At 40.8% G+C, this 115,343-nt stretch carries 106 protein-coding genes, 1 other RNA gene and 2 pseudogenes (1 of these 109 running past the window's edge); 59 read left to right on the forward strand and 50 right to left on the reverse strand.

Features of this window, described 5'->3' with window-relative positions; all coding sequences use genetic code 11:
- Window positions 1-80: 80 nt before the first annotated feature.
- From alr to ppsA, 14 genes are all read right to left on the reverse strand, one after another.
- Window positions 81-1,157 carry an alanine racemase gene (alr, locus tag AXW61_RS05190; RefSeq protein WP_062032986.1) on the reverse strand — a complete coding sequence of 359 codons (1,077 nt, stop codon included), beginning with the start codon at window positions 1,155-1,157 and terminating at the stop codon, window positions 81-83.
- 47 nt (window positions 1,158-1,204) lie between these two features.
- Entirely contained in the window at window positions 1,205-2,650 is a 1,446-nt protein-coding gene (gene dnaB / locus AXW61_RS05195) for a replicative DNA helicase (protein ID WP_004696432.1), read from the reverse strand.
- A 273-nt stretch (window positions 2,651-2,923) separates the two neighbouring features.
- Window positions 2,924-3,370 carry a 50S ribosomal protein L9 gene (gene rplI / locus AXW61_RS05200; RefSeq protein WP_004696433.1) on the reverse strand — a complete coding sequence of 149 codons (447 nt, stop codon included), beginning with the start codon at window positions 3,368-3,370 and terminating at the stop codon, window positions 2,924-2,926.
- 9 nt (window positions 3,371-3,379) lie between these two features.
- Complete coding sequence (gene rpsR / locus AXW61_RS05205; protein WP_004278792.1) at window positions 3,380-3,607, reverse strand: 30S ribosomal protein S18; 228 nt, start codon at window positions 3,605-3,607, stop codon at window positions 3,380-3,382.
- An 11-nt stretch (window positions 3,608-3,618) separates the two neighbouring features.
- Window positions 3,619-4,005: a 30S ribosomal protein S6 gene (gene rpsF / locus AXW61_RS05210; RefSeq protein WP_004696436.1), complete on the reverse strand. Its 387-nt coding sequence runs from the start codon at window positions 4,003-4,005 to the stop codon at window positions 3,619-3,621.
- A gap of 144 nt (window positions 4,006-4,149) precedes the next feature.
- A complete protein-coding gene (locus AXW61_RS05215; protein ID WP_062032989.1) occupies window positions 4,150-4,905 on the reverse strand; it encodes a DUF3142 domain-containing protein in 756 nt (251 codons plus the stop codon).
- Between the two features lie 6 nt (window positions 4,906-4,911).
- On the reverse strand, window positions 4,912-7,020 hold the full coding sequence (locus AXW61_RS05220) for a hypothetical protein (RefSeq protein WP_155858663.1): 2,109 nt from the start codon (window positions 7,018-7,020) through the stop codon (window positions 4,912-4,914).
- Window positions 7,021-7,131: 111 nt separating this feature from the next.
- The gene (cyoE, locus tag AXW61_RS05225; RefSeq protein WP_062032994.1) at window positions 7,132-8,010 is read right to left on the reverse strand and encodes a heme o synthase; all 879 of its coding nucleotides are present in this window, start codon (window positions 8,008-8,010) and stop codon (window positions 7,132-7,134) included.
- A gap of 10 nt (window positions 8,011-8,020) precedes the next feature.
- Window positions 8,021-8,350: a cytochrome o ubiquinol oxidase subunit IV gene (locus AXW61_RS05230; protein WP_026056475.1), complete on the reverse strand. Its 330-nt coding sequence runs from the start codon at window positions 8,348-8,350 to the stop codon at window positions 8,021-8,023.
- Entirely contained in the window at window positions 8,347-8,967 is a 621-nt protein-coding gene (gene cyoC / locus AXW61_RS05235; protein ID WP_004696446.1) for a cytochrome o ubiquinol oxidase subunit III, read from the reverse strand. The genes AXW61_RS05230 and cyoC overlap by 4 nt, the downstream gene beginning before the upstream one ends.
- Before the next feature lie 4 nt (window positions 8,968-8,971).
- A complete protein-coding gene (gene cyoB / locus AXW61_RS05240; protein WP_004982033.1) occupies window positions 8,972-10,960 on the reverse strand; it encodes a cytochrome o ubiquinol oxidase subunit I in 1,989 nt (662 codons plus the stop codon).
- Window positions 10,961-10,963: 3 nt separating this feature from the next.
- Window positions 10,964-12,037 carry a ubiquinol oxidase subunit II gene (cyoA, locus tag AXW61_RS05245; RefSeq protein ID WP_004696450.1) on the reverse strand — a complete coding sequence of 358 codons (1,074 nt, stop codon included), beginning with the start codon at window positions 12,035-12,037 and terminating at the stop codon, window positions 10,964-10,966.
- 301 nt (window positions 12,038-12,338) lie between these two features.
- On the reverse strand, window positions 12,339-13,106 hold the full coding sequence (locus AXW61_RS05250; RefSeq protein WP_062032997.1) for an RDD family protein: 768 nt from the start codon (window positions 13,104-13,106) through the stop codon (window positions 12,339-12,341).
- A gap of 342 nt (window positions 13,107-13,448) precedes the next feature.
- Window positions 13,449-15,827 carry a phosphoenolpyruvate synthase gene (gene ppsA, locus AXW61_RS05255; RefSeq protein WP_062033001.1) on the reverse strand — a complete coding sequence of 793 codons (2,379 nt, stop codon included), beginning with the start codon at window positions 15,825-15,827 and terminating at the stop codon, window positions 13,449-13,451.
- A gap of 156 nt (window positions 15,828-15,983) precedes the next feature.
- Between ppsA and AXW61_RS05260 the strand changes: the two genes are divergently transcribed.
- Both AXW61_RS05260 and AXW61_RS17915 read left to right on the forward strand, forming a co-directional pair.
- Window positions 15,984-16,820 (forward strand): pyruvate, water dikinase regulatory protein, encoded by an 837-nt coding sequence (locus AXW61_RS05260; RefSeq protein ID WP_005400687.1) that lies wholly within the window; start codon window positions 15,984-15,986, stop codon window positions 16,818-16,820.
- Between the two features lie 132 nt (window positions 16,821-16,952).
- A pseudogene (locus AXW61_RS17915) lies at window positions 16,953-17,627 on the forward strand (hypothetical protein).
- 34 nt (window positions 17,628-17,661) lie between these two features.
- On the opposite strand, the gene AXW61_RS05270 reads toward AXW61_RS17915, so the two are convergent.
- The 4 genes from AXW61_RS05270 to AXW61_RS05285 all read right to left on the reverse strand — a co-directional run bounded on the left by AXW61_RS05270 (window position 17,662) and on the right by AXW61_RS05285 (window position 20,936).
- Window positions 17,662-18,225, reverse strand: a complete 564-nt coding sequence (locus AXW61_RS05270; protein ID WP_010327032.1) for a hypothetical protein — start codon at window positions 18,223-18,225, stop codon at window positions 17,662-17,664.
- A gap of 242 nt (window positions 18,226-18,467) precedes the next feature.
- On the reverse strand, window positions 18,468-19,469 hold the full coding sequence (locus AXW61_RS05275) for an LLM class flavin-dependent oxidoreductase (RefSeq protein WP_004696463.1): 1,002 nt from the start codon (window positions 19,467-19,469) through the stop codon (window positions 18,468-18,470).
- 289 nt (window positions 19,470-19,758) lie between these two features.
- A complete protein-coding gene (locus AXW61_RS05280) occupies window positions 19,759-20,286 on the reverse strand; it encodes a hypothetical protein (protein WP_062033004.1) in 528 nt (175 codons plus the stop codon).
- A gap of 224 nt (window positions 20,287-20,510) precedes the next feature.
- Window positions 20,511-20,936 carry a hypothetical protein gene (locus AXW61_RS05285; protein ID WP_062033007.1) on the reverse strand — a complete coding sequence of 142 codons (426 nt, stop codon included), beginning with the start codon at window positions 20,934-20,936 and terminating at the stop codon, window positions 20,511-20,513.
- 461 nt (window positions 20,937-21,397) lie between these two features.
- Here AXW61_RS05285 and prfA point away from each other — a divergent pair, with 461 nt between their 5' ends.
- Both prfA and prmC read left to right on the forward strand, forming a co-directional pair.
- Entirely contained in the window at window positions 21,398-22,486 is a 1,089-nt protein-coding gene (prfA, locus tag AXW61_RS05290) for a peptide chain release factor 1 (RefSeq protein WP_004982013.1), read from the forward strand.
- Window positions 22,486-23,304, forward strand: coding sequence for a peptide chain release factor N(5)-glutamine methyltransferase (gene prmC, locus AXW61_RS05295; RefSeq protein ID WP_062033010.1), 819 nt, complete (start codon window positions 22,486-22,488; stop codon window positions 23,302-23,304). The genes prfA and prmC overlap by 1 nt, the downstream gene beginning before the upstream one ends.
- A gap of 56 nt (window positions 23,305-23,360) precedes the next feature.
- Here prmC and AXW61_RS05300 read toward each other — a convergent pair whose 3' ends face one another.
- The 6 genes from AXW61_RS05300 to AXW61_RS05325 all read right to left on the reverse strand — a co-directional run bounded on the left by AXW61_RS05300 (window position 23,361) and on the right by AXW61_RS05325 (window position 29,919).
- On the reverse strand, window positions 23,361-24,182 hold the full coding sequence (locus AXW61_RS05300; protein ID WP_062033012.1) for an ABC transporter permease: 822 nt from the start codon (window positions 24,180-24,182) through the stop codon (window positions 23,361-23,363).
- Window positions 24,182-25,141, reverse strand: coding sequence for an aliphatic sulfonate ABC transporter substrate-binding protein (locus AXW61_RS05305; RefSeq protein ID WP_062033015.1), 960 nt, complete (start codon window positions 25,139-25,141; stop codon window positions 24,182-24,184). Before AXW61_RS05305 ends, AXW61_RS05300 begins: the two co-directional genes overlap by 1 nt.
- Window positions 25,142-25,429: 288 nt before the next feature.
- On the reverse strand, window positions 25,430-25,783 hold the full coding sequence (locus tag AXW61_RS05310) for a hypothetical protein (RefSeq protein ID WP_029575052.1): 354 nt from the start codon (window positions 25,781-25,783) through the stop codon (window positions 25,430-25,432).
- 491 nt (window positions 25,784-26,274) lie between these two features.
- Complete coding sequence (locus AXW61_RS05315; RefSeq protein WP_062033018.1) at window positions 26,275-27,234, reverse strand: hypothetical protein; 960 nt, start codon at window positions 27,232-27,234, stop codon at window positions 26,275-26,277.
- 9 nt (window positions 27,235-27,243) lie between these two features.
- Window positions 27,244-28,566: a sphingomyelin phosphodiesterase gene (locus tag AXW61_RS05320; RefSeq protein WP_240487439.1), complete on the reverse strand. Its 1,323-nt coding sequence runs from the start codon at window positions 28,564-28,566 to the stop codon at window positions 27,244-27,246.
- Window positions 28,567-28,893: 327 nt separating this feature from the next.
- Window positions 28,894-29,919 carry an AraC family transcriptional regulator gene (locus tag AXW61_RS05325; RefSeq protein WP_062033203.1) on the reverse strand — a complete coding sequence of 342 codons (1,026 nt, stop codon included), beginning with the start codon at window positions 29,917-29,919 and terminating at the stop codon, window positions 28,894-28,896.
- Window positions 29,920-30,062: 143 nt separating this feature from the next.
- Here AXW61_RS05325 and AXW61_RS05330 point away from each other — a divergent pair, with 143 nt between their 5' ends.
- The 8 genes from AXW61_RS05330 (at window position 30,063) to AXW61_RS05365 (ending at window position 38,087) form a co-directional block, all read left to right on the forward strand.
- Entirely contained in the window at window positions 30,063-30,833 is a 771-nt protein-coding gene (locus tag AXW61_RS05330; RefSeq protein ID WP_062033023.1) for a 3-hydroxyacyl-CoA dehydrogenase, read from the forward strand.
- Between the two features lie 262 nt (window positions 30,834-31,095).
- Window positions 31,096-32,232, forward strand: coding sequence for an acyl-CoA dehydrogenase family protein (locus tag AXW61_RS05335; RefSeq protein ID WP_062033025.1), 1,137 nt, complete (start codon window positions 31,096-31,098; stop codon window positions 32,230-32,232).
- Window positions 32,233-32,491: 259 nt separating this feature from the next.
- The gene (locus AXW61_RS05340; RefSeq protein ID WP_062033028.1) at window positions 32,492-34,138 is read left to right on the forward strand and encodes an AMP-binding protein; all 1,647 of its coding nucleotides are present in this window, start codon (window positions 32,492-32,494) and stop codon (window positions 34,136-34,138) included.
- Window positions 34,139-34,435: 297 nt separating this feature from the next.
- A complete protein-coding gene (locus AXW61_RS05345; RefSeq protein ID WP_062033031.1) occupies window positions 34,436-35,206 on the forward strand; it encodes a HesA/MoeB/ThiF family protein in 771 nt (256 codons plus the stop codon).
- Window positions 35,207-35,263: 57 nt separating this feature from the next.
- Window positions 35,264-36,562 carry an AarF/UbiB family protein gene (locus AXW61_RS05350; protein WP_005400705.1) on the forward strand — a complete coding sequence of 433 codons (1,299 nt, stop codon included), beginning with the start codon at window positions 35,264-35,266 and terminating at the stop codon, window positions 36,560-36,562.
- Window positions 36,563-36,705: 143 nt separating this feature from the next.
- A complete protein-coding gene (folB, locus tag AXW61_RS05355; protein WP_005400706.1) occupies window positions 36,706-37,086 on the forward strand; it encodes a dihydroneopterin aldolase in 381 nt (126 codons plus the stop codon).
- Window positions 37,043-37,486: a 2-amino-4-hydroxy-6-hydroxymethyldihydropteridine diphosphokinase gene (locus AXW61_RS05360; RefSeq protein WP_062033036.1), complete on the forward strand. Its 444-nt coding sequence runs from the start codon at window positions 37,043-37,045 to the stop codon at window positions 37,484-37,486. Before folB ends, AXW61_RS05360 begins: the two co-directional genes overlap by 44 nt.
- Window positions 37,487-37,649: 163 nt before the next feature.
- Complete coding sequence (locus tag AXW61_RS05365; RefSeq protein WP_062033206.1) at window positions 37,650-38,087, forward strand: hypothetical protein; 438 nt, start codon at window positions 37,650-37,652, stop codon at window positions 38,085-38,087.
- Between the two features lie 68 nt (window positions 38,088-38,155).
- On the opposite strand, the gene coq7 is transcribed toward AXW61_RS05365, so the two are convergent.
- Both coq7 and AXW61_RS05375 read right to left on the reverse strand, forming a co-directional pair.
- Window positions 38,156-38,791 carry a 2-polyprenyl-3-methyl-6-methoxy-1,4-benzoquinone monooxygenase gene (coq7, locus tag AXW61_RS05370; protein WP_004696505.1) on the reverse strand — a complete coding sequence of 212 codons (636 nt, stop codon included), beginning with the start codon at window positions 38,789-38,791 and terminating at the stop codon, window positions 38,156-38,158.
- A 4-nt stretch (window positions 38,792-38,795) separates the two neighbouring features.
- Entirely contained in the window at window positions 38,796-40,115 is a 1,320-nt protein-coding gene (locus AXW61_RS05375) for an MFS transporter (protein ID WP_062033039.1), read from the reverse strand.
- A gap of 176 nt (window positions 40,116-40,291) precedes the next feature.
- On the opposite strand from AXW61_RS05375, the gene AXW61_RS05380 reads away from it, so the two are divergent.
- The 11 genes from AXW61_RS05380 to gltS all read left to right on the forward strand — a co-directional run bounded on the left by AXW61_RS05380 (window position 40,292) and on the right by gltS (window position 57,593).
- Window positions 40,292-43,045, forward strand: a complete 2,754-nt coding sequence (locus tag AXW61_RS05380) for a BamA/TamA family outer membrane protein (protein ID WP_062033042.1) — start codon at window positions 40,292-40,294, stop codon at window positions 43,043-43,045.
- Window positions 43,046-43,070: 25 nt separating this feature from the next.
- Window positions 43,071-47,588, forward strand: a complete 4,518-nt coding sequence (locus AXW61_RS05385) for a translocation/assembly module TamB domain-containing protein (RefSeq protein ID WP_062033044.1) — start codon at window positions 43,071-43,073, stop codon at window positions 47,586-47,588.
- A gap of 207 nt (window positions 47,589-47,795) precedes the next feature.
- On the forward strand, window positions 47,796-47,999 hold the full coding sequence (locus AXW61_RS05390; RefSeq protein ID WP_010327009.1) for a hypothetical protein: 204 nt from the start codon (window positions 47,796-47,798) through the stop codon (window positions 47,997-47,999).
- A 143-nt stretch (window positions 48,000-48,142) separates the two neighbouring features.
- On the forward strand, window positions 48,143-48,577 hold the full coding sequence (locus tag AXW61_RS05395) for an I78 family peptidase inhibitor (RefSeq protein ID WP_062033056.1): 435 nt from the start codon (window positions 48,143-48,145) through the stop codon (window positions 48,575-48,577).
- A gap of 108 nt (window positions 48,578-48,685) precedes the next feature.
- On the forward strand, window positions 48,686-49,045 hold the full coding sequence (locus AXW61_RS05400; protein WP_058869841.1) for a hypothetical protein: 360 nt from the start codon (window positions 48,686-48,688) through the stop codon (window positions 49,043-49,045).
- A 120-nt stretch (window positions 49,046-49,165) separates the two neighbouring features.
- Complete coding sequence (locus AXW61_RS05405) at window positions 49,166-49,435, forward strand: hypothetical protein (protein ID WP_062033059.1); 270 nt, start codon at window positions 49,166-49,168, stop codon at window positions 49,433-49,435.
- 294 nt (window positions 49,436-49,729) lie between these two features.
- The gene (locus tag AXW61_RS05410; RefSeq protein WP_062033061.1) at window positions 49,730-52,369 is read left to right on the forward strand and encodes a bifunctional aconitate hydratase 2/2-methylisocitrate dehydratase; all 2,640 of its coding nucleotides are present in this window, start codon (window positions 49,730-49,732) and stop codon (window positions 52,367-52,369) included.
- A gap of 97 nt (window positions 52,370-52,466) precedes the next feature.
- Window positions 52,467-53,174 carry a hypothetical protein gene (locus AXW61_RS05415; RefSeq protein WP_062033064.1) on the forward strand — a complete coding sequence of 236 codons (708 nt, stop codon included), beginning with the start codon at window positions 52,467-52,469 and terminating at the stop codon, window positions 53,172-53,174.
- Between the two features lie 128 nt (window positions 53,175-53,302).
- Window positions 53,303-53,518: a hypothetical protein gene (locus AXW61_RS05420; protein ID WP_010327003.1), complete on the forward strand. Its 216-nt coding sequence runs from the start codon at window positions 53,303-53,305 to the stop codon at window positions 53,516-53,518.
- 416 nt (window positions 53,519-53,934) lie between these two features.
- Window positions 53,935-56,166 (forward strand): TonB-dependent siderophore receptor, encoded by a 2,232-nt coding sequence (locus AXW61_RS05425; RefSeq protein ID WP_062033067.1) that lies wholly within the window; start codon window positions 53,935-53,937, stop codon window positions 56,164-56,166.
- Window positions 56,167-56,369: 203 nt separating this feature from the next.
- On the forward strand, window positions 56,370-57,593 hold the full coding sequence (gene gltS, locus AXW61_RS05430) for a sodium/glutamate symporter (protein WP_062033070.1): 1,224 nt from the start codon (window positions 56,370-56,372) through the stop codon (window positions 57,591-57,593).
- A gap of 186 nt (window positions 57,594-57,779) precedes the next feature.
- Here gltS and AXW61_RS05435 read toward each other — a convergent pair whose 3' ends face one another.
- The 3 genes from AXW61_RS05435 to AXW61_RS05445 form a co-directional block, all read right to left on the reverse strand.
- Window positions 57,780-58,265: an Lrp/AsnC family transcriptional regulator gene (locus AXW61_RS05435; protein WP_062033072.1), complete on the reverse strand. Its 486-nt coding sequence runs from the start codon at window positions 58,263-58,265 to the stop codon at window positions 57,780-57,782.
- Window positions 58,266-58,481: 216 nt separating this feature from the next.
- Window positions 58,482-59,846 (reverse strand): amino acid permease, encoded by a 1,365-nt coding sequence (locus AXW61_RS05440; protein WP_062033075.1) that lies wholly within the window; start codon window positions 59,844-59,846, stop codon window positions 58,482-58,484.
- Between the two features lie 216 nt (window positions 59,847-60,062).
- Window positions 60,063-60,920, reverse strand: coding sequence for an alpha/beta fold hydrolase (locus AXW61_RS05445; protein ID WP_062033078.1), 858 nt, complete (start codon window positions 60,918-60,920; stop codon window positions 60,063-60,065).
- Window positions 60,921-61,044: 124 nt separating this feature from the next.
- Here AXW61_RS05445 and AXW61_RS05450 point away from each other — a divergent pair, with 124 nt between their 5' ends.
- Window positions 61,045-61,503, forward strand: a complete 459-nt coding sequence (locus AXW61_RS05450; RefSeq protein ID WP_062033081.1) for a hypothetical protein — start codon at window positions 61,045-61,047, stop codon at window positions 61,501-61,503.
- Between the two features lie 69 nt (window positions 61,504-61,572).
- Here the strand turns inward: AXW61_RS05450 and AXW61_RS05455 are convergent, their stop codons facing one another.
- A complete protein-coding gene (locus AXW61_RS05455) occupies window positions 61,573-61,809 on the reverse strand; it encodes a hypothetical protein (protein ID WP_004696541.1) in 237 nt (78 codons plus the stop codon).
- Window positions 61,810-62,302: 493 nt separating this feature from the next.
- Window positions 62,303-63,589: a branched-chain amino acid transport system II carrier protein gene (gene brnQ / locus AXW61_RS05460; RefSeq protein WP_062033083.1), complete on the reverse strand. Its 1,287-nt coding sequence runs from the start codon at window positions 63,587-63,589 to the stop codon at window positions 62,303-62,305.
- A gap of 349 nt (window positions 63,590-63,938) precedes the next feature.
- Between brnQ and map the strand changes: the two genes are divergently transcribed.
- Window positions 63,939-64,733 carry a type I methionyl aminopeptidase gene (gene map, locus AXW61_RS05465; RefSeq protein ID WP_005400725.1) on the forward strand — a complete coding sequence of 265 codons (795 nt, stop codon included), beginning with the start codon at window positions 63,939-63,941 and terminating at the stop codon, window positions 64,731-64,733.
- A gap of 302 nt (window positions 64,734-65,035) precedes the next feature.
- On the opposite strand, the gene AXW61_RS05470 is transcribed toward map, so the two are convergent.
- Together AXW61_RS05470 and AXW61_RS05475 are read right to left on the reverse strand one after the other, a co-directional pair.
- Window positions 65,036-65,944 carry a LysR family transcriptional regulator gene (locus AXW61_RS05470; protein WP_004981950.1) on the reverse strand — a complete coding sequence of 303 codons (909 nt, stop codon included), beginning with the start codon at window positions 65,942-65,944 and terminating at the stop codon, window positions 65,036-65,038.
- A 102-nt stretch (window positions 65,945-66,046) separates the two neighbouring features.
- Entirely contained in the window at window positions 66,047-66,487 is a 441-nt protein-coding gene (locus AXW61_RS05475) for a phosphohydrolase (RefSeq protein WP_062033086.1), read from the reverse strand.
- A gap of 62 nt (window positions 66,488-66,549) precedes the next feature.
- On the opposite strand from AXW61_RS05475, the gene AXW61_RS05480 reads away from it, so the two are divergent.
- Window positions 66,550-66,876, forward strand: a complete 327-nt coding sequence (locus AXW61_RS05480; RefSeq protein WP_004696551.1) for a hypothetical protein — start codon at window positions 66,550-66,552, stop codon at window positions 66,874-66,876.
- A 60-nt stretch (window positions 66,877-66,936) separates the two neighbouring features.
- On the opposite strand, the gene glnG is transcribed toward AXW61_RS05480, so the two are convergent.
- Both glnG and glnL read right to left on the reverse strand, forming a co-directional pair.
- A complete protein-coding gene (gene glnG / locus AXW61_RS05485; RefSeq protein ID WP_062033089.1) occupies window positions 66,937-68,418 on the reverse strand; it encodes a nitrogen regulation protein NR(I) in 1,482 nt (493 codons plus the stop codon).
- Window positions 68,405-69,514, reverse strand: a complete 1,110-nt coding sequence (glnL, locus tag AXW61_RS05490; protein ID WP_004696555.1) for a nitrogen regulation protein NR(II) — start codon at window positions 69,512-69,514, stop codon at window positions 68,405-68,407. Before glnL ends, glnG begins: the two co-directional genes overlap by 14 nt.
- A 351-nt stretch (window positions 69,515-69,865) precedes the next feature.
- Here glnL and rimO point away from each other — a divergent pair, with 351 nt between their 5' ends.
- From rimO to lpxA, 12 genes are all read left to right on the forward strand, one after another.
- Entirely contained in the window at window positions 69,866-71,209 is a 1,344-nt protein-coding gene (rimO, locus tag AXW61_RS05495) for a 30S ribosomal protein S12 methylthiotransferase RimO (RefSeq protein WP_062033091.1), read from the forward strand.
- Window positions 71,210-71,252: 43 nt separating this feature from the next.
- The gene (pyrH, locus tag AXW61_RS05500; protein WP_004696558.1) at window positions 71,253-71,981 is read left to right on the forward strand and encodes a UMP kinase; all 729 of its coding nucleotides are present in this window, start codon (window positions 71,253-71,255) and stop codon (window positions 71,979-71,981) included.
- 79 nt (window positions 71,982-72,060) lie between these two features.
- Complete coding sequence (frr, locus tag AXW61_RS05505; RefSeq protein ID WP_010326990.1) at window positions 72,061-72,615, forward strand: ribosome recycling factor; 555 nt, start codon at window positions 72,061-72,063, stop codon at window positions 72,613-72,615.
- 8 nt (window positions 72,616-72,623) lie between these two features.
- Window positions 72,624-73,376 (forward strand): polyprenyl diphosphate synthase, encoded by a 753-nt coding sequence (gene uppS / locus AXW61_RS05510; protein WP_062033094.1) that lies wholly within the window; start codon window positions 72,624-72,626, stop codon window positions 73,374-73,376.
- Window positions 73,377-73,379: 3 nt separating this feature from the next.
- Entirely contained in the window at window positions 73,380-74,204 is an 825-nt protein-coding gene (locus tag AXW61_RS05515; RefSeq protein WP_058869826.1) for a CDP-archaeol synthase, read from the forward strand.
- Complete coding sequence (gene ispC / locus AXW61_RS05520; RefSeq protein ID WP_058869825.1) at window positions 74,205-75,401, forward strand: 1-deoxy-D-xylulose-5-phosphate reductoisomerase; 1,197 nt, start codon at window positions 74,205-74,207, stop codon at window positions 75,399-75,401.
- Between the two features lie 2 nt (window positions 75,402-75,403).
- On the forward strand, window positions 75,404-76,759 hold the full coding sequence (gene rseP, locus AXW61_RS05525; protein WP_058869824.1) for an RIP metalloprotease RseP: 1,356 nt from the start codon (window positions 75,404-75,406) through the stop codon (window positions 76,757-76,759).
- 45 nt (window positions 76,760-76,804) lie between these two features.
- Entirely contained in the window at window positions 76,805-79,294 is a 2,490-nt protein-coding gene (bamA, locus tag AXW61_RS05530) for an outer membrane protein assembly factor BamA (protein ID WP_029575049.1), read from the forward strand.
- 33 nt (window positions 79,295-79,327) lie between these two features.
- Window positions 79,328-79,822 carry an OmpH family outer membrane protein gene (locus AXW61_RS05535; RefSeq protein ID WP_062033098.1) on the forward strand — a complete coding sequence of 165 codons (495 nt, stop codon included), beginning with the start codon at window positions 79,328-79,330 and terminating at the stop codon, window positions 79,820-79,822.
- Window positions 79,823-79,825: 3 nt separating this feature from the next.
- Window positions 79,826-80,893, forward strand: coding sequence for a UDP-3-O-(3-hydroxymyristoyl)glucosamine N-acyltransferase (gene lpxD, locus AXW61_RS05540; RefSeq protein ID WP_062033101.1), 1,068 nt, complete (start codon window positions 79,826-79,828; stop codon window positions 80,891-80,893).
- Window positions 80,894-80,900: 7 nt separating this feature from the next.
- Complete coding sequence (gene fabZ / locus AXW61_RS05545; protein ID WP_010326983.1) at window positions 80,901-81,386, forward strand: 3-hydroxyacyl-ACP dehydratase FabZ; 486 nt, start codon at window positions 80,901-80,903, stop codon at window positions 81,384-81,386.
- The gene (gene lpxA / locus AXW61_RS05550) at window positions 81,383-82,171 is read left to right on the forward strand and encodes an acyl-ACP--UDP-N-acetylglucosamine O-acyltransferase (RefSeq protein ID WP_004981924.1); all 789 of its coding nucleotides are present in this window, start codon (window positions 81,383-81,385) and stop codon (window positions 82,169-82,171) included. Before fabZ ends, lpxA begins: the two co-directional genes overlap by 4 nt.
- Before the next feature lie 59 nt (window positions 82,172-82,230).
- Here lpxA and AXW61_RS05555 read toward each other — a convergent pair whose 3' ends face one another.
- Window positions 82,231-83,076: a YbgF trimerization domain-containing protein gene (locus AXW61_RS05555; RefSeq protein WP_062033104.1), complete on the reverse strand. Its 846-nt coding sequence runs from the start codon at window positions 83,074-83,076 to the stop codon at window positions 82,231-82,233.
- Between the two features lie 274 nt (window positions 83,077-83,350).
- Here AXW61_RS05555 and ffs point away from each other — a divergent pair.
- From ffs to AXW61_RS05570, 3 genes are all read left to right on the forward strand, one after another.
- An RNA gene (gene ffs, locus AXW61_RS05560) (signal recognition particle sRNA small type) lies at window positions 83,351-83,447 on the forward strand.
- Window positions 83,448-83,695: 248 nt separating this feature from the next.
- Window positions 83,696-83,980 carry a hypothetical protein gene (locus tag AXW61_RS05565; protein WP_240487437.1) on the forward strand — a complete coding sequence of 95 codons (285 nt, stop codon included), beginning with the start codon at window positions 83,696-83,698 and terminating at the stop codon, window positions 83,978-83,980.
- 327 nt (window positions 83,981-84,307) lie between these two features.
- On the forward strand, window positions 84,308-84,709 hold the full coding sequence (locus AXW61_RS05570) for a hypothetical protein (RefSeq protein WP_240487438.1): 402 nt from the start codon (window positions 84,308-84,310) through the stop codon (window positions 84,707-84,709).
- Between the two features lie 110 nt (window positions 84,710-84,819).
- On the opposite strand, the gene AXW61_RS05575 is transcribed toward AXW61_RS05570, so the two are convergent.
- The 4 genes from AXW61_RS05575 to AXW61_RS05590 all read right to left on the reverse strand — a co-directional run bounded on the left by AXW61_RS05575 (window position 84,820) and on the right by AXW61_RS05590 (window position 87,800).
- Entirely contained in the window at window positions 84,820-85,425 is a 606-nt protein-coding gene (locus AXW61_RS05575) for a regulatory protein RecX (protein ID WP_062033105.1), read from the reverse strand.
- Between the two features lie 106 nt (window positions 85,426-85,531).
- Window positions 85,532-86,575 carry a recombinase RecA gene (recA, locus tag AXW61_RS05580; RefSeq protein ID WP_005401034.1) on the reverse strand — a complete coding sequence of 348 codons (1,044 nt, stop codon included), beginning with the start codon at window positions 86,573-86,575 and terminating at the stop codon, window positions 85,532-85,534.
- A 114-nt stretch (window positions 86,576-86,689) separates the two neighbouring features.
- Window positions 86,690-87,133: a S4 domain-containing protein gene (locus AXW61_RS05585; RefSeq protein WP_004696588.1), complete on the reverse strand. Its 444-nt coding sequence runs from the start codon at window positions 87,131-87,133 to the stop codon at window positions 86,690-86,692.
- Complete coding sequence (locus AXW61_RS05590) at window positions 87,126-87,800, reverse strand: HAD-IA family hydrolase (RefSeq protein ID WP_005401036.1); 675 nt, start codon at window positions 87,798-87,800, stop codon at window positions 87,126-87,128. The genes AXW61_RS05585 and AXW61_RS05590 overlap by 8 nt, the downstream gene beginning before the upstream one ends.
- 660 nt (window positions 87,801-88,460) lie before the next feature.
- Between AXW61_RS05590 and AXW61_RS17920 the strand changes: the two are divergent.
- From AXW61_RS17920 to AXW61_RS05610, 4 genes and pseudogenes are all read left to right on the forward strand, one after another.
- Window positions 88,461-88,705: pseudogene (locus AXW61_RS17920) on the forward strand (hypothetical protein).
- Between the two features lie 321 nt (window positions 88,706-89,026).
- The gene (locus tag AXW61_RS05600) at window positions 89,027-89,272 is read left to right on the forward strand and encodes a hypothetical protein (RefSeq protein WP_058951775.1); all 246 of its coding nucleotides are present in this window, start codon (window positions 89,027-89,029) and stop codon (window positions 89,270-89,272) included.
- A 503-nt stretch (window positions 89,273-89,775) separates the two neighbouring features.
- A complete protein-coding gene (locus AXW61_RS05605; protein WP_062033108.1) occupies window positions 89,776-90,630 on the forward strand; it encodes a 3'(2'),5'-bisphosphate nucleotidase CysQ in 855 nt (284 codons plus the stop codon).
- 54 nt (window positions 90,631-90,684) lie between these two features.
- A complete protein-coding gene (locus AXW61_RS05610; RefSeq protein WP_004696597.1) occupies window positions 90,685-91,416 on the forward strand; it encodes a histidine phosphatase family protein in 732 nt (243 codons plus the stop codon).
- Window positions 91,417-91,552: 136 nt separating this feature from the next.
- Here AXW61_RS05610 and AXW61_RS05615 read toward each other — a convergent pair whose 3' ends face one another.
- Window positions 91,553-91,993 carry a hypothetical protein gene (locus tag AXW61_RS05615; RefSeq protein WP_062033110.1) on the reverse strand — a complete coding sequence of 147 codons (441 nt, stop codon included), beginning with the start codon at window positions 91,991-91,993 and terminating at the stop codon, window positions 91,553-91,555.
- 465 nt (window positions 91,994-92,458) lie between these two features.
- On the opposite strand from AXW61_RS05615, the gene AXW61_RS05620 reads away from it, so the two are divergent.
- A complete protein-coding gene (locus AXW61_RS05620; RefSeq protein ID WP_062033112.1) occupies window positions 92,459-95,041 on the forward strand; it encodes a M66 family metalloprotease in 2,583 nt (860 codons plus the stop codon).
- A 232-nt stretch (window positions 95,042-95,273) separates the two neighbouring features.
- On the opposite strand, the gene rpsT is transcribed toward AXW61_RS05620, so the two are convergent.
- On the reverse strand, window positions 95,274-95,540 hold the full coding sequence (gene rpsT / locus AXW61_RS05625; protein ID WP_004696602.1) for a 30S ribosomal protein S20: 267 nt from the start codon (window positions 95,538-95,540) through the stop codon (window positions 95,274-95,276).
- 213 nt (window positions 95,541-95,753) lie between these two features.
- Between rpsT and AXW61_RS05630 the strand changes: the two genes are divergently transcribed.
- Genes AXW61_RS05630 through AXW61_RS05640 form a run of 3 tightly spaced genes read left to right on the forward strand, consistent with a single transcriptional unit; the run spans window position 95,754 to window position 97,769 of the window.
- The gene (locus AXW61_RS05630; protein ID WP_062033114.1) at window positions 95,754-96,419 is read left to right on the forward strand and encodes a nucleoside-diphosphate sugar epimerase; all 666 of its coding nucleotides are present in this window, start codon (window positions 95,754-95,756) and stop codon (window positions 96,417-96,419) included.
- 8 nt (window positions 96,420-96,427) lie between these two features.
- A complete protein-coding gene (rraA, locus tag AXW61_RS05635; protein WP_062033117.1) occupies window positions 96,428-96,940 on the forward strand; it encodes a ribonuclease E activity regulator RraA in 513 nt (170 codons plus the stop codon).
- 49 nt (window positions 96,941-96,989) lie between these two features.
- A complete protein-coding gene (locus AXW61_RS05640; RefSeq protein WP_062033120.1) occupies window positions 96,990-97,769 on the forward strand; it encodes a glutathione S-transferase N-terminal domain-containing protein in 780 nt (259 codons plus the stop codon).
- Window positions 97,770-97,925: 156 nt separating this feature from the next.
- Here AXW61_RS05640 and AXW61_RS05645 read toward each other — a convergent pair whose 3' ends face one another.
- Window positions 97,926-98,837 (reverse strand): alpha/beta hydrolase, encoded by a 912-nt coding sequence (locus AXW61_RS05645; RefSeq protein WP_062033123.1) that lies wholly within the window; start codon window positions 98,835-98,837, stop codon window positions 97,926-97,928.
- 22 nt (window positions 98,838-98,859) lie between these two features.
- Window positions 98,860-99,399 carry a PadR family transcriptional regulator gene (locus AXW61_RS05650; RefSeq protein ID WP_062033212.1) on the reverse strand — a complete coding sequence of 180 codons (540 nt, stop codon included), beginning with the start codon at window positions 99,397-99,399 and terminating at the stop codon, window positions 98,860-98,862.
- Between the two features lie 170 nt (window positions 99,400-99,569).
- Here AXW61_RS05650 and AXW61_RS05655 point away from each other — a divergent pair, with 170 nt between their 5' ends.
- From AXW61_RS05655 to AXW61_RS05665, 3 genes are all read left to right on the forward strand, one after another.
- Window positions 99,570-101,594, forward strand: a complete 2,025-nt coding sequence (locus AXW61_RS05655) for an NADPH-dependent 2,4-dienoyl-CoA reductase (RefSeq protein WP_062033125.1) — start codon at window positions 99,570-99,572, stop codon at window positions 101,592-101,594.
- A 191-nt stretch (window positions 101,595-101,785) separates the two neighbouring features.
- The gene (locus AXW61_RS05660) at window positions 101,786-102,199 is read left to right on the forward strand and encodes a nuclear transport factor 2 family protein (protein WP_004981883.1); all 414 of its coding nucleotides are present in this window, start codon (window positions 101,786-101,788) and stop codon (window positions 102,197-102,199) included.
- 80 nt (window positions 102,200-102,279) lie between these two features.
- Window positions 102,280-103,377 carry an alpha/beta fold hydrolase gene (locus AXW61_RS05665; RefSeq protein ID WP_058951785.1) on the forward strand — a complete coding sequence of 366 codons (1,098 nt, stop codon included), beginning with the start codon at window positions 102,280-102,282 and terminating at the stop codon, window positions 103,375-103,377.
- Between the two features lie 59 nt (window positions 103,378-103,436).
- Here the strand turns inward: AXW61_RS05665 and AXW61_RS05670 are convergent, their stop codons facing one another.
- Window positions 103,437-104,606, reverse strand: a complete 1,170-nt coding sequence (locus AXW61_RS05670) for an MFS transporter (protein WP_062033128.1) — start codon at window positions 104,604-104,606, stop codon at window positions 103,437-103,439.
- A gap of 8 nt (window positions 104,607-104,614) precedes the next feature.
- Complete coding sequence (dkgB, locus tag AXW61_RS05675; protein WP_062033131.1) at window positions 104,615-105,421, reverse strand: 2,5-didehydrogluconate reductase DkgB; 807 nt, start codon at window positions 105,419-105,421, stop codon at window positions 104,615-104,617.
- 110 nt (window positions 105,422-105,531) lie between these two features.
- On the opposite strand from dkgB, the gene AXW61_RS05680 reads away from it, so the two are divergent.
- Complete coding sequence (locus AXW61_RS05680; RefSeq protein WP_062033133.1) at window positions 105,532-106,413, forward strand: LysR family transcriptional regulator; 882 nt, start codon at window positions 105,532-105,534, stop codon at window positions 106,411-106,413.
- 67 nt (window positions 106,414-106,480) lie between these two features.
- On the opposite strand, the gene AXW61_RS05685 is transcribed toward AXW61_RS05680, so the two are convergent.
- On the reverse strand, window positions 106,481-106,882 hold the full coding sequence (locus AXW61_RS05685) for a hypothetical protein (protein WP_062033136.1): 402 nt from the start codon (window positions 106,880-106,882) through the stop codon (window positions 106,481-106,483).
- Window positions 106,883-107,108: 226 nt separating this feature from the next.
- On the opposite strand from AXW61_RS05685, the gene AXW61_RS05690 reads away from it, so the two are divergent.
- The 6 genes from AXW61_RS05690 (at window position 107,109) to rodA (ending at window position 113,332) form a co-directional block, all read left to right on the forward strand.
- Window positions 107,109-108,749, forward strand: a complete 1,641-nt coding sequence (locus tag AXW61_RS05690) for a CTP synthase (RefSeq protein WP_004696627.1) — start codon at window positions 107,109-107,111, stop codon at window positions 108,747-108,749.
- A 31-nt stretch (window positions 108,750-108,780) separates the two neighbouring features.
- Window positions 108,781-109,638 carry a 3-deoxy-8-phosphooctulonate synthase gene (gene kdsA / locus AXW61_RS05695; protein WP_062033138.1) on the forward strand — a complete coding sequence of 286 codons (858 nt, stop codon included), beginning with the start codon at window positions 108,781-108,783 and terminating at the stop codon, window positions 109,636-109,638.
- A gap of 60 nt (window positions 109,639-109,698) precedes the next feature.
- Window positions 109,699-110,988, forward strand: coding sequence for a phosphopyruvate hydratase (gene eno / locus AXW61_RS05700; protein WP_062033141.1), 1,290 nt, complete (start codon window positions 109,699-109,701; stop codon window positions 110,986-110,988).
- Between the two features lie 13 nt (window positions 110,989-111,001).
- Window positions 111,002-111,397 (forward strand): septum formation initiator family protein, encoded by a 396-nt coding sequence (locus AXW61_RS05705; protein ID WP_062033144.1) that lies wholly within the window; start codon window positions 111,002-111,004, stop codon window positions 111,395-111,397.
- A complete protein-coding gene (gene ispD / locus AXW61_RS05710) occupies window positions 111,357-112,082 on the forward strand; it encodes a 2-C-methyl-D-erythritol 4-phosphate cytidylyltransferase (RefSeq protein WP_062033146.1) in 726 nt (241 codons plus the stop codon). Before AXW61_RS05705 ends, ispD begins: the two co-directional genes overlap by 41 nt.
- Window positions 112,083-112,195: 113 nt before the next feature.
- Window positions 112,196-113,332, forward strand: coding sequence for a rod shape-determining protein RodA (gene rodA, locus AXW61_RS05715; RefSeq protein ID WP_004696637.1), 1,137 nt, complete (start codon window positions 112,196-112,198; stop codon window positions 113,330-113,332).
- Window positions 113,333-113,413: 81 nt separating this feature from the next.
- Here the strand turns inward: rodA and AXW61_RS05720 are convergent, their stop codons facing one another.
- The 3 genes from AXW61_RS05720 to mqo all read right to left on the reverse strand — a co-directional run.
- Window positions 113,414-113,899 (reverse strand): hypothetical protein, encoded by a 486-nt coding sequence (locus AXW61_RS05720; RefSeq protein ID WP_062033149.1) that lies wholly within the window; start codon window positions 113,897-113,899, stop codon window positions 113,414-113,416.
- A gap of 56 nt (window positions 113,900-113,955) precedes the next feature.
- Window positions 113,956-115,230: an MFS transporter gene (locus AXW61_RS05725; protein ID WP_062033151.1), complete on the reverse strand. Its 1,275-nt coding sequence runs from the start codon at window positions 115,228-115,230 to the stop codon at window positions 113,956-113,958.
- 73 nt (window positions 115,231-115,303) lie between these two features.
- Window positions 115,304-115,343: the 3' end of a malate dehydrogenase (quinone) gene (gene mqo / locus AXW61_RS05730; protein WP_062033154.1), read on the reverse strand. 1,595 nt of this gene lie beyond the right edge of the window; only the last 40 of its 1,635 coding nucleotides appear in the window; its start codon lies off the right edge, out of view; its stop codon occupies window positions 115,304-115,306.

Here is a 115,343-nt window from a genome sequence, read left to right on the forward strand (position 1 = left end):
ACCCCGAATCAGATGTATGAGCAAACTAAAACCGAGCTAATTGCTTAACTCGGTTTGAAGTGGAATACTGTCAATCTATTTCAGGACAAGACATGCTTACGTGTAGGGCGATTGCTTAACCGACAAAGTAGCTCATAACCAATAGTTCCATTGGCTTCCGCAACATCGTCAACTAAGCGGTTTTCACCCCAGAGCTCAACCTTTGTACCGAGTTCGGCGTTTAAACCCGTCACATCGATCGCAATCATGTCCATTGCTACTCGGCCCACAACAGCTGCAGCCTGACCATTTATAGCAACATAGTTTTGCTTTGGAAATGCACGTGGGTAGCCATCACCATAACCAATCGAAACAATGGCCAGTTCAGTTTCTTGGTTTGCGACAAAATGCGAACCATAGCCCACACCTTCACCTGCTTGAATGGTATTTAATGCAATAATTTCCGCCGTGAAGGTCATAACGGGCTTTAAGTCTAAGTCGTGTGCATTTTTATCGGCAAAAGGTGATGCACCGTAAAGCATGATGCCAGGGCGAACAAAATCAAAATTAAGTTCAGGCCATTTAAAAATAGCAGCTGAGTTACAACATGAGGCTAGAATTGGTGAGCACGCTTCTTTGATGTGTAGGAATTGCACACGTTGCTGCTCATTGAGTGGGTGATCCGCATCGGCATTGGCAAAGTGCATTGCTAGGACACATGTAAAGCCTTCTGCTTTTAAAGTGTTGATGACATCAATGATTTCGGCAACTTTAAAGCCTAAACGGTTCATACCGCTATTGAGTTTTACCCATACTTTAAGCTTTTGTGCGATATACGCGGTTTTATGTGAGATTAACCAATCGACTTGTTGTTGCTGATGAACCACACACTCGATATTTTGCTCAATGACGGTTTGCATTTCATCTGCTGAGAAAACACCTTCAATCAGTGTAATCGGTTGTGTAAAGCCGAGTTCACGAATCTCTAATGCTTCTCCTAAACAGGCGACGCCAAAGGCATCGGTTTCACTTAAGGCTGCTAAACAGTCTTTGACTCCGTGTCCATAAGCATTGGCTTTGACCATGCTGACGATTTTCGCGTTTGGGGCAAGTTGTTTGACACGGTTTAAATTATATTGCAGCGCTTGGCTATCAATATAAACTGTTGCTTGACGCACCCTAATTACTCCTACAGGGTCATGGAAAGGCGACGATGAGGCTTTAATTATTCCTCATCATCGTACTGAGCATAAAACTCAGGGGATAAGTTACTAAAGCGGGTATATTGGCCTTCGAAAGCAAGTCGAACGGTACCAATAGGGCCGTTACGTTGTTTACCAATAATAATTTCGGCAGTGCCCGCTTCTTTGGACTCTTTGTTATAGACTTCGTCACGGTAAATAAACATGATTAAGTCGGCGTCCTGCTCGATCGCACCGGATTCACGTAAGTCTGACATCACGGGACGTTTGTTTGGGCGGTTCTCGAGGGAACGGTTAAGCTGCGATAGTGCAATCACAGGGCACATCATTTCTTTGGCAAGAGCTTTTAGGCTTCGTGAAATTTCTGAAATCTCACCGACACGGTTATCACCCATACCTGGTACTTTCATCAGCTGTAAGTAATCGACCATGATGCAGCCGAGTTTACCATCGTGCTGTTTGGCAATACGACGTGCGCGAGCACGAACTTCTGTAGGTGGAAGAGCAGAAGAGTCATCGATATAGAGCTTTTTCTCTTGCAGTTGCAAAATGGTGCCGGTCACTTTTGACCATTCATCGCCATCGAGTTTACCTGAACGTAAATGGCCCTGATGGACTTTCCCGTAAGATGAAATCAAACGCATGGCGATGGAGTCGGCTGGCATTTCCATGGAGTAAACCAAGGCAGGTAGGTCATTATTAAACAGCACGCTTTCCACTAAATTCATGGCAAAGGTGGTTTTACCCATCGATGGACGTGCTGCAACAATAATCAAATCACCTGCTTGCATGCCCGAGGTTTTATTGTCGAGTTCAAGAAAGCCTGTGGTTAAGCCTGTAATGCTGCCTTCCATTTGCGACAGCTCATTTAGCTTATCAAAGACATCGGCCACAACTGTATTGATGGCTTTAGGCCCTTGAGCTTTGGCGTTGTTATTGTGTTGTTCTGCCAAAGAGAAAATATTGGTTTCGGCCAAATCTAAAATTTCACTGACGTTACGACCTTTGGTGTCATAGGCATTTTGTAAAATTTCAGAGCTAACCTTGATCATGCTACGCAAAGTCGAAAATTCTTTGATCTTAGTAGCATAAGTTTCCATGTTATAGAAACTAGACGGGGAGTCTGCCATCAATTGCATCAGGTACTCTTCACCACCAACCGCATCGAGTAGGTTTTGTGTAGTGAGCCAGTCATGCACTAAAACCGCATCATAGGGTGAACTGTCTTTGGAGAGTTGCGCAATCGCGCGGAAAATATACTTATGGCGCGTCGCATAAAAGTCATTTTCAGTCAGTACATCGCCAACTTGTTCAAAGGATTCAGCAACCGTCATTAAAGCGGCAAGTACGGCTTGTTCCAATGCTAAGTTATGCGGAGGTGTACGGAATTCTTTCAGTTGCCCTGACTCATTCGGTTTATTGTCTTGTTTCGATGAGCTCTTTTGAGCAGTGGCATTCGCCTGTGACATATAACGCCCTGATTTTTAATACAGTAAGAGGGATAACTTAAGATAAATTTCACTGTAAATTTGGAAAAAATTACAGCCATTTAACTCTATGCACTTTATCAAAAAATGCAACTGCTGTGTGCTGAATTCAAGGCTTATGGATAAAACCCATAATATTCAAATTTGGCATTTTGCGGGGCAGGCTGATGAAGTTTTAAACTGAGCGAAGAAACTACTTTTTCATAGAGATAAAAAAAAGAGCATGCAAAAGCATGCTCTTTTTTTTGCAAGAAATTACTCAGATACGATAGTAACGAGAACTTCAGCAACAACATCATGGTGCAATTGGATTGCGATGTTGAATTCGCCAGTGTGACGAAGTGCACCGTTCGGTAAACGAACTTCTGCACGGTCAACTTCAAGACCAGCATTTGTTAACGCGTCAGCGATATCACGAGTACCGATAGAACCGAATAGTTTACCTTCGTCACCAGCTTTCGCAGTGATTACGATGTTAACTTCGTCTAATTGGCTAGCACGTGCTTGAGCAGCAGCTAAAACATCAGCTTCAGCTTTCTCAAGTTCAGCGCGACGAGCTTCAAAAGCAGCAGTGTTAGCTTCAGTAGCAGCTACTGCTTGACCTTGAGGGATAAGGTAGTTGCGGCCGTAACCAGCTTTAACTGAAACTTTATCGCCTAATTTACCAAGGTTTTTAATGCGTTGTAATAAGATAATATCCACAGCTCAACCTCACTTATGATTGTCAGTGTAAGGGATCAAAGACAAGTAGCGAGCTTGTTTAATAGCAAGCGCTAATTGACGTTGGTAACGAGCTTTAGTACCTGTAATACGGCTAGGAACAATCTTGCCGTTTTCAGTGATGTACTGTTTTAAAGTGTCGATATCTTTGTAGTCGATGTACGTAACGTTCTCAGCTGTAAAGCGGCAGAACTTGCGACGACGGTAAAAACGTGCCATTGATGTTCTCCTTATGCTTCAGCAGAGTCTTGAGCTTGTTGTGCTTCTTCACGTTGAGCTTTACGCGCACGTTTTTCTTCAGCACTCTTAGCCAATAGTGACTCTTCAGTGATAGCGTTCTCACGACGGATGATAAGGCTACGAATAATTGCATCGTTGTAACGGAACAATTCTTCTAACTCATCAAGAGTAGTTTGACCACACTCAACATTCATAAGAATGTAGTGAGCTTTGTGGATCTTGTTGATTGGGTAAGCCAATTGACGACGGCCCCAGTCTTCAAGACGGTGAATTTGACCTTCAGCTTCTTTGATGTGAGTTAGGTAGCGTTCTACCATACCAACGACTTGATCGCTTTGATCAGGGTGTACTAAAAGTACGATTTCGTAATGACGCATTGTCAGCTCCTTACGGTTTAAACAGCCCCTAACAAAAAAGTTGTTAGAAGCAAGGAGTCACAACCAAGGTTGTGTCGCATTAGATGCGAAGGGGGAATTTTAGAGACTTTGCTCGCCAAATTCAAGAACTTCTCTTAAAAAGCCCTAATTATTTTGAGGTTTTGAGCGTAAAAGGAAGACGACATAGCCTTTAAAGTTCGTATCATTTTCAAGCTTGGGCGGTCTATGCCACTCACCGTATTGAACAATGCCAATTTTATAAGGCAGTTTTAGTGCTGAAACTTTTTTTAGATAAGCTGCATAGTTGGGTATGGTGGTTGAACCTTGATAAGTTTGAATGACCAACTCATCGATGGTGTTATTCAGGAGGTTTAAAGTCTCCTGATTTGTCACATTGGTCCAGTCCATTAAACCCGTGGTACTGAGTTGATAGTGTTGCGGCAATTGTTTTCTTAATCGACTTAAAAGTAAGGCATATTGTTGAATATGTTTGGTTTTGGCATCGAAATCAATTTGTATGCCTTGAATATGATTCCCTGCATTTTCCCATTGCTGAACGCGTTTTAAAATTTGTGTAAGTTCTTGGCCCTGCCAGTCTAGATGATAATTACGAAAAACTAGCCACACCTTTTGCTGAGGAATTTTTAAGACGCTTACGCCTTGCGGTATAAGCTTAGAGTGATGTGTTTGGGAGTCTAAACGGATTTCACCTTGTAAAATATAAAGTTCTTTAGCCACTTTTAGGTAAGGGGCAGATGAAATATTGCCCCAAATCCAAAATGCATCATAGTCTTCGGCATTTACCGAACCAAATGTTGAAGCTGGCTGACTCGGCTGACAAGCCATGATGCTCAGCATACAGATCAACGTCATAACAACGGAAAAAATCTGCTTCAACATATAGTCTTACCAGTAATACTTTAAAGATTGTGCCCAAGAAGTACTTGGGTAGTCACGTTTAATGTGGTCGAACCATTGTTTACGGGTGGATTTTTCAACTTCTGCATCCTGACAGTCATTCATCCCGCTTGGTGAATAACACATGATTGAGCGATAAAGCGCATACGCTTTTAAATCAGGTACAGAACTGGATTTGATGATGTCCTTATACACTTGACCACGGGCAAAAATTGCACCTTGGAAGCTGGAAGTTTCTTTTTCTAAAGCGGTGACATAGCTTATGTTGTAGCCTTGAGTCGAGCGTGCATATTCGCCCAAACAAAGTCGGAGCTTTAAATCTTGAGATGAATTTTCAAGTTTTTGAGTCAGGCTGAATAAATCGGGGCATTGAATCTGTGGCGTGATTTTTGTTCCTACCCAAATGAAATCACTGAAAGGCGGTTGGTTTTTATAATTTTTATATGTTTCTGAGTCATATTTATACTTCGCGACATCTTGTGGTAGCAGTACAAAGGCTTGATTAAACAGTTTAAAGTTCTGATGCACCAATGATTTTTGCAAAGTTTTATACAAAGCTAAATTTTTTTGATCTGTACTTGATGCTTTGCTCTGTACAATTTGCATTAAGCTTTTTTCATTGGCTTCATTTTCAATAAAGCTTTTTTGCAATGAAGCTTGTTTGATTTTAGCATTTGAACCGATGAATACGTTTGCACTTTGCTGTTGAGCATAATGTGGATACAACATCAGCTCAAATAAGCCACGCTGTTCAATGGATTTTGATTGACTCAGCCAACCTTCCCAATACTGCTGCGCATTTTGAGTTTGTCCGAGTTTTTCTAAAATACGACCTTTTAACAATATTTGACTGAGTTGAAGGTAACTCTTGATTGCATTAGAGGAATGTTCTGGCAAATATTTTAAAGCTTCGGCTGGTTTGTTCTGCACAAAGAATAAGTGATTGGCTTGTAGGTATTGGAACAGTTCTGGCTGACTCTTAAATAGTGTTTTTTGGTTGTTGAGTTCAGACCAGCTTAAGACTTTATCTTCTGCCGATGTTGCCTGACGCATTTGCATTAAATCTGAAATAGCCAGAAAGAAGGGATCTTTTAGATTTTTTGGATTGAATGAGCGGCTTTGAAATACATGGCGATCCATTTCAAAGGCTAGATTATCGAGCTCTAAATTATAGTATTTGGAATCAGGGTGATTGATTTGCCATGCGAGTTCGTTGGTCAGGAGTTCGGTATTTCCACTCAGCCAATAACAACGACGTAGTAAACCGCGTGCACTTGCTGCATATTTTCCCTCAGGAAAGCGTTTGAAGTAGGTAGTGATATGCTCATACGTGTTTTTGAGTAAAGTCTGATCTACTTTATCGATTTTTAAGTCGCCATATTTACCGACACCCGACTGATAGCTTTCATTGAGGCTGCTACGAATCAACATATATTGCGATGTTTCTTTGATCCAAGGCTGATCAACCGTAGTTAATACTGAGTAAATTTTAGTAGCTGTGGAAAAGTTACTATTATAAAAGGCAATGGTTGCATTTAAATAAGACGCATACTGACGTGCTTGTATAGACCAGTTCGGATTGACTTGGATGAGGGCAAGATCACGGTCACAGGCCGAGATATTTTGTCTTTCTTGAATCAGTAAATCTTTTTCCGCGTTGCTGAGATTTTTGTCTGCTTTCACCTGCTGGGTAAATTGATCCGCACCATTGTCTAGACTACTGCAATGTTCTTGGTAGGGTGTCTTTACATTGCTTGGTTTTAATCGGGCATTCGGTCGTTTATTGGTTACGCTTTCAAACAATGTTTTAGCCGCAAATGGTACGTTGCTATATTCAGTTTCCCAAAGTGGACTATTTGGCTGATTAAAATTCAACTTGGCCAAACCCATGTCGCTTAGAAGTAAGAGCATATTGGTTTGGTTGTCATTGGCGGGCGTGAGCGCAGGCAAATTGTCACAGGCGGTATAGGCATTGGTTTGAATATTGGTCGATGGGTAGCAAGAAACATCAAAACCAGAAAAACTGTGCGTGCTATAAGCAAGAGTGATAGGGAATAGACTAATAAAAATAGATTTTTTAAAAAATTGTGATGGCATTTTCATTGCAGAGCATGAGTTATTGTTGTGTCTGCTATGGTAACAATTTAAAGACTAGACTTAAATATTGAATAAGTTGAAATAAAAAAGATAGAGAGAACTCTATCTTTTTTAAAACAGCGGCAAATGTGGAGCAGGTGAGACGTAGCTAAAACTAAAACTAAAACTTAATGCAGTAATTAAAATCACTGAATATAAGAAATAGAGTTTTGCCCAAACCTGATCATTTTCAGCTTTAAAACCAATGATTGATAAATATACCCAATAAGCACAGAGTGCGTTAAAGGTGATAAGAAAAAACATATTGGTATAGCCAAAACAATACAAACCATTTAACACCGCAGCAAACAGCAAGACATAAATCAAGCTTTCAACTTTCGTACGGAAAATTGAGCGTGCTACAGGTAAAATTGGAATGCCTGCATTTTTATAGTCGTCAAAGCGGTATACCGCAATTCCCCATGAATGAGGCATTTGCCAAAGTGCATATGCTAAAAAAAGCAACAATGCGGCAACATCAAATTCATTGGTCACAGCTGTATAGCCGATCACTGGTGGACTAGCACCAGAAATACTTCCAATCACGGTTTGGTGAATGGATGTGCGTTTGCTCCATAGACTATAAAAAACCACATAAACCACAAAACCAAGTACAGCAAAGCCAAAGGCATAAGCATTAACAAAGAACCAGAGTAGGGCGAAACCTAATATTCCAAGCGCAGCAGAAAATGCCAAAGCTACGGAAGGACTGATGGTTTTTTTAACTAATGCACGGTTCATCGTCCGTTCCATCTTTTGATCAATATCTTGATCAATGACGTTATTGACGACACAGCCAGAAGCAACAACCAGTGTTGTACCGAGTAGAGTGATGAGAAGAAGGAGGAAATCTACAGACCCCTGAGCGGCTAAAAAGAAGCCGCCCAGAGTGGTAACGAAGTTACCAAAGAGAATTCCTGGTTTAGTCAGGAATAAATACTTTTTCAACATGACGATCAGTTTAGATCATCATGTTGTAGTGTAAGTAGTTCATAATCCATACAGAGCCGACTAGAAGTACAGCAATACAAAGTACTGTATAGATAAATGCAATCACGTTCCAACGTTGCTCTGAAGATGAGTTCATGTGCAAGAAGTAAACTAATTGAACTAGAACCTGAGCAACCGCTGTAATTGCGATAACCGCCATAACAATACCGCGACCAAAACCACCAGCCATTACCATACCGAATGGAATTACGGTTAGGATAACTGAAAGGATAAAGCCGATCGTGTATTGCTTGGTGTTACCGTGTGAAGCACCAGCTGAGTTATGATCGTGACTCATTATAGAACTCCCATCAAGTAAACTACGCTGAATACACAGATCCAAACGATGTCAAGGAAGTGCCAGAACAAGCTTAGGCAAGCAAGACGACGTGTGTTTGGAAGAGTCAAACCATTTTTCTTGATCTGAATCATCAAAATGATCATCCATACCAAACCTGAAGTTACGTGAATACCGTGCGTACCTACTAAAGTAAAGAACGACGATAAAAACGCACTTACGCTTGGACCGTGGCCAGCATGAACTAAGTGATTAAACTCATATAGTTCCATGCCGATGAATGAAGCACCGAATAACCAAGTGATCGCTAACCAAGTTAAAACTTGGTTGACGTTCTTTTTGTATGCAGCAAGAACCGCAAAACCAAAAGTTACAGAAGAGATCAAGAGAGCGAAAGTTTCAGTTAAAACGAAACCTAAAGACTCACCGAATAATTCTTTTGCACTTGGTGTGCCCATAGGCACATGGCTACTTAAAACAGCGAATGCAATGAAGAGTGTACCGAATAGAATCAAGTCACTCATCAAATAAGTCCAAAAACCAAAGACGGTGATGTCAGTATCATCGTGGTGATGATGCTCATCGTGTCCGTGGTTTTCGTGATGAAGTACGTCAGCCATTGTCTTAGTCCTTCTTCAAATGTTTTTCAAGAATCGCGTAACGTTCATTTTCAATACGCTCAACTTCAGCAGCAGGAACATAGTAGTCCACTTTCTTCGTAAACGAAGACGCGATGAAGCTGATAATAGCAGCGATGAACATTACAACAACTAACCACCAGATATGCCAGATTAAACCAAAGCCCATAACAGTAATGAACATGGCAATCACAACACCAGCAGCACGATTCGTTGGCATATGAATGTCTTCGTATGAAGTAGGTTTCGCATACGCTACGCCATTCTCTTTGTCATTCCAGAACGTATCAATACCATTGATTGTTGGAAGGTGAGCAAAGTTGTAGAACGGAGCAGGAGACGAAGTCGCCCATTCAAGTGTACGACCATCCCATGGATCGCCTGTAAGGTCGAGGTTGTCGTTGCGTTGTAAGTAACCAACAACAATCTGCATAACGAAACATGCAATACCAATCGCGACTAACACAGAACCGAAGAATGCAATAGCAATGTACGGATCCCATTCAGGGTTGTCATATGTATTCAAACGACGAGTCATACCCATGAAACCAAGGATATAAAGTGGCATGAATGCAAAGTAGAAACCGAAGAACCAGAACCAGAACGCAGCTTTACCCCATGCTTCATTAAGCTTCCAACCAAACATTTTCGGCCAGTAGAAAATGATGCCGGCAAACATACCAAACACCACACCACCGATAATTACGTTATGGAAGTGAGCAATCAAGAACAATGAGTTGTGTACAAGGAAGTCCGCAGGTGGAACAGCCATTAATACACCAGTTAAACCGCCAATACCGAATGTTACAAGGAAGCCAAGCGTCCATAACATAGGAGTAGTGAAGGTAATACGACCCTTATACATCGTGAATAACCAAGAGAAGATTTTCACACCAGTAGGAATCGCAATAACCATGGTCATGATACCGAAGAACGCATTCACGTTCGCACCAGCACCCATGGTGAAGAAGTGGTGAAGCCATACTACGAACGCAAGTACTGTGATCGCAATTGTTGCATACACCATTGATTTGTAACCGAACAACGTTTTACGAGAGAACGTTGAAACAACTTCAGAGTAAATACCAAATGCTGGTAATACTAAGATGTAAACTTCTGGGTGACCCCATGTCCAAATCAAGTTTACATACAACATTGGGCTACCACCCATGTCATTTGTAAAGAAGTGGAAACCGAAGTAACGGTCAAGCGTTAACATCGCAATTGTTGCTGTTAACACTGGGAATGACGCAATGATCAATACAGCTGTACACAAAGATGTCCAAGTAAAGATCGGCATGTCCATAAGTGACATACCAGGCGCGCGCATTTTAATGATGGTAACGAAGAAGTTAACACCCGTTAATAGCGTACCTAAACCTGAAATCTGAAGTGCCCAGATATAGTAGTCCACACCCACGCCTGGAGAGTATTCGATACCTGAAAGAGGAGGATAAGCCATCCAACCTGTTGCAGCGAATTCACCAATTGCAAGAGATGCCATCATTAAGCCTGCAGCACCAGCAAATAGCCAGAAGCTTAGAGAGTTTAATAATGGGAAGGCAACGTCACGTGCACCAATTTGAAGTGGTACAGAGATGTTCATTAAGCCAACAACTAGACCCATTGCTACGAAGAAGATCATGATTACACCGTGTGCGGTGAAGATCTGATCGTAGTGTTCTGGGTGTAAATAACCTTCACCGCCACCTTTTGCAAGGAACAGTTGAAGACGCATCATAATCGCATCGGCGAAACCACGCAAAAGCATGATGATCGATACGAAAAGATACATGATACCAATTTTTTTATGGTCGACTGATGTGAACCATTCGTTCCACAAGTAGCCCCATTTTTTAAAGTAGGTAATACCAGCAACAACTGCGATACCACCTAAGATCATCATTGCAACTGTGACCAGTACAATTGGATCGTGCGGAATAACGTCCGGACCTAACTTACCTAAGAAGCTCATGTCTTATTCCCCTACAACTGATGAAGCAGGTTCAACAGCGGCATGTGCTTCAGATGAAGCAGCCCCGTGAGCACCCGCAGTCGCTGAGTGATCAGCACCGTGATAGTTGCTCATATATTTGCTGATGACTGACTTAAACAAGCCTTCCTCTACAGAAGAGTAGTAAGTCACAGGGTGTGGCTTAGTTGGATAAGGCTTCATTGCCTCAGCAGCAGCCTTCTCTTCAGGAGTTTTTGCTTTTGAAATCAAAACTTCAATTTGGTGTTTACCACGGTTACCGTCACGTAAAGACTCAAATTCAGCTTGATCTAAAATTGTTTTTTGTACAGCTTTAGGATTAATGCTTGTACCGTTACCTGCTTTAACTGCAGCAACCCATTCAGCGAATTGAGCGTCAGTTACAGAGTGAGCACGGAAGCGCATTTGCGAGAAGCCGTAGCCTGAATAGTTCGAAGAGAAACCGCGGTAGCCTTCAGCTGGGCTAGTTCCATCTGCTAACAAATTCAAGTGCGTTTGCATGCCTGCCATTGCATAAATTTGACCACCTAACGCAGGGATGAAGAAAGAGTTCATCGTGAAGTTAGAGGTAATTTTAAGTGCAACTGGAGTTTTTTCAGGGAAACGAATTTCGTTAACCGTCGCAATGTTAAGATCAGGGTAAATGAAGATCCATTTAAACTGTTCTGCAATGACTTGAATATTTACAGGTGCTTTATCAGATTCGAGTGGGCGGTAAGGGTCATACTTGTGTGAACCCCACCAAGTTAACCAAGCCAGAATACCAATAATAATGACAGGAATACCCCAAACTACAATTTCAATTGCAGTAGAGTGTGCCCATGTAGGTTTATAGTCTGCATCTTTATTCGACGCGCGATATTTCCAACCAAACCATAATGCCATTACGACTGATGGAATAACCACCAATAGCATTAAATAGATCGCAGTCATCATTAAGTCAGATTGACCTTGTGCAACTGGACCTTTTGAGTTTAGAAGTACCATATCACCACCACACCCAGTTAAGAGCGCGGCGATCGCAGATAAAGACAATACAGCTAAAATCGTTTGTCTCATTTTACAACCTCGGTGAAGAGTCCCATTCCCTAATAAAATTGGGATAGCGATTAAAGTGTCGCATGATTGAAAAGTTTCTTTTTAAGTCTAAAAACACTTCTCAATCATAAGACACCGCTACGTTGTAGGGCATTATGCCTCATATCGACAAACTAAGCTATACGTAAAGATGCTTTAAATGACTGTTATAAAAACCGATTTTTTCACTCGGAATTTTATAATTTCTTTATGGATTTATTTTGAATATCAATAAACTGCGGAAAACTGAGGTGCGCCAAACCTCAGCTTAAATATGGTCAAATTACTGCTTAATGACCTTGGTTTTTGCCAGCTTATCGTGCAAAGTTTGACGCTTTGCAGTTAAACCAAAGACGTGATCGATGATAGTAATAAACGGCATGAACAGCATATTGAGCACAATAAAGACAACACTGCGTAATGTGAATACACGTAAAAGGCTGACTTTTTCGTTCGTTTCCACGTCTACAATTTTAATTTTGGTGATTTTTTTACCAATGCTTTGGCCACTTTTAGCTAAGAAAAAGGCCTGGATACCCAGCATAATCAGTAGGTAAATTCCCATGGTGGTCCATGCTTCAGTAGGAATCAAACTGAACAGTTGTGCTTGCAGTTCACTGGCCTGAGTTGCTGTAGTAGCCGCTTGCATTTTTTGCTGAATTTCAGTCAGTTCACCAAACTGGTTAGCTTGTAAAAAGAACGAGGGAATCGCAGCGGCAGGGAGCCAAAGAAGTAAATCAATGACTTTGGCTAAAACGCGTGTGCCTATTGATGCTAGTTCAGGTTGAACAACTTTCGCTGCTGTACGGTTTGGCTGTGAAAATTGATTTGGCGTATGCATTGGCTCAGGAATAGGGGGTTGAGGCTGATAACCTACAGGTTCATACGCCAGTTTTCCTTGGGTGAGTTCACCTAAAGCTTTCCATTCAGGCATACCTTGATGCCAAACTAAATCCGTCAATAAAACTTGTTGGCTTGTGAGCATCTGATTCAACTGCTCTAAGGTATATGGACCGGCTTGTTGATTATTTCGTGCCAAGTAAATCTGCATATAAACTTAATCTCAAAATATAAATTGGGATATTTAAATAATAAATGTATTTGTTTCAGATGAAAAACAAATAAAAAATCTATGATAAAACATGCGGATAGTCTAGAGAATTTCAAGCTGAAATTAACCAAAACTACACAAAATGCAGGACAGTGTAACAAGGATTATGCTGCTTCTTCTAGCTTTATCGCAATGCGATCTTTTCTCAATCAAGATGTTGATGTATGAATGCCAAACTTAGTCTAAATTTTTGTATCAATATGCTTGTTTTAATGCGGATACGTTGAAAGAGTGGTGATAAAAAAAGACCCATAAAAGGGTCTTTTTTATCGGATCAAAAAGTTAAGCTTTTTGAACTTTTTCTTCAGCAAGGAAGAACCAAGTGTCTAATACTGAGTCAGGGTTAAGTGATACAGATTCGATACCTTGTTCCATCAGCCATTGCGCAAGATCTGGATGATCTGATGGACCTTGACCACAGATACCCACATATTTACCTGCTTTACGGCACGCATGAATTGCCATAGAAAGAAGTGCTTTTACGGCTGGATCACGTTCATCAAATAAGTGAGACACAATACCAGAGTCACGGTCTAGACCAAGTGTTAACTGGGTTAAGTCGTTTGAGCCAATAGAGAAGCCATCGAAGTGTTCAAGGAACTGTTCAGCCAATAATGCATTCGTTGGTAACTCACACATCATGATCACTTTCAGACCATTTTCACCACGTTTCAAACCGTTTAACGCCAATAATTCAATTACACGTTTTGCTTCATGTACAGTACGTACGAAAGGAATCATGATTTGAATATTGGTTAAGCCCATTTCGTCACGTGCTTTTTTCAACGCGCGGCATTCTAATTCGAAGCAGTCACGGAAGTTGTCAGACACATAACGGCTTGCACCACGGAAGCCCAACATTGGGTTTTCTTCTTCAGGCTCGTATAATTTACCACCGATCAAGTTTGCATATTCATTTGACTTAAAGTCAGACATACGAACGATCACAGGTTTGTCTGCAAATGCGGCAGCAAGGGTAGAAATACCTTCAACCAGTTTTTCAACATAGAACTCGATTGGCGATGCATAACCCGCTGTACGTGCCATCACTGCAGCACGAGTTTCACGTGGCAAGCTGTCAATGTTCAACAATGCTTTAGGGTGGACACCGATCATACGGTTAATGATGAACTCAAGACGTGCAAGACCAATCCCTTCATTTGGAATTTGTGCAAAGTCAAATGCGCGGTCAGGGTTACCGACGTTCATCATCACTTTGAATGGAAGCTCTGGCATCGATTCGATTGAGTTGGTTTGAATCTCGAAATCTAAAGAGCCTTCGTAGATGAAACCTGTATCACCTTCTGCACATGAAACAGTTACTTCTTGGCCGTCTACTAGAACTTCAGTTGCATTACCACAACCGACAATTGCTGGAACACCCAGTTCACGTGCAATAATCGCTGCGTGACAAGTACGACCACCACGGTTAGTGACAATTGCCGCAGCACGTTTCATCACTGGTTCCCAGTCTGGGTCAGTCATGTCAGAAACCAGTACGTCACCGTCTTGTACTTTGTCCATTTCTTTAATAGATGTAACAATACGGACTTTACCAGAACCGATACGTTGACCGATTGAACGACCTTCACAAATGACCGTACCTTTTTGTTTTAATAGGTAGCGTTCCATAGTGCCGACATTTTCACGGCTCTTCACAGTTTCAGGGCGCGCTTGAACTATATAAATTTGACCGTCATCGCCATCTTTTGCCCACTCGATGTCCATTGGAGAACCATAATGGTTTTCAATGATCAGCGCTTGTTTTGCAAGTTCTTGTAGTTCGTGGTCGTTTAATGCGAATTGTTGACGCTCTTGTTTTTCAACATCAACCACAACAACTGATTTACCTGCAGAAGCTTCTTCGCCATAAATCATTTTTTGGTGTTTAGAACCCAGATTACGACGGAGGACAGCGTGCTTGCCTGCATTTAAAAGGGGTTTAGAGAGGTAGAATTCGTCAGGGTTTACTGCACCTTGAACAACCATTTCCCCCAAACCATACGATGCAGTGATGAATACTACGTCACGGAAACCTGATTCAGTGTCGAGTGTAAACATTACACCTGCCGCACCAGTTTCAGAGCGGACCATACGCTGAACACCAGCAGATAAAGCCACAACATCATGCGCAAAATTTTGGTGTACGCGGTAAGAAATTGCACGGTCGTTATACAGTGATGCAAATACTTCTTTGATCGCGATCAATACGTTGTCGATACCGCGAATGTTTAAGAAGGTTTCTTGTTGACCTGCAAAAGAAGCATCTGGTAAATCTTCTGCTGTCGCTGAAGAACGAACGGCAACCGCGATGTCTGGGTTGCCGTTTGAAAGCTCTGCAAATGCTTTACGAACTTCTTGTTCGAGTTCTGCCGTAAGTGGGGTATCTACGATCCATTGGCGAATTTTCGCGCCTGTTTCAGCAAGAGCATTTACATCATCAACATTGAGGACTTTTAACTCTGCATTGATTTTAGCGTTTAGGCCACTTTGCTCGAGAAATTCACGATATGCTTGAGCTGTAGTAGCAAAGCCACCTGGTACAGATACACCTGCATTTGATAGGTGGCTGATCATTTCACCTAAAGATGAGTTTTTCCCACCTACAAGTTCAACGTCGTGTTTCCCTAATTTTTCTAGACCAATTACGCGCGCTTCCAAAGTTGTTACTCCACTTTTGCAGTATTTAATCACTATCTTGGCATCAGATTATAACAAATCTACTTAGCTTTTTGATTTTACTAAGCGACAGTCATGTAAGATCGGTTTACTATAAAGATTATATAGCACTAAGACAAATTTTTGAGGAGAATTTTAATGTCAGGAAGTAAACAATTTAAGCGGAGTGTTTTTTTTGTATCAGATGGTACTGCAATTACCGCTGAAACCCTTGGGCACTCGCTATTGGCGCAGTTTCCAAATGTTGACTTTGACATTCATATTATTCCTTATATTAGCTCTGAAGAAGCTGCTACAAATGTCGTTGCTGAGATCAATTTAAGGGCGCAACAAGACGGACAAAAGCCACTGGTTTTTGATACTTTAGTCGACCCGTACGTGCGTGACATTATTAATACTGCAAATGCTATAAATCTTGATGTATTTGAAGGGCTTATTAGTAAACTATCTGAAGAGTTAGGAACACCACCTACAACTTTAGTCGGACAGACCCATGCGGTGACCGATTCGGAGTCTTATAAAGCACGTATTGATGCGGTGCATTTTGCTTTAGATAACGATGATGGTGCACGTACACGCCACTATGACAAGGCCGATCTGATTCTGATTGGGGTGTCACGTTCGGGTAAAACGCCGACGTCAATTTATTTGTCATTACAGTTTGGGATTCGTGTAGCAAACTATCCATTGACCGAAGAAGACTTGGATGACAACCGTTTACCTGCGGTACTTCGCGCGCATAAACAGAAGCTTTTTGGTTTGATGATTGATGCTGAACGTCTTGTTGCTATTCGCTCTGAACGTAAAGCCAATAGCCGTTATGCAAGCTTCAGCCAGTGTCAAATGGAGCTTCGTGCAATTGAAGGGATTTATATCTCTGAAGGGATTAAATACTTAAATGTCTCGGAAATGTCGATTGAAGAAATTTCAACTCGTGTACTGCAAATGACGGGTTTAAAACGTCGCATTGGTTGATATTGTCATTACATTATAAAGCGTCATATTGATGATGCTTTATAATGTCGATCAATATAAAAATATAGATTATATCAAATGAAAATAATATCAAAATGCCTATTAGGTGTATTTTGTTTTGCTCATTTTAATATGGCTTTATATGCGCAAAATATATCAATTCAACAGGCTGAGCAGGCGATTGATCAAAAATATGCAGCGCTAGATTTTTATGCAGTGAATCAACAGATCGAAAATGATGTGGTTGATTTAATCCGTGGAAATGCAGAAAGTTATGCTTATTCTTTCCCCAAATTGACTGAAAATCTTAGACTAAAGATTAATGCCTCACCGGACCAACTGCTTAAATTCTATACCTTTGATGTAGGCGGTGGCGGTACTATGGGTGAATTTTCATCCTAGGTGCAGATGAAATCGAGCAAATCCACTAAACTTCAGCCTTTAGAAACAGGCTATATTTTAAAGATTGATCAAGTGAAATGGGGTGCACAGCCGATTTATCTGATTCAAAGTTATTACAAAGGCGATAGTTGTCACGGTCTCTATCAAATTCAAGCCTTTAAAATGCACGCCCAAGCTTTGACAGCAACACCAGTTTTTCAGACCAAGAGCAAGCAACTAAGTTTGATTGAAGTAGATTATGACTGTCATTATGACGAAGAGCAGCGCGGTTCATATATTCGTGTTTCAAAAGACTTAAACAAGATTGATATCACTTTATTGGATCAAAACAGTCGACCGACTGGAACGTACTTACGTTATCAGCGTTCAAATACAGGCTATCGGTATACAGGTGTGACGAAATAAACAACGGGTAAGTAGGGAAACTTACCCTATATGGTTAATGGCTATAGGTGGTAATGATCACATCGACGGGATATTCAGCTCCATCTAAACTTTGAATATCATGTTCTCGAATTTTGACTATTGGCCAAGTGATTAGCTTACAGTTGTCGCGCTGTAAGGCATGATAATAATGATCGGACTTAAAAAATTTAAGTTTATCGGCAGCGGAGTTAGGTTTGAGTTGGTGTCTAAGCCATGGGTCTTGAACTTGGGTTTCTAAGAAGCGTAAAGCCAGTAGGCATTTGATACGTGTGTTAAATAGGCGTCGGTTCTTAATAACCAGTGGATGTTGAATTAAGCGCTGAATTCCACGCTCTGTTTTTGGCAAGATAAATTGTGGCGCATTTTGAAAAACATAGACCGATTGAGCGACCTGACAAATCGATTCAAGGGCAGTCACTGTATGCTGGTTGGTACCAATAATTGCGACACGTTGTTCAGTAAAAGCATGTTGTTTAATTTCTGATGCGGTAATCAATTGCCCTTTAAAATGCTGAAAATATTCGGGATGGTTTTGAAATAAACCAGATACGTTGTCTGTTGAATGCAAATTGACCATGCTTGATCCTTAATTGTTTTTTATCGTCTTTCCTTAATTTATTATTTTTAGTGCTTTTGCTCTAAAAAGGCAAAGTGATAAATTGTCTGAGCAGTCACGCTAACTTTAGTCTAGACATAGCAGCAGTTTTTGCAGAGTTTTGAGGATTTTTTAGGTATCGGCTGAGATTTTAGTTATTCATTTATGCACGTCGCCTTATGGGTATGTATTAATACGCATAAGGCGATTAACTTCATTTGTACTTAGCTATTTTTGATCTGCATGAGACGTTCAAAATTTTCTAAACGTTTGTCCGTGTCATAGATGTCACAGGTGAAAATGAACTCATCGACATCATATTCTAAAAGAAGCTGTTTCAAGCCTTCTTTCACCGTGCCATTGGAGCCGATTTGCGCCATGGCATAAAAACTGTCTACTGACATTTTTTCCGCAGGTGACCATAGACCGTCCATGCTGGCAATTGGTGCTTTTAACTTTAAACTTTGACCGCGCATGAGACCTAAAACCCGTTGATAGGCACTGGTCGCTAGATATTCAGCTTCGGCATCGGTTTCAGCAACGACCGTCGGGACACCCATAGACACATAAGGTTTGGATAAGTACTCAGAGGGTTCAAAGTTTTCACGATAGAGCTGAATCGCTTGTTTTAGCATGCGCGGTGCAAAGTGTGATGCAAAAGAGTAGGGAAGCCCTAGTTTTGCAGCCAGTTGTGCACTAAATAAGCTTGAACCAAGTAGCCATACAGGCACATGTGTCCCTTGCCCCGGAGTTGCAATGATACGCTGATTTGGCTCAGCGTCCTTAAAGTAATGCAGAATTTCTAAGACATCTTGTGGGAATTGATCTTCAGTTTCTTGACGGCCACGGCGAAGTGCGCGCATGGTCACTTGGTCTGTACCTGGTGCTCGACCTAAACCTAATTCAATCCGGTTTGGATAGAGTGTTGCAAGTGTACCGAATTGCTCCGCTACGATCAGTGGGGCATGGTTTGGGAGCATGATACCGCCAGAGCCCACTTTTAAGGTTGAGGTATTTGCGAGTAAATAGCCGAGTAGCACCGCAGTTGCAGAGCTGGCAATACCATCCATATTATGATGTTCTGCAAGCCAAAGTCGGCTATAGCCTAAACGCTCAGCTTGTTGGGCCAATTTTAAGCTATGCTGTAGAGTGAGTTGTACAGTTTGATCTTCGCGGACAGGAGCTAATTCTAGAATAGAAAATTGAGTCTCGGACAACGTGCGCATTCTACTTCTCAGTTTTGTTTTATATATCGAAATAATACGATATAAGTGCCATCTTGTATATCGATTTTATTCGATATTCTGATTGTTTTATAGTAAAGTATTGATTTAAAAATGAAACAAAATTTATATTCAACATCGTTGAACAGCACCAGCCACATATACGTTTAAAACCAAAGTGGTAAGCTGCTGCATTCAGTAGAAACGATGCAGTGTCTTTTTTGAGTGTCGGTTGTGAGATAAATAAAAAGCACCCGAAGGTGCTTTTTATTTGAAAATATTTTATAGGTGCTTAACGTTTCCCGTTTTTGTACCAGCCCAAGTGACGGCCATTGTCACCACGATAGTCGCGACCATTATATTTATAATTGCTGTTACGGTAGTCGCGGCTGTCATAACGACGATCATAACGGTCATCGTAACGGCGGTCATATTCATCATCGTAACGACGGTCTTCAGAGACTTTTTTACCCAGAACTGCACCACCCGCTGAACCTAGACCTGCACCAATATACCCACCATTGGTACCGCCCATGTTTTTACCTACGGTATAACCACCTGCACCACCGAGTGCTCCACCAATGATTGCACCATTACGGTCACGTTTGTTGGCTGAAGCAGCTGCACCTGCACCACCACCAATGGCAGAACCAATCATCGCGCCTGTTTGCCCACCCATTTGGTTACCAATCGCGGCACCGACAACACCACCTAATGCAGACGTTAGTGCAGTATTGGTTGTATTACCTGCATATGTTGTGGTCATCGTTAATGCAGAAGCTGCAATTACGGTACTCATTAAAATTGATTTAATTTTCATTTTTAAACTCCTAAGAGCATGTCTATTTTGTCTTGATTTCACTTTAGCGAAACAAGTTGGAAGAATAATGAAGAGAAATTTTATCGAAACTGTTGCTTTGGTAAGTGCTGTGTAACGGCTCTTCGTATTTTCTACCAGTTTGGCTGATGTGTTGTTGCGTCTAAATCTGTGCCATAAAAAAGCACCCGAAGGTGCTTTCAATGACATCTTTACGATGCAGCTAATTAATGGTGTTTATGTTTTTTCTTCCATTTTTTACCATGGTAAGAGTCATACTGTTTATCTTTTGAGATTTTGTTGCCGAGTGCTGCACCGCCCGCTGCACCTAATGCAGAACCCACGTACCCACCATTGGTTCCGCCCATGCTTTTACCTACGGTATAGCCCGCACCACCACCGATCGCACCGCCAATAGCAGATTCAGTACGATGACGTTTGTCACTTGCAACTGCTGCACCACCTGCACCACCGAGTGCTGCACCGATGGTTGCACCAGTTGTGCCGCCCATGTTTTTACCAATCGCTGTCCCTGCAACACTACCTAAAGCACTGACTGCTGCAACGCGAGTTGTGCTGTCTGCATATGCAGTTGCAGTAAACATAGATGCCGTTGCTAATGTTGCTGACATTAAGAGTGTATTAAGTTTCATGTGTTTCTCCATGTCCAACATTAGTTGAACTGTCTTACTTTTTTCGATGTGGCTAATGTAACAAAAAGATTCCAGTTAATTGTGGAGAGTTAAAACTAAATTGAAACCCGTTGGTTTCTTGTTTGTATCAGTTTTATTACAAATGTGAATAAGCAGAATGAAATTTATCCAAAATCATGCAAATGTGGATAAACCTAGGAGTGATGCAGTTCACACTCTGAATTTTGAGCTGAAATGGCCTATTTAAAAGATGTATATAAAATAAGTTGTTTTGCATTTTTTGAACGTAAGTAAGCGCATAAACACGCATTAAAAGTGTATCAATTCACTGCGATGCATAAAGTATACGTCGCTCAGGATTGAATAAAGATGTTCTTTGCGTGATAGAGCCGTTAAACTAAGCGCAAATTTTTTGGTGCTGTGAAACTGTATTGCAGCCTTTATATTGAGATATTTTCCTAATGAAAGAATCGTTACGTTTACGATTAGATCAACTTTCTGACCGTCACGAAGAATTAACAGCATTACTTGCAGATGTAGAAGTCATTTCGGATAACAAACGCTTTCGTCAGTTGTCACGCGAACATAGCGATTTAAGCGAAATCACAGAAGTGTGGACCAAGTACAAACAAGCTGAAGCAGACATTGAAACGGCTGAAGCGATGCTGTCAGATCCTGATTTTAAGGAAATGGCTGTTGAAGAAATTAAAGAAAATAAAGCCATTATTGCGTCTTTAGAAGCTGATTTAAATATCTTAATGATTCCGAAAGATCCAAATGATGCGAACTCTGCATATTTGGAAATTCGAGCGGGAACAGGCGGTGATGAAGCCGCTATTTTCTCGGGTGACTTATACCGCATGTATACCAAGTACGCTGAATCACAAGGCTGGCGTATTGAAGTGTTGTCTGAAAATGAAGGCGAACACGGTGGTTATAAAGAAATCATTTGTTTGGTGAATGGTGAAGGCGTTTACGGTCGCTTGAAGTTTGAAAGTGGCGCGCACCGTGTACAACGTGTACCTGCAACAGAGTCTCAGGGTCGTGTACATACTTCGGCGTGTACCGTTGCGATTTTGCCTGAAATTGATGTCGATACAACGGTCGAGATTAATGCATCAGACTTACGTATTGATACCTACCGTGCCTCAGGTGCGGGTGGTCAGCACATCAACAAAACCGATTCAGCTGTGCGTATTACTCATATTCCAACAGGAACCGTGGTGGAATGTCAGGAAGAGCGTTCGCAGCATAAGAACAAAGCCAAAGCGATGGCTTTACTTGCTTCACGCTTGGAAAATGCAAAACGTGCAGCAGCTGATGCAGCAACTTCTGAAATGCGCCGTGACTTGGTTGGCTCGGGCGATCGTTCAGAACGTATCCGTACCTATAACTACCCGCAAGGTCGTATGACCGATCACCGTATTAACTTAACTTTATACAAGTTAGACGCGGTTATGGAAGGTGATTTAACTGAACTATTAGATAGCTTACATCGTGAATATCAAGCAGATCAGCTTGCGATGCTTGCACAGCAGAATGGTGGATAATGAATATTGCCCAAGCTTTGGCTTTACGTGGTGAAGCCGAGAGTTACGAACGTCAAGAGAACGCATGGTTGCTGGAACACATTACCAAAATTGATTCTTTTGATTTGGTTATGAAAAAAGATCAAGTGCTGACCGATGAACAAGAGCAAGCCTATGTTGCTGCCTTGGCGCGAATTGAAGCAGGTGAACCTTTGGCCTATGTGACAGGTTCACAGCCGTTTTGGACATTGGATCTGATTGTCACTCCTGACACCTTAGTGCCACGTCCAGATACCGAAGTATTGGTTGAAACTGTACTACGTTTAGACTTACCTGAAGATGCCCGCATTGTCGATTTAGGTACGGGGACGGGTGCGGTTGCGCTTTCATTGGCCAGTGAACGGGACACATGGGACATCACGGCTACCGATATTTATGAGCCAACTTTAGCCGTGGCGCAGCAAAATGCAGAAAAGCATGACTTAAATGATGTGACTTTTGTGTGTGGAAGTTGGTTTGCACCGCTAAATCGAAAGTTTTTTGATGTGATTGTTTCGAATCCACCGTACATCGATGCCGATGACGCCCACATGCAAGACTTAGCAACTGAGCCTGAACGTGCTCTAGTTGCTGCGGATCATGGTTTGGCTGATTTAAAAGTCATTATCCAGCAAGGTAAAAAGCATTTAACTCTTGATGGCTGGGTGGTACTTGAGCATGGTTATGATCAAGCTGACGCTGTACAGAAAATCTTTAAAGAAGCGGGCTATAAACAAGTCCGTACGGTGAAAGATTATGGTGGAAATGACCGCGTTACTTTAGGGCAGTGGACACAATAATTTCATTGTTTCCTCCAAAATAAAAGCGCATTCGATGCGCTTTTATTTTTTCTACCTTATGTTCCAAATACGTCACGCCAACGCAGTAGCCAAGTCTCGATGGCCTTCATGATGCTATCACTGAATTTTCCAAGCATGGCTAAAAGAATAATTGCTAAGATCACAATATCGGGACGTGAAGTTTCTCGGCCATCACTCAGTAAGTAGCCTATGCCTTGTGTCGCTGCAATGAGTTCTGCTGCAATCATAAACATCCATGCCAAACTTAAACTGTTGCGCAGTCCCGTTAAGATCCCCGGAGACGCTGCAGGCAAAATAATCTGTTGCACTTGCTGCCAGTACTTCAGCCGATAGACTTGTGCGACTTCGATGAGCTTGCGATCAACCCCTTTAACAGCCGCGACCGTGTTGGTATAGGTCGGAAAAAATGCGCCAATTGCAATTAGGGTGATTTTCGATGCTTCATCAATTCCCAGCCACAGTAAAAGTAGAGGAATCCACGCTAAACTTGGGATGGATTTGATCGCTGAAAAACTGGGTTCTAAAAACGCTTCAACCTGTTTATTGAGTCCCACTAAAATCGCAAATATTAAAGCTAGGGCACTCCCAATAAAAAAGCCTAAAAACACTCGCCATGTACTGGTCCAGACATGCATCCATAAATCTGCCTGCCATAAATCTAGAAAGGTTTGACATAGACTACTGGGTGCAGGTAATAAATAAGGTTCAATAAAACCTGCACGAACCAGATATTCACAAGTAATCAGTAAGAGCACTGGAAGGGTGATCGCTTTGAGAGCACTCTTCAATTTCAACTGAAATGAGGAATTCTTTTTCACTACAATAGGGCTGAAAGAGCTCGCGACTGACTTGGTCATTATTTGCTTACAACCTTTTGTGCATATTGTGGTTTAAACAACTGAGTCACGACTTGATTAACATTGGTGCCTTTACGAACTAAGTCTTCTTCATTCAAAATGCCGCCAGACTTTTGTAATGCGGCAATCTGTTTGGCTGACGGAATGTTTTGATCAAAATTGGTACGGCTTAATTGTAATTTTGCGACATTCAACGGAAGTTTGGACTCACGTGCCAGTAACTCCGCCAATTTCTCTGGATGAGCTTTGGCCCATTTACGTGCTTGCTCATAAGCTTTAATCACTGCTTCAATGGCTTCGGGATTTTGCTGAGTAAAAGACTCTTTGACACTGAGTACGCTATAACTGTTAAACCCAATATTTCGATACAACAGTTTTGCGCCAGATTGCACTTGTGCCGATGCCATCAATGGATCTAAGCCTGCCCAAGCATCGACTTGACCACGTTCTAAAGCTGTTTTGCCATCTGGATGTTGTAAGTGAACCAGTTGGACATCACGTTTATTTAGACCCACTGTATCCAGCGCTTGTAAGGTAAATAGAAATGGATCTGTGCCTTTGGTTGCGGCAATTTTTTTTCCTTTTAAGTCTTTTAGGCTTTTAATTTGGGAGTTTTTAGCAACCACCAAAGCGGTCCATTCAGGTTGGCTCTGGATATAAACGGTATTGATTGGACTGCCGTTGGCACGACTGAGTACGGCTGCAAGTCCTGCGGTTGAAGCAAAATCGACACTGCCGCTATTTAAATATTCCAGCGAGCGGTTGCTGCCTTGGCTAAACACCCATTTAATTTCAGTCTTAGGTAAGGCTTTTTCTAACAGTTTTTGTTCTTTCACCACAAGGCTGGTTGGTGCGTAGTAGGCATAATCGAGTTTGAGCGTGTTTGGAACAGCGGCATGGGTATAAGTGCCGATCAAACCTAAAATCAGTGAAGTGCTCAGTAGTTTAAAGTTTTTCATTTTGCATCATTTAAATAAGTTCATTTGTGAGTTCTTTTAACCTGATGTATGCGAAAAATAAAAAAAGAAAAATGGATAACAAAATACTAAATTGAAATAAGTAGATAATCTTGATTTAAGTATCTGAATTTTAATAAGTATGTTGAGCTTTGTGTAGTTTTTGGAGTATAGAATAACTTTAAAAAAGCATAGAATAATTTCTTCTTATATGAAGATTGCATAACTAAATCATTCATTTTGAATGTAAAAAAGCGACTGTAATAGTCGCTTTTTTAAGGGCTTGCAAGTTTACATAGGATAGTCTTGTAAGCTGTCAAACACTTCAACTTGCTCTAAAGCATCTGTTTCAAGTGCAAGACAAAGTGTCACAATTTTCTTTAGATCAGCTAAATATTGTTCATCTTTAAACGATGCACCTAACTGCAGGGCTTGAATACGGTCAGCGCTAATATCCAACGCTTGAGCAGCTTCAATCGCATTAACTTCATTAAAAAATGCAGTAACAGCATGATTTAATTCAAGGTCTGATGCATTGAGAATACCTTGATCCAGTTGCTCTTCAAATTGTGGGGTAGGAGACTGCAAAGCTTGAGTAAAGTTTTGCACCAGACGTTGATCGAGAACATCAATCATTTTAAGCATGTCATAACCTTTAAAAGAAATAAGGTGATTAAACAGGGGGAGTACAGCAGGGGGAGTACAGCCGGAAAATAAGCATTAAAGAATGCTTTAAAATTGGTTGAAAAATAATCCATTTTGGAACTTTTTGCAAATAGATTCCGATAAATGAAAGATGGATTTGTTAAGTAAATGAAAAGATTAAATTTATTAAATTGAGAGCATGTTTACATTTTACACTACTGCTCAAATGGGCTCGGATCGATCAAAAGAAGTATTCAATGCGGACTATCGAGGGACTTCAATTGAAAAGTTATTAGAATTATTTTTAAAGTATTGAAAAGTAATAACTTGTTAATATCTTTGTTGCAATGGTCTTTATTTTACGCATCACTGATGCGAACTCAAAACATTGTGGAATTGCAATTTATAAGGACATGCTAAAGCAACATGAGGTATATCACCTTGCTTTAGCTGTCTTTGTTTGATGTGGAGAATGATGAACGTTTAAGCCACTAGTTAAAGTGCTTTTGCCTCAGTTGTTCTAGACGGAGTTGATATTGCTGCTGCCATGCACTTTCAGCTAAGTTTTGTTTTTGCTGGTTCATTTCTTGGTTGAGAGCAGCAAGTTCAGATTGATAACTGGCGATCTGTTGTTGTTGTCGACCGACTTGTTGTTCGCGTTCAGCCAACTGCGCCGCTTCTTTGCCTGAAAAGTAGCTGTTACGAATTTGTTGGGTAATTTCTTGCTGTTGTATTGGGTCGGTGACGCCAATTAAAGCCAATTTAAGGGCTTTATCATAACTACCACTTTGACCATCAATATTTTTGCTCGGGTTTTTATATTGTTGCTGTAGTTGTGAAAGTTCACTCAGTCGTTGTTGTAAGGTCATGTGCGGTGCGCGGCTCAAGAGCTCACCATAAGCAAACTGATAGCTGGCAAATTCTTTTTCTTCAGCAAAGCCGAGTTGTGTTTCTTGCTTACCTAAAGTCTGTTCACGTAAGTTCCAAATCTCCTGATAACGCTGTTGTGGTGTCATTTGTGTGGACATGGTTTTAGCTTGCATTTCTTTTTCGTACAGTGGTAGGCGTTCTATCAATTGTTTTAAAGTCTGGGCAAACTGCTGATCTGGATATTCGTCCAATACCTGTTTTAATAAGGCCTGACAGTTGGTATCGGGGCAGTTTTGTTGTAACTGGTTTAATAATTGTGTGATATTGCCCGGATTTTTTTGAAAGAGTTGAATGATTTTTTGGATGGATTCTTGTTGCTGTTGTTGCTGCATTTTTGACTCGTCATTGTTTGCAGCAGCAAGCTTCTCTTGCAAACTGCTGGGTTGAGCAGTCTCCGTAAGGGACGGTGAGGATGCCTGAGTTTGACCTGATGTGGCATATGATGAGCCAAGGCCCAACCATATCACCACACCGATCACCAATACACTCAGCACCAAAGCGATAAGCCCAAAGCGCTTCATTGTTCTTCCTTATGGGTTGTATTGGAATTGACCCATTACTGGGAAGTGGTCAGATAAGTCCCAAGTCATAAATAAGGGATCGGCAGCCGAGCGAAGAATGCGGACATCATTACGTGCTTGCATAGGCTGACGGTGGTTATTGGATGACACCACGTAGTCTAAATACTCCACGGTAGAGCCACCCGTGAGTCCTGCACCTGCGAGTTTATTCACTCGTGGATCGAAGGTCGATTCGGTATATCCTGTGCTGACTGGGACCGTACCATTCAAGTTAATTTGCATTTGCGCATAATCTTGCGGCCACAGGAGTTTGTTGACATTAAAGTCACCGCCCATGAGCACGGCATCAAATGATGGAATATTTTGCTTATCGACCAAAGCGCGGATTTGCTTAAATTGTTGCTGGCGCATATCACGTGCCGCGTCGGTATCAAACGATGCGGTATGCGTGGAGGTCACATGATAGGCTTTGCCATTCTTGAGGATTTCGGCATAAATCACGCCTTTATCGGCAAAACAGTCAATGCCTGTACAGCTCGGATAAATAAAATGATCCGTTTTTACAATTGGATGGCGACTTGCAACCAATATGCCGCTGTCATAAATATTGAAACCTGAACCGATTGGAATATAAGTTTGGTACGGATATTCCTGCGCTAATTTGGCCAACATGGCGGTACGACCAGAAGCAAAGGTTTCTTGGAACAAGATCGCGTCGTAGCCTTTTAGGTTTTGCGGTAGTTGTTCTAAGCGCGAATCAATTTTACTTGCCACCAAAGGAAGAGCATAAATATTGTAGGTTAAAACTTTAAACTCATCGGCACTGTTGGCAACGGGTTCTGGCACGTTATTTTGATGGATAGTGTAGTGGAAGTCGTCATAACCACCAGTGTATTCAGCTTTAAAAGCAGTCTGCGCTGCTTTTCCTGCATAATTGGTGTTGAAACGCTGAATGTTACGGTCGCTGAACCATGGTGCAGAGAAATCACTGCCAGATGCAGAGTGTTTAATATCACTGCCAGACCAAGTGCCAGTCATAGATTGTTTCAGGGTGACACTTGAACCCCCGCCTGTAATCACGGTATCAAAATTATAGGTTTGACCTGACTTTACCCCAGTATAACGGTTAAAACGCAGTACACGTTTGGTTTCATAAGGTGCAATCTGGGTGGCTTCTTGAGCCCATTGACTCCCTTGAGCTAAGGTGCGTGTACCATGATGATTAATATTGACGGATACCGTTTCAGGGGTGGTATTGGTCACATAAATGTATGAGTCTGCTATCGCTTGCTGACTGCACAGCAATAATGATAACCATCCGATATTTTTCATTAAGTTTTTATTTAATTGGGTGCTCATGTGTTCCCTCCATGATGTTTTTATTCAATATTGTGTAAAACAATATGACGAGATCACTATGGCAGGTAATTTTTTTAAGTCAGTGACAAAGTGCGACAGCCCCCTGATTTTCCGATGAATGAGCATCAAAAATTCAATTTAATTTATAAGCCCTGTTGACATTTCCTTTGGCCAATCAAAACCAAACCCAGAACAATAGAATGTTGAGGTTTCCTTTAACGAGAAAATTTTATGGGTTGGTTATTTGTTATGTGGAAAGAGCAAGGGCGTCGCGTAGTTGCTTATACCAATCGACTGAAGTTAAGCGTCCTTATTTTGACGATAAGCGCCAGGGCTGACCCCAGTCCACTTTTTAAAAGCACGATGGAAAGCACTCGGATCATGAAAATTGAGTTCAGTGCTAATGTCTTGTAATGATACTTGGTTGTTACTGAGCAGCTCAATCGCCATATCACGGCGTATATCATTTTTGAGCTGTTGATAACTGAAACCTTCACTTTTCAGTCGACGCTGAATTGTTGCCTCAGACATATTGAAATGATGGGCAATTTCAGACAGTTCAAGCCACTGTATCGGGGGTTCTTGCATTAAATAGCGACGAATTTGGGCACTGGTTGAATGTGGGTTTTTATAACGGGTCAGTAAAATATGTGGGGTTTGTTGAATAAATTGATACCACGATTTACTGTCCTGTTTTATGGGCATTTTTAAATAATTGGCATCAAATTGAATATAATTTTCAGCCATTTGATACTGGATATTTTCACAAAAACGAACTTTGTAGTCGATGTCATTTGTAGGTGCATCACATTTGAGTTGAATTTGATTCAAAATCACCCGTTGACCCACTAACCAACACATTAGGGCATGAATCAGCATGATGTACGTTGCGTAACTAAACATGCGCTTGGGCTGTTGTCGTTCATAAATCACAATATAAGCATAATGTTCTTGCACCATGAGTTGGCTACTAAAGTCGTCTAACACCAAATTCATAAATTGCAAAATATGCTGAATGGCTTGGTCCAGCTGGGTGGTGTGTAACAGTGATTTAGATAAAAACTGAAAACTGCCACGGCGCATAGCATGGCGATCCATTCCAAAAAACTCATCATTCATGACATTGGCCAGTTCAGTCCAGAGCTGTGCATATTGATTGACTGAGACCCGTGTTTTTGTCGCACTTAACAATTCGCTATTGATGCCTGCATTTTTCAAAATATCAGTAACAGCATATCCCTGCTTTTCTGCTTCAAACAATGCTTCGTGTACTAAAGCAATTGAAATGGAATCTTTCTGGGCGTTTGCATGTTCCGATGCAGTCATAGTGGCTTCCATATTTTTATTGTGCATTTTGAGCATTGTCCAAAACCATCATGGAAGATGCAATATTTGGAAATTGTACTCAAGTGCTTCTGTGTTTACATTTCTTCTTAAGTCGTAGCATTCAATCATACAAGGAAAAATAAATGAAGATTCAAGGGAAGGTTTTTGTCGTCACGGGTGGAGCATCGGGTTTAGGCGCAGCAACAGCACGTCATTTGATTGAACAAGGTGCGAAAGTCATTTTGGTGGATATGAACCAAGCTTTAGGTGAAGAGCTACAGCGTGAGTTGGGTGAAAATGCTCAGTTTAAAAGCCTCGATGTTACTGATGAGCACGCTGTGCAAAGTTTCTTCCAAGAAGTCGAGGCGGAATATGCACAGTTGAATGGTTTGGTGAACTGTGCGGGTGTAGCGCCTTCAGCCAAAGTGTTGGGTCGTGATGGTATTCATGAGCTGGCGTTATTCCAAAAAGTATTAAACATCAATGTCTCAGGTACTTTTAATATGCTGCGTTTTGCTGCGCAGTTAATCGCGAAATATGAACCTCAAGCCGGTGAAGAAGAACGCGGAGTGATTGTGAATACAGCTTCGGTTGCAGCTTATGACGGACAAATTGGACAGACCGCTTATGCAGCCTCTAAGGGCGCTGTTGTCTCGATGACTTTACCGCTGGCACGTGAACTAGCACGTGAGAAAATTCGAGTGATGACCATTGCTCCAGGCATTATGGAAACGCCAATGTTGAAGGCGATGCCGCAAAATGTACAAGATGCGTTGGGTGAAATGGTGCCATTTCCGAAGCGTTTGGCAAAGCCTCAAGAGTTCGCTCAGCTTGTGGGGCACATTCTTGAAAATAGTTATTTGAATGGTGAAGTGATTCGTTTAGATGGTGCGATTCGTATGCAGCCTAAATAATCTATTTTGATTTGTGATCTTTGAGTTTATGACGGAGTCTTTAGGTCGATAAGTAAGGGCATCTTATAACCTTCGGTTCGACCTACTTTTCTTTCGGGAAAAGTAGGCAAAACCATCTCCATTCGCAAAACCTGTTTTTTTGAATTTACAGACTATTTTCTCGCAAAAACATTATCTTTTGAAAGGCTTTCAGGTTGCGAATGGGTCGCCGTGTATCAAATATTTATTAAATTTAATAACCTGAACAGAGAAGGGACATCTAATGCTTTTAAATGAAGAACAAAAAATGGTTCAGGATATGCTGCGTAGTTATTCGCAGGAAAAACTGAAGCCAACTGCAGCTGAACGTGACAAAACCGCACAGTTTCCTGCTCAAGAACTCAAAGAGCTGGGTGAATTAGGTGCTTTGGGCATGACTGTTTCACCTGAGTGGGGTGGTGCAGGCTTAGATTATATTTCACTGGTGGTGGCACTTGAGGAAATTGCAGCAGGTGATGGTGCGATTTCGACCATTGTCAGTGTGCAAAACTCACTGCCGTGTGGCATTACTCAGCGTTATGGAACTGATGCGCAAAAGCAGAAATATTTAAGCAAGCTTGCCACAGGTGAGTGGTTGGGGTGCTTTTGTCTCACTGAACCACAAGCAGGCTCAGATGCAGGGGCGTTGGAATGTAAGGCCGTTCGTGAAGGTGAGGAATGGGTGTTGAATGGAACCAAACAATTCATTACCACAGGTAAGCATGCTCAAGTCGCTTTGGTTTTTGCAGTCACAGACAAAGCTGCTGGGAAGAAAGGCATTTCTTGCTTTTTAGTCCCAACCGATACCGAAGGCTATATTGTCTCTCGTATAGAAGAAAAGATGGGGCAGCACTGTTCGGATACGGCAACCATTGTTTTGGAGAACTGCCGCATTCCTGCTGATCATTTGCTAGGCGCGGAAGGTGAGGGCTACAAAATTGCGCTTTCGAATTTGGAGTCGGGACGTATCGGTATTGCAGCCCAATCCGTGGGTATGGCGCGTGCCGCTTTAGATGCAGCAGTTGAATATGCCAATGACCGTAAAGCCTTTGGTGTTGAAATTGTACAACATCAGGCAGTTGCTTTTCGTTTAGCCGATATGGCGACGCAAATTGAAGCTGCACGTCAGTTAATTTTCCATGCAGCCGCTTTGAAGGATGCAGGATTGCCATGTTTAAAAGAAGCCTCTATGGCCAAACTGTTTGCCTCAACCATGGCAGAGCGTGTTTGTTCTGATGCTATTCAAATTTATGGTGGCTATGGCTATGTTTCAGATTTTCCTGTTGAACGAATTTATCGGGACGTCCGTGTGAGCCAGATTTATGAAGGGGCATCTGATATTCAACGTCTTGTGATTGCACGTGAAGTCACCAAGGTTTAAGTCGACTCAGTTTTAGACCTTGGTCGATGTTCAAAGCCTGCATTTTCATTGAGGGATTTGGAAATTGTAGGTGCATTTAAAACATGGTTATCTAGGTGCAGCAGTTAGTTACAAGTATTAAGTCGAGCAGCTGAGCTGCTCTAGGTTTTCAAACAATATAGGACTGACAATGAGGTCAGTTCAACGCTTAAAACGATAAAGAATATGGACGGCCAAAGTGGATTTGGTCTTAAAAAATGGATAATGCGAGGTTGTCGTGATGAAGACATTAGAACAAGCCCATCAAGAATTTAACTATGATCAACTGATTCAAGAACAATTGGTCGGCCAACCCAATGCAATGAATGCTTATATTGAGTGCTGTCAGCGCTATGTCGGGCAGCAAAAAACAGCACTCATTTGGGAAGGAAAAAATGGCGAGTCAGAGCAATGGAGTTTTGAACAGCTCGATGTTGCCTCAGCACAGTTGGCAAATTATTTTAAAAGTATTGGCATTCAAGTAGGTGACTGTATCGCAGGGCTGTTAACGCGTACGCCTGAACTGCTGATTACGATTTTAGCAACATGGCGGATCGGTGCGATTTATCAGCCTTTGTTTACTGCTTTTGAGTCGAAGGCGATTGAACATCGAGTTTTAACTGCGAACACTAAATTGATTGTCACCAATGCAGAGCAACGTCCAAAGCTAAATCACGTTGAAGTCAAACATATTCTTACAGTGAATGCGGGAACAAACTTAACCAGCAATGAAGCTGATTTTTGGCAAGAGGTCAAACAACAGTCCGATCAATGTGAAGCTGTTTTGCGTAGCTTTGATGATGATTTCCTGATGATGTTTACCTCAGGCACCACAGGTTTGGCAAAATCAGTGCCTGTCCCTTTAAAAGCGGTTTTGGCTTTTAAGGGCTATATGCAACATGCGGTCGATTTAAGAGAAGACGATTCATTTTGGAATTTAGCCGATCCGGGCTGGGCTTATGGGTTGTACTATGGCATTACAGGCCCGCTCAGCTTGGGGCATAGCATCATTATGGATGAGCGCGCATTTAGCGTCGATCATGCGGTTGAAGTCATTAAAAAGTATCGCGTCAGTAACTTAACGGGTTCGCCTACAGCTTTTCGGATGTTCTTTGGTTTTAAAGAAAAGTTTGATCCTTCTATTAAGACCCATTTACGCACCGTCAGTAGTGCGGGTGAGCCTTTGACCCCAGAAGTGATTCATTGGTTCAATAATGATCTGAACGTCAACATTTATGACCAATATGGACAAACTGAGTTGGGCATGGTGATTGCGAACCATCATGCACTGGAGCATGAGAAAAAAGTCGGGTCGGCAGGCTTTGCCAACCCCGGACACCGCTTTGCTGTACTTGATGCGAATCACCAAGAAGTGAAGTGCGGTGAAATTGGAACATTAGCGATAGACTTTAGCCAGTCACCACTGACATGGTTTAAGGGCTATGGTGGCAATAATCGAAAGTCTTTTGTGGGACAGTATTATTTAACAGGTGATACGGTCAAGCTCAATGAAATTGGTGGTATCGACTTTGTTGGACGTGCTGACGATGTCATTACAACGTCAGGCTATCGAGTTGGACCTTTTGATGTCGAAAGTACTTTGCTTGAGTGTGCGGAAGTACTCGAGTCAGCTGTGATTGGTAAGCCTGATCCAGAGCGCACTGAAGTGGTGAAAGCTTTTGTGGTGCTAAAGCCACAGTACCAAGCCTCTAAAGCGTTGGATAGCAAACTCCAAGCCTATGTGCGGTCACGTTTATCTAAACATGCTTATCCGAAAGAAATTGAGTTTGTTGAAAGTTTGCCGAAAACATCGAGTGGCAAAATTCAACGTAATTTGCTGAAACAGCAAGAAGTGGCAAAGATGCAAACTTTACAAGCTGCAATTTAATTTAAAAAATAAAATGCTCTTAAAGCTAAAGCCAGTCAGTTCTAAATAGGCTGGCTTTTTCTTTTAACCATTTATAGCGGGATGTAACTTGTGGAACACCGCTAGAAATATAGTTAGATGTATAAATAGCCTAAGAAAATTTAACTAGGCAACTAGTATGATTCAATCTCCATTACTTAAAAATGAAAAAAGTTGAGCCATCTAAAGCTCATAGCATTTATTGAATTTGTGCATAGCTAACTTTGGTTTCATGGTTATAATTCACCATCAACATTTTCTTTAGCGAAAGGCTGAATCATGGACGAGTTAGATGAAAGTCTAGAACTCAGTGATGCTGAAATACATCTCTATAGCCGCCAAATTTTATTGGACGGATGGGATATAGAGGCACAAGAAAAATTAAAGTTGGCCAATGTACTTATCGTAGGCTGTGGTGGTATTGGTTGTATGACAGCGGAGTTACTGGCACGTGCTGGCGTAGGGCAAATCACCCTGATAGATGCTGATACCATCGAAGTAAGCAATCTTCAAAGACAGATTGCCTATGTAGAAAACAATGTCGGTTTCTATAAAGCAGAGGTTTTGGCCCAGCGTTTAAAGCAGATCAATCCCTATATTCAAGTCCATGCGCATACTGTAAAGCTTGATACATCTAATGCAGCTCGCTTAATTGTTGGTCAGGACCTAGTTCTTGATGGTTGTGATAATTTTACGACGCGGTATTTGGTCAATCAGCAGTGTAAAGCGGCCAATATTCCACTCATCAGTGCATCGGCCATTGGTTTTCAAGGGCAACTCTTTATGGTGGAAGGTGAGTCCGCTTGCTATGAATGTCTGTTCCCGAAAGAAGAACATGAAAATGAAAGCCTACGCTGTGCAGATTCGGGCGTTTTAGCTACCACTCCGAACGTAATGGCTAGTCTTCAAGCGCATCATGCACTTTTATACTTGGGTTTAAATGTCTCCGCACTCAAACAACGCCTGTTGCTTTGGGATGGCTTAAGTATGAAACAACGTTTGCTTGCTTTCGAAAAAGATACAGATTGTCCAGTTTGTCAGGCAAGATAAGCCTGCAATTTTTTCATTCTTTGATACACTCAATACAATTTATTTTTGACCGATATTATGAAAAACAATATCTTTTTAGATGGACTACGCTCTGTTGCCCGTGTTGGGGAAACAGCAGTCATTGCAGCGCGTGCAGGTATTAAGTACGCAACTGAAAAACCAAGTAATGCCAAACTGATGCGTGAAACCTTTGAGTCTTTGGGTTCAACCTATATCAAGTTGGGTCAGTTTATTGCCAGTACACCTTCACTTTTTCCACGTGAATATGTTGAAGAGTTTCAAGGCTGTTTAGACCAAACGCCGTCTTTACCGTTTAGTTATGTACAAGGGGTTTTGGCGTCTGAGTTTGAAGGCCGAAACCTGTCTGAGATTTTTGCATCGATTGATGAAACACCTTTAGCTTCAGCGTCTATTGCCCAAGTCCATGCTGCAAAGCTGGTGACGGGTGAAGATGTAGTGATTAAAGTACAAAAGCCGGGTGTAGAAACCATTCTCTATACCGACTTAAATGTTTTGCACTGGGCAACCAAGGTTTTAGAAAAAGCAGTGCCTAAAGTCAAATTTGCATCGCTTGCAGACATTGTGGAAGAAATTAAAACCCGCATGGTTCGAGAAGTCGATTTTATTGAAGAAGCCAGTAATCTGGATGACTTTGTGAACTATCTCAATATCACGCAAAACCATAAGGCGATGGCACCTAAAGTTTATCATCAATATTCGACTCGCCGTGTGCTCACCATGCAGCGTCTTTACGGCGTGCCATTAACTGATTTTGAAGTGGTTAAAAAGCGCTGTAAAGATCCTTCACAAGTCCTGATAACTGCCATGAATACATGGTTTGGTAGTCTAATGATGTGTAATAGCTTCCATGCTGACTTACATGCTGGAAACCTAATGCTGCTTGATGATGGTCGTGTGGGTTTTATTGATTTCGGCATTGTGGGACAGTTGAAACCTGAAGTATGGACAGCTTGTATCGCCTTTATGGATGCCTTACAAAAAACGGATTATGCACTCATGGCGGAAAACATGCTGAAAATGGGCATGACCGCAGTGCAGATTGATACTCAGGTGTTGGCCGCAGATCTTGAGCGTTTATTTAGTGGTGTGTTGTTGGCAGATCCGCAAGAATTGCTGAGTTCAAATCCAGCAGATTTGAATGACATCATGATGGATATGGTTGCAGTAGGTGAGCGTCACGGTATTCGCTTCCCACGTGATTTTGCCCTGTTATTTAAACAGATGCTGTATTTCGATCGTTTCATGCGCATCCTTGCACCGTATACCGACATCTATGCTGACCAGCGTTTGCAAATGGTGCAAACTATGGATCCAAATGTGTTGTTAAAAAACTAAGTTCTTTGGAAGCACACTCACCAAAAAAACCTTTCAGTCCTTCTTTTAAAAGAGGGACTGAAAAACGCTTTCCTGTTTAAGCGGTGAGAAACATGGTTTCGCAAGGCAGGGATTAAAAGTCAAAATCTGTTAAAGGTAATAATGTGGACGCAATTATCATTGAAGGCTTAAAAGTTGAAACAGTGGTTGGCTGTTTTAACTGGGAACGTCAGATTATTCAGCCTTTAATGTTGGATATGATTATTCAAACAGATTTGGAACAAGCTTCAAACTCAGATGACTTAGACCATACCTTAAATTATGCTGAAATTTGTGAAATTGCAGCAAAGGTCATTCAAGATGCTAAGCCTGAGCTGATTGAACATGCGGCAAAATTGGTCATCAACGCACTTTTTTCTACCTTTCATGCGATTGAATCGATTAATATTACCATCCGTAAGCCTGCCATTATCGCGCAAGCAAATTCTGTAGGAATTCGTCTTGAACGCCACCGAAACAATTTTCGCCCTAGCTCTGGCGAGTAATAATAATCCCAAGCAACATTTTTTATATGCCTCTGAGCAACTTGCTAAAATTGGGCAACTACATTTTTCGAATATTTATTTAATTCCATGCCGCGATGGGGTTGGGGCAGATTATTGGAATGCAGCCTGTTTGCTGAAATCGTCTTTGTCGGTTGCCGATATTTCGGTATTGCTGAAAAATATGGAAGCCACATCTGGGCGTATTCGCCCATCGCATCAGATTTCACTAGATGTCGATTTGATTGCATGGGGGAGTGACTTAGAACATATGCAGTTCAATCCCAAAAAATTACCTTTAGCTTTAGACGTTAAAATTCCAATGTTTGATGTGTGGAAGGATGCTGCATTTCAGCATCAAACACATGCATTTCCAACGGTGAGCTGCTTGGAAGCCAAGTAACATATCGAAGTGTGATTGACACTTGAACTGGCTTAACATACTTATAAAATATAATTCGTAGAGAGCTATTTTCATGAAAATACAAATTTTGAGTGCTCTTTCTTTAGCAGTGTTTTTAGCGGGCTGTCATTCAACTCCGTCCAAAACGACAGCGACACCTGCTATGGATATAACGAGTGTATCTCAAACGACTGAAAAACAAGGGTTAAAACTAGCTGTTCATGCCTATACCCAAGATCAATCGGATTATCAAACTAGCCTATATGATTTAAATCAAGATGGTATCGATGATGCCGTGGTGTTGTTAAGTGGGATGGAGTGGTGTGGTTCAGGTGGCTGTACGTTGTTGGTCTTTAAAGGTCTTGCAAATGGAAGTTTTCAACCGCATAGCAAAATGACTGTGTCATCTACACCGATTTATGCCTTAAGTACCCAAACCCAAGGTTGGCGTGATTTGTCGGTTTATACCCGTGGTTTAGGACAGGTCATACTGAAGTACAATGGGAAAAGCTATCCATCTAACCCATCACTGGCGTCAAAATATACGGCGAATTTAAAGCAAGCGGGTAATACCTTATTATTGCCGATATCAGCGGAATAAGCAAATTAGAGTCAATAAAAAAGCAGTGGCATAACCACTGCTTTTTTATAAGAGTAAGGCATATTTGCTTAAATAAAATAACTGGTCTTGGTCATGAGTTTTGAAATAGCCGTCATGGTGATTTTGACAGGAATCGGTAAATCGACACCGCCAGCATTCAGTGCTGTATCACGATGGTGTAATTCATCTTCATTCATTTGCACAAGGATATTACGAGAACGGTCATCTTGAGCAGGGAGTTGGCTGATGTGATGCTGTAAGTGCAGGCTCACTTGGCGTTCAGTTTCTGCAACAAAACCTAAGCTATATTTATCACCTGCAATGCCTGCGATTGCACCCATACCAAAGGATAAGCCGTACCAAATAGGATTAAGCAGACTGGTATGGCTGTCTAGCTCTTTTAAGCGGTCTTCACACCATGCAAGATGGTCTTGTTCTTCAATTGCAGCTTGTTCCATTTCGCGGCGTACATTCGGTAGTTTTGCCGTTAAAGCTTGCCCATGATAAAGCGCTTGTGCACACACTTCACCACTATGGTTGACCCGCATTAGACCTGCAACATGACGTGCTTCACTCACGGCGAGTTGGGTTTCGACCGCCTTGCCTGGGTTTTCACGTTGAGCAGACGTCGTGCCTGGAACTAAGCTACGCAGGGCTTGATCAAAAGAATTGATAAATTTATCGATGCCAGTGTAATGACGCATAACTTTAGTCCTCTAACTCAGGTTGTACGGTTTTTAGCATGGGTTTGAGTCGATATAACAACCACAGCGTAAAGCCCGCACTCAATACAGCAGTAATGCTGAAAAGTATTTTAATATCAATCTTCAAAACACTTAAAATGATAATCGAAAATATAGCAGAAGACACCATAAACACCGCATTTAATATGTTGTTTGCGGCAACAACACGTGCACGGTGCGACCGTGGAGAATAAGCTTGCATCATGGCATACAAGGGCACAATATAAAAACCGCCACTAATGCCAAGCAAAGTCACTGCGAGCATGACATGATAGTAAACCATGCCGTGGTTGAACATATCGCTAACATTGAGCATAGCCCCTGTGCGTTCTGGGACATAAGCTAGACTCAAGGCCAAATAAAAGGCAAATAGGGTCAGTCCAATAGCACCGACAGGCACCATTTTAATATTCACTTCAGAGCCACCAATTCTACGACACAGCAGTGAGCCGACCCCAATCCCGACAGAAAAGAACGTGAGTAAAAGACTGACAACATTTTCTGATGCATGTAGGTTTTGTTGAGTCAACTGTGGAATTTGGGTGAGATAGGTCGCGCCGTAAAACCAATACCACGAATTTCCCAGTAAAATCATAAAGATGAGGGGGAGGCTTTTGGTATATTTGAGTGTTTGAAAACTGGTTCTAAAGAAATTCCAGTCAATTTTTAAGTCGGGTGAGCTGACTGGCTGTTTTAAGATAAATCGACTGGATAGATAACCCAAAATGGCAATGATGACGACAGTCAGGCTGATCCAAAACAAATTGCCATTTGACGCTGAAATGACCGCACCACCTAAAATCATGCCCACCAATATGGCAATAGATGTACCTGATTGGAACAATGCGTTGCCAGACATGAGTTCATTTGGCTTGAGAATCTCAGGTAAAATGGCGTATTTAATGGGGCCAAAGAAGGTGGAATGTGTGCCCATCATAAATAGAGCCAAGAGCAGTAGCCATAAATTGCCCAATAAGAAACCCGCGGAACCGATGAGCATAATCACAATTTCTAGAACTTTGATGCCACGAATAAGTTGTGAGCGCTCAAACTTATCGGCAATTTGTCCTGCGGTTGCAGAAAAAATGAAGTAAGGCAAAATAAATAACAGCGCGGCTAAATTATTTAAGGTACTGACATCCGCGGCTTGTTGATTAATCCATCCATAAGTAATGACTAAAAGCAAAGCTTGTTTATAGACATTGTCGTTTAAAGCACCAAAAAATTGGGTAATAAACATGGGAAGAAAACGACGGGTACTTAATAGATGTTCATTGTTTTTCATGCTTTTTGCACTGCATTAAGTTTTATTAAGAAATGTGACTAATTGCTCAAAGGTTCAATAAAATCATGTAAGATATTTAAAACCTGAAACTGGTTAAAATAATCAATAGATTTCAGTTCTTTTGTGACAATTCATTAGAGCAAATCCATAACGATTAAATAAATTTAGAGTTTTATATGCTTGCCAAAACACAATTTAAAAAGTCGACTCTTTCATTGAGTATGAATTCTTTCATACCGTGGCATCATAACAATAAATATTTGTGTCTGAGTATCTTTTTAACGCTTTTGTCACAAGCGGCTTTGGCTGAAACGCCCGTTGCGATTGAACCAAGTAACGCGGAAGTCGATCCACAAATTTCTACACAATTCACTGAAGACATTAAAAAAGAAGCAATTCGCCAAGGCATGGGCAGTGCGGACGAATTAAAAAAAGTTGAAAATTCTGTGGTTCAGCCCATGGTTCCAGACAGTATGCAAATGTTGCAACAACAGCAGATGGCTTTAAAAAATTTACCTGAATTTGCACCGATTGAGTTTGATAACCTTGAAGACTTGCCAACTGTCCAAGTTGACCAAGGTATGGCCAATGATATTTATCAGGTAGCTGAGCAAGCGAAAGCAGAAGCTCAAGCTTACCGTAGTGGCCAAAAGACAGAGTTGGTGCTAAGCGATGCAACTCAACAGGAAATGGCGGAAATTAATCAAGCCCCAGTCAATGTTGATCAACTGATGCAAAGCATTCAAGCAGACAGTAAAATTTCAGTAGAAGCCAACACTGAAGGCAATACCTTAGATTTTGGCATGAGTGCTGAAGAGCAAATTGCCAAAGAACCCAATTTCTTTAAGCGCATGCTTTATAAAATTCGACCACCAAGAGCATTAGATACTGCAAAAGTGCCGCGAATCAATGCAGATGTTGAAATCATCAATGCGAAATATGAAGGCGAGATATCCAATAAAGCGTATCAGGCTGCTTTGGTCAATTTAAAAGAAAATATTGAAGGCAAGGTTTCGAGCTTTACTGAAGAATCTTTTGAAGACTTTCCTTCAGCACTGCCACAGTTGCGGACACTTTCCAACCAAGCTGCTCAAGCCGTCGGGTTTTATAATGCTGAGTTTAAGTTTGAAAAAACCAGCAGTAATCGTGTGCGCATTCAAGTGGTACCGAATAACCCTGTGCGGATTGAAGAACAAAACATCGAGTTTAGTGGTGCAGGTCAGTACTTACCGCAGTTCCAAGTGATTAAAGTCTTACCAGAGCAAGATGTCGGTGATGTATTACACCATGGTTTATATGAGTCGACCAAAGCACGAATTAATGAAGCTGCTAGTAATAACGGTTTCTTTGATAGTTACTGGCGTTTACATGATGTGAAAGTTGAACAGCCGCAAAATACGGCAGACATTAACTTACGTTATGAAACAGGTGAACGTTATAAACTCGGCGGTGTTGAGTTTGTGATGAGCGACCCAAGCAAACCACTGCCTATTGATTTAGATGTTTTACAAAGTTTAGTGACTTGGGAGCCTGGGGCGGATTATACTTTTTGGCGTGTTAATGGTTTGGCCAATAATTTGACCAACTCACGTTATTTTAACTACAGCTTGGTAGATGCTGTTCGACCTGATCCTGTTGAAAGAGTTCGTGAGTTACCCCCTGATTTACAGCAGTTGGTCGATGAACAACAACTTTCTCGTCAGGATGTTCTGGTTCAAGAAAAACAGGAAGTTGTTTCAAGCCGCGAAGTGACGCAGTCTGTGGTGAGTGAAGCACAATTCGCAGGTGTTAATGATGCCGAGCAGAATAAAGCACAAGCAGCGCTTCGCACCGCACAAGAAACCAAACAGAGTGAAGAAGAGCGTTTAAAACTTGAAGCTCGGGAAACAAAAGTAATTCCTGTTAAAGTCACTTTAAATGCGGACCAGTTAAACAGTGTAGAGGTCGGTGCAGGTTATGGTAGTGACTCAGGTGCTCGTTTACGTACACAGTATCGCCGTGCGATTGTGAACCAACGTGGTCACTCTTTTGATGCCAACTTGGAACTTTCAGAAATTCGACAGGCTATTGATGGTCGCTATAACATTCCATATAAGCATCCACTAAATGATTATATTAGTCTCGTGGGTGGTTATGAGCGTGAAGAACGAGATGACATCGGACAAGGCGTAAACTTACTCACTGAATCTGCTGTTGCTGGGGCTGACCGTGTTATCAAAAACCCAATGGGAAATTGGCAACATACCTATGGTGTGCGTTACCGTTTAGATCGATTGACGCAAAAGGGTTCAGCGAATGTAGATGATTTGCCGGATGCATTTATTGCCAATAATGACCCTGAGCAAGAGTCGCTTTTATTGGGTTATGAAATTTCTAGAATCGATAGCGATAAACGTGTAAACCCAAGTAAGGGAATTAAACAAACTTATAAAATTGAACTTGGAAGCGAAAGCCTACTTTCAGATGCAGATATGGCCATCGTAAATGCGGGTTGGCGCTTTATCTATTCATTGGGTGAAAATGACAGCCACCAGTTTGTTGGACGTGGCGATCTCGGTTATATCTTTACCCCAGACTTTAATAAAGTTCCTTATAACTTACGTTATTTCACGGGTGGAGACCAAGGCATTCGTGGTTTTGATTACAAGAGTTTGTCACCTGTGGTTGATGGTTTTAAAGTGGGTGGTCAAGCCTTAGCTGTCGGCTCCATGGAATACAATTACCAGTTTAAAGAAGGCTGGCGTGCAGCAGTATTCAGCGACTTTGGTAATGCTTATGATACCGATTTTAGCAATGACACCGAATACAGTGTTGGTCTTGGTGTGCGCTGGGCATCACCGATAGGCCCGATCCGGATTGATGTAGCTTCAGGTATTTCTGATGATAGTCATCCGATACGTGTGCATTTCTTTATTGGCTCATTATTATAATATTTAAACTTTTTTTGGGAAGACTATGGCTGAAGTAGAACAGCAGCAAGAACCAACACCACCTGCGCCGCTTATCAAACAGCGACGTATTTTTAGAAGTGTCATTTTGACGCTGTTGTTGACGCTCATCTTGTTGGTGATATCGCTTGCGGTCATGTTTTCTACTGATAAAGGCAGTAAGTTTCTGCTTGACCAAGTTTTACAACGTCAGCAGATTATCCAATATGAATATGAAGGTGGTAATCTGTGGAAAGGCATTATCCTTAAAAATGTGGTGGTCACCTTAAAACCTGTTGATGTCAAAATTGACCGTGCCGATGTGGTTTTAGGCTGGCGTGCCATTTTGAATAAAGAGATTCATCTACGTGAAGCCGATGTGCGCAATTTGCGCATCATTACCAAAGGTGAGCCGAGTGATGAACCCTTTAAGTTCAGCGAAATTAAATTACCCTTTGTTTTACGTTTAGATACAACAGATGTTGATCATTTAAATATCCGTACCGCATCCGATGCCCAAGTAGATTTTTATGATGTGCATTTAAATAATGCCCTCTGGTCGGGGACGGAACTTGAGTTTGAAGACTCTCGCATGGACATGGGCTATTTAGCAGTTCGTAATGCAACTGGGAAAATGAAATTCTCAGGGAAATATCCACTTGAGGCGACTGCTATTGCCAACTTACCGGCACTGCGTGATAGTTTAAATGTGCATGATATTGCTGTACATGCAACAGGAACACTGGACACCATCCAAGCGGGTTTTGCAACGCGGACGCCTGACCTGTTGACAGGTTGGGCCATTTTGCACCCTGTACGTAAGCATGTACCGATGCAAGGTCAGCTTAAATTTAATCATTACAACTTACCACTCCTGACCGATTACAAACTCTATGCTGAAAAAGGCGTTGCTAAATTTTCAGGTGATATCGAACGTTTAAATATTGACTTAAATACAGATCTGAGTGGTAAAGATATTCCAAAAGGTCAATATACTGCTTTGATGCATACCGATTTGGTTCATCAACTTGATATTGATAACCTAAATGCTCAGTTGATGAAAGGTTCGGTCAATCTGGGTGGTGTGGTGAGTTGGAAAGATCATGTCACTTGGGACGTACAAGGTCGTTTAGATAAAATCAATCCTAAAGACGATGTACTGCCACAAGTGGTTTCTGACTTTCTACCGCCAAGTTTGGATGCAAAAATTGCATCACAAGGTACGCTTGAAAAGGGTTTACACTTAACCGCAGATCTAGACTTTGATCGTTATGAAGCATGGCATCTCGCACTAGACCAAAACCCAGAGAAAAATAATAAAGTCCAGCCAATGTTGATGGATGTCTCTTGGAAAAATATTGATCGTGCCGTGCCTTATATCGGCTGGTTAAGTAGTGCTTCAGGGGATGTAAAACTGGCGTTGGTTGAAGGTCAGCAAGATATTCATGTTGCTACTGTTGTGAGTCAACACGAAAAAGCGACGTTACCTGCGGGTAATTACCTCGCGCAGTTAAATTTTAAAAATAATAATTTAAATGTGCCGAGTTTTAGTTATGTAGCAGGTAAGGGAAGCTTAAGTGGTAATGCGGTGGTAGAGCTGCCAGATGAGAAACGTCAACTGAAGTGGAAAGCTGCTTTAAACGCGAAAGATTTTAACCCGCAAATGGTAGCAGAAGCTTCACCTGTTAATCTATTGAATGGAAATCTCCAAGCAAGTGGCTATGCCAAACCGAATCAGCAAATCATTCAGCTACAGGGCATTGATCTGACTGGAAAACTGGTGGGCAATAATGAAACGGTCCACTTAACTGGTCAGTCAACCGCGGCACTCCTGTTTAATGATGAAAAAGCGGGTGGTGCTTTCAAAGGCTATGCAGTGAACTACGATGGCGCTTTAAAAGCCAGTCAGTTTGAAGCCAGCCAGGGTGCGTTAAACCTAAAACTTTCAGGAACGCCCGAATTTATTAAAGTGACTGAGCTGAAACACAATGGTGTGGCGGGTCAAATTAATGCCAGTGGTTTGGTGCATTTTATTCACGGTATCACTTGGGATGTGAATGCAGCATTCATTCGTTTTAAACCACAATATTTTGCATCTAGTGTTAAAGGCGAATTGTCTGGTGTAGTGAAAACCAAAGGCACATGGTCAGATGCTTTAAAACGCATTAACATTGAGAGCTTAAACCTCGCAGGTACACTGAACAATAAGCCAGTGCGTGGCACAGGTAATTTAGCTTTGGTGCTCAACTCCAGCGAAAAGGGCTTTTTACCGCAACAGTTTGAAGCGAATAACCTACTGTTGGCTTATGCCAAAAACCAAGTGCAAGCAACGGGTAATGCACAAAACCTAAGACTGAATATTAATGCGCCTGCACTGTATGAAATTTATGCGGGCTTACGTGGCCGTGCTTACGGCTATTTAAATATCCAATCTCAACCGCGTTTAAGGGCTACCGCAAACTTAGCAGTGGATAATTTTGGCTTTAAAGATCTGATTGATATGCGTAAATTACGCATTGTCGGGCAATTGCCGACATCGGAAACAACGCCGTCATTATTGACTGCAAAAATGGAAAGCTTAAGAAGTGGTAATCGTGAAATTCAACAAGGTGAAATTTCACTGGCAGGTATTCGTAAAGCCCATTTATTAAAAGTTTCTGCACAAAACGAAAAGTCGAAATTTTATGTGCAATTGGCAGGTGGTTTTAATGCGCAAAATGATTGGTTAGGCCAGATCCAAAAAGGTGATTTTGACTCTTTGCGTGCACGGTTGGTACAGCGCCAAAGTGCAGCCGTGGTCTATAACAGTGCCAAAGCAGATTTGTTAATTGGCGCGCATTGTTGGGTGAGTCAACAAAGTCAGTTGTGTTTTGACCAGCCGATTCGAGTCAGTAAAACACGTGGCAATATTTCATTCTTGACTCAAAACCTCGACCTAAACGACTTTGCTGCCTTTATGCCTGAGGGACTAGCGATTACAGGTAAGCTAAATGGACATGCTAAAGCGGTTTGGGCACAAGGGTCTAAACCGAAAATTGATGCACGTTTAGTTACTCGAAATGGTGTGATTGGCTTGGCGGCTGATGACCCACAAGACATGGGTTCAACCTTAAAATACGAACAAGTGGCTTTGGTTGCCAAAAGCATCGCAGAAGGATTACAAATCCGTTTGGATGTCAAAACACCTGAAATTGGTATGGGCTATGCCAATGTGGTTATTGATCCGTATCGGGACAGCATGCCTATGCGCGGTGAAATTGCATTTGATCAGGTGCAACTCAAAGTCTTTAAACCTTTCATTGCTGATGTACGTTCGATGGGCGGAACAATTTCGTATGCAGGTAAGATTAATGGAACGCTAAAAGCACCACTACTGACAGGCGATGTCCGCCTGAAAGACGGTTCTATTAGTATGATTTCACTGCCAGTCAATTTGACCAATATTCAGCTGTATTCCGCTATACGCCAAGACCAAGCCACCATTAATGGTGCTTTTAACAGTGGTCGTGGTGTAGGTACACTTACAGGGACGGTAGATTGGAAAAATGATCCACGCATTCAGCTTCAGTTGAATGGAGAAAATTTACTGATTCGTCAAGCACCATTAATTACCGCGCTAGTTACACCAAAAATCACACTGGATGTTTTACCGTTGAGTAAGAAGTTGACCTTAAACGGTGAAATTCAAGTTCCTCGTGCGTTGATTTCTATGCCTGAAGCATCTGTACCTGTGGTGAATGTATCATCTGATGTACGCGTGGTCAGAGAAGGTCAAAACCAATTGGCGATTTTAAATAGCGCCAAACCTTGGGACATTCGTGCTGATCTGATGGTTGGACTAGGTAATCAAGTTTTCTTCCAAGGGTTTAATAGCCGTATTCCATTGTTAGGACGTTTATATCTATCGCAGCGCGGTGCTGAAACCGCAATGCGTGCCAATGGTGCAATTGGGGTAAGTCAGAAAGTTAAAATTGAAGCCTATGGGCAGAGTTTGGATTTAAACCGTGCCATAGCGCGTTTTAACGGTGTGTTGAGCAACCCAACACTGGATGTTGATGCAAATAAAAATGTACAAGGCAGTACGGTGGGTTTCCGTGTGACGGGTACGGCAACGTCACCCAATATTCAAGTCTATAACGATGCAGGGCTTTCTGAGCAAGAGGCTTTGAATGCATTAATTACAGGCCGTATTAACGAAGGTACAACGGGTTTAAGTCAAACGGAAGGCTTTAAGTCAGATGTCAACAACACCATTGCTGCCGCAGGGATTAGTTTAGGTTTAGGCGGGACACGCGCCTTTACTAACCAAATTGGACGTACTTTTGGCTTAAGCGGTTTAGCGCTGGATGCGCAAGGTACAGGGGATGACACACAAGTCAGCCTGACGGGTTATATTACACCTGACTTATATATTCGTTATGGCGTGGGTGTCTTTACACCAGTCAATAAACTGACTCTGCGTTATCAAATGAACAAACGTATGTACTTAGAGGCGAGTCAGTCATTAGAGCGTGCCATCGATGTCTTCTATAACTGGAAGTTCTAAAGCTGCTTTTCTGCTAAATAAAGCCTACATCATGTAGGCTTTATTTTTAGGTGTTAAAAAAGCTTAATTCGTCATTTGATAAAATTCTTTATTTGATAGATGAAGAAAACCTATGAATAACAGACACTAGATACTTAAAATCAATTAAACCATAATGAAAGTAGGTGTATAGTAAATGGACTTGCTAAATTTAGAGTGATGATCCCTATGCCGATCAATTTTGTAATACGCTTTGCAGCGATTTTATTTTCAGTTTTAATTTTAGTGGCGCTTGCTATTCAGTTTTTCTTTGATCCGCACTATACCGTGGTCTTTTGGATCTTTGCCATGCCGTTCATTTTAGGTACTCCAATTTTAGCATCTGTAGTTTTAGCGAAAAATGAAGAGCTTGATATTCACTCAGTCAATTAAAAATGACCTGAAAATCTAGCTTTTCAAAATAAAAAGTCCGTCAAATGATGGGCTTTTTATGCAATCTTAAATTTTGCAAAACTCGCACAGTTTTTTTTAAACATATTTGCTATGTTGATCTTTTATTTAAAGAAATATTTTTTATGAAAAAAATCGTAATGCTTGGATTAATGGTTGCTGCTATTTCCGGTTGTAGTACTGCGCAAAAGAATGAAACTGAAAAGCCAACTTTAGGTATGGCTAATCCTGCTAGTACGTACTGTGTTGAACAGGGTGGTAAATTAGAGATTCGAAAAGAGGCCAATGGTGAAGTAGGCTATTGCCATTTGCCGAATGGTCAAGTCATTGAAGAATGGGCGCTTTTCCGTGCTAGTCAAAGCAAATGTGCTGCTGAGCAAGCGACAGCTTTGATTGGTCAGTCAAACTTAACTGAAGCGCAGATTAAGCAAAAAACCAGTGCGAAGATGGTACGCTTAGTACAACCGGGGCAGCCTGTGACTATGGATTATCGCGAAGACCGTGTGACAGTAACAGTTGATCCGAAAACCAATAAAGTAGTTCAAGCAAGCTGCGGTTAATTGTTCTAAGAATAAAAGTCCGAATTTGGGCTTTTATTTTATTTAAAGTGGGTAATGGTTCTTCATTTGAAAAAGTTTGATTATGATAGGGCGAATAGGAGAGTTGTAATGAAAAAGTTATTCGCTTTGGCTGCTGTGATTGCACTGGTGGGTTGTGCTGAAAAAAAACCGTTAACACCAGAAGAGCAATGGCATGGCTATTGTAAAAGTATTGGTAATGCAGCACGTTCAATTATGTTAGACCGTCAAAATGCCATTGAAAAAGATAAAGCGATTGAGCATGCCAATAAAGTTGAAGACGAAATGACCAAAGCATTTGCGTTAGAAATTATTGAAGATGTTTATGCTTTACCTGAGGCTGAGATTAAGTCCGATATTGAAGGTGCGCGTGAAAAGATTCGTGTGAAATATACTGAAAAATGTATCGCAACACCGCATACCGAAATGCCAGATTACAAACCGTTCTAAGGAACGGTTTTTTTATTTTTCATGTGGAACTTTTTGTGACAAAACTCTAAATCATATATATAGCAAAGTATATAAAAATAAAGAATAATGAACATAGAATAAAAAAGAGAGGAGCAGAAAATGGAAGTTGTTGGCTATTTAAATCACGCTGATTTACTCTTGGAAGATGAAAATGGTGTGGCCGTAATTGGCGGTGGTCATTATGTTCTCAGTTTGGGTGACCATGTATATTTCAAACACGCACTTGACCACGAACCCACACGTATTTTAGTACAAATTTCTTTTGCAAGTTCTGCACATCAAAATTTGCATGATGATGAAATTCAGATGAAATTCGAAGGCTGTCGTGAAAGTTTCAAACAATATATTCAAGCCACAACAGTACACTAAGGTTGAATATTTATATTGCGTAAAAAAAGGCAACATAGGTTGCCTTTTTTGTTTTTAAATGGCAGTTCAAAGTTAATGTGAAAAAAGTCTAAACGATCTGACTATATTGCCGTTTTTATGTGCAATCAATATGAACATCATTTAGTTAGAAAATAATGGGCATCACGAAGAAACACTTGTAGCGCATTAACTTTTAACTGGAATTTTAGTAAAATTAAGCAGTCCATATTATTTACGTAGCTTTATTTAAAGCAGGAATACGTAAATAATTTTTTAAAAAAGAGGAATAACACCGTGCTAGAAGCTTACCGCCAACACGTTGAAGAACGTGCCGCACTCGGAGTCCCACCGAAGCCACTTGACGATGCTCAAACAGCTGCATTAGTTGAATTATTAAAAAACCCACCAGCTGGCGAAGAAGCATTTTTAGTTGATTTACTAGAAAACCGTGTTCCAGCGGGTGTTGACCAAGCTGCATATGTTAAAGCTGCATTCTTAGCTGCTTTGGCTAAAGGCGAGGCGACTTCACCATTAGTTTCTAAAGAACGTGCGGTTTACTTACTAGGCACTATGCTTGGTGGTTATAACGTTGCTCCTTTAGTTGCTCTTCTTGACGATGCTGCACTTGCTGAATTAGCTGCTGAAGCGCTTAAGAAAACGCTTCTTGTATTTGATGCGTTCCATGACGTTGCAGACAAAGCAAAAGCGGGTAACGCGAATGCACAAGCGGTTATGCAATCTTGGGCTGACGCTGAATGGTTCACGACTCGTAAAGACGTTCCGACTGAAATCAAACTGACTGTTTTCAAAGTCACTGGCGAAACCAACACTGACGACTTGTCACCTGCACAAGACGCATGGAGCCGCCCAGACATTCCATTGCACGCAAATGCAATGTTGAAAAACGTACGTGACGGTATCAACCCAGAAGTTCCTGGTGAAGTTGGTCCATTAAACCAAATCAAAGACTTGATCGCGAAAGGCAACCAAGTTGCTTACGTCGGTGACGTTGTTGGTACTGGTTCAAGCCGTAAATCAGCAACTAACTCTGTACTTTGGTTCTTCGGTGACGAAATTGCTCACATCCCGAACAAAAAAGACGGTGGTTACTGCTTAGGTTCTAAAATCGCTCCGATTTTCTTCAACACAATGGAAGATGCTGGCGCATTGCCAATCGAAATTGATGTTGCAAACATGAACATGGGCGACGAAATCGTTCTTAACATTGATCATGCTGCTGCAAAAGTCACTGCAACTAAAGACGGCGTAGTCATTGCTGAAGCTGAACTTAAAACTCCAGTGCTTCTAGACGAAGTACGTGCGGGTGGTCGTATCAACTTAATCGTTGGTCGTGGTTTGACGACTAAAGCGCGTGAAGCTTTAGGTCTTGCTCCATCGACTTTATTCCGTACTCCAGTTCAACCTGCTGCTACTGGCAAAGGTTTCACTCAAGCACAGAAAATGGTTGGTCGCGCATGTGGTCTTCCTGAAGGTCAAGGCGTACTTCCAGGTACTTACTGTGAACCTAAGATGACGACTGTGGGTTCGCAAGATACCACTGGTCCAATGACTCGTGACGAATTGAAAGACTTGGCTTGCCTAGGTTTCTCTGCTGACCTAGTTATGCAATCTTTCTGTCACACCGCTGCGTATCCAAAACCAGTTGACGTTCAAATGCAACACTCGCTTCCTGATTTCATCATGAACCGTGGTGGTGTGTCTCTACGCCCAGGTGACGGTATTATCCACTCTTGGTTAAACCGTATGCTTCTTCCAGATACTGTTGGTACTGGTGGTGACTCGCATACTCGTTTCCCAATCGGTATTTCTTTTCCGGCGGGTTCTGGTCTGGTAGCGTTCGCTGCAGCAACTGGTGTTATGCCACTTGATATGCCTGAATCTGTACTTGTGAAGTTCAAAGGTAAAATGCAGCCTGGTATCACGCTACGTGACCTAGTACATGCAATTCCTTACTACGCAATTAAGGAAGGCGACCTAACTGTAGAGAAGAAAGGTAAGAAAAACATTTTCTCTGGTCGTATCCTTGAGATCGACTTGACAGAAATGGAAACTGACCTGACTGTTGAGCAAGCATTCGAACTTTCTGATGCTTCTGCTGAACGTTCTGCTGCGGGTTGTTCGATCACGCTTTCTGAAGAGAAAGTTGCTGAATACCTCAAATCAAACATCACAATGTTGAAGTGGATGATTTCTGAAGGTTATGGCGATGCACGTACTATGGCTCGTCGTGTAGAGAACATGGAAAAATGGTTAGCGAACCCATCACTTCTTAAAGCTGATGCTGACGCTGAATACACGAAAGTGTATGAAATTGACCTTGCTACAATTACTGAACCTGTTCTTTGCTGCCCGAATGACCCAGATGATGCGAAATTGCTTTCTGACGTTCAAGGCGTGAAAATTGACGAAGTATTCGTTGGTTCATGTATGACAAACATCGGTCACTTCCGTGCAACTGGTAAGTTGTTAGAGAAAGTTCCTGGTGGTGTACTTTCAACTCGTTTGTGGATTGCTCCGCCTACGCGTATGGACGAACGTCAATTGATGGAAGAAGGTTTCTACAATACTTATGGTAAAGCTGGCGCGCGTACTGAAATGCCAGGTTGTTCATTATGTATGGGTAACCAAGCACGTGTAGCGCCGAACACTACTTGTGTATCGACTTCTACACGTAACTTCCCGAACCGTTTAGGTCAAGGCGCTAACGTTTACTTAGCGTCTGCTGAACTTGCATCTGTTGCTGCTGTACTTGGTAAATTACCAACTCCAGAAGAATACCAACAGTATGCAGCTCAAATTGATAGCATGTCTGCTGACATCTACCAATACTTAAGCTTCGACAAAATGGGCGACTATACTGACGCTGCTGCGAATGTCGATACCAAGAAAATTGCTGCTGCTCAATTGACTTAATTTATTGAAAATTAAGGTTAAATGAGTTAAAAATAAGGGCTGAGTAATCAGCCCTTATTTTTATGAAAATAATCTAAATTATAATGAAAAGGTATAAATGGAAAAATATATAGACCCTGTTTATCTAAATGCAAATCAAGGTGTATTGGCTTTACTTATATTTTTATTTGGGTTGATAATTGCCTTTTTTGGTTGGATTATAAAATATTTAAATAATAAGCCTAAATTTTTAATTGATACGATTGAAGGGCCTACATTTGCCTGTACTTTTAAGACTGGCCGGATCTTTCATGGATATGAAGCTCATATTACAGCTGTAGTTCTTTATCTAAATCTTAAAAATGTTGGTAACTTGCCATCTAGTATTGAAAAAATACATATTGCGTATAAATGGAATATTATTCCATTTAGCTTTAATTGGGTTAAGTATCGCTTGGGATGGTTTTGGATAAATAATCAAACGATTGCTTTGGATGATTTTCAATGTAAAATTGGTGATAGAGTAAAAGTTTATCCATTTTTAACTCAACTAAATAATCTTGCTCCTAATAAAGTAGAAAAGTTTATAGAAGTAGGTAAGGGTACAAATGGAATTGTATATTTCGAACAGGCTGAGAGTTGGGGTGCAATGTCGCCTGTAGTAAAGAATCACAAAACTAAAATAAAAATTTGTATAGTAGATTCTTTCGGGAAAAAACATAGAAAGGTTGTGAATATTCCTATGTTGGAGTTAGATGAAGCACTCAAATATAATCCTTCATTTGGGATGACATATCAGACTTTAAGTAATGAAAAGCTTGGTTAGAATTATTCCTAAAGTATTAGTATCCAGAAATTTGAGTTTATGGAATCTATTAACTTTAGCTTTACACTCCATCTAATAAATCGTTTAATCCGTGAATTGTTAAATGATTTAAAAAAGTTGATGTAGTAATGGCTAAACAGTCCCGATTCCTCTGTATTGGTGGTTTCCTTAATGGAACTCAAGTCAAAGACCAAGGTGACAGTTTTGTCTGTGTGGAAAATGGTAAACAAGTGACCTACCGAAAAATGGAAATTTTCCATCAAGACTCGTGGGATCAAGATTACTATGTGTGTGAAACGACAACAGACCAACAAGCCAAAAACTGGGTGTATGACATTGAGTAAGTCATCGACAAGACCATGAGCTAAAAATAGACCAAGATACACTTGGTCTATTTTTTTGTTGCTATATTTATAATTATAAAAAATTAGAGCATTATAAATAGCGATTGTTTGTTTTTCACTCAGTTTTTCTGTGAAAAGGAACGTATATCGGCAATACAAATATCTTAAATCTAAATTAAAGATGTATTTGCTAATGATAATTAGTATCACTTGCGTTATTTTTTGTTTATAATTTTTCGAAATGGATTGATATGTAATGACTCAAACCACTGAGATGTTCGAAAAGGATTTTACGAATCTTAGTACTTGTGATGCTACAAAGGTGCTTGTTTTACTTAAGCATAGTAGGCATGTGCGCACTTTAAAATTATCAATTCATTGTCTTATTTTTTCTCATTAGCTGTGAATGTCCTGATATGTTTAAACGTCCGTTGTCTACGCAAAAGCCACTCTATTTGGCGATGCAAATCATTTTCCTGTCTTCAACTGCCATGCTGTCGACGACTCATGCAAACACCGTGGAAGAGGATGAGGCGAATGCAACGTCTCAGCCAAATGCACAGTTGGCGACCATTACCCTTACAGCCCAAGATAAAACAGCAGTCACCGAAAATACAGGCAGCTATACGACGAGTAGCACAAATACCGCAACCAAGTTAAATTTATCCCTACGTGAAACCCCACAAACAGTCAAAGTCTATACCCGTGAATATTTAGATGACCGTAACATTGAGTCCTTCCAAGATTTGATGAGTAATATTACAGGTGTATCTACTCCGCGTACTGATGAACGTCAACGACCTTATGCACGCGGTTTTGATGTGGATTATTTCCTTATCGATGGCAAGCCAACGACCGCAAACTTAGTGGCAGCTGACCTAGATTTAAGCATTTATGATCGTGTTGAAGTTGTAAAGGGTGCTAATGGTTTAATGACTGGAGCGGGAAGTCCAGCAATGGGTATTAACTTAATCCGTAAGCATGCAAATTCAAGGGAATTTTCTGGATCAGTAAGCGCATCGGCAGGTTCATGGAATAGTTATTCAAGTTCGGCAGATCTATCTGCACCTTTAAATAGTGATGGTTCACTTCGTGGACGCGTTTTTGTAAAACATTCTGATGAAGATTCATTTATGGATTTTTATGAGAAAGAGCGAAATATTGTTTATGGTGCAATTGATTATGATATTAGCGATAAAACATTATTATCTTTCGCTGCATCTTATCAAGAGTTGAATCGCGATGGTGTGCGTTGGGGAGGCTTACCCGCATTTTATACCGATGGTACTAGAACTAATTTTGATCGATCACTAACAGTTAGTTCTGACTGGACGTACTGGGACGCAAAAACGACTATGCTTTTTGCTGACTTAAAGCATACTTTGTTTAATGATGTAAGCTTAAACGTTTCATATTTATACAGGCAAGAAGATTCATCTTCAAACTTGTTGTACACAACAGGGCAAGTGAATAAAGAAACAAATAAACTTCTTGTCTATAATGAGACTACCAAAAAGTATAATGTTTCTGTTTATGCAGATGATCAACGTACCGATGAAAATAATGTCGATGTTTATATCGCAGCACCTTTCACACTTGCCGGCCGTGAGCAAGAGATTGTTATTGGAGGGGCATGGAATAAATCTGAACTAAAGAAAAATAATTTTGGTGGTTCTTATTATACGGGTGGGAATGTATTAAATGTAGATGCATTAAACTTTAACGATATGAATACCCAAATTGTTGTACCTATAGAAAAAAATCAAAAAGGTGTACTCAATAACACGGTTCAAACGGCAGGTTACATTTCAGGTAAATTCCATATTTTAGATCCATTAAAAGCAGTTGCAGGTGTTCGTGTTTCAAATTGGGAATACGAAGCAGCAGATGGTAAAGGGAATAGAGAGTTTAAAAATGAGATTACACCTTACTTTGGCCTTATTTATGACGTTGCGCGAGATTATTCAGCATACGTGAGCTATACCAGTATTTTTAAACCACAAAACAGAAAAGATGTAAGTGGTAATTACCTTGATCCTATTGATGGTAAAAGCTATGAAATGGGTTTGAAAGGTGAATATTTGGATGGAAAGCTAAATGCCGCCTTATCTATCTTCCGAATTGAGCAAGATAATGTTGCAGAGCAATTGTATGATTCAAATGGAAAAGAAGTAAAAGTTAAAGATAGCAACGGGGCTGATACCCCAGAAAATGCTTATTTTGCGGCTGAAGGTGTAACCAGTAAAGGTGTTGAACTCAACATTGATGGTGAGCTTAATCAGAATTGGGGGCTTAGCTTTGGTGTTGCTAATTTTGATGCTAAGGATGCTAAAGGTGTTGATTATAACTCTACCAGTTCTCGGACTACGGCAGACTTATTTGTTAAATATAAAAATGAAGCATGGTATGCCGGTGCTGGCCTAAATTATTTTAGTAAAATTTATAAAGGCACAGGTGCGACGCGTGTGGACAGAGGTGATTTGTATCTTGCAAATGCAATGCTGGGTTATAAGTTTGATCCAAATTTTAGTACACAACTCAATGTAAATAATTTATTTGATAAAAAATATTATGATGGAATAGGCTCAGATTCAATGATTTGGGGTGAACCAAGAAATGCAACATTAAGCTTTCATTATAAATTTTAATTTTAAAGTTATGTTGCTATAAAAATAAAAAGACCCAATTAGGTCTTTTTGTTTTTTAAGATTATGTATTTTTAAAATACTGAGTTCAGTTTTAAAACATCATGTAATCTAAAGCATAGAAATTGTACATTGAGAAACTTTAGCCTGTTCATCACTGACTTATCTGTTTTAGAATTAATGCAATAAGCATCATTGGATATCTCATGAACTATCAATTCGATGCATTTATGACCATTGTTGCAGCAGTTGCTGTGCTATTGGTCGGTTATGTATTTGTGAATAAAGTCAGTATTTTAAAAAAATATAACATTCCCGAACCAGTTGCGGGTGGGTTGGTTGCAGCGGTTATCACTTATATCTTATTTAAAAGTTCAAACATAACTGTCAACTTTGATACCAATATTCAGCAAATTTTTATGCTGATGTTCTTCACCTCTGTGGGGTTAAGTGCAAGCTTAGTTAAGCTCAAAGAAGGTGGGAAGTCGCTGCTTATATTTTTAGTCTGCGTCATTGTATTTGTCCTGTTGCAAAATGTGGTTGGTATTAGTCTTGCCAAAGTTTTAGGTCTAGACCCGCTGATTGGTTTAATTACCGGTTCGGTCACACTCACAGGTGGTCATGGAACAGCAGGTGCATGGGGCACGATATTTGAACAAGAACATGGTGTGCATGGTGCGATTGTATTGGGTATGGCAAGTGCAACATTTGGTTTAATTATTGGTGGGGTAATAGGTGGACCTATCGCTAAATTTCTGATACGTCGCTACCAGTTGGCTGAAGAAATTCCAGCTGCAACAGGGCGTAATGAAGCGCCACCTTCAGCACAAACGGCGCCATTTGAATTTCCTGAAAAAACGCGTCTAATTACGGCAGATGATGCGGTCAAAACCATGGGGATGTTTGCCATTTGCATCAGCTTTGCATACTTCATGACAGCGGTAGCTAAAGGGCAGTGGTTTGAGCTACCAAGTTTTGTTTGGGCACTGATGTGTGGTGTGGTTTTACGTAATATTTTAGAGCATGGGTTGAGAGTTCAGGTTTTTGACCGCTGTATCGATGTATTTGGCAATGCTTCACTGGCACTGTTTTTAGCCATGGCATTGATGTCCTTACAGCTTTGGTTGTTGGCAGATTTGGCTGGTCCACTGGTGATTATCTTGATTGTTCAAACATTGTTCTTAGCACTTTATTTGTACTTTGTGACTTTCCGTGTGATGGGTAAGAACTATGATGCTGCGGTACTCTGTGCAGGCCAATGTGGCGTCAACTTAGGCGCGACACCGACAGCAATTGCCAATATTCAAGCGGTAACCAATACTTACGGACCATCCCATAAAGCCTTTTTGATCATTCCGCTGACGGGCGCATTCTTTGTCGATATTCTGAATGCTTTTGTGATTCAGCTCTCAATTGGTATTTTGGGTTAATATTTTTATTGACTACCATTTTGTATTTGAATGATGTGCACTATAAAATATCAGTATTTTAAAACTTATAGACATTAAAAAGCCCCATGGTTAGGGGCTAGTCGTATGCACATCTAAGGCACATACTGTAAGAGGCTCATCTCATACTGCGTGTATTAAACCATATTTACACAATATTTGCAGCAATCACTCAATCATAATGAGGTCAGATTTATTTTCGAGTTTCAAAGGACGTAAGGCAAAAATTGAGCGTGTATGACGTACACCTTTCATTGAGTATAAGTTTTTACGCAAAAAGCGCTCATAGTGTTCTGCATTTTTCACTGCAACTTTGAGTAAATAGTCGTAATCGCCAGTTACTAAATGTGCTTCAACCACTTCCGACATGTAAGCTAGTGCTTCACTAAACTGTTCTAAGATTTCATCATCATGGCGTTCAAGTGTAATTTCAATAAAAAACAGCTCATTAATCCCAATGGCTTTTGAATTAATCTTCGCTGTATAGCCTTCAATGATATTGAGATTTTCTAGGCGTTTTACACGTGTCCAGCAAGGAGAAGAGGACAGCCCAACTTTCTCAGCCAACTGGGTAACGGTCAGACGGCCATCTTGGCGAAGTTCAGACAAAATACGGCGGTCAATTTTATCTAAAACGTAGTGAGCATCATTCATAACGTATTCCTGCGTATAATTTTCTTTATAAACTATTTTATGTGAAAATATTTCTCAATAAATACTCAAAATAAGCAAATAAAAGAGAAACACTCTGCATTGGTCATGACTACAATAAGGTGATTCAATCAAAGTCATTTGGGAAATTGGCTTTGATTTGCAGACAGCGCCCTTAAAGGGAAGGGTGCCTTTTATTGGCGCTGTTTGCTGACTTATTTATTGTATTTTTTGCGTTTTTGATCTTTGTTTAAACCAGTAAGTTAGAGTTAAGCAGCCAATCCAAAGTGGAATCAGCATTACTGCAATTCGCATATCAGGTGTGAGCCACATCACCACTAAAATACCAAGCATAAATACAATACAGATATAGTTGCTGATAGGGTAAATCAAAGTTGGAAACAAGGTTGATTTTTGCAATGCCAGCATACGTTGCTTGAATTTTAAATGGGTCAACGCCAACATCATCCAGTTAATCACAATGGCTGAAACTACAAGGCTCATTAGCAGTTTAAAGGCTTTTTCTGGGAAGATATAATTCAATACAACACACAGTAAGGTTACCAATGCAGAGCATAAAATGGCTGCATAAGGGATGCCACGGTGGTTAATTTTCTTTAAAAACTGTGGGGCATTGCCTTGTTCTGCCAGACCTAGCAGCATACGACTCGTGCCATAGCTGGTACCGTTATACACCGATATAGCTGCGGTTAAGACCACAAAATTCAGCACAGTTGCAACGCCTTGACTACCTAAGGAGTCAAAAATCAAAACAAAAGTACTACCGCCTTCTGCGATTTGATTCCAGGGAAACAATGAGAGCAGAACAATGATCGTAAGCACGTAAAACAGCAACACACGATAGACAATTTGATTGACTGCTTTAGGGATAGTTGTGGTCGGATTTTTGGTTTCCGCAGCAGCAATACCAACGAGTTCAATCCCGCCAAAGGAAAACATAATGATGGCCATCGCCATGATTAAGCCGGAAATCCCGTTGGGAAAGAAACCGCCTAGAGCCCAGAGGTTTGAAATAGAAGCATGTGCACCACCGTGACCACTTGCCAGTAACCAAGCGCCATATCCAATCATGCCAATGATTGCGAGAATTTTAATCATGGAGAATAAAAATTCTGTTTCACCAAAGACTTTGACATGCAGCAGGTTGATGGCATTGATCAGTACAAAGAAACCAAGCGCTGAGATCCATGTGGGAATTTCAGGCCACCAATATTGGACATAGAGGCCTATGGCACTGAGTTCCGCCATACAGACCAAGACATTGAGTACCCAATAATTCCAGCCCGACATAAAGCCGGCAAAAGGGCTCCAAAATTTATAGGCAAAATAACTAAAAGAGCCACTCACTGGTTCTTCAACCACCATTTCACCCAACTGGCGCATCATGAAAAATGCAATTAAGCCCGCCAGTGCGTAGCCTAAAATAACGGAAGGGCCAGCCAGTTTAATGGTTTGCGAAATGCCTAAAAATAGGCCTGTACCAATAGAGCCGCCTAAAGCAATCAGCTGAATATGGCGGTTGCTCAGCCCATGCTTAAGCTGGGGTTGCTGTTGTGCAGACATGATTCATCCATCTCTAGCACATGCGATAGACATCACATGAACTATGACTTAATAAAAATTCGTGGTGGAAATATAATATTTATTTATTGATTAATGAAATTAAATTTATCAATAGCGTTGGTTTTTATCTGAAAGCTGCAATTTTGCGGTGAAAATAAAGCCAGTCAAGCAAGTGCTGCTTGAGCTGGCGACAGGCTTGGCTTGATATGTACTGCTTTAAGATGAAAGCTGTGCTGCAATTTCAGGCCATATGTTTTGATGGGAACGCTTAAACATCGCCATATGACCAATGGCTTTGTGACCATATGCCTGTGGTTTGAGTTCAATTTGATCTGTTTGTGCATTTGGGTAAAGGCTGAGTAAGCCTTTGACATTCAGTTGCGTAGCAATTTCATCATCCGAGGCCCAAATGGCTGTGATTGGACAGCGAATATCACGGTGGAAATCATCTTGTACTGTTTTGCCTAAGGCATTAATTACATAACCAGGTTTGCTGCAAAACTGTGCCCAATCACGTGCCACATCTTTGGGTAGGTTTTCGCCCATGCCAATGGCATTGGTCGGTCCGTAACCTAAGGTATAACGTGCAATAGGAAAGATCAGTTTAAACATCACAGGAGCCAGAAGTTTAGTACGACCTTTCAAATCTTTTACGTGACCTGTTGATCCTGCAACAGCAACAACTTTTGCGACTTTTTCATAGTTTGGGTTAATACCTAAAAGTTGCCCACCTGCACTATGACCGAGCAAAATCACTTGTGTCGCTTGGGTCTTATTCAATAACACCTCAATTGCCGCTGGGATATCCAATTGCCCCCATTGCACGATGCTGGCTTTCGACTTTTTAAGTGGTTCATGCAGAGACTCACCAATGCCGCGAAAATCAAAAACCAAAACGGCATAGCCTTGTTCTGCAAGCCATGATGCAAAATGGTGGTAAAACTGCTGGGTAATACCTGTGGCAGGGCAGATTAAAACAGGTAGGGCTTGTTGTGTACCTTGGGCTGCATAAAAGCGCCCACTGAGTGAATAATGGTCAGAGCAGGTAATAGCTAAAGTTTCGTAATTTTGCATAATAGGTTAAGCATTGAATTTTTTTTCTACTCTACCTAAGTTCCAAAAAGAAACTTGTCTAATCTATGACTTTGAAGTCAAGTAGATCTGTATAGAATAGGGTGAAAATAAAAAAGGAAAACACATGCAGTTTGTTGAATTAGATATGTCGGTAAAATTTGCACTTTTGTTTAGTGGGATTTTTCTGTTTGTTGGAATGCTGACAGGGGTATGGAAATATGCACAAATTCGCCATTCACCACAGTTTCGCGCGCACTATTATGTTGATATCGCACACCGCAGCAGTTTGCTATATGCACCTGCAAGTTTAATTATTGCGGTAATGGCCGCAATTTCAGTCTGGCCTGAACCTGTGAATATGCTGTTTGTGGGAATTAATTTATTCTTTTTTAGCTTTTCGATACTGAGCTATATTGTGCATGGGCTATTGCAAGACACCAATAACCAATTTCGTAGTCCACATGTTTTAGGCAAATGGACTTTACCCAAATCAATCATGCAGATGGCAATGATGGCATTGGTTGTGGGGGAAATTGTAGCGACGTTGGGCTTGTTGTGGGGAATGTTTTTAGGTTTATTTTAAGTTGTTCTTATAGTTTTTTTTAATTTTTATACTGTTACAAAGGTGGATGACTAATCATCCACCTGTTTGCTAGTCAATTGACTGTGTGGCCTTTCGGAATTTTTGATCGACGACTGCCCATAAATAAAAGGCAAATGATACGACGATAGCATAAGCAAAATATTCAGCTTTAAGGTTACCTTGAATTAAGCCATGCATGATCATAATGACCATTAGGGCAATGGTGGTACTTAAATACGTCACCATATTCTTGTTTGCCTTCAGAGCGTTAATGAAGACTTGCTTGTTGAAATGTAATGATAACATCTCCATCCCTCCTTGAGTTTTTGACTAAAAACCAATGTGTTTAGTCGGATTAGTTCTTAATGTTGTACTGCTAAAACTTGCGTTGATCAAGAGCAAAAACAACTATTTTTCAGAGAAATTATGCTATACCAATCAGAAAATATGTGTGTAGCATTTTTTTAGTGAATAAATAGTATTTCGTTACCGTATAAGGTGACAAATAAATGATGCATGTAAGCTTATACATAGATTGTATAAAGCAATATTGATGCCATGAATGGCTTGCTAGGACAGGCTTTAAAGAATTTTTTATTTTCTAATATTAAATTTATAAGAGATATGAAGGTGTTGATATACGACTTTAGCGGTGTATATGAAATGTGTCAGTATGTATAAAAACTGATGTAGAAAGAAATGAAACAATATGTGTCCATTTGGATAAAATGTAACAAATATTGATCATGCTTAAAATCAGGTTTGGGTAAAACCAGACTTTAACAACATCAGTTTTTGCTTACTTTTTCACTTTGTCGATTACAACAGCAATTACAAAAACCACCAATGATGGGATAAGCCATGCAAGGTTTTGTTCTGCAAGAGGTAAGTGAGTCAGCGCATAAGGCAGTTCAAAGTTCGCAACTTTTAAACCATCTAGAATACCAAAGACCAAAGACACTGCGGTAACAGGTGCGATCACTCGGCGAGGATGATTAAAGAATTTCCAGCCAAAGCTCAGCATAATCACTACAATTGCAGGTGGATAAATTGCACTTAAAACAGGCACAGAAAAGGCGATGAGTTTGGTTAAACCTAAGTTGGAAATAATGAAAGAGAAACCAATCAGAATGAAGACCCAAACTTTATAGCCAATTTTAGTGATTGAACTGAAATATTCAGCACACGCACAGGTCAGGCCAATCGCAGTAACCATACACGCAATAAAAATCATGGCAGAAAGGAAGATAGAACCTGAGTCACCAAATGCATGTTGAACATATGCATGCAGGATCACTGCACCATTGCTCGCATTTGCTGCGACTTCATGGCTTCCAAGGCCAAGTTTAAATAAGCTGAGGTAAACTACAGTTAAACCAATACCAGAAATAATACTTGCAATAACCGCATAACGTGTAATCAGTTTAGGGTTGCTGACACCGCGTGAACGAATTGCTTGAATAATGACAATACCAAAAACCAAAGCACCTAAAGTGTCCATGGTCAAGTAACCATTTACAAAACCTTCAGAAACAGGGCTGTCGATATAATTATTGATGGCTGGCGGAACGAAACCCGTTGGAATCATCATCGCCGCAATGCCAAGGATGGTCAAAGATAAAATCTTTAGTGGCGAGAGTACATAGCCAACCGTATCTAAAATCTTGTTTGGATACAGTGAAATGAGGGTGACTACACTAAAGTAGATTGCACTGTAGATCAGCAAGCTGCTGCTTGATGTTCCAAGATAAGATGAAAAACCAATTTCATAAGAAACGGTTGCAGTACGTGGTGTCGCAAAGAGTGGTCCGACAGTTAGGTAACACGTAATGGTTAAAATGAGACTGGCTATTTTACCCAAAGGTGAACTTAAAATTTGAATCGAACCTTCGACACGTGACAGCGCAATAATGGTGATTACAGGTAAGCCTACAGCAGTGATTAAGAAACCAAAAGCTGCTAGCCATACATGCTCACCCGCTTGTTGAGCCACAATCGGTGGAAAGATAATGTTGCCCGCACCAATGAAGAGTGCGAAAGTCATAAAACCCAAAGCAACAATATCCCGAGTACGCAGACTTGTCATAAAAGGGAGATCGAGTTGAACAAAGGGGAAGATTTTAGTGCATATGTGTTTTTTTGGCTAATTTATTTCATGGGTGGTATTAAATTTTTTTATAAGATGAAAAGTGAATATATCAACTTGTAAAAAATAGGTTGATATATGTGATTGATTATCCATTTTAAAATACAAAAATATAAATATTAAAAGCTTGAGGCGCTATTTTTCCTAAATTAAAAGTTGTAGTGCAAATGCTTTAAAATTACACAAATTTTTTAAAGGCTGGTTGTTGGAGGCTACCCTAAGATTTAAGTTTGAACAAAAATATTGAGAAAAGGTCTATACTTGCGACTTCATAATTGAGGATATTTCAATGCGTGGCTTAAATGTGAGCATAAAAACTGAACAAGATGTAGAAAAACTTCGTATATCTGGTCGTTTGGCTGCCGAAGTTTTAGCGATGATTGGTGAGCATGTAAAGCCGGGTGTCACGACTGAATATCTGGATGATATTTGTCATGACTTCATTGTAAATACCTTAAAAGTGACGCCTGCCAATATTGGTTATCATGGCTATACCAAAACCACCTGTATTTCTCCAAATGAAGTGGTCTGTCACGGTATTCCATCGCCGAATGTTGTACTCAAAGATGGCGATATTATTAATATTGATGTGGCGATTATTAAAGATGGCTACTTTGGTGATACCAGTCGTATGTACTATGTGGGTACAGTGAAACCGGAAGCCAAAAAGCTAGTCGATACGACTTATGAGGCGATGGTTGCAGGTATTCATGCTGTGAAGCAAGGTGCAACGCTTGGTGATATTGGTTATGCCATTCAAACTGTTGCGCACCGTGAAGGTTATAGTGTGGTACGCGAGTATTGTGGTCATGGTATCGGCAAGGTTTATCACGAACAGCCAAGCGTATTGCACTATGGTCAACCAGGTAAGGGGATGCAGCTTAAAGCGGGCATGGTGTTTACGATTGAGCCGATGATTAATATGGGCAAAGCGCATGTCAAAGAGCTCAAGGACGGTTGGACAGTCGTGACTGCAGATAAGTCTTTAACTGCGCAGTGGGAGCATATGGTACTCGTGACTGAAACCGGTTTTGAGTTACTATCACCTTGGCCTGAAGGTACGGGCAGTTATCCAGAAATTTAAGTTGATGTTTTGTCGTTGATTAAATTTTAGACTTTGGTCTAGCTTTGTGACTTAAAAGCTAAATTAAGTCTTAAAAGCAATCACTGATATTTCTGAACCCCTTTAGTTATCGTATTTTTGATATTATCTGATTAAAACTTATACATGCAAGCTATTGGTCTAGACTTCATTTTGTCACTAAAATTGTTTCCAAGATACTCGCTGTAGTTTCTTATTTTGAAAGTTTATGAGCTTATCCACCTCGGTTAAGCTCTTTTTTTTGCCACATGGATTGGCTCAATGTCATTGAGCATGTGTAGGGTTTAAAGTGATTTATTTGAGCTAAGGTGTTCAATTAAATAGTCAATAAACACACGGACAGCAGGCAGTAAACCACGGCGTGAAGGATACACCGCATGAAAAATACCGTGTGGTGCTTTCCAGTCGGGCAGGACACGAACCAGCTCACCACTTTTCACCATATCTTGTACGATGCTATCTGGAAGTAAGGCAATGCCGCAGTTTTTACGGACCAGTTGAGCCAACATACTCAAATCAGAGCCCATCACCACAGGGTTGACGCGTATTTTTTTTTGTTGCTGTGCATCATTATGCACGATGATATGTTGATCTAAATGCTCATCAACCATACTCAGTATATGATGTTGGCTTAAATCTTCAGGTTGTTTCAGTTCGCCAAATTCATTTAAGTAAGCTTGGCTGGCAAATAAATGCTGCTCGATATTTTCAAATTTACGAATTACCAAACTTGGATCATCGTCTAGATTGGAGCGAACCCGCAGCGCGATATCAAAACCTTCGTTGATAATATCCACACGGCGATTGGTCACCATCATTTGTACTTTAATTTCGGGATAGGTTTTTAAGAAGCTCGGTAAAATACGTGCAATTTCGTTTTGTGCAATCGATACAGGCAAGCTGAGTTTAATGACACCACGCGGTTGTAAACTGAGATGATCGACCAAGTCGTGTGCGGCTTGTGCAGCATTCATCATCACTTGCGCATGACGGTAAATGTTCATGCCAATATCGGTCACTGCGAAGTGTCGAGAGCTGCGTTGAATTAGGCGTACACCCAATCGTTCTTCGAGGTTATACACGCGTCGACTGAGCTTGGATTTAGGAATATCTGTTGCGCGTTCGGCTGCGCTAAAACCACCATGTTCAACCACTTGAGCAAAACAATAAAAATCATCTAAATCGCTTAACATTCACCATGTCCATTTGTGCAACGATAGGCTTAATTAAAAAGTGATCGTTGCAGTTTGTCAATTTTGAAATTGTAGAGATTTAATTGAAAATACTCAGCTATTTTAAGGGTTTCGCTGAGTTTTCGCTTGTTTGAGTATTTCAAGCACCACTTTATATTCTTCAAGTCGTGCAAAGTCGTGTGCTGTTGGATTGTTTATGCGCGTAAGGTTCATATTATCGAGTACATCGACATATTTTACTTGGGTTGCAAGAGGGTTTAATACAGTGCGCTTAGCCGCTTCCAAACGTGATTCACCAGTTTGTTTGGTCAGTGCTTGTATGGCTTGAATAATCTCGGCACTAAAGCCAAGCGCTTTTAAGTCTTCAGCAGTCGTTGCGGTGTCTTCCAAAATGTCATGCAACACCGCAATGATTTGTAGGGTGGGATTGGAAAATTGCAACATGAGGCGAAGTGGATGCAAGATGTAAGGTTGTCCGCCCTTATCGAGTTGGCCAGCATGTTGGGTTGCAGCCAGTGCAATGGCTTTTTCTAAAGTCGACATGATTATTCTAGGTACTTTATCCTATGCTAAACTTCGCAGCATCTTTGTTTAAAAGCTAAATTATGACTTATCAATTGATCCCACTAGACTGTGAAGCGACAGATCCCGTAGCGTGTCCACACTGCCAACAACAGGTAATTGATTGGTCTCAGGAACAATACGTTCAGCCTTGTGAGCATACCTTATTTATTGCGATGGACATTGGTTTTGAATATATCACAGATGAATTTGAAGCGACCATGCAGCGCAGTGTTGATGATCTCCATGCACATGATGATCAAGTGATTATGTTTGAAGAGTTAACTCAAGCCAGTTACCCAAAATTTATCATGTTAAAAGCACCACTTGGTGTTGAAGGCTATTCACGCTATTTAGGTTTTACGGCTTAATAAATAAAAGCGCCATTGTGGCGCTTTTATTTTGGGTTGGTTATGAGGAAAAATCTACTTTTAGTTTTCTAAAACTTCTTCTTCACTTTCATCATCTGCGGTATCCATACCTAGTTCTTTGAGTTTACGCGTAAGGGTGTTGCGCCCCCAACCGAGTAACTCAGCCGCATGCCGTTTACGGCCACGGGTTTGTTGCAGCGCAGCAATGATCAATGTGCGTTCGAACATTGGGGTTGCGATATCGAGAATTTTCATCTCGCCGTTTTTCAGCTTTTGCACAGCCCATTGACCCAACAACTCATCCCAATGGTGGACTGCAATCCGATCTAAGTTTTGCGCGGCTTGCGCATCTTCACCTGAGCGGGTAATTGGAATTTGCTTCAGCTCTGATGGTAAGTCTTCAGGATAAACTTCACGTCCTGTAATCATGACCGTTAACCAGCGGCAAGTGTTCTCGAGCTGACGTACGTTTCCTTGCCAAGGCAGCTGTTGCATATATTCTTGCGTTTCAGGACGAAGGATTTTAGGGCTTACACCTAATTCTTTGCCTGCACGTGCCAAGAAGTGTTGCGCTAACATTGGGATGTCTTCGCTACGATGCGCCAGTTTTGGAATGTGAATGCGAATCACGTTCAGACGGTGATATAAGTCTTCACGGAAACGACCATCATGTACCAATTTTTCTAAGTCTTGGTGCGTTGCCGCGACAATACGTACATCTACTTTTACTGGGATATGCCCACCAACACGGTAAAACTCGCCATCAGCCAAGACACGCAGTAAACGCGTTTGTGTTTCAAAAGGCATATCGCCAATTTCATCTAAAAACAGCGTTCCACCATTGGCCTGTTCAAAGCGACCTTGGCGCTGGGTATTGGCGCCAGTAAATGCACCTTTCTCATGACCAAAAAGCTCTGTTTCAATTAGGTCTTTGGGAATCGCGGCCATGTTGAGTGCAATAAAAGGTTTGCTGCTCCGTGGTGAGTGGCGGTGTAGCGCATGCGCAACTAACTCTTTACCTGTACCAGATTCACCATTAATTAACACTGTAATGTGTGATTGAGACAAACGACCAATCGCGCGGAAGACTTCCTGCATAGCAGGAGACTCGCCAATGATTTCGGTCGATTGAATCGGTGGTACCGTTTTTGCCGATTCTTGCTGCTGCATTTTGGTGATGTGCAAAATCGCACGATTCACTAAAGCTAAGGCTTCATCAATATCAAAAGGCTTGGGTAAATACTCAAATGCGCCTGTTTGATAACTTGAAACAGCAGACTCTAGGTCAGAGTGAGCCGTCATAATAATGACAGGTAGATCAGGATAGTTGGCTTTAACTTTCGCTAAAAAAGTTAAGCCATCTATGCCGGGCATACGAATATCGGTCAAGATCACATCGGGTGCATCTAAACTGAGTTGGTCTAAAGCAGATTGAGCTTCTTCAAAACTTGTGACGTCAAAACCTTCTTCTTTGAACGTTTTTTCCAGCACCCAGCGCATGGCGCGATCGTCATCAATTACCCATATTTTATTTCGCGACATGGTTTAACTCCCAAGGTATATATAAGCTAAAAGTTGTTTTTCCGGGAACAGATTGGCATTCAATCATTCCGTTATGTTGATGCATAATATTTTGCGCAATACTTAAACCCAGTCCTGTGCCTTTAGCACGACCCGTGACCAGTGGGTAAAACACGGATTCTAAAATTTCTTCTGGAACGCCCGGACCATTGTCTTCGATATCAATCCGTACCACAGAGCGTTGCAGTACACCATTGATGGTCACTAAACGTTGAATACGGGTGCGTAACATTAGTTCAGGTTGGTGGTCGACAAAGAACTCTTTATTTTCAGTCATGGCTTGCACTGCATTGACGCTAATGTTCAGCATAACTTGTATCAGTTGATCACGATCGGCCATCACTTCAGGTAATGACAAATCATAATCACGGGTGATCTTAATTTTCTTTTTGGTTTGGTTGGTAATGAGTGAGCGAACACGTTCTAAAGGTTCATGTACATTGACCAACTCATAACTTGGGAGTTGACGAGAACCAAGCATGGTGTCTGCTAAATTACGTAAGCGATCGACTTCACTGATAATAATGTCGGTGAACTCGCTGTATTGCGGATCATTGAGGCTACGCGCTAACAATTGTGTAGCGCCGCGAATTCCGCCTAGCGGATTTTTAATTTCATGTGCAACACCGCGAATGAGTTGGCGTGCAACCTGATGTTGTTGTAAGAAGTTTTCTTCCTTGGAAATTTTGAGCATCCGATCAATCGGATTGATCTCAATTAAAAGCAAAGGATGGTAGGGTTTATTTGAATTTAGCTGTGACACGGTATAGTCAACATGAATATCTTTAAAGTTGACCTTAATGATGGCTTCACGGCGGGTGTAGTGTTGTCCCGAGTTTAAGGTATTGAGAAGTGCTTCTTCTGTATTGAACTCATCATTGGGTGCATGGAGTAAATTAAGCGCAGGTTGACCAGAGGCACGTAAAAGACTGATATCAAATAATGCTTCGCAAGAGGAATTTAAGTAAAAAATATTTAATTTACTGTCGACCAATAAAATCGCAGTGGTCAAATTGTCCACTAAAAGGCGATAGTCGATAGAAATAGGGTGATCCATTAGCGAATGTATCCTGTATTAAAATAGCGCAATGGCATCTTGATAAAGCATTAACCGTTCCAAATAGCGGACTGAATTGATGCAAATAAAGCAAAATGCACGCCAACTTTGATTTTGTATAGTGAAATAAGCACACTTTTTTTGCGGAATGCGCTGTAAATGAACGATTAGCTAAAGATATAGCGGATTCTAAAAATCAAGTAAACTGAAAGTGACTTAAAATGGTGCGTTATGTTAATTCTACTACAGTGTTGGTTTTATTTTGGTGCATTAAACAAAGAGTGTGGAATCGATCTGTTTTTATAAACAGAAAAGACATACAATACGCGCATTCTAGTGGAGCGCAGATTCATGAAATCCCCCAAAGTCGGTTTTGTTTCTTTAGGTTGTCCTAAGGCATTGGTTGATTCCGAACGAATTTTAACTCAGTTGAAGACTGAAGGTTATGATGTAGCATCAGATTATGATGGTGCGGATTTAGTTGTTGTAAATACCTGTGGTTTTATTGAATCTGCAGTGCAAGAGTCTTTAGATGCCATTGGCGAAGCCATGAGTGCGAACGGGCGTGTAATCGTTACGGGCTGCCTAGGTAAAGACGAAGACAAAATTCGCCAAATGCACCCAAATGTCTTAAAAGTGACAGGGGCGGCTGCATATCAAGAAGTGATGGAAGCCGTGCACCAATACGTGCCTGAGCCACCAAAACACAACCCATTTATTGACCTTGTTCCAGAACAAGGGATTCGTTTAACGCCAAAGCATTATGCGTACTTAAAAATCTCAGAAGGATGCAACCATCGTTGTACCTTCTGCATTATTCCAAGTATGCGTGGTGACTTAGTGTCTCGCCCAGTCGGTTCTGTTTTAGAAGAAGCGGCTGCGCTTAAACGTGCCGGTGTAAAAGAAGTACTCGTTATCTCCCAAGATACTTCTGCTTACGGCCTCGATACCAAATACAAATTAGACTTTTGGAATGGTCAACCTGTTAAGACAAAGTTCTATGACATGTGTGAGGCCTTAGGTCAACTCGGTATTTGGGTGCGTTTGCACTATGTATATCCATATCCACATGTGGATGCAGTGATTGACTTGATGGCACAAGGCAAAATTTTGCCTTATTTGGATATTCCATTCCAACATGCCAGCCCAAAAGTTTTAAAACTAATGAAACGACCTGCACATAGTGAAAATACACTTGAGCGTTTAAAGCTGTGGCGTGAAAAATGTCCTGACTTGGTGATTCGCTCAACCTTCGTTGTGGGTTTCCCTGGCGAAACTGAAGAAGATTTTGAAATCTTACTTGAGTGGTTGAAAGAAGCACAACTTGATCGCGTAGGCTGCTTTACGTATTCACCTGTTGAGGGTGCGACAGCAAACGACTTGCCAGATCACGTGCCTGAAGAGATTAAGCAACAGCGTTATGAGCGCTTTATGGAAGTGCAACAGACTATTTCTGCTGCAAAACTTCAAAAGCGTGTTGGTCAGAAAATGACGGTGCTGGTCGATGAACTGGATGAAGAATTCCCAGTTGGGATTGCACGTTCATACGCAGATGCTCCTGAAATTGATGGCAATGTCTTTGTGGAAGATATTGATAAAAGCCAGATTAAATCAGGCGATTTGCTAGAAGTCGAAATTACCGATGCAGATGAATATGATCTGTATGCACAATTGATTTCGATTAAATCGAATTAAGACACAAATAAAATTTTAAAATTTAGATATTGGAGTTATTGCGATGTTGGATTCTAAAAAACCACGTTTTGAACGCATCTTACTGAAACTTTCTGGCGAAGCATTGGCTGGAAATAAAGATATGGGTATTGATGCTCAAGTACTTGATCAAATGTCTTTGGCCATTGCGCACTTGGTTGGTTTGGGTGTGCAAGTCGGGATTGTTGTGGGTGGTGGTAACTTATATCGCGGTAGTCAATTACAAAAAGATGGTTTGGTTGGTCGTGTAACGGGTGATCAAATGGGTATGCTTGCAACCGTGATGAATGGTTTGGCATTACGTGATGCTTTGGTACGTCGTAATATCAAAACCCGTTTGATGTCAGCCTTGCCAATTGGTGCTGTGGTTGAATCATACTCAAGCCGTGATGCGATTCGTCACCTAACACAAGGTGAAGTTTGTGTGTTTGTCGCAGGTACAGGTAACCCGTTCTTTACCACAGATACAGCAGCATGCTTACGTGGTATCGAGATTGAAGCCAACCTGATCCTAAAAGCAACGAAAGTTGATGGTGTCTACAACAAAGACCCAAGCAAATATGATGATGCTGTTAAATATGACACCTTAACTTTTGACCAAGTGTTAGATGAGAAATTGGGTGTGATGGATTTAACAGCGATTTGCTTATGCCGTGACCATAATGTACCGCTTCAAGTCTTTGATATGAATAAAGCAGGTTCACTGCTTTCAGTGGTTATGGGTGAAAAAGAGGGTACTCACGTAACGAACTAATGTACGTGACCTCGAAAGCTCTCTATACTACACACTATTTTAGAATTTATATCTTTTCGAATTAAGTAAGGAAGATCACATGATTAACGATCTTAAAAAAGACGCAGAAGACCGTATGAACAAGTCACTTGACTCGTTAGAACACGGTTTTGCCAAGGTTCGTACTGGACGTGCGCATCCATCTATCTTAAACGGGGTAATGGTTCCTTACTATGGCTCAGATGTGCCATTAAACCAAGTGGCAAACGTGGGTGTTGAAGACTCGCGTACATTGTTGGTTCAGCCATTTGAACGCACCATGGTTGCAGCAATTGATAAAGCCATCCGTGAATCAGATTTGGGCTTAAACCCAATTACAGCTGATGCGATTCGTGTTCCAATGGCTGCATTGACGGAAGAAACACGCCGTGACATGCAAAAAGTTGCGCGTAACGAAGCTGAAAATGCAAAAGTTGCAGTACGTAATATTCGCCGTGATGTACTGGGCGACATCAAAGCATTGTTGAAAGAAAAAGAAATTTCTGAAGATGATGAGCGTCGTGCATCTGATGATATTCAAAAAATCACAGATAAGTTTGTTGCTGAAATTGACAAACGTCTTGCGAATAAAGAAGCTGAGTTGTTGAAGGTCTAATTTGTATAATGACCGATTCAGAAGATAAGCTTACTCTTCCAAAACATGTTGCCATCATCATGGATGGCAACAATCGTTTTGCCAAAAAAAATGCAATGCAAAAGGGCGATGGTCACCGTGAAGGGAAAAATGTCCTTGACCCGATTGTAGAGCATTGTCGAAAAAAAAATATTCAAGCATTAACCGTTTTTGCTTTTTCGAGTGAAAATTGGAAGCGCCCTCAAGCTGAAGTTGATTTGCTCATGAAACTGTTGGAAGACACGATTCATGAACAGTTGCCTCGTATGCATCAATATCAAATGTCTTTACGTTTTATTGGTGATCGTTCTAAATTATCTCCGCAATTGCGTGACTTAATGTTGCATGCCGAACAAGACACTGCTAATTTCGACAAGATGACTTTGACCATCGCAATTAGTTACGGTGGGATGTGGGATATGGCGCATGCGGCTAAGCAGATTGCACTTGTTGTTCAATCTCAAGCGTTAGATCCTGAGCAAATTGATGAACATATTTTTGGCCAATACGTAAGTTTGAGTGATTTACCCGCTGTGGATCTATTGATTCGTACAGGTGGGGATTTTCGTTTATCGAACTTTATGTTGTGGCAAGCAGCTTATGCAGAGCTTTACTTCACTCCGACTCTTTGGCCAGAGTTCAGTGTAGAAGAGTTTGATGACGCCTTAGCTGTATTTGGTGGGCGTGAACGTCGTTTCGGGAAAACGACGGAACAAATTCTACAAGATAAAATTGAGAACTAATAAATGTTAGAGCGGATTATAACCGCATTGGTTTTGGTGGCCGTTGTACTGAGTTGTATGTTTGCAACCCAGTCACACTATCCAATGTTTGTGCTGATGATTATTGCGGCAGGGGTTGCAGGCTATGAGTGGTTTAAACTCATGCCCCGTACAACAAAAAATGTTAATAAACCTCTAGCGTGGGGTTTTGGTTTACTCAGTGCTGGCCTTGCTACACTTGCCTTATACTTTAACGATATTGCGCTTCTACTTTGGGCTGCCTCTATCCTATGTTGGTTGCTCAGTCTGTATTGGGTTAAATCTTATCCAAATTATGATGCTTGGTATAATTCAACCCTTAAGGTGGTCGGGATTGTTCTGATATCTTCAGCAGTGACCGCTATTTTTGCACTCTGGAAGATGTCTCCATGGTGGCTGATGTACCTGTTTTTATTGGTATGGGGTGCTGACAGCGGGGCATACTTTGTTGGGCGTAAACTGGGTAAACGTAAACTTGCACCTGAAGTGAGTCCAAATAAATCTTTGGAAGGTCTCTATGGTGGTGTGATTACGGCCATGATCATTGTGGTCGCTGTTGAAATCCTCTATTTAGACTTAACTTACGCACAGCATTTATTATTTCTTATTTTATCTGTAGTCACTGTATTTAGTTCGGTGCTCGGCGATTTGTTTGAGTCTATGATTAAACGTCGTGCTGGAATTAAAGACTCAGGTCGTATTTTGCCAGGGCATGGCGGGGTGTTGGATCGTATTGACTCGTTACTGGCTGCTGCACCTATCTTTGCTGCGGGTGTATATATGTTAAAACTTATTGGCGTAGATTTGTAAATGTCTCAATCTGTTTGTATTTTAGGTGTTACAGGTTCGATTGGGCAGAGCACCTTAAAAATATTGCAACAACATGCTGAATGCTATTCTGTGTTTGCTGTTACTGCACATAGTCGGATGCAAGAGCTTGTTGATATTTGTCAGCAGTTTCAACCGCAAATTGCAGTTGTACCTCAAGCAAAAGTAGATGAACTACGCCAACTACTTGTCGCAGCCAATTTGCAAAGCATTGAAATTTTGGCGGATGAGGCGGGCCTCATCGCAGTTGCTGAACATCCAGAAGTGGATGTGGTGATGGCGGCGATTGTGGGTGCGGCAGGTTTAATGCCGACCCTAGCAGCGGTAAAAGCAGGAAAGCGTGTCCTTTTGGCAAATAAAGAAGCACTGGTGATGTCGGGTGACATCATGATGCAGGCTGCTCATGATCATCAGGCTCTTTTACTTCCTGTAGATTCTGAGCATAATGCAATCTTCCAATGCTTGCCGCCGACCTATTTACAAGCTGAGCGTCACGGACAGCCGAAACTCGGAGTCTCTGGTATTCTTCTGACTGCATCAGGCGGGCCATTTCTAAAACATAGTTTAGATGAATTACATAATGTAACGCCTTCGCAGGCGTGCAAACATCCGAATTGGTCCATGGGGCAGAAAATTTCGGTTGATTCTGCGACCCTCATGAACAAAGGGTTAGAGCTGATTGAAGCTTGTCATCTTTTTTCAATCGAAGAACATTTTGTTACAGTAGTTGTGCATCCGCAGAGTATTATTCATTCCATGGTGCAATATGTGGATGGTTCAACATTGGCGCAAATGGGAAATCCTGATATGTGTACGCCGATTGCACATGCGTTGGCATGGCCTGAGCGTATTCAAACCCATGTTCCAGCTCTAGATTTATTTAAAAATCATCAGTTGGATTTTCAAGCGCCAGATACACATCGATTCCCGGCATTAAGCTTGGCACGTCAAGCGATGAAAACTGGGGGAACAGCCCCTGCGATTTTAAATGCAGCCAATGAAATTGCGGTTTCTGCATTTTTAAATCAACAGGTGGGGTTTATGCAGATTCCTGCTATTGTTGAACACACTTTGAATACCATCCCACGTCAAGCAGCAACACAACTTGATGTTATTTTAGAAGCCGATCAAAACGCACGTCATGTTGCTCAGCAATATGTGGTGAATATAGGAATTTAAGCATGAGCGCCTTGTTTATGATTGTTGCGGCAATTTTGCTTTTAGGCCCACTTATTGCAATACATGAGTTTGGGCACTATTTTGTTGCGCGTAAATTGGGCGTAAAAGTTTTAGTTTATTCCATTGGTTTTGGACCAACGGTTTTAAAGTGGACCTCTAAAAAGTCAGGTATACAATATCAGCTTTCGGCATTGCCCTTGGGTGGTTATGTCAAAATGCTGGATGAGCGTGAAGGTGATGTTGCTGAAGAGGATGCGCCCAAAGCATTTAATCGTCAGTCACCTTGGAAGCGTATCGCAATTGTTGCAGCTGGCCCATTGATTAACTTGGCCTTCGCCATTTTACTGTTTTGGATTTTGTTTTTACCTGCACAAGAGCAGTTGAATACACGTGTGGGTAAAGTGTTACCTCATACACCTGCAGCACAAGTTCAAATGCAAGTGGGTGATAAAATTACCGCTGTTGATGGCTTAACGACACCCACTTGGGAGAAGTTGAATTTTGCCTTGGTTGATCGTGTGGGTGAAACGGGATCAATCCAAATTCAGGCCGAACGTGCGGGACAAGTTAAAACGTTTAGTTTGCCTATTCAAAACTTCTTGAAAGATCAAACACAGTCTCCGCTTGATGTTCTGGGTTTTACGCCTTATCGACCTAAAATTCCTGCGGTCGTGACTAAGTTGAGCGAAGATGGTGCAGCCATTCGTCAGGGTATGCAACAAGGTGACAAAATTGTCGCGATTGATGGCATCAAGATGAATGATTGGTTTGATGTGGTACAAGTGGTTCAAGCTTCACCTGAGAAATTGTTAAAAATTGATGTGCTTCGTCAAAATAAATTAGTACAACTTGAGGTGATGCCGCAAGGTAAGCGCGACAATATGGGCAAGGTTTCTGGTGTCTTGGGTGTACAAAGTGACGCAGGAAAGATCAGTATTCCTACAGAATATAAACAAACGATACAATATAATCCTGCTGAAGCCTTCATGATGGCGGTGGATAAAACTGGTCAATTGTCGAGTATGATTTTGAACTCGATTGTGAAAATGGTGCGCGGTTTGATTGGTTTAGACAACCTATCTGGGCCTATTACCATTGCCAAAGTTGCGGGACAAAGTGCGGAAATGGGTTGGCAAACTTTTATCTCATTTATGGCATTGATGAGTGTAAGTTTAGGGATATTAAATTTATTGCCTATTCCTATGCTTGATGGTGGACATTTGGTCTATTATTTTATAGAACTAATACGTGGTAAACCTGTTTCTGAACAAATACAATTGGTTGGTTTAAAAATTGGTATGGTATTGCTCGGAAGTATGATGCTTTTGGCACTATTCAATGATTTTATGCGTTTGTAAAAAAGCGTAGATACGGAATTAAATTTTACATCGGAAAAAACTGGCATGCAGCACACACATTTATTTATGCCTTTGGCGCTCATCAGTGCTATGGCAACAGTACAACAAGTATATGCAGCAGAAGATTATATAGTACGTGATATTAAGGTTGATGGACTTGTTCGTTTAACGCCAGCAAATGTCTATGGAATGATTCCGTTGAATAGTGGGGATCGTGTGAGCGATGCAGCACTTGCCAATGCCATTCGTAGTTTATATGCAACAGGTTTGTTTGATGACATTAAAACAGAAAAGCAGGGTGATACGCTGGTTTTCAAAGTTGTCGAACGCCCACTGATTTCTAAAGTTGAATTTAAAGGTAATAAACTCATTCCTAAAGAGGCCTTGGAAGAAGGCTTGAAGAAGATGGGGATTACCGAAGGTGAAGTGCTGAAAAAATCAGCGCTACAGACGGTTGAGTCTGAGCTTGAACAACAGTACATGCAGCAAGGTCGTTATGATGCTGATGTAAAAGTTGTGACGACGGCAAAGCCGAACAACCGTGTAGACCTTACGATTGAGTTTGTTGAAGGTAAGGCTGCAAAAGTTGTAGATATCAATATTATTGGTAATACGGTATTTAAAGAAAGCGAAATTGAACAAGCGTTTGCGGTAAAAGAGAGTGGTTGGACATCCATTATTTCACGTAATGACCGTTATGCACGTGAAAAGATGGCTGCAAGCTTAGAGTCTTTACGTGCGCTTTATTTAAACAAAGGCTATATCAACTTTAATATCAATCACTCAAGCTTAAATTTAAGTGAAGATAAAAAGAATATTTTTGTTGAAGTTTCAGTGGATGAAGGCGAACAGTTCAAATTTGGCGAAACCAAATTTTTGGGCGATGCTTTATATACCCCAGCAGAGCTGAAAGCTTTACAAATTTATAAAGATGGCGATATCTATTCACAAGAAAAAGTGAATGCTGTTAAACAGTTGCTTCTACGTAAATACGGTAATGCGGGTTATTACTATGCAGAAGTGAACGTCGTGCCTCAGATCGATAAAGAAACTCATCTGGTGGATTTAAATTATTATGTGAATCCAGGTCAGCAAGTAACTGTGCGTCGTATTAACTTTACCGGCAACACGAAAACTGCGGATGAAGTATTACGTCGTGAAATGCGCCAAATGGAGGGTGCACTTGCAAGTAATGAGAAAATTGATTTATCTAAAGTTCGTTTAGAGCGTACAGGCTTCTTTAAGACTGTAGATATCAAGCCTGCACGTGTTCCGAACACAGCCGACCAAGTTGATCTAAATATTAATGTTGAAGAGCAGCACTCAGGTACCAGTACTTTAGCAGTTGGTTTCTCGCAAAGCGGCGGTATAACCTTCCAAGCGGGTCTAAGTCAAACCAATTTCATGGGTACAGGTAACTCTGTTGCTATTGATTTATCACGCTCAGAAACACAAGATTACTACAACCTAAGTGTGACTGATCCGTACTTTACAATTGATGGTGTACGTCGTGGTTATAACATGTACTACCGTAAAACCAAGTTGGATGAAGACTATAACGTCAACAACTATGTGACGGATAGTTTTGGTGGTGGTATCAATTTCGGTTATCCAATTGATGAAAACCAAAGCATTAGTGCAGGTTTAAACATCGACCAAACTGAAGTCACCACAGGTCCGTATGTATCGACCTATGTACGTGATTATTTATTGGCAAATGGTGGAAAGGCAACGGGTAGTAAAGGGTCATATTGTCCAGATGCGAATTGGGATGAGACAACTAGTGAGTGTTCTGCAACAGAATCATTTGATAACGAGTTTAAGGGTGATTTCTTAACGTATAACTTAAACTTGGGTTGGTCATATAACACTTTAAACCGTCCAGTGTTTCCTACATCAGGTATGTCACATCGTGTAAATGGTGAAATTGCCTTACCAGGCAGTGATGTTGAATATCAAAAACTGACTTATGATGCTCAAGCTTATTTCCCATTAGGCAAAGACTTCGTACTTCGCGGTTATGGTAAGTTGGGCTATGGTAATGACTTACCATTCTATAAAAACTTCTATGCAGGTGGTTTTGGTTCAGTCCGTGGTTATGACAACAGCACATTAGGTCCAAAGTATCCAGGTGTAACGTACAGTGAATCTGATGATGTTGATTATGACCCTGAAGAAGTCGGTGGTAATGCGTTGATTCAATTTGGTACAGAATTGGCTTTGCCTTTACCATTTAAAGGGGATTGGACACGTCAAGTCCGTCCAGTACTGTTTGCTGAAGGTGCACAAGTTTTTGATACTCAATGTAATGTATCGAGTTCAACCATTTATGTGAATGGTGCTGATGTAGACTCTAAGCAATATTGTAAAGACAACTTCGGTTTCGATGTTGATAACATGCGTTATAGCGTGGGTGTAGGCTTTACTTGGATTACCATGATTGGTCCATTGTCTCTCAGCTATGCATACCCATTGAATGATAAAGATGGCGATGAAACAAAGAACATTCAATTTGAAATCGGTCGTACCTTCTAAGGTCGACCGTTTCTCTACATGAAAGATATAAATATGAAAAAATTTCTTACAGCTTTAACACTTACAGCATTAACTTCTACAGTGGTGAATGCTGCTGGCTATGGTGTAGTGGATCTTGAGCGTGTTGTTGAAAATAGTAGCTATTTAAAACAGCAAAATTCGAGTTTTCAACAGAAAATTCAACCGCAAAGTACGAAGCTTGATCAACTTAGTAAAGAGCTTCAAGACTTACAACAGCGTTTACAAACAGGTGATAAGCTGAGCGCTACGGATAAGCAAAAAATGGTGACTCAGTATCAAACCAAAATGAACGAGTTCAATACTTTGCAACAAACCATGCAAAGTAGCGTGCAAAGCTCTATTCAACAAGTACGTAGTGTATTTGATGGTCGTGTGAAGCAAGTTGCTGAACAATTGCGTAAAGAAAATCAATTAGATGTTGTTTTGAATAAAAACTCAGCACTTGCCTATGACGCTAAGTATGATTTAACTGATAAAATGATTCAAAAGGTTAACGCAATTAAGTAATCAATGAATCCTCAACAGTATCGCTTAGAAAATCTTGCTCGTTTAGTCCAAGGTGAGTGTGTAGGTCAAGCTGATTTAATCCTTAATGGATTAGCAAGTCTAGATTCGGCAGAATCTAGACATCTTGCATTTGTAAATGGTGAAAAATACTTAGAGCAAGCACAGCAGTCTAAAGCTGGAGCATTCATTGTTACAGCTGATCTGAAAGATCACTTGGTTGAACATCAAAACTTTATTGTTGTTGCCAATCCTTATTTAGCCTTTGCAATTTTAACTCATGCTTTTGAGGTTAAGCACACTGAACAGGGCATCGAAAGCACTGCGCAGATACATCCTTCTGCAATCATCTCAGATACTGCTTATATTGGACATTATGTGGTCATTGGTGCAAATTGCGTTGTTGGCGATGACACGATTATCCATTCACATGTCAGCATACATGATGGGGTTGAAATTGGCCGCAGCGGTTTAATTGAATCGCATGTAAATTTGATGTCATGCAAAATTGGCGATCGTGTTCGTATTCATGCCAATACTGTGATTGGTAGTGAAGGTTTTGGTTTTGCCCCTTATCAAGGGAAATGGCATCGAATTGCTCAATTGGGTTCGGTCATCATCGGTAATGATGTACGGATTGGTTCAAATTGTAGTATTGATCGCGGTGCATTGGATGACACAATTTTGGAAGATGGTGTCATTATTGATAACCTTGTGCAAATCGCCCATAACGCTAAAATTGGTGCCAATTCTGCTTTTGCTGCCAATACCGCAATTGCGGGTAGTACAACCATTGGCAAAAATTGCATCGTAGGTGGCGGGTCTGCAATTGCAGGACACCTAAATATTGTTGATAATGTCACTTTAACTGGAATGTCAATGGTCACAAATAATATTTCTGTGGCCGGAACGTATTCTTCAGGAATTGGACTGTTTGAAAATCAAAAGTGGAAACGCACCGTTGTTCGTTTAAGACAATTAGCAGATGTGCCATTGACCCAATTGGTAAAAAAACTTGATCATATGCAGGCTCAAATCGAGTCCCTTGAATCAACAATTAAATTGCGTAAATAGAAATATGATGACTGAGTCGAATTCTACTAGTTTCACGAAACCTGAATTGCCAATGACGATTCAAACTATTCGTGAGTACTTACCACACCGCTATCCTTTTTTATTGGTCGATCGTGTTGTTGATGTGACTGAAAATGGAATTGTGGCGTATAAAAATGTGTCTATTAATGAAGAGTTTCTTCAAGGCCATTTCCCTAATTATCCAATTATGCCTGGTGTTTTGATTGTCGAAGCATTAGCGCAAGTTTCAGGTATTCTTGGTTTCATCATGAACAATGAGAAACCAAGTGAAGGTTCTTTGTTCTTGTTTGCAGGTGCAGAGAAAGTTCGCTTTAAAAAGCAAGTCGTTGCAGGCGACCAATTGGTGTTAAAATCAGAATTGGTCATGCAGAAACGTGGTATTTACAAATATAATTGTATTGCCACTGTTGACGGTGTAGTAGCAGCATCTGCGGAAATTATGGTTTCGCATCAGAAAATAGAGCAATCATGAGCAATAACGAATTTATTCACCCAACAGCAATCATCGATGCATCTGCCGTGATTGCAGCAGATGCAAAGATTGGACCGTATTGTATTATTGGTCCAAATGTCACTATTGGTGCGGGTACGCAGTTACATTCGCATGTAGTGGTCGGTGGTTATACGCGTATTGGAGAACAAAATGAAATTTTCCAATTCGCAAGCGTGGGTGAGGTCTGCCAAGATCTAAAATATGCAGGTGAAGAAACCTGGTTAGAAATTGGTGACCATAATAAAATTCGTGAGCATTGTAGTTTACACCGTGGTACGGTTCAGGATCACGGTATAACCAAGATTGGTAGCCATAATTTATTGATGGTGAATACACATATTGCGCACGACTGCGTGGTCGGTGATCATAATATTTTTGCAAACAATGTCGGCGTAGCTGGTCATGTTCATGTTGGTGACTATGTGATTGTCGGTGGTAACTCGGGTATACACCAATTCTGTAAGATTGACTCTTATAGCATGATTGGTGGTGCATCATTGATTGTAAAAGATGTCCCTGCTTATGTGATGGTTTCTGGTAATCCTGCACATGCTTTTGCGATGAATGTTGAAGGCATGCGTCGTAAAGGTTGGTCTAAAAATGTGATTCAAGGTTTACGTACTGCATTTAAACTAATCTATAAAGAAGGTTTAACGACAGAGCAGGCTTTAGAACGTATCCGTGCAGAAATTTTGCCTGAAGTTGCTGAGGTACAGCTGCTTATTGACTCGTTAGAACAGTCAGAGCGTGGCATTGTGCGTTAAGCTTATTCCAAAGATAAAAAAAGACACTTCGCGTGTCTTTTTTTATATCTATAGAAAAATTATTTTTTAAAGAAAGAGGCCTCTTCAGACTTAGGATATTGTTTAAGGAGTTTGGCTTTGTATTGGTTGGCCTGAGCCGTATTTTTATCCACTTCTTTGGCAATATTGTAGAGTTGATAGACGGCTCGAGGCGCACGCGAAGAGTTTGGGTATTGGTTTGCCACAATCCCGTAGTTCTTTTTCGCTTCTGCATAGTTGGTAGGTTCAATCGCTAAATTAAATTCCGCTAACCAGAAATATGCATTGCTGATGTAAACACTGTTGGGGTTGTTTTTAATAAAATTTTGCATGGGTGCAATCGCTTTCTTCGCACCACCTTGCTTATAGGCATCCAATGCGACAGTATACGCGGCTTTTTCTAGCTCAGATGGCTCTGATGTGTTTTGCGTACTGACCACTACAGGTGCTTTATTTACTGCGGCCGCGGTTGTGCTATTGCTGGCGTTGGTGATTGTGGTGTTACTGGGAGGAGTATCCTGTTGGCTATCCTCCGTTGTGGTACTTGCTTCAGGATCAACTTTTTGCTGGAGTAACTCTAAGCGTTGATCTAGGTCAGCGTAACGGTTTTCCAACTCATGTTTGAGTTGAGCGATTTCGTTGTCTTGTTCTTCAAGTTTGCCGCGTAAGCTACGCAAATCACTTTCTAATTGTTGGTTCTTTTGCATGATTTGCCAATTAATATTGGTCGCTGTTGTGCTGGCACCCGTGTCTACTGCGATGCTGGTTGAGTTGAGACTATTGTTCGTTGCTTGGCTTAAGCCGCGAGATTCAATTGGAATATTGGCGAAAACAGGCGTTGTGCAAATTAGGGTGAGGGCACATAGGCTATGCTTCTTTAGCATCATAAAATATCCGTGTTATAAGGCTTTGATGGGGAACACATCAAACGAAATTCATTTACCCCATTAAAAACGGCAACGTTATGAATTGCAATAAGCTTTTACATTGTTGTCGTATATTTAGGTAAATGAATGTAGCCTAGTCGTTACCAATAATTGAGCGATTTTTTCTAAGTTTGTTTTATAAATAGTCAATTGAATGAAATGCTTATTGAAAAGTCGTTTATAGGCTTGCAACTTAGGGAAAAATCTCTATACTCTGTTCTTGCAATGGTAGCCCTGCCGGTTACTTCGCAATTGTACTCTACGAACCCCGCCAGGACCGGAAGGTAGCAACGGTAGTAGAAATATGATGTGCCGAAGGTTTGCTGGTAGGGTTGCCACCATATTTATAAATATATAAGAATAAAAATGAAAGATTACTATGGCATTGATGCAGGTCTAGTCGTAAGTATTGAATCACTCTAAGAAAGTGAAAAGTATTCTGCTTTTTCTTCTATTTTTTACAATGACCACTATTTTTATCTATTTCTCAATTCTATATTTTATTTCAAATGGTTTTTTAAATTATATTGTCATAGGCTTTGTTGTATCTTGTCTCTGTGTTTTATTCTGCATTTTTTATTTGTTGCTTGAAAGCATAAATACCGAAATTGTTTTTAATGAAGATCATCTTCTCTATCGTAAAGTTTTCACTGTTAAAAAAGTGCTCTATAGTGAAATAAAAGGCTATGAAATTTTATCTTTTAGAAAAAAAAGTCGTTTGCTACTGATTGATCAGCATCATCAAATCGTTAATATTAGTTCAGATTTTGAGTCATATAAAAGAATTTGTAATATGTTCATGGCACATTTTGAAGATATTGAGGTTGTTAATAAACGAGAACAAGAACAAAATTTTATACAATAACATACAAAAAATATTTCCAGTGAACAGCAACACAAATATTTAAAATATGCATTAAGATTTAGAAAAATTTTAGATGTATTGACGGTTATTATTTTCTTTTTAGCCCCTATATTTGATTGGTCAGATCTTTTATTTCATGGTATGGCTTTGGTTTATCTATACCTTAGTTATCCAAAGCATCATAATTTTTATATTATTTATATGCAAAAGGCTAAAATCTCTACAGAAGTGCTGTCTTTTCTGATTATGCTTGTATGCAATTATTTATTTCTTAGGGGTATTATCCAGCATTACGATTTAGCTTTTTTATTTTATTCATTGATATGCATGAGCTTTCTATTATCCGCTCTATATATTGTATTTAAAAAGAAGTTTGCTCAGAAAATGAAGCGGCAAATGATCATGGTGATCGCACTTGCTATACCTGTTGTTGGTATTTATTCTGCGAGTTTGGTGCGTATTGTGAATAGCATAAATGATAATAGTATTTTAAGTTCTCAAGATGTGCAGATCGTAAATAAGGAGAAGAGCGAGGGTGTTTGGAGAGTAGGCGCGCGTCGTCATTCGCTTTCGCATTATTATTTAGATGTGCAGATGCCTAATGACAGGAACCAGAGGGTCGAGGTCAGATCGGGTGTGTACAATCATGCCAATATTGATGGCACCTATACCATGATCTTGCATCAAGGGAATTTAGGCATCACTTGGTCAGCTTATGAGCTGCAGTAAATCAGATTTTTAGCATTTAAGGTTTAATAGATGATAAGTCTGTTTACGTTTTCTTGATATAGCTAGATGATAGATCAATCATGTGTAGGGTAGTGCAGGTAAATAGCCGTTTAATCTTTAATTTTTCTCGAAATCGCTTTCATAATCGCATCCATTTCAAAGCCACGATACATTAAAAAACGGATTTGTTTGGCTTTTAGTTTTGGATCTGTTGCGACCTCAGTTCCATACTTTCTAACTTTGAGTTGATAGGCTTGTTCGACCCAATCTGTTTCTTTCAGTTCTTCTAAAATTAAACCAGTGTCAATCTTTTTGGTTTTTAGCGCCATTTTAATGCGATTAGGGCCTTTGCCTTTACGCTTTTGGCTCGATAAAGTGATCTCAGCTACTCGTTGATCACTCTGATAGTTTTGTGCTGAAAGCTCTTCAACCAGTGTAATCACTTCTTCACGGTGCATTGCCCATGTGGCCAATTTTTCAATCAATTCTGCTTTTGAATATTCCTTACGTGTTAATACAGCAAAGGCATAAGAACGTAGACGGGAACCTGTTAAACCTGTGGGTTTGGGCTGATTCTCTTCATCAAAATCTAAAGCATCATCAGTTTCTTGTGTTACCTGCGTGTGGCCGTATTGAGTAGCAGGGGATTCCTCCTCACCAAATTGTTGTTTGAGAGCATCATAGTCAAGAAGTTTGGGGAATTTTGAGTTAGGCATAATTGGGTATGAAATAGATCTGAATAAACAAAACGCCCCGTAGGGCGTTTCTTAGTGTAAGCCTAAATGTCGTGTAATAACATTTAATCTTTTTAGATACTTTTAATTAAGCATCTAAAAAGTCTGGCTCTTCTTCATTCTCTTCTACAGGCGCAGCATTTGCAGTCGTCAGTAGTTTTTCTCGAATGATTTTCTCAATGGTTTCAGCCAACTGAGGGTTTTCTTCAAGGTGACGGATCACATTGTTTTTACCTTGACCGATTTTGTCGCCTTGGTATGAATACCAAGCACCTGCTTTTTGTACGATTTCTTGTTGAACAGCCAAGTCTACAAGTTCGCCTAAGTGATTGACGCCTTTACCATATAAAATTTGGAAGAGTGCTTCGCGGAATGGAGGTGCCATTTTGTTTTTGACAACTTTCACTTTGGTTTCAGAACCAACGATTTCATCGCCTTCTTTGACCTGACCTACGCGGCGAATGTCTAAACGCACAGACGCATAGAATTTCAACGCATTACCACCAGTGGTAGTTTCAGGGCTACCAAACATTACACCAATTTTCATACGAATTTGGTTAATGAAAATCACCATACAGTTTGAACGTTTTGCATTACCTGTAATTTTACGTAATGCTTGGCTCATTAAACGTGCTTGGAGACCCATGTGTGAGTCGCCCATTTCACCTTCAATTTCTGCACGTGGTGTCAATGCTGCAACAGAGTCGACAACGATGAGGTCAATGGCACCAGAGCGAACCAGCATGTCTGCAATTTCAAGTGCTTGCTCACCATGGTCAGGCTGAGAAACCAAGAGATTGTCAATATCTACGCCAAGTTTACGCGCATACTGTGGGTCTAAAGCATGTTCTGCATCGATAAATGCACATGTACCACCTGCTTTTTGACATTCGGCAATCGCTTGTAAAGTCATGGTTGTTTTACCTGAAGATTCAGGACCATAAATCTCAACGATACGACCCTTCGGTAAGCCGCCTATGCCTAGAGCAATATCAAGTGTCAAAGAACCCGTTGATACCGCTTCAACAGCTTGTACGGTGTTATCGCCAAGACGCATTACTGTGTTTTTACCAAACTGCTTTTCAATTTGGCTTAGCGCAGCATTGAGCGCCTTGCTTTTATTATCATCCATCTTACAACCTCAAAACGATGTCACGGATATTTACTGAATATGCTCAGTATAGTGACAGATTTAGTCTGTATCTTCTATAAAAGTCAGATCGTGTGCGACACAATATGACGCATGTCATTCATCATCATTATAAGACCAATATTGGTCAAATTGTTGATCATTTTCTTGTCTAAACTTACTGATATCGCGTCGGTCTTTTTTACTTGGACGATGATCAGGTCGAGCTAGATTATGCAACTTTCTTTGGCTTGCAATCAATTCCCGTCGTGTAATACTGACTTCAGTTTCTTCATATAATTTTTGTGCAACAGGAGCGGGGCCACGCACGTCAGAGAGTTCTTTGATCACCACGGTTTTCTTGTCAATACCTTGCTGTATGGTGAGTTCCATTCCAACCCGAACTTCTCTCGACACCTTGACACGTTCGCCATTGTGGTGAACTTTGCCCCCCTCAATTGCATTTTTGGCAATGGAGCGCGTTTTAAAAAAACGTGCTGCCCATAACCATTTGTCAATGCGCATGCCTACAGCATCTTCCGCTAAAGTGGATTTACGCATATTTGGCCGTGACCTCAGCTTGCTCTAAATAAGGAATTAAATCGGTGAGCTGATTTAAGATCGGATAAGGGCTGGATGTCTTGCTTTGACCTAGTGATGAGGGTTGAGCAATGGTAAATAGGTTTTGAATACCATAACTTTCAGCACCTTTTAATACTTTTTCAGTGTCATCGATAAAGTAACACTGTGTGGTTGCAAAAGGATGGCGTTCATGGAGATGTTGCCAAAACTCAGTAAACTCTTTGGCATGACCGAGGGTTTCGCTGCTAATAATGACATCGAAATATGAGGCTAGTTTCGTGTGTTCGAGTTTGAACTTGAGTCCCTCACAGTCCGCATTAGTGGCAAGCCAGCAAGGGTAGCCGTTACTTTTTAAATAGTCGAGAAGTTCAAGACAGCCTTCACGTAGGCTAACTTTATGCTTAAATTCCTGCTGTAAGGCGAGTGTATCTACGCCGACTTTGGCTGTCCAAAAGCGCGTAGAATACCAATTGAGTGTATGATTATGGGTTTGATAAAACTGAAACAGGGCCTGAGTACTTTGTTCTAAAGAACACTGGTGTTGTTCAGCATAACGGATAGGAAGCTGATGATTCCAAATAAAATCATCATAGGCAAGATCCAGTAATGTGCCGTCCATATCAAAAATGATAATTGGCTTTTCCACTCAAAAAATCTCCAATATTTCAAAGTTCAGCAATGGCTATAGAAAACAGTTAGCAGCCGATCTAGCAGTTTTGCTTTATGCAAATATGACGTAATTATAGCGTATAGATGCATAAGATGACGGATTTGCATAGCCCATTGTCAAAAATTGAAGAATACGGGATCTTAATTTTTTAAGTAAGAGCATATAAGATGCATTGATCCACAACAATATTGAAATTTCAGCATAATGAATGATTCACCTTATGGGGAAGGAAGAGCTTTTATAAACTTTCGATGAGAGCGCTTAGCGCTCTCATTATTATGGAAAATCTCTACTCTTGCTGCTGACCTAAATTAGCCATGGATTACAACGGACAGCATCATTGGTTTTGTCAGCTTTTCAGTACTGCTTAGCTATTCGGCTCTCATGTCTATCTAATCTATTTCATCAAATGTTCATTTTATATCGATACCATTAACACCACCTGAGGGTGATTTTTTATGTTTGAAGCTAAATTTAAATCACTTCAACTGATGGAGAAAGATTCGTTGTATCCAGTCCAGCGCAATAAAAGTAAGTTTTCTGACAAAAATAAAAAATAAAGTGGTTTTGCTGGTTATTTAAACAAGAATCGGTTAAAAAAGATGTGGCGAATGAGAATAAAATAGAGAGGAATGGATGAGTGAATTAAATCTAGATTTTTTAGATGAAACCTTAGATAAATATGAAGCAAAAGGTAAGAAAAGGCCATTAAAAAAATCCGTATTGGTTATATGCTCTATGCAAAATTTATGTCGAATAAAAAATTTGCAGAAAATGTAATGAGTTCATCTTTAGATCCAAATAAGCGGACTTATCGCAATACCAAGATTAAAATTACGCATGATGAATATGAGTTAACCTTTTTACGTAATGATGATTAAGTATTCAATTGTGTTAAAAAAGCCTTAAGGTTTCATTTATTTGAAATATTTTGGCTGTAGAGTGTGCGGTATAAAGCAATGAAAATATAATGATTAGATGATGTTTGTGCAGTTAAACCTGTTTATTTGGAGAGAGGTAAACAGGTTTTTTATTATAATAACTTTCTGGTCTGAGTGATTGCAGACAAAAAGCCCGATTTGTTTTCATACTGATCGGGTTTTTATTTTTCTATTGAAATGAAAATAGTGAGAAAGATGATTTTTGACATCTTTTGATCATATTGTTCATGGATAATCTTTTTTATTTTGAGTTGCTTCGATATGTCAATTATTACTGCAAATGAACTAGACGATATTCTAAAAGAATTAGTTTCCAAAAATAAAAAGCCTGAAAAGATTATGATTGGTTATAAAGCATATAGCGAGCTTATGAATGATCGAAAGTTTTTACATGAAGTCGCTAGCTCTGCTATGGATCCGAATAAAAGAAAGTATCAAAAGATTAAGATCAAAGTGACGCAGGATGAGTATCAATTAGAAGTGAAGTGCTCAGATAAAAATGAGTAGCTGTAAAGTAATTTAAAAAAAATGCAGGTATACCGCAATTTTTTAATTGATGTATTTCAAATACAGGTTTATACTACACTCGAAATTAAAGCGCTGTAGCTTTTCTTGTTTTATATCCCACGCTCCCATGCGTGGGATTTTTTTGCGCGATGATTTTTCCTAAAGTAATCACTTGGATGTATAAAGCTGAAAAGAAATTAAGAGTAAGCACAAATTAGAAACGGTCAGCTTGTGACTTTCTCTAGTCTCAATATTTAAGGTGTGGGTAAAGGTAAAGTCAGGTTGATTGGACTATTCAACCCAAAGTCAAAAGAAGAATTGGAATTGAGTGATATTTCCTGAGTGTCTTAGGCGTATAATATTTTTAAGGTAGTGTTGAAAAAGTATTCGCATGTTCTCACTCTGAGGTGACAGTATACCGTTGAATACGAGGCGATCAGCATACTGCTATCCCAATAGATGATCTTCTCGATCTATAACTTAATAAATAAAAAGGCGGTCTCATGTTTAAGCCCACAACTGCACCTCAAGATGCACTGATATTGCAACTTGTACCGATTGTGACTCAAGCGTGCGAGATTTTACGAGCAGAGTATCAAGCTTATGTTGCAGGTGGTGATTTTACAGTTGAACGAAAATCCGATCATTCACCCGTCACGCAAGCGGACTATCGTGTCAATCAATTTATTACTGATGCTTTAAACAATACCTTTCCTCATTTGCCTGTTCTTTCTGAAGAAGGGCAGCATGCACATAGACAGCAGTGGCAGTCTTTTTGGATGCTTGATCCTTTAGATGGTACCAAAGAATTTTTGCATCAACGTCCTGAATTCACCATTAATCTCAGTCTTATTGAGGGTGCGCATACAACTTTTGCTGTGCTGGCTATTCCTTGTGAACAGCAAATTTACTTCTGTCCACTACAAGGTCAGCCTTTAAAATACAATATTGAAAAAGAGGTATGGTCTGAATATGTTCCAGTTGAAAACCACAGTGCTGTTCAAGTCGGCTTAAGTCAAAGTAGTCAGAATAAGCCGCAGTATCAAGTATATTTAGAGCAGTTGGAAAAACTTACGCCTATTCAAGAGTATCGCGCAGGGAGTGCATATAAGTTCTGCATGGTGTTGGAAGACCGAGTCGATATTTACCCGCGCTTTCACCCAACGAGTGAGTGGGATACCAGTGCTGGACAGTGTTTATTGGAGCGGATAGGTGGTGGTTTAGTTGATTTTCAGGGACGACCATTCGTATATAACCAAAGATTGAGTTTACTGAATGGCGGTTTTATTGCATATCGAAATAACGATATGAAAAAACTGGCATTACAAGCACTTGAACTAATGCCTTCGTCGGCTTGAGCTAAAAACTGAGCGTGCTATAGTGTTTTTTGAATTATTGAGTTGCTAGTGATTATGGCCTTAGAGTTACTCCCGCCTAGTATGTTGAAGGCAATCGATTTATTGCCAGATGCAAAAACGCCAGTGACGTTGTTTACACGTCATTCCATTCGTGAAGTTGTTACGGGTCAGGGGCTTGCAGGCTATGATTTACAGTTGACGCATCAAGGGCGAGATTTGGCGGAGGCGTGGGGTTCCTATCTGATTGATAATACGGATCGAGTGATACAACACTGTATTTCTAGCCCAATTCAACGTTGTATTGATACTGCTGCATTAATGATTCAAGGGGCAGATGGACAAACCCTTGAGCCGAATACCCACCGCATTGAAATTATCGAACAAGGTTTATTGGTTGAGCCAGGTAGTTTTGTTTTGGATATTAAGCAAGCTGGGCCTTATTTTCAGCGTCAAGGTGCTCTAGGATTTATTAATAGCTTTGTTAATAATGCCTTACCCGGTATGAAGCATCCGATTCATGGCGTCGTAGATGTATTGGAGCTTATATATAACACGCATCCGAACAATCCTTATGGTCTGAGCCTTGCGGTCAGTCATGACACGATTTTAGCCGCGATTTTGGCAGTTATTTCAGGGCGTACGATTGTGACCAAAGAAGACTGGCCGAAAATGATGGAAGGTCTTTTCGTATGGTTTGAGGGAGATGTGTTTTTGGAATCAAAATTGAAATGGATTTGGCGTGGGGAAATGAATGAACTGAATATTCATGAATTTCAAAATCTGTAAGTGCTTTGTTTATTAATAAAAAATCAGCTATAAATCTCGTTCATTCATTTAGGCGTTCGTTTGAAAGTGAAAAAGAATATATGAGATTTATAGATCGATCATTCGTCAACCTTATTAAATGCTATATCGCATAAGTTTAAATTTTGGCTTTGAGTCGATTGGGAAAATCGAGCAAGTCGATACTCAGGCCTGCATCATTTAAAGGCCATAATGAGGTATTCACTGCTACGCTGTGCTGATGAATGCGATTGTATTTATCTGCAGCAATTAACGTGGCAATCTCATGATTCGAAAGAGTATATGCATTGACAACATCGGCTGGATATTGAGTACGGTCATAAAACTCAGCTTCCGTTTCCCCTTGGTGCAGTGCAAAAATACGTTCAATTGCAGGTAAATAGACGCCATAGCCTAACCACGCGTCAACGCCCTGAGAGGCCTGAATTTCTGCGGTTCCGCGCATATTTGAGATGACTTTGGCGAGTATGTCTTTTTCACCTTTGGCATAAAAATACTCAATATATTGTTGTTCTGTCGGTTGGAATTTTTCAAGTGTTGGAAGAAATTTATTAATCATGCTATTCCCCAGTAGAACATTCTATGTGGTTTCATTATAAGAAAACAGAATACCATAATTAATTTATGGGATTTTAATCATTTTGGATCTAAAAATTAAAATAAGCTACGTGCTTACAAAGAAAATTAATTGAAATCTCTTTTTTTTAAAAAATTGACTGACAAATATTGGCACTATATTGGTGCAAATTCAAATGTATAACTCATCATTATTTTTCATAAATTCAAGCCCTGTCACAGAACTTTTACTTTTCGGACTTTAGTTTTAATGTTTATAAAAAATATGTTCTGAAGTGACAAATTATGTAAATTGAATATGAATAGAAAATAGTGTTGAATAATTAAGTTTTTGATTTATATAAATTATTAATGATTTTTAATTTTATTTGTGACTGTTTTGGGGGGAGATGTGAAAAGTGTGAATGAGTTCTTGTATTGCAAGCTAAGTCTTTGTGTTGTAACGCTGATGCTTGCTGCATGTGGTGGTGGGGATGGCGATTCGGCAGAAGCTGCACCTGAAGTTATTGAAAGCACATTGGGGTATTTTGACTACGATGCAAACTCAAAAACACGTGTGATACGAAATGATTTAACTGGTAGCTTTGAGGCGATGTTGCAATTTGGTCAGAGTCATGTGGTTGATCCAAATGGTAATGAAAGTAAAAAAATGCCACGTTTAACGATGGAAAAAGAGGCATTGTTATTGGTTACACCCAGTCAAGCAATGGGAACAATCGAGATGCTGAGAGCAGACATCTATATGAATAACCAATGGTTAAGAACTATTGAATTGGCTGATCCAACACACATTCCTCAGTCTGATCAAACTAATACTGATGACCGTCTGCGTGTGCAATATAGTAAGCGCGCGTGGAGTGCTCGACTCAATTGGGATGAAATACGTCCAGGTTTGCGTATTCAGATCAAAGATTCTCTTGGACGTCAGGGGCAAATTGCGGAAGACAAAATTGATTTTGCCTCTCCGGGAGAGTTGGTCTTAAACAATATTCGTATCGGTATGTTAACGGCTCCTCCTGTTTCCAATGGTCACTATATGCTGAATGATCCTGTTCGGGCAGGTTCAGATTACTTTCAAACGATTCCAGCTGCTGAAATGACCGTTGCAAAATATGATGATATTCAGTTGGATCGCGTCATGATTGCAGACGGGACGATTTACGATACGGCAAGCACCAGCCAAGGCGGAGTTTATGAGGGTGACATGCGTGAAAACGTGGGTAAGTCGACATTTAGCGTAGGTATTAATCTAGCAAACTGGGGAATTACCAGTGCTTCGATGGCAAGTCAAAATCAACCACAATTAACCCAAACCGTAGTTGCACACCATAGCCGTGGAAAATATGCCAATGGCGAAAGTAATCATGGCTTAAGTGGTGGTAACGGCATGCTAACTTTGTATGATTCGGTTGGGAATGAATTTAGTCATGAAATTGGACACCACTATGGATTGGGGCATTATCCTGGGCAGGAGAAGGGTAATGATTTCTGGACCTCACATCATGCGGACAGTGGTTGGGGTTATATTCCGTATCGTAATATGATGCGGGGTAATTTGATTTGGAATAATAAGGATTTATGGGCTTCTTCTACAGGAATTGCAAATTTTTTAGCTTTATATCCACATAGCCGAGATGCAATGTCTGGTGGTTATGCATCAAGCTCAGTTTCACGTTATACCCACTATACGGGTTATAGCACTTATTTAAAAATTCAACCGCACTTTAACCGCTATGTGTGGGATAAGACTTCACCGACGGGCTATAAAAAATGGAATGAAGTCATACGGCAGATGGAAGTGGTTCAGCCTACTATGCCAGATTCTGCTGCACCTGTTTGGTATCAACCAAAGCAAAACTATTTACGCCCACGTGTCTTTGGTGAGCCTGTAGTGACCATTTTGGGTGGCTATGACCCTGTTGCAAAGGTTGGGCTACTCTATCCTGCAGCACGTTCAAATTGGGGCAATGTCTATGATTTACCCACTGCAAATACGGCGTTAAATCAGGATGCATGTTGGTTAAATATACAGTATCCAAATACAGTAACCAATATTGCACTGGCTCCGACACGATTAGGTAGTAATGCCAATAAATTACATGTCAATTTAGCGCTTGCAGATCACCCTCAAAAAGTTGATTTATATTGTAAGCAGGCCAATGCTGCTGCCAAATTATTATCGACTACAGTGATTCCCCAATATACTACGGCTATTACACCTGCTGTTAAGATTGGGAAAGCGCAGGGTTATAAAGCCTTACGCGATGTAGAGTTGCCCCTACTTGAGCAAGAGCTACTGAATCAGGCGGCGAACAATATTATTGTTTTGTCACCAAACGGTTTAATGCTTTATCAGGCTTATAAGTCATATAAAAATGAGATGAGTTTAGCTGCACAGCAGGTACTTGAGCGTTATGAAGAGCAAGAAACTAGGTGGATGCGTTTAAATCGTTGGGTAAATGTTTATTATGATGATTTAGCCAAAGATGTACCTGCTGCGATTGATGCACTCAATGCTTTTATCAAACAGCTAGGTTTACAACAAGATGACCCACTTGCACAAAGTGGATTGTTGAAAAATAACAAAAACTGTTTAAAAACGGAGTTAACTGCGAACAAAAAAATGGATGTTTACATTAGTGGTCCGTCGGCTTGTACTGCTGATGATACTGAGCAGTGGGTTTATGACAGTTTAGGACGTATCCATAGCAAAGCGGCTATGGGACAATGTTTAACGGGTAATGGAGGAAGTGCTAAAGTCACCTTGACTGACTGTATGGCGAATAATACAGCACAAGTGTGGTCAATGGATGCGACGGCGTCTGCCATTAAACAATCAGGACAGTGCTTAGACTTAAACTCGGGTAGTTTGGTAAATAACCGTCAGATTGCAATTCGATATGGTTGCTCTGGAAATAACAATCAAAGATGGACAATGCTGAATCAAAATACAAGCTTGATTTTGGCTGGGGCAACCTCAAAAAATATGGGTATTTTAGTGAAAAACTTGAAAGCTCAATCTTTGAATTAAACCACTGCTCATCTGGCAAATGATTCAACATAAAATGAAAAGAGCTCCCTAAAGGGGGCTTTTTTTGTAAGTAGATGTTCTCGTGGGTGCTAGAGAGCGCTTGCTAAATTTTATTTGAGTTTTAAGCTGTATTGTTAAGTAACAGATGTACTGAAAAGGTGTGCGTAGTGTGAAAATTCAAAAAATAGATACAAAAAAAGCCCTTTAAAAAGGGCTTTTTTTAATGCATAAATTAGTTAGCTAAAGCTTTAACTTGTGCATTTAAACGGCTCTTATGACGAGCAGCTTTGTTCTTATGGATGATGCCTTTATCAGCCATACGGTCGATTACTGGTACAGCAGTTTTGTATGCTTCAGAAGCAACTGCGTAATCACCAGCAGCGATAGCAGCTACTGTACGTTTGATGTAAGTACGAACCATAGAACGTAAGCTTGCGTTGTGTTTGCGTGCTTTAACGTTTTGACGAGCACGTTTTTTAGCTTGAGCAGAGTTTGCCACTCGTGCACTCCTTGAAATAGATTGGTCTGGGCGGGCTGAAATTCAAACTGAAAACCAAATCAGAAGAACAATCACCAGCCCGTAAACAAGTGGCATATTTTGATTAATATACGCAGTGAAGTCAAGTCTTGACATGCTTTGACTATATTTAAGATACATAAAAATTCTAAAGAAAAGGTAAGATTAGTCATCTGCATGGGGGTTTGTATAAAAATGACACAAAATATAGAACAAGCGATTGTGATTGGAGCAACGGGTTTGGTGGGCTTAAACCTGATTCAACAATTACAACAACTGCCAAGTTGTAGCAAAATACTGGCTGTGGTCAGAAAGCATAATGTGCAGCTCGATCGGTATGACAAAGTTCAGCAACTGGAGCTGGATGATTTTTTATTACTCAACCATGAGGATGTTCAGGGCTACAGTCATGCTTTTAGTTGTTTGGGGACGACTTTAAAGAAAGCTGGCTCAAAAGAGCAGTTTTATGCCATCGACTATGTGGTGAATGCACATTTTGCTGAATTGTTTGTTTTGACCAAAACCCATTATGTGTTGATCAGTGCCTTGGGCGCGCAAGCCAATTCGAAAATTTTCTATAATCGCGTCAAAGGTGAGCTTGAAGAGACCATTCGTGGACTCGATTTATATAAGGTCAGTATTATGCAGCCATCCTTACTGATCGGACAGCGTAATGAAGGTCGCATGTTGGAAGATATATTCCAAAAGGCTTATACCAAACTATCGCATTTTATACCAAAGCATTTTAAATATAAGCCAGTGACAGCAGAACAAGTGGCTCATACTATGGTCGAGGCTGCCCAAACGCAGACCGAGAAATTTGAAATATATGATAATTTACGCATACAAAAGACAAAATGAGGGGAAGTGTGGTGACGACAGCATTTGTGACATGCGATTTATTGGATGATCATCCTGAACTTGATTTACAAGTGGTCAGCCCATCGATGGATGGTAAGTTCTTTAGGAGCTATGGTGCACGTAAAACCTTTGGTGGTGAGGTGGTTACGGTTAAATGCTTTGAAGATAACTCTCGGGTGAAAGAGCTGTTAGCAACAGATGGTACGGGTAAAGTATTGGTTGTGGATGGTGGCGCTTCGATGCGCTGTGCCTTGATGGGAGACTTAATTGCAGAGTCAGCAGTCAAAAATCACTGGAATGGTGTGGTGATTTATGGCTGTGTCCGTGATGTAGATGCCATTGCTGAACTAGATTTAGGTGTGCATGCTTTAGCCGCCATTCCACAAAAAAGTAATCGTAAGGGTGTAGGAGAAGTTGATATCAGCCTGCATTTTGGTGGTGTCACCATTCAATCAGGTCATTATCTCTATGCGGATAATAACGGCATTGTCATTGCAAAAGAAAAACTGGTCGATGCATAAGTAGCAACCAGACTCATAATAACATCAACAAAAGATATGGACCTGTAATATGGTGAAGCATCAAATTAAAGTGATTCAGGCTCTTTTTTCGGGGCTTGCGCAAGGTGGGCGTGGTGTAACTGGAACGCCGCATCCTAAACAACCTAAACAACCTTTAAAGCTCTATGAGTTTGAAGGCTCGCCATATTGTCGTCGTGTGCGTGAAGTACTGACTTTGTTGAACTTGGATTATGAAGTGTATCCATGTCCTAAGGGTGGAACTAAATATCGTCCTTTGGTGAAACAGTTGGGTGGGAAAACCCAATTTCCTTTTTTACTCGATGAAAATACAGACACTAAGCTATACGAGTCTGAAGATATTATTCACTACTTGTTTGAACAATATGGTCACAGTGGTAAAACACCGAAAAAGTATGCACATTATCCCAAAACACCTTATGTTGCTTATGTCGGGACATTGGTAAATGGTGCGAGTGGGGTGTGGATCAACAAGAATATTAAAGATCGCGTAGCGCCAGAACAGCTGTTACAACTTTGGGGATTTGAAGCCAGTCCTTATACTCGGATTGTCCGTGGTTTACTGACCGAGTTGGAGCTCCCTTTTAAGTATCATAATGTGCCTAAAGAACGTTGGCAAGATCAAGGCCCAGCAGTACTGCGTTTAAAGCCGGGCAAATATGTACCTTTGGCAGGTGGAAAGCGTGAGCAAGTCATGCAGGTGATGGGGCGTGATATTCAAGTGCCATATTTGGTTGATCCGAACACTGAAACAGCTTTGTTTGAGTCGGCAGATATTGTTGCTTATCTCAAGCAGACTTATGCAGCATAAGAAAAAGGCATCTCTTAGAGATGCCTTTTTTAATTCCTAAGCATTGATATTTTATCGGACTGATCTGATTTTTGTAATTACAATGGAATGATGAATTGTATTTATCTTCAGTTGTTATAAAAATATTCATTATTTGGTTGATAATACGACACACATTCAAACATCCGTAGCATTAAGGAAACGTGTAATTTCTTGGGAAAATTTGAGCGGTTCACTCAATAAAGGCGTATGCCCAGATTTTTTAAAGATCACCATTTTTGCATGCGGCACACTTGAGGCAATCAGCTTTTGTCCTTGAGCAGGATAAAGTTTAGAGTCTTCACCAATAAAAAATGTAGCTGGTCGGTCAATCTGACGGAGGGCACTGCGATAGTCTTCTTGATGATCAAGATAATTTTGAATATACCAAGCCATATAGTCTAAACGCTGGATCGGGAGCATGAATTTTTGCAAGTATGGCTGTTGAAATGCTTTTTGAAATAAGGCCGCAGTTCGAGATGGCGTGGCTTGTAGTTGAATAAAAGCCAACCATTGCTTAACCAGTTCTGTACGCATAGACGCTGTTAAGTCTGAGACCAAACGATACTGTGCATTTTGGGCCAATAGGTCTGCAATGTTTTGTAGGATGACTTTGAAGTCAGCATGCTTTTCAGCAAATAAACCATGTGGCCAGTCTGCATCTACGCTAATCTTGGGAGTTTGGTCAATGTGTAAATAGCTACTGATATGGTCTTGAAAGCGACCATATTGCATACCATGCATGGCTGTCGTGGCGCCCATAGAGTAGGCAATCACATGGAATGCTGTATCAGCATATTGATTTAGAAAGCAGTTTAAATCTTGCCAGTGGCTGGAAATTGCATCCAGTGTGGGAATTTTGCACTGTGCTGAACCACCAAAACCCCGCCAGTCAGGAATGTAAAAGCGGTACTTTTTACGGTGTTGATATAAAAAAGGCAGCCATTGCCAACTTTGCATCCCTAAGCCAGATAAAACCAGTACAGGTGTGCCTTGTCCAAATTCTCGAACATAGAGTTTTTCGCCATCTGGCATTAAATAATGTGGCATGGTCCATCCTTTGCGTGGCTTATTATTTTTCGAAGTTTTTAAGCGCTGGAATCATGGTCTCTAGCCACTCAATCCAACCACATTCTAAATTAATTCCAAGTTGTAAAATCATTTTATGAATATATAAGGTGCGATCATTTTCTTCAGCATGACCAAAGTCTTTGGCAAAAATGCTTTGGTAAATTTGTAATTTTTCTTTGTGTAGGGTGAGATGTCGTTCCAGTTCAGGCAAAACCGTGTTGCCGCCAAGTTGAGCTTCAACACGCAGTCTCACCATCAGTTCTTCACGGAGCTGGGCAGGTGGGCTTTGTTTTACCAGCCAGTCGGCAAGTTCTGTACGTCCGAGCTGTTCTGCCTGATAGGTTTTTTTACGCGAGGTTGCACCATCATCTTCTACTGTTGAAATCCAGCCTTTGCTTTGCATAGCGCTGAGTTCTCTATATATCTGTTGATGTGTAGCATTCCAAAAGAAGCCCATTGAACGGTCAAAACGACGCGCTAACTCAATACCTGTGCTTGGTTTTTCAATCAAACTGGTCAATAAAACATGAGCTAATGACATTTCGGTAATATTTCGCAAATAAAATGGACGTAGAGTCATTATGCAACATGTTGCATAAAAAACAAATCTCGATTATAAAGATAAACATTATGCAACTTGTTGCATTAAATAATTTGATCTAACCTTGTATTTAAAAATACCAGCCAGCGAAAGCACGCCAAGGAGTACACATGTCTAATTATCCGCATTTACTTGCGCCTTTAGATTTAGGCTTTACCACATTAAAAAACCGCGTATTGATGGGATCTATGCACGTTGGACTTGAAGAAGTTGAAGGTGGTTATGATCGCATGGCGGCATTTTATGCAGAGCGTGCCGCTGGCGGTGTAGGGCTAATCGTAACAGGGGGTATTTCACCGAATGATCATGGTGTGACTTTTCACGGTGGTTCTAAGTTAGATACTTTAGAAGAAGCGGAAAAGCATAAAGTCATCACACAAGCCGTACATGATGCGGGCGGTAAAATCGCATTACAGATTTTACATACTGGGCGTTATTCTTATCAGGCTGAAAACGTCGCACCATCTGCAATTCAAGCGCCGATTAACCCTGTAAAACCCCATGCTCTTACTTCTGCTGAAGTGAATCAGACTATTGCGGACTTTGTGAATTGTGCAAAATTGTCACAAGTTGCTGGCTATGATGGTGTTGAAATCATGGGTTCAGAAGGCTACTTAATCAATGAATTTATCGCAGCACGTACCAATCATCGTGATGATGAATGGGGTGGAAGCTATGAAAATCGTATTCGCTTTCCGATTGAGATCGTAAAACGCACTCGTGCAGAAGTTGGTGAAAACTTTATTATTATTTATCGTCTTTCAATGCTGGATTTGGTTGAAGGTGGTTCGACTTTAGAAGAAGTGATTCAGCTTGCCAAAGAAATTGAAAAGGCAGGTGCAACCATTATCAACACAGGTATTGGTTGGCATGAAGCGCGTATTCCCACGATTGCAACCAAAGTTCCACGTGCGGCATTTACATGGGTGACCAAGAAGCTAAAAGGTTCGGTTAAGATTCCTTTAGTGACGTCTAACCGTATTAATACCCCTGAAATGGCTGAGCATGTTTTGGCTCAGGGTGATGCGGATATGGTGTCGATGGCACGCCCAATGCTTGCAGATGCTGAGTTTGTACTCAAAGCAGAACAAGGCCGTAGTGATGAAATCAATACTTGTATTGGTTGTAACCAAGCTTGTTTAGATCAAATTTTCTCCATGCAAATTGCGACCTGTTTAGTCAATCCGCGTGCATGTTATGAAACTGAACTGATTTTTAAAGAAAGTGCGGCTAAGAAAAATATTGCGGTTATTGGTGCTGGGCCTGCAGGTTTGAGTTTTGCGACTTATGCCGCTGACCGTGGACATCAAGTGACTGTTTTTGATGCAGCAAGTCAGATTGGTGGACAGTTTAATATTGCGAAGACTATTCCTGGTAAAGAAGAGTTTTACGAAACACTGCGTTATTTCAAACGTAAAATTGAATTACAACCGAATATCAAATTGGTGCTGAATCATACCGCAACTTATGAAGAACTGAGTGCTGAGAACTATGATGACATCGTGGTTGCAACAGGCGTTACTCCACGTGAGCTGACTATAGAAGGGATTGATCACCCGAAAGTGTTGAGCTATATCGAAGTTCTACGTGAGCGTAAGCCTGTAGGTAAAAAAGTTGCGATTATTGGTGCGGGCGGTATTGGTTTCGATACAGCAGAATACTTAAGCCATGAAGGTGAAAGCGGTAGTTTAAACCCACAAAAATTCTATGATGAGTGGGGAATCGACACTAGCTATGCACATGTCGGCGGCTTAAAACAGCCAGTCTTGGAGCAGTCAGATCGTGAAATTTACCTTCTACAGCGTAAAGCGAAGGCAGTCGGTGCAAGCTTAGGTAAAACCACGGGTTGGATTCACCGTACGGGACTAAAACATCGCGATGTAAAAATGATTGCAGGTGCAAGCTACGACAAAATTGATGATCAAGGTCTCCACATTACAGTGAATGATCAGCCAACGGTTTTAGAGGTTGATCACGTGATTATCTGTGCAGGACAAGAGTCTTATACTGCAATGTACGACCAGTTAAAAGCCGATGGTAAAAATGTGCATTTGATTGGTGGTGCGAAAGAAGCAGGTGAGTTGGATGCGAAGCGTGCGATTCGTCAAGGTGCGGAACTGGCTGCGACCATTTAATCGATAACAATCATTTATCCGCTTAAATTTTGTAATAAAGCTCCCTCTCCTATACGGAGAGGGTTTGGGAGAGATATTTTCTAAAATATTATCTTTTCCCTCGTGTAGCCTTTTCCATGAAACGTATGTGGTGTAAGAGAAGGTGCTTTTATTGCAGATTTGAGTGGATTCACTTTCATAAGGACATAAGAATGAGTTTAGCAACAACAAAACAAGCCTTGGTACGCTGGCATGATATGGTCACGACTCGTGATATGAGCATCTTAAATGAGCTTTTAGCAGAAGATGTCGTGTTCCGTTCACCGGTGGCATTTAATCCTTATCCGGGTAAGCAAGTGGTTTTTTTTATTTTAAGTAATGTGATTCAGGTTTTTGAAAACTTTACTTACCACCGTGAATTTTTTACAGAAGATGGTTTAAGTGTCGTCCTTGAGTTTTCTGCCAATGTCGGCGAAAAAAAGCTCAAAGGGATTGACATGATTCGTTTTAATGAGCAAGGTCAAATTGTAGATTTTGAAGTGATGATCCGTCCTAAATCTGGGCTAGAGGCCTTAGCTGTACAAATGGGACAGCGAATGGCAGCTTTTGCACCTCAAGCTGGATGATAAACGTGTGACTTGTTATTTATAGTTAGGCACGAAAATTGATGCATCACCAAGAAAGATAGGAAAAAGAAGGTACTGATATGAATGCTGTGTTCAGTTTGCTAAACCAATTAAGCCAAACGGCGTGGGATCGAGTGACTGGTGCGGAACAACCGAAGCTCTATATTAACCCGAAAGGGCAAATTCAAGAGACTGTTGGGGCGCTTACACAGCTTCAAGAAAAGTACCGACCAACGCCGTGGTTATCCAACACGCATGCTCATCTTTTGTATTTTGATGTGATTCGTAAGCGTCGGATTCAATTGGAATACGATCATTTTGATCAGTTAGAGATGCAAGACGGTGGGGTCACTGGCATTATGTGGTTTGGTTATGACTTGCCTGAAGCGACGCCAACGGTTGTGGTTATGCATACGATTACAGGCTCTCCTGAAAGTATGCGTGAGGTGGTGCGTGACTTAAATCGCTATACGGGTTGGCGCGTTGCACTGTGCTTACGCCGTGGACATGCAGACCTTCCAATGCCTGTACCCAAAATGAATCTTTTCGGTTCAACCGATGATTTACGTGAACAAATTGCGTTTATTCAAAGCACATTTCCAAGTTCAACGTTGTATGCGGTAGGCTCTTCTGCGGGAACGGGGCTTTTGGTGCGTTACTTAGGTGAAGAAGGGAGTCAAACACCTTTTAAGGCGGCCTTTGCCCTGTGTCCGGGTTATAACACGGAGTTGGGTTTTGTAAATGTGCATCCCTTTTACAGTAAGGTCATGACCAAGAAACTGTTTAAGAAATTTATTTTTCCCTACCAGCAAACGTGGCAACAAACAGCGTCTGTGTCGCAAGTTTTAATGACCAAAACCTTGGCTGAGTTTGAGTCGAGTTATTATGAAATGGCGGGTTATGTGGACTATGACAGTTATAACCAAGCCACAAACCCAATCTATGTATTTGAAAATGTCACCATTCCATTGCTGATTTTAAATGCAGAGGATGATCCCGTTTGTCACATTAAAAATTTTGAACCGTATAAAGACATGATCCGTCAAATGCCGAATATTGCCGTTGTGACCACCAAAAAAGGCAGCCATTGTGGCTTCTATGAAGGGGCACTCAATACCGAGTCTTGGGCAACCAAGCTGATTGCGGACTTTTTGAAATTGGAACAACAAAAACACTAAGTATAAAAAAGACCTACAGCAGTGTAGGTCTTTTTTTGATTGGTTTAGTCGTGTAAGGCTTAAACGGCTTCACAAGCTTTCTTGCTGAGACCGAACTTCATCTGCAGTAAAACCAAGATTAAGGCCATAAAGCTGAGTGCGGCACCTGCATATGAAACCGCTGCATAGCTGAGTTGCATACTTAATACGGTTGCTCCTGCAAAGGCACCTAAGGCATTGCCTAAGTTAAACGCGCCAATGTTAACGGAAGAGGCGAGACCAGGCGCATCTGCTGCAACTGACATGACGCGCATTTGCAGTGGTGGTACTACCGCAAATGCTGCCGTACCCCAAATCACTAAGCCAATCGCTGCACCAACGGTTGTTTGCGCTAATACTGGGAAAACAAGCATCATCACCATTAAAAGTATAAGGAAGCCTATCAGGGTTTTCTCTAGGGATAGATCGGCAAACTTTCCACCCAAATGATTACCAATGGAGAAACCAATCCCGATTAAAACCAACATTAAGGTGATGGTTTGCGGTGATGCCTGCATAAATACATGTAGGCTCGGTGCAATGTAGGTATATAACGCAAACATTGCGCCCGCGCTCATGACCGTGGTTAATAAAGCAAGGACGACAGGCGCACGTGTTAAAACACGTAATTCTTTTGCTACATTCGGTTTAACCACATCGTGATCTTGTGGGAGTGCTTTCCATAGTGCCAATATGGTCATAATGCCTAAGATTGAAATCGCAGCAAAAGCCATGCGCCAACTGGTATTTTGACTGAGCCACGTTGCAAGTGGCACACCGCCAATATTGGCAATGGTGAGACCCATAAACATCATGGCGACCGCACTGGCTTGTTTATCTTTAGGCACAACACTGGCCGCCACCACCGAACCTAAGCCAAAGAATGCACCATGGTTTAAACTGGTAATTAAACGTGCACCCATTAAGCTCATATAATCAGGTGCAACGGTCGCCAACACATTCCCAATCGTGAAAATAGCCATCAATAGGATTAAAGCGGTTTTCTTAGGAAAGCGTGCCAGCCATAAGGTCATGAGCGGAGCCCCAATCATGACACCTACTGCATAGGCACTAATCAGCAGTCCGGCTTGTGGAATTGAAACGGACAAATCGTTGGCAATTTCAGGCAAAAAGCCCATGGGTGAAAACTCGGTGGTTCCAATGGCAAAAGCACCCACTGCAAGTGCCAAAAGTGGAAAATTAATTTTCATAGCGATGCTCAATCCCACATCGGTGCTAATCCCTCAGGACTAACTTCACGTTGATTTCGGTCTAATTGCGTAATTGCCATCATTTCTTCAGTCGACAGTTGAATCTCTTGCGCCTTTAAGTTGGACATCAAGTGTTCACGTTTGGTTGAAGAAGGTATGACTGCAAAACCACGTTGTAATGCCCAAGCCAAGCTAATTTGTGCAGTTGATACCTGATGTTGCTGCGCGATGTGCATTAAAACAGGATCATTCAAAACCTTACCGTAAGCCAGTGTCATATATGAAGTGACATCAATGTTTTGCGCTTGGAGGAAATCAACCAGTTGATGGTTTTGTAGGTAAGGACTGAGTTCAATTTGGTTGGTTGCGATGTTTTCCAGCCCAATACTCTCAATCGCCTGTTGAGTCAGCTCAATATTGAAGTTAGAAATACCAATGTTCTCAGTCAAACCTTGTTGTTTTGCCTCCAATAAGTTCTGCATGAGTTCTGTAATGTTCACACCTGTACTTGGGGCAGGCCAGTGGATCAAGGTTAGATTCACGGTATCGGTTTTTAGTTTATGCAAACTTTCTTTTAAGCTTGGAATCAATTTTTCTGCTGAATAATTTTCCGTCCAGATTTTTGTGGTGAGAAACAGATCTTGACGATTGATACCACTGAGTTCAATGGCTTGACCAACTTCGGCTTCATTACCATAGATTTGAGCAGTATCGACCGCACGATAACCGACTTCTAGTGCAGTTTTCACAGACTCAATGACAGTGTCACCTGTTAAACGGAAAGTGCCTAGGCCGAATTGAGGAACGATATTCATTTTTTGCTTGATAACTTGTTTTATGGAATGAGACTATTTTGTAGAAAAAAGACTTGCTTAAAAACTGGGTAATTTGCAAAATATTATTGACTATTAATCAACAATTACGCATGAAATCAACTATAGAAGAATTAATGGCTTTTGTGAGCATTGTTGATAGTGGTTCTATCGTCAAAGCTGCGCAGCAGTTGGATCAAACTACATCGGGTGTCAGCCGTGCCTTGCAACGTTTAGAGTCAAAGTTGAATGTGACTTTGCTGGAGCGAACGACACGGAAGCTCAAGCTGACCTATGAAGGGCAGCAGTTTTTGACAAAGGCACGTAAAATTTTACTCGATCTGACCGAAGCTGAAGAAAGTCTGCAAAATAATGATACTGAGGCGTCTGGTTTAATTCGGATTGATTCAGCAACGCCTTTTGTGCTGCATGTGATAGTGCCGTTGATTGAAGAGTTTATGCAACGCTATCCAAAAATTGATATAGAAATTACCAATCACGATCAGGTCATAGACTTACTTGAACATAAAACCGATGTCGCGATTCGGTTTGGTGAGTTAGCGGATTCCAGCTTACATGCCAAGCTGCTTTGTAAAAGTCGGTTATATATTGTGGCTAGTCCTGTTTATGCGCAAAAACATGGTCTACCTAAAAATGCAGCAGAATTAAGCTCACATACTTTGCTTGGTTTTAGTCAGCCTGCACATTTAAATACGTGGCCTATTCAGTTGGAGGATGAGCCTTTAATTATTCAGGCCAAAATTAAATGCTCAAATGGTGAAACGGTTCGTCAGTTGGCATTGCAAGGGGCAGGGATTGCGTGTTTGTCACGTTTTATGGTCGAGCAAGATATTCAAGATGGGCGGTTTATTGCTTTGTTGGAAGACCAAATTCAGATCAAAGAGCAGAAAATACATGCAGTCTACTATCAACAGAACTATGTGCCAAAGCGTATTCGTTTATTTATTGATTTTCTTGTAGAAAAATTAAAATAATACTTATAAATCAGCAATAAAAAACCCGATATCAATCGGGTTTTTTTAATCATCTAAATAGTGATAATTAGTTTTCTAAAGCTGGTGTCGCTGCTGCAATGGCTGCTGCAACGGCATCGTCTTCAGTTTGTGTATTTGGGTTTGTGTTACTTGGACGTGCTTGCGTTGGTTTTTCTTCAGCTTTTGGTGCTTCTGCTTTAGGTGCAGGCTGAGCTGCTGGAGCAGGTGCTGGCGTTTCACGACGGATCTCAGTAGTTGTATTCGGTGTTTCTTCGCGAATCACTTCAACTTGCGCTGGAATCTCCGGCTCAGACGCTGCTAAAGGTTGCAGTTCAACAGTTGGTTGTTGCTCTGTAGTGACGACTTCAACTTGTTCTTGTTCATCTTCTTTAGGCGCTTCTTTCTTTACACATGCTGTTAATAGTAAGCCTGCTGCAATGGCGCCACAAATTAAAAGTTTTTTATTCATAATTACATAAAATCGAGTGTTTGAAGGATCGTCCCATTATAACAGCAAAATGCAAGATGAAAATCCTATGAACTTAGCTTAATTTTATCTGCCAAATGCTGATAGAATATCCAATTGTTTATTGTTCTATGAATTGATGCGGATTGACTTTGCTTTATTGGTACAAGGTAAAGTAAAATTGCGCAACATTGCAGGCCGAATTAGGCTCGATTGTACGAGAAACCCAATGACCCATTTTATTTTCGTGACTGGTGGTGTAGTTTCATCACTAGGTAAAGGTATTTCAGCTGCTTCAGTTGCTGCGCTTTTAGAAGCCCGTGGATTAAAAGTAACCATGGTAAAAATGGATCCATACATTAATGTCGATCCAGGGACTATGAGCCCGTTCCAACATGGTGAAGTTTTTGTCACAGAGGATGGTGCAGAAACCGATTTAGACTTGGGTTATTACGAACGTTTCTTGCGTCGTGCGAAAATGACCAAGTTAAATAACTTTACTTCTGGTCGCGTATACCAAGACGTTTTAAATAAAGAACGCCGTGGTGACTACCTTGGTGGAACTGTTCAAGTTATTCCACATATTACAGACAACATCAAAGAACGTGTACTTCGCGCAGGCGAAGGTTATGACGTTGCGATTGTTGAAATTGGCGGTACAGTAGGTGACATCGAATCTCTCCCATTCATGGAATCTGTACGTCAACTTATGGTTGAACTAGGTCATAAGCGCACTATGCTTATGCACTTAACTTTGCTTCCATATATCAAATCTGCGGCAGAGTTGAAAACTAAACCAACTCAGCACTCGGTAAAAGAATTGTTATCGATTGGTATTCAGCCTGACATTTTAATTTGTCGTACTGAATATGATGTTGATGCAGACACGACCCGTAAAATTGCCTTGTTCACAAACGTTGAAGCACGTGCAGTTGTGGTGTGTAAAGATGCGCGCAGCATTTACCAAATTCCGCGTACATTCTATGAGCAAAATGTTGACGACTTAATCTGTGAACGTTTTGGTTTCAATGACTTGCCTGAAGCTGATTTAACAGATTGGGACAATGTTGTAGAGGCGCTACTAAACCCTGAATACACGGTTCGTGTTGCAATGGTTGGTAAGTATGTTGAACTTCCAGATGCGTATAAGTCTGTGAATGAAGCGCTTTTACATGCGGGCATTCAAAATCGCGTTAAAGTTCAAATTGACTATGTCAATGCTGAAGAACTTGAAAGCCAAGATGTCAATGAAGTATTGAAAGATATGGATGCAATCTTGGTACCGGGTGGTTTTGGTGAACGTGGTACTGAAGGGAAAATGCAAGCGATTAAATTCGCACGTGAAAACGGTGTTCCATTCTTGGGTATCTGTTTAGGTATGCAGTTGGCTGTGATCGAATATGCACGTAATGTCGTGGGTATTAGTGACGCGAGTTCGACTGAATTCAACCGTTCGACGAAGTCTCCATTGATTGGTCTAATCACTGAATGGTTAGATGAGCGTGGTGAAGTTCAACAGCGTAATGTTGACTCTGATCTTGGCGGTACGATGCGTCTTGGCGCTCAAAAATCAGAATTGGTTGAAGGGACTAAAACACGTGAAGTGTATGGTTCAGCAGATATTATTGAACGTCACCGTCACCGCTATGAGATGAATAACCGTTTTATTCCAGCACTTGAAGAAGCAGGCATGAAAATTTCGGGCTATTCACCTGTACAGCACTTAGTAGAAACTGTTGAAATTCCTCAACATCCTTGGTTTATTGCTGTACAATTCCACCCGGAATTTACAAGTTCACCACGTGATGGACACCCATTATTTGCTAGTTTTATTGATGCTGCAAAAGCACAGTACAAAAAAGCGAAGTAATTTGGGTTAAGCAATAAACTAGGAAGTTTAAATGTCACAATTAAAACCACAAGAAATTGTACGTTTAGGCGATATACAAATGGCAAACCACTTGCCATTTGTACTATTCGGCGGCATGAACGTACTTGAGTCTAAAGATTTGGCTTTTGAAATTGCAGAGACCTATGTCGACATCTGCAAGCGTTTGGAGATTCCTTACGTATTTAAAGCCAGTTTTGATAAGGCCAACCGTTCAAGCTTGAACTCGTTTCGAGGACCAGGCCTAGAAAAAGGGATTGAGTGGTTAGCTGACATTAAAAAACATTTTAATGTACCCATCATTACTGATGTACATGAACCTTACCAAGCTGCACCTGTAGCGGAAGTTGCGGATATTATTCAACTTCCTGCTTTTCTAAGTCGTCAGACGGATTTGGTTGAAGCGATGGCCAAAACGGATGCCATCATTAACATCAAAAAAGCACAATTCCTTGCACCTCATGAAATGCGCCATATTTTGCATAAGTGTTTAGAGGCAGGGAATGACAAGCTCATTATTTGTGAACGTGGTTCGGCATTTGGTTACAACAATTTGGTTGTAGACATGTTGGGTTTCGACATCATGAAAGAAATGAATATCCCTGTGTTCTTTGATGTAACCCATGCGCTTCAAACTCCGGGTGGTCGTGCAGATTCTGCGGGCGGTCGCCGTGCGCAAATCACGACACTTGCTCGCGCGGGAATGGCAACAGGTCTAGCAGGTTTATTCTTAGAAGCGCATCCAGACCCAGAAAAAGCCAAGTGTGATGGACCATGCGCGTTGCGTATGTCTCAACTTGAGCCTTTCTTGGCGCAGCTAAAAGAATTGGACACCTTGGTTAAAGGTTTCAAAAAGCTAGATACACACTAAATTATAAACTCATTGATGCCATCTAAAGCATCTCGTTATTAATCAACTGAGGAATTGTTCATGAGCCAAATCGTTGACATTCGTGCACGTGAAATTTTGGACTCTCGTGGTAACCCAACCATCGAAGCAGACGTAATCTTAGCATCTGGCGTAGTTAGCCGTGCATGTGCACCATCTGGTGCTTCAACTGGTTCTCGTGAAGCTTTAGAACTTCGTGATGGTGACAAAGCACGCTATTTGGGTAAAGGTGTTAAAACTGCGGTTAACAACGTAAACACGATTATCCGTGATGCTTTAGTGGGCAAATCAGTATTTGAACAAAAAGACATCGATAACACGATGATCGAACTTGATGGTACTGAAAACAAAGAAAAATTGGGTGCGAATGCAACTTTAGCTGTATCACTAGCTGCTGCACGTGCTGCTGCTGATGAAAAGAAAATTCCTCTTTTCCAATACATTGCAGACTTACGTGGTCAAACTATTTTGACTATGCCTGTACCAATGATGAACATCATCAATGGTGGTTCGCATGCAGACAACAATGTTGATATTCAAGAGTTTATGATTGAGCCTGTAGGCTTCACGTCATTCTCTGAAGCACTACGTGCGGGTGCTGAAATCTTCCATTCTCTTAAGTCAGTTTTAAACAAAAAGGGTTTAAACACTGCTGTAGGTGATGAGGGTGGTTTTGCGCCGAACTTACGTTCAAACGAAGAAGCAATCACGGTTATTCTTGAAGCGATTGGTCAAACGGGCTACAAAGCGGGTTCTGATATTATGCTTGCGCTTGACTGTGCATCTTCAGAATTTTACAAAAATGGTCAGTACATCCTTGCTGGTGAAGGCAATAAAGCATTCACAAGCAACCAGTTCTCTGACTATTTGGCGGGCCTTGTAAACCAATATCCAATTATCTCAATTGAAGATGGTTTAGATGAGTCGGATTGGGAAGGTTGGTCTTACTTGACATCTATCCTAGGCGACAAAATCCAGTTGGTGGGTGATGACTTGTTCGTTACAAACCCGAAAATCCTTCAACGTGGTATTAATGAGAAAGTAGGTAACTCTATCTTAATCAAGTACAACCAAATTGGTACGTTGACGGAAACTCTAGATGCAATCTATCTTGCGAAAGAAAATGGTTACTCTACAGTGATTTCACACCGTTCGGGTGAAACTGAAGATTCTACGATTGCAGATCTTGCGGTGGGTACTGCTGCTGGTCAAATCAAGACAGGTTCACTTTGTCGTTCTGACCGTGTAGCGAAATACAACCAATTGCTTCGTATTGAAGAATTGACAAATGCTGCTTACCGCGGTAAAGCTGAGTTTAAAGGTTTAAACTAAGCGACTGATGTCAATGTTCAATGTATTCGACTCGTTGATGAGTAAAGTACTACTAGGCCTTGCGATCATTTTGATCGCAGGGTTTCAGTATTTATACTGGTTTGGTGAGGGTGGTTATCAAGACCATTTACAACTCACACAAAAAATCCAACAACAAACTGAAATTAATAACGACTTAAAAGAACGTAATCGCGTCTTGGCAGCTGAGGTGTATGATTTAAAAAATGGTATTGAAGCCATTGAAGAGCATGCGCGTTTAGACTTGGGTTTAATCAAACCCCGAGAAACGTTTATTCAAATGAGTACCATCAGTACTCAATATAAGCCTGTTTATATTGATCCTAACGCCCAAATTGATTTGCGAACCAATGAAGACGATGAACCTGAAACCCCTCCAACTACCCCATAACCATAAATTGTGGGCTATTATTCCTGCTGCTGGCTCGGGTAGTCGCTTTTCTAAAACTGAACTAAAACAATATCAAATGATTGGACAAAAGACCGTACTTGAACATACGGTTTCACGTCTTAATCAATTGCCATTGCAGGGCTATGTTTTGGCGATTGGTTCAGATGATGATGTCGCTCAAAGTTTGCCTTTTAGCAACATGGAAAGAGCACATTTTTGTGAAGGTGGTGCTGAGCGTGTAGACTCAGTGCTCAATGCACTCAACTATCTTGCCACAATCGCTGATGCTGACGACTGGGTCTTTGTCCATGATGCAGCTCGTCCATGTGTCACGCAGGATTGTTTATTAAAACTGGTTAGTATGGCTATTCAGTCCAATACAGGGGCGATTTTAGCTATTCCTGTTAGAGACACTTTAAAGCGTGTGATCGCGGCGCAAGATATTCAAGAAACGGTTGACCGTTCACAGCTTTGGCAGGCACAAACCCCGCAGATTGCTAAACTGGGGGTACTGAAGAAAGCAATTGAGCATGCACTAGAGGCACAAGCCTTAATTACTGATGAAGCTAGTGCTTTAGAGTTTGTAGGTGAAAAGGTTCAAGTCGTACAAGGGCGCTCCGATAATATTAAAATTACCTATCCAGATGACCTTGAGCTTGCGCGCCTGATTTTGGCGGCACAATAAAAATTATTTAGATTTATTGAGCTAAAACTACAGAAATATGGGTTTGAATGATGTTATCTAAAACACTTTGAACTTATAATTTGCCCTGTCTTTAGCTCATTCAATTTACGCAAATGATACCATCACAGCAGTATCGTTTTTTACGTCAGTCTTTACGTGACGGTAGAAGCATTAAACATGACTCATCTCGCTGGGCTAAATTACATTTAGATCCATGGCTTTTATGCTTTCTGATTTTAAATGCCGTGTTGGGGTTGTTGGTCATTTATAGTGCTTCAGCGCAAGATATGGGCATGGTGTTTCGCCAAGCCACAAGCTTTGCTGTGGGTTTCATTGTGATGATTATCTGTGCGCAAATTCCACCCAAAGTCTATCAGGCCATTAGTCCTTATTTTTTCATCTTCGCTGTGATTTTAATGGTATTGGTCTTGGTGGTGGGCGAAACCCGCATGGGAGCCAGACGTTGGATTAGTTTACCTGGTATTGGTAGCATGCAGCCTTCTGAGTTTATGAAGTTTGCCATGCCTTTGATGATGGCGTGGTACTTTGCAGGCCGTGCTTTCCCGCCTAAGTTTATGCATATTGTGATTTCGTTGGGCATTATGATGCTGCCGTTTTTATTGGCGGCTTTGCAGCCCGACTTAAACCTAGGTCTCTTGATTCCTGGTGTGTGCGTCATTTTCCTCAGCGGTATCTCTTGGCGGCTCATTGCTTTGGCCTGTGGTGCGTTGGCTGTTGTGGCTCCCTTACTTTGGATGTTCTTTTTGCAAGAGTACCAAAAAAAGCGAGTGCTCACTTTATTTGATCCAGAGTCAGATGCATTGGGTGCGGGTTGGAATATTATCCAATCCAAAATTGCCATTGGTTCAGGTGGCTTAATGGGGAAGGGCTTTACAGAAGGTACGCAGTCACATTTAGGGTATTTGCCTGAGCACCATACCGACTTCATTATGTCGACGTATGCGGAAGAGTTTGGCTTTATTGGGGTGTTCTTGCTGTTTAGTTTGTTTGCGGCCATTATCATTCGTTGTTTGATTATTGGTATGAACAGCTTCCATAATTTTGGGCGTTTATACGCGGGTGCTGTAGGCTTAACATTCTTCTTCTTTGTATTGTTAAACTCGGGGATGGTAAGTGGGATTTTACCTGTAACAGGTGATCCATTGCCGCTGATGAGTTATGGCGGAACCGCGGTTATTACTATGCTGGCGAGCATGGGCATCGTGATGTCAATTCATACTCATCGCTAAAGTCTAAAAGAATTAAGCCAGCGATATTGCTGGCTTTTTTGTGCTAAAAATAACAAGAAAACTCTAACGTTTTTTTGATCTTTATAAAGCACCATATTGCTGCCATGTTTCACCTGTATGCAGGCTATTATAATAGTTTTGTAGAGTGTTCAAGTCATGGTATTGCGTATAGGCCAGTACTAAAAGCCAAAAAATTAAAGCCGCCTTCAATAGATTTAAATGCAAGTGCTGCTGTGAGAAATAGCCTAAGCTAAGTAAGGTGAGTATGACTGAGGGAAGAATGGCAATACTTTCAGGCTGAGAAAGAAACATCCAATGATTGAGATAAACCAGACTTAAAATGAGTCCAATCAATCCCAAGTAGTTGTAGATCTTTTTATTTACAGATGCTTTAAAAACATTAATGGTTTGAAATATTAAAATCAGACTACTGAAAAAGTATGTGCTTTTTCCACCAATAATCACACTATAGATTGCATTGAATAGGCAATAAGCCAACAACACGGATAGTACGAAAGAATAGAGTTTGGCATAGAGTGTGTGTGAAAAGGGGAGGATCAGTTTCATAATTTGCTCTATTGAAAACTCACATCGTATTAAAAGAAGATTTAAAGCTTAACATGCTATTCGATTCTTGTGACGGCGGCATGTTTTTGTTGTGTTGGAGATGGCTTGAGTAAATGTCGCGTACGAGTAGAACTTAGACCACAGATCATTAAACACAGCGTCCCGCCAATAAGTACTGCTGGCACTACCGAAAAATAGCGCGTCATTAGGCTTGTGTGTAGGGCACCGAGCTGATTGCCTGAAGTCACTAAGATACCATTTAAAGCCGCTACACGCCCTAATAGTGCTTTCGGTGGGAGTTGCTGTAATAAAGTTTGTCGAATGACCATGCTGATACTATCAAAGGCACCGATCAAAACAAGGAAGATGACTGAGAGCCAAATATGGGAGGATAGTGCGAAGGCTAAAGTGCACAAAGCAATTGCAAAACTACTATAGAGCATGTTTCTCCATGCATTTTGCATCGGAGAATAACAGGTAAGCACCAACATCATGATACAGGCCCCAATGGCTGGTGCTGCTCTGAGTACACCTAAGCCTTCAACGCCTAGATGAAGGATATCGTGTGCAAAAATAGGCAGTAAGATAATGACACTACAAAAAAGCATGGCGCTGAGGTCAAGTAACATACTCCAAAACATTAGTGGATGTTTAAAGATAAACAAATAGGCTTCTTTTAAGCTTTTGCTTAAATGTTGTTTATGTGGGCTTGGGAAGTCGCGAGCGCTTAATGCGAATAAGCAGCTGCTACCCACGCAACATAACAGAAAAACGATAAAGAGAGTTTTTTCAAGCCCAAGTTGGCCGAGTAAAAGCCCTGCGCATAGGGGCGCTAAAATGCCGCCCATATGCCAAATGAGAGCAGTCCATGTGGCTGCATTGCTATAGGCTGACTCTGGGGTTAGAAAAGGGCGTAATGAATTAAAAGATGGGCTGTAAATACCTCTAAGTATGCCTAAGCAAAAGATGAGGCTATAAATGCCGCATAAAAGTGTATTTTGTTGAATGTGCTGTTGTTGGTACTGAGAAAAAAGAACAATAAACAATAAGGGAATTAGAGTGCTACAGCTAAAACTCCACTGCACAATTTTTTGTCGGTTATAGCGGTCAGCCCAGTCGCCACTAATCAGGGAGAGGCAAATAAAGGGAAGTAACTCAATTAAGGCAATCATGCCAAGGCTGAGTGGATTCTGAGTGAGTTGGTAGACGCTATAGGCAATGACGACTTCTTGAATCATGATGGCTAGAATTAAGCACAACTGATTGACACTCAGAAGTGAAAAATCACGTGAACGAAAAGCCAAAAAAGCGTCGGAATGGAAAAGCGACATAAACAGAATGGTTTCAAATATGAATTAAAAAAAGGATGGCGCAAAGTCCATCCTTTTTAGGGTTTAAAGCAAATTACTGTGCTTTTGCTACCGCAACAGTTTCGTCATTTGCA

The organism is Acinetobacter sp. BMW17, assembly GCF_001592855.1.
Taxonomy (GTDB): domain Bacteria; phylum Pseudomonadota; class Gammaproteobacteria; order Pseudomonadales; family Moraxellaceae; genus Acinetobacter; species Acinetobacter johnsonii.

What these genes read in the sequence shown, in the direction of transcription:
- AXW61_RS05280 (WP_062033004.1), bottom strand. Translation starts at nt 20,286, where the DNA reads ATGAAAATTAAATCAATTTTAATGAGTACCGTAATTGCAGCTTCTGCA.
- AXW61_RS05660 (WP_004981883.1), top strand. Translation starts at nt 101,786, where the DNA reads ATGAGTTTAGCAACAACAAAACAAGCCTTGGTACGCTGGCATGATATG.
- AXW61_RS05585 (WP_004696588.1), bottom strand. Translation starts at nt 87,133, where the DNA reads ATGCGTAAATCCACTTTAGCGGAAGATGCTGTAGGCATGCGCATTGAC.
- cyoC (WP_004696446.1), bottom strand. Translation starts at nt 8,967, where the DNA reads ATGGCTGACGTACTTCATCACGAAAACCACGGACACGATGAGCATCAT.
- glnL (WP_004696555.1), bottom strand. Translation starts at nt 69,514, where the DNA reads ATGGATCACCCTATTTCTATCGACTATCGCCTTTTAGTGGACAATTTG.
- AXW61_RS05405 (WP_062033059.1), top strand. Translation starts at nt 49,166, where the DNA reads ATGGAAGTTGTTGGCTATTTAAATCACGCTGATTTACTCTTGGAAGAT.
- AXW61_RS05435 (WP_062033072.1), bottom strand. Translation starts at nt 58,265, where the DNA reads ATGAATGATGCTCACTACGTTTTAGATAAAATTGACCGCCGTATTTTG.
- rodA (WP_004696637.1), top strand. Translation starts at nt 112,196, where the DNA reads ATGATACCATCACAGCAGTATCGTTTTTTACGTCAGTCTTTACGTGAC.
- AXW61_RS05350 (WP_005400705.1), top strand. Translation starts at nt 35,264, where the DNA reads ATGAAAAACAATATCTTTTTAGATGGACTACGCTCTGTTGCCCGTGTT.
- AXW61_RS05725 (WP_062033151.1), bottom strand. Translation starts at nt 115,230, where the DNA reads ATGTCGCTTTTCCATTCCGACGCTTTTTTGGCTTTTCGTTCACGTGAT.
- AXW61_RS05275 (WP_004696463.1), bottom strand. Translation starts at nt 19,469, where the DNA reads ATGCGCACGTTGTCCGAGACTCAATTTTCTATTCTAGAATTAGCTCCT.
- AXW61_RS05655 (WP_062033125.1), top strand. Translation starts at nt 99,570, where the DNA reads ATGTCTAATTATCCGCATTTACTTGCGCCTTTAGATTTAGGCTTTACC.
- eno (WP_062033141.1), top strand. Translation starts at nt 109,699, where the DNA reads ATGAGCCAAATCGTTGACATTCGTGCACGTGAAATTTTGGACTCTCGT.
- AXW61_RS05605 (WP_062033108.1), top strand. Translation starts at nt 89,776, where the DNA reads ATGTTTAAGCCCACAACTGCACCTCAAGATGCACTGATATTGCAACTT.
- AXW61_RS05260 (WP_005400687.1), top strand. Translation starts at nt 15,984, where the DNA reads ATGTCAGGAAGTAAACAATTTAAGCGGAGTGTTTTTTTTGTATCAGAT.
- AXW61_RS05615 (WP_062033110.1), bottom strand. Translation starts at nt 91,993, where the DNA reads ATGATTAATAAATTTCTTCCAACACTTGAAAAATTCCAACCGACAGAA.
- AXW61_RS05630 (WP_062033114.1), top strand. Translation starts at nt 95,754, where the DNA reads ATGACACAAAATATAGAACAAGCGATTGTGATTGGAGCAACGGGTTTG.
- brnQ (WP_062033083.1), bottom strand. Translation starts at nt 63,589, where the DNA reads ATGACAAGTCTGCGTACTCGGGATATTGTTGCTTTGGGTTTTATGACT.
- pyrH (WP_004696558.1), top strand. Translation starts at nt 71,253, where the DNA reads ATGTTGGATTCTAAAAAACCACGTTTTGAACGCATCTTACTGAAACTT.
- lpxA (WP_004981924.1), top strand. Translation starts at nt 81,383, where the DNA reads ATGAGCAATAACGAATTTATTCACCCAACAGCAATCATCGATGCATCT.
- AXW61_RS05365 (WP_062033206.1), top strand. Translation starts at nt 37,650, where the DNA reads ATGGATATAACGAGTGTATCTCAAACGACTGAAAAACAAGGGTTAAAA.
- prfA (WP_004982013.1), top strand. Translation starts at nt 21,398, where the DNA reads ATGAAAGAATCGTTACGTTTACGATTAGATCAACTTTCTGACCGTCAC.
- AXW61_RS05270 (WP_010327032.1), bottom strand. Translation starts at nt 18,225, where the DNA reads ATGGTCAATTTGCATTCAACAGACAACGTATCTGGTTTATTTCAAAAC.
- cyoB (WP_004982033.1), bottom strand. Translation starts at nt 10,960, where the DNA reads ATGAGCTTCTTAGGTAAGTTAGGTCCGGACGTTATTCCGCACGATCCA.
- AXW61_RS05420 (WP_010327003.1), top strand. Translation starts at nt 53,303, where the DNA reads ATGGCTAAACAGTCCCGATTCCTCTGTATTGGTGGTTTCCTTAATGGA.
- AXW61_RS05385 (WP_062033044.1), top strand. Translation starts at nt 43,071, where the DNA reads ATGGCTGAAGTAGAACAGCAGCAAGAACCAACACCACCTGCGCCGCTT.
- rpsF (WP_004696436.1), bottom strand. Translation starts at nt 4,005, where the DNA reads ATGCGTCATTACGAAATCGTACTTTTAGTACACCCTGATCAAAGCGAT.
- AXW61_RS05415 (WP_062033064.1), top strand. Translation starts at nt 52,467, where the DNA reads ATGGAAAAATATATAGACCCTGTTTATCTAAATGCAAATCAAGGTGTA.
- AXW61_RS05610 (WP_004696597.1), top strand. Translation starts at nt 90,685, where the DNA reads ATGGCCTTAGAGTTACTCCCGCCTAGTATGTTGAAGGCAATCGATTTA.
- AXW61_RS05215 (WP_062032989.1), bottom strand. Translation starts at nt 4,905, where the DNA reads ATGTTGAAGCAGATTTTTTCCGTTGTTATGACGTTGATCTGTATGCTG.
- AXW61_RS05645 (WP_062033123.1), bottom strand. Translation starts at nt 98,837, where the DNA reads ATGCCACATTATTTAATGCCAGATGGCGAAAAACTCTATGTTCGAGAA.
- ispC (WP_058869825.1), top strand. Translation starts at nt 74,205, where the DNA reads ATGTCTCAATCTGTTTGTATTTTAGGTGTTACAGGTTCGATTGGGCAG.
- AXW61_RS05680 (WP_062033133.1), top strand. Translation starts at nt 105,532, where the DNA reads ATGAAATCAACTATAGAAGAATTAATGGCTTTTGTGAGCATTGTTGAT.
- AXW61_RS05705 (WP_062033144.1), top strand. Translation starts at nt 111,002, where the DNA reads ATGTTCAATGTATTCGACTCGTTGATGAGTAAAGTACTACTAGGCCTT.
- AXW61_RS05535 (WP_062033098.1), top strand. Translation starts at nt 79,328, where the DNA reads ATGAAAAAATTTCTTACAGCTTTAACACTTACAGCATTAACTTCTACA.
- AXW61_RS05220 (WP_155858663.1), bottom strand. Translation starts at nt 7,020, where the DNA reads ATGCCATCACAATTTTTTAAAAAATCTATTTTTATTAGTCTATTCCCT.
- AXW61_RS05575 (WP_062033105.1), bottom strand. Translation starts at nt 85,425, where the DNA reads ATGCCTAACTCAAAATTCCCCAAACTTCTTGACTATGATGCTCTCAAA.
- AXW61_RS05380 (WP_062033042.1), top strand. Translation starts at nt 40,292, where the DNA reads ATGCTTGCCAAAACACAATTTAAAAAGTCGACTCTTTCATTGAGTATG.
- bamA (WP_029575049.1), top strand. Translation starts at nt 76,805, where the DNA reads ATGCAGCACACACATTTATTTATGCCTTTGGCGCTCATCAGTGCTATG.
- glnG (WP_062033089.1), bottom strand. Translation starts at nt 68,418, where the DNA reads ATGTCGCGAAATAAAATATGGGTAATTGATGACGATCGCGCCATGCGC.
- AXW61_RS05285 (WP_062033007.1), bottom strand. Translation starts at nt 20,936, where the DNA reads ATGAAACTTAATACACTCTTAATGTCAGCAACATTAGCAACGGCATCT.
- AXW61_RS05440 (WP_062033075.1), bottom strand. Translation starts at nt 59,846, where the DNA reads ATGTCTGCACAACAGCAACCCCAGCTTAAGCATGGGCTGAGCAACCGC.
- AXW61_RS05375 (WP_062033039.1), bottom strand. Translation starts at nt 40,115, where the DNA reads ATGAAAAACAATGAACATCTATTAAGTACCCGTCGTTTTCTTCCCATG.
- AXW61_RS05390 (WP_010327009.1), top strand. Translation starts at nt 47,796, where the DNA reads ATGCCGATCAATTTTGTAATACGCTTTGCAGCGATTTTATTTTCAGTT.
- AXW61_RS05455 (WP_004696541.1), bottom strand. Translation starts at nt 61,809, where the DNA reads ATGTTATCATTACATTTCAACAAGCAAGTCTTCATTAACGCTCTGAAG.
- AXW61_RS05665 (WP_058951785.1), top strand. Translation starts at nt 102,280, where the DNA reads ATGAATGCTGTGTTCAGTTTGCTAAACCAATTAAGCCAAACGGCGTGG.
- AXW61_RS05670 (WP_062033128.1), bottom strand. Translation starts at nt 104,606, where the DNA reads ATGAAAATTAATTTTCCACTTTTGGCACTTGCAGTGGGTGCTTTTGCC.
- gltS (WP_062033070.1), top strand. Translation starts at nt 56,370, where the DNA reads ATGAACTATCAATTCGATGCATTTATGACCATTGTTGCAGCAGTTGCT.
- kdsA (WP_062033138.1), top strand. Translation starts at nt 108,781, where the DNA reads ATGTCACAATTAAAACCACAAGAAATTGTACGTTTAGGCGATATACAA.
- coq7 (WP_004696505.1), bottom strand. Translation starts at nt 38,791, where the DNA reads ATGCGTCATTACACTGGCATCGATAAATTTATCAATTCTTTTGATCAA.
- lpxD (WP_062033101.1), top strand. Translation starts at nt 79,826, where the DNA reads ATGAATCCTCAACAGTATCGCTTAGAAAATCTTGCTCGTTTAGTCCAA.
- dnaB (WP_004696432.1), bottom strand. Translation starts at nt 2,650, where the DNA reads ATGTCACAGGCGAATGCCACTGCTCAAAAGAGCTCATCGAAACAAGAC.
- rpsR (WP_004278792.1), bottom strand. Translation starts at nt 3,607, where the DNA reads ATGGCACGTTTTTACCGTCGTCGCAAGTTCTGCCGCTTTACAGCTGAG.
- AXW61_RS05620 (WP_062033112.1), top strand. Translation starts at nt 92,459, where the DNA reads ATGCTTGCTGCATGTGGTGGTGGGGATGGCGATTCGGCAGAAGCTGCA.
- AXW61_RS05425 (WP_062033067.1), top strand. Translation starts at nt 53,935, where the DNA reads ATGTTTAAACGTCCGTTGTCTACGCAAAAGCCACTCTATTTGGCGATG.
- AXW61_RS05250 (WP_062032997.1), bottom strand. Translation starts at nt 13,106, where the DNA reads ATGCAGATTTACTTGGCACGAAATAATCAACAAGCCGGTCCATATACC.
- AXW61_RS05685 (WP_062033136.1), bottom strand. Translation starts at nt 106,882, where the DNA reads ATGAATAAAAAACTTTTAATTTGTGGCGCCATTGCAGCAGGCTTACTA.
- AXW61_RS05720 (WP_062033149.1), bottom strand. Translation starts at nt 113,899, where the DNA reads ATGAAACTGATCCTCCCCTTTTCACACACACTCTATGCCAAACTCTAT.
- AXW61_RS05475 (WP_062033086.1), bottom strand. Translation starts at nt 66,487, where the DNA reads ATGTCGACTTTAGAAAAAGCCATTGCACTGGCTGCAACCCAACATGCT.
- AXW61_RS05515 (WP_058869826.1), top strand. Translation starts at nt 73,380, where the DNA reads ATGTTAGAGCGGATTATAACCGCATTGGTTTTGGTGGCCGTTGTACTG.
- rseP (WP_058869824.1), top strand. Translation starts at nt 75,404, where the DNA reads ATGAGCGCCTTGTTTATGATTGTTGCGGCAATTTTGCTTTTAGGCCCA.
- AXW61_RS05600 (WP_058951775.1), top strand. Translation starts at nt 89,027, where the DNA reads ATGTCAATTATTACTGCAAATGAACTAGACGATATTCTAAAAGAATTA.
- cyoE (WP_062032994.1), bottom strand. Translation starts at nt 8,010, where the DNA reads ATGTTGAAAAAGTATTTATTCCTGACTAAACCAGGAATTCTCTTTGGT.
- ispD (WP_062033146.1), top strand. Translation starts at nt 111,357, where the DNA reads ATGAAGACGATGAACCTGAAACCCCTCCAACTACCCCATAACCATAAA.
- AXW61_RS05310 (WP_029575052.1), bottom strand. Translation starts at nt 25,783, where the DNA reads ATGCTTAAAATGATTGATGTTCTCGATCAACGTCTGGTGCAAAACTTT.
- AXW61_RS05650 (WP_062033212.1), bottom strand. Translation starts at nt 99,399, where the DNA reads ATGTCATTAGCTCATGTTTTATTGACCAGTTTGATTGAAAAACCAAGC.
- AXW61_RS05690 (WP_004696627.1), top strand. Translation starts at nt 107,109, where the DNA reads ATGACCCATTTTATTTTCGTGACTGGTGGTGTAGTTTCATCACTAGGT.
- dkgB (WP_062033131.1), bottom strand. Translation starts at nt 105,421, where the DNA reads ATGAATATCGTTCCTCAATTCGGCCTAGGCACTTTCCGTTTAACAGGT.
- AXW61_RS05325 (WP_062033203.1), bottom strand. Translation starts at nt 29,919, where the DNA reads ATGACTGCATCGGAACATGCAAACGCCCAGAAAGATTCCATTTCAATT.
- AXW61_RS05345 (WP_062033031.1), top strand. Translation starts at nt 34,436, where the DNA reads ATGGACGAGTTAGATGAAAGTCTAGAACTCAGTGATGCTGAAATACAT.
- AXW61_RS05320 (WP_240487439.1), bottom strand. Translation starts at nt 28,566, where the DNA reads ATGAAAAATATCGGATGGTTATCATTATTGCTGTGCAGTCAGCAAGCG.
- AXW61_RS05305 (WP_062033015.1), bottom strand. Translation starts at nt 25,141, where the DNA reads ATGAAAAACTTTAAACTACTGAGCACTTCACTGATTTTAGGTTTGATC.
- frr (WP_010326990.1), top strand. Translation starts at nt 72,061, where the DNA reads ATGATTAACGATCTTAAAAAAGACGCAGAAGACCGTATGAACAAGTCA.
- AXW61_RS05480 (WP_004696551.1), top strand. Translation starts at nt 66,550, where the DNA reads ATGACTTATCAATTGATCCCACTAGACTGTGAAGCGACAGATCCCGTA.
- AXW61_RS05400 (WP_058869841.1), top strand. Translation starts at nt 48,686, where the DNA reads ATGAAAAAGTTATTCGCTTTGGCTGCTGTGATTGCACTGGTGGGTTGT.
- AXW61_RS05640 (WP_062033120.1), top strand. Translation starts at nt 96,990, where the DNA reads ATGGTGAAGCATCAAATTAAAGTGATTCAGGCTCTTTTTTCGGGGCTT.
- AXW61_RS05300 (WP_062033012.1), bottom strand. Translation starts at nt 24,182, where the DNA reads ATGACCAAGTCAGTCGCGAGCTCTTTCAGCCCTATTGTAGTGAAAAAG.
- AXW61_RS05570 (WP_240487438.1), top strand. Translation starts at nt 84,308, where the DNA reads ATGAGCTTTCTATTATCCGCTCTATATATTGTATTTAAAAAGAAGTTT.
- AXW61_RS05335 (WP_062033025.1), top strand. Translation starts at nt 31,096, where the DNA reads ATGCTTTTAAATGAAGAACAAAAAATGGTTCAGGATATGCTGCGTAGT.
- AXW61_RS05470 (WP_004981950.1), bottom strand. Translation starts at nt 65,944, where the DNA reads ATGTTAAGCGATTTAGATGATTTTTATTGTTTTGCTCAAGTGGTTGAA.
- fabZ (WP_010326983.1), top strand. Translation starts at nt 80,901, where the DNA reads ATGACTGAGTCGAATTCTACTAGTTTCACGAAACCTGAATTGCCAATG.
- AXW61_RS05445 (WP_062033078.1), bottom strand. Translation starts at nt 60,920, where the DNA reads ATGCAAAATTACGAAACTTTAGCTATTACCTGCTCTGACCATTATTCA.
- recA (WP_005401034.1), bottom strand. Translation starts at nt 86,575, where the DNA reads ATGGATGATAATAAAAGCAAGGCGCTCAATGCTGCGCTAAGCCAAATT.
- AXW61_RS05395 (WP_062033056.1), top strand. Translation starts at nt 48,143, where the DNA reads ATGAAAAAAATCGTAATGCTTGGATTAATGGTTGCTGCTATTTCCGGT.
- map (WP_005400725.1), top strand. Translation starts at nt 63,939, where the DNA reads ATGCGTGGCTTAAATGTGAGCATAAAAACTGAACAAGATGTAGAAAAA.
- AXW61_RS05555 (WP_062033104.1), bottom strand. Translation starts at nt 83,076, where the DNA reads ATGATGCTAAAGAAGCATAGCCTATGTGCCCTCACCCTAATTTGCACA.
- AXW61_RS05330 (WP_062033023.1), top strand. Translation starts at nt 30,063, where the DNA reads ATGAAGATTCAAGGGAAGGTTTTTGTCGTCACGGGTGGAGCATCGGGT.
- cyoA (WP_004696450.1), bottom strand. Translation starts at nt 12,037, where the DNA reads ATGAGACAAACGATTTTAGCTGTATTGTCTTTATCTGCGATCGCCGCG.
- AXW61_RS05450 (WP_062033081.1), top strand. Translation starts at nt 61,045, where the DNA reads ATGCAGTTTGTTGAATTAGATATGTCGGTAAAATTTGCACTTTTGTTT.
- uppS (WP_062033094.1), top strand. Translation starts at nt 72,624, where the DNA reads ATGACCGATTCAGAAGATAAGCTTACTCTTCCAAAACATGTTGCCATC.
- prmC (WP_062033010.1), top strand. Translation starts at nt 22,486, where the DNA reads ATGAATATTGCCCAAGCTTTGGCTTTACGTGGTGAAGCCGAGAGTTAC.
- AXW61_RS05315 (WP_062033018.1), bottom strand. Translation starts at nt 27,234, where the DNA reads ATGAAGCGCTTTGGGCTTATCGCTTTGGTGCTGAGTGTATTGGTGATC.
- AXW61_RS05340 (WP_062033028.1), top strand. Translation starts at nt 32,492, where the DNA reads ATGAAGACATTAGAACAAGCCCATCAAGAATTTAACTATGATCAACTG.
- rimO (WP_062033091.1), top strand. Translation starts at nt 69,866, where the DNA reads ATGAAATCCCCCAAAGTCGGTTTTGTTTCTTTAGGTTGTCCTAAGGCA.